Source organism: Polynucleobacter sp. MG-5-Ahmo-C2, assembly GCF_018687735.1.
Taxonomy (GTDB): domain Bacteria; phylum Pseudomonadota; class Gammaproteobacteria; order Burkholderiales; family Burkholderiaceae; genus Polynucleobacter.
The window spans coordinates 1655530-1767234 of the sequence record NZ_CP061304.1; the positions used below are offsets into that span (position 1 = coordinate 1655530).

At 46.2% G+C, this 111705-nt stretch carries 122 protein-coding genes, 1 tRNA gene and 1 riboswitch (2 of these 124 cut by a window edge); of the genes, 49 read left to right on the forward strand and 74 right to left on the reverse strand.

Annotated features, from left to right (window positions below; genetic code table 11):
• A protein-coding gene (uvrA, locus tag C2740_RS08430; protein WP_215293199.1) for an excinuclease ABC subunit UvrA crosses the window boundary here: on the forward strand, positions 1-50 show its final stretch. 2839 nt of this gene lie to the left of the window's left edge; 50 of the gene's 2889 nt are visible here — the last part of the coding sequence; the start codon falls outside the window, past its left edge; the stop codon is at positions 48-50.
• A 28-nt stretch (positions 51-78) separates the two neighbouring features.
• On the opposite strand, the gene C2740_RS08435 is transcribed toward uvrA, so the two are convergent.
• Positions 79-2061 (reverse strand): monovalent cation:proton antiporter family protein, encoded by a 1983-nt coding sequence (locus C2740_RS08435; RefSeq protein ID WP_215293201.1) that lies wholly within the window; start codon positions 2059-2061, stop codon positions 79-81.
• An 11-nt stretch (positions 2062-2072) separates the two neighbouring features.
• Here C2740_RS08435 and C2740_RS08440 point away from each other — a divergent pair, with 11 nt between their 5' ends.
• The 9 genes from C2740_RS08440 (at position 2073) to rapZ (ending at position 8517) form a co-directional block, all read left to right on the forward strand.
• The gene (locus C2740_RS08440) at positions 2073-3065 is read left to right on the forward strand and encodes an SIS domain-containing protein (protein ID WP_215293203.1); all 993 of its coding nucleotides are present in this window, start codon (positions 2073-2075) and stop codon (positions 3063-3065) included.
• Between the two features lie 22 nt (positions 3066-3087).
• Entirely contained in the window at positions 3088-3660 is a 573-nt protein-coding gene (locus C2740_RS08445) for an HAD family hydrolase (RefSeq protein WP_215293205.1), read from the forward strand.
• A 3-nt stretch (positions 3661-3663) separates the two neighbouring features.
• Entirely contained in the window at positions 3664-4305 is a 642-nt protein-coding gene (lptC, locus tag C2740_RS08450; RefSeq protein ID WP_215293207.1) for an LPS export ABC transporter periplasmic protein LptC, read from the forward strand.
• The gene (gene lptA / locus C2740_RS08455) at positions 4306-4875 is read left to right on the forward strand and encodes a lipopolysaccharide transport periplasmic protein LptA (protein ID WP_215293209.1); all 570 of its coding nucleotides are present in this window, start codon (positions 4306-4308) and stop codon (positions 4873-4875) included.
• Positions 4872-5639 carry an LPS export ABC transporter ATP-binding protein gene (gene lptB, locus C2740_RS08460; RefSeq protein ID WP_215293211.1) on the forward strand — a complete coding sequence of 256 codons (768 nt, stop codon included), beginning with the start codon at positions 4872-4874 and terminating at the stop codon, positions 5637-5639. Before lptA ends, lptB begins: the two co-directional genes overlap by 4 nt.
• Before the next feature lie 183 nt (positions 5640-5822).
• Positions 5823-6146, forward strand: a complete 324-nt coding sequence (gene hpf / locus C2740_RS08465) for a ribosome hibernation-promoting factor, HPF/YfiA family (RefSeq protein WP_215293213.1) — start codon at positions 5823-5825, stop codon at positions 6144-6146.
• A gap of 32 nt (positions 6147-6178) precedes the next feature.
• The gene (locus C2740_RS08470) at positions 6179-6640 is read left to right on the forward strand and encodes a PTS sugar transporter subunit IIA (protein ID WP_215293215.1); all 462 of its coding nucleotides are present in this window, start codon (positions 6179-6181) and stop codon (positions 6638-6640) included.
• An 8-nt stretch (positions 6641-6648) separates the two neighbouring features.
• A complete protein-coding gene (hprK, locus tag C2740_RS08475) occupies positions 6649-7623 on the forward strand; it encodes an HPr(Ser) kinase/phosphatase (protein WP_215294367.1) in 975 nt (324 codons plus the stop codon).
• A 3-nt stretch (positions 7624-7626) separates the two neighbouring features.
• Positions 7627-8517 (forward strand): RNase adapter RapZ, encoded by an 891-nt coding sequence (gene rapZ / locus C2740_RS08480; RefSeq protein WP_215293217.1) that lies wholly within the window; start codon positions 7627-7629, stop codon positions 8515-8517.
• Here rapZ and mutY read toward each other — a convergent pair.
• Positions 8462-9607 carry an A/G-specific adenine glycosylase gene (gene mutY, locus C2740_RS08485; protein WP_215293219.1) on the reverse strand — a complete coding sequence of 382 codons (1146 nt, stop codon included), beginning with the start codon at positions 9605-9607 and terminating at the stop codon, positions 8462-8464. The genes rapZ and mutY overlap by 56 nt on opposite strands.
• Entirely contained in the window at positions 9592-10428 is an 837-nt protein-coding gene (gene mutM, locus C2740_RS08490) for a bifunctional DNA-formamidopyrimidine glycosylase/DNA-(apurinic or apyrimidinic site) lyase (RefSeq protein WP_215293221.1), read from the reverse strand. The genes mutY and mutM overlap by 16 nt, the downstream gene beginning before the upstream one ends.
• Before the next feature lie 35 nt (positions 10429-10463).
• On the opposite strand from mutM, the gene C2740_RS08495 reads away from it, so the two are divergent.
• From C2740_RS08495 to pth, 6 genes are all read left to right on the forward strand, one after another.
• Positions 10464-11951 (forward strand): lipoprotein insertase outer membrane protein LolB, encoded by a 1488-nt coding sequence (locus tag C2740_RS08495; protein ID WP_215293223.1) that lies wholly within the window; start codon positions 10464-10466, stop codon positions 11949-11951.
• The gene (gene ispE / locus C2740_RS08500; protein ID WP_215293225.1) at positions 11944-12819 is read left to right on the forward strand and encodes a 4-(cytidine 5'-diphospho)-2-C-methyl-D-erythritol kinase; all 876 of its coding nucleotides are present in this window, start codon (positions 11944-11946) and stop codon (positions 12817-12819) included. Before C2740_RS08495 ends, ispE begins: the two co-directional genes overlap by 8 nt.
• Before the next feature lie 5 nt (positions 12820-12824).
• Positions 12825-12901: transfer RNA gene (locus C2740_RS08505), tRNA-Gln, on the forward strand.
• A 54-nt stretch (positions 12902-12955) separates the two neighbouring features.
• Positions 12956-13924, forward strand: a complete 969-nt coding sequence (locus C2740_RS08510) for a ribose-phosphate pyrophosphokinase (RefSeq protein ID WP_215293227.1) — start codon at positions 12956-12958, stop codon at positions 13922-13924.
• Positions 13925-14071: 147 nt separating this feature from the next.
• The gene (locus tag C2740_RS08515) at positions 14072-14722 is read left to right on the forward strand and encodes a 50S ribosomal protein L25/general stress protein Ctc (protein ID WP_215293229.1); all 651 of its coding nucleotides are present in this window, start codon (positions 14072-14074) and stop codon (positions 14720-14722) included.
• Between the two features lie 98 nt (positions 14723-14820).
• Positions 14821-15411: an aminoacyl-tRNA hydrolase gene (gene pth / locus C2740_RS08520; protein ID WP_215293231.1), complete on the forward strand. Its 591-nt coding sequence runs from the start codon at positions 14821-14823 to the stop codon at positions 15409-15411.
• Here the strand turns inward: pth and C2740_RS08525 are convergent.
• The 5 genes from C2740_RS08525 to C2740_RS08545 are packed head-to-tail and all read right to left on the reverse strand — an operon-like array spanning position 15408 to position 19538.
• The gene (locus tag C2740_RS08525; protein ID WP_215293233.1) at positions 15408-15674 is read right to left on the reverse strand and encodes a YfhL family 4Fe-4S dicluster ferredoxin; all 267 of its coding nucleotides are present in this window, start codon (positions 15672-15674) and stop codon (positions 15408-15410) included. The genes pth and C2740_RS08525 overlap by 4 nt on opposite strands.
• Positions 15675-15689: 15 nt before the next feature.
• On the reverse strand, positions 15690-16187 hold the full coding sequence (coaD, locus tag C2740_RS08530; protein ID WP_215293235.1) for a pantetheine-phosphate adenylyltransferase: 498 nt from the start codon (positions 16185-16187) through the stop codon (positions 15690-15692).
• 36 nt (positions 16188-16223) lie between these two features.
• Positions 16224-16862 carry a 16S rRNA (guanine(966)-N(2))-methyltransferase RsmD gene (gene rsmD / locus C2740_RS08535; RefSeq protein WP_251369634.1) on the reverse strand — a complete coding sequence of 213 codons (639 nt, stop codon included), beginning with the start codon at positions 16860-16862 and terminating at the stop codon, positions 16224-16226.
• On the reverse strand, positions 16834-18171 hold the full coding sequence (locus tag C2740_RS08540) for a pitrilysin family protein (RefSeq protein WP_215293236.1): 1338 nt from the start codon (positions 18169-18171) through the stop codon (positions 16834-16836). Before C2740_RS08540 ends, rsmD begins: the two co-directional genes overlap by 29 nt.
• Positions 18171-19538, reverse strand: coding sequence for a pitrilysin family protein (locus C2740_RS08545; RefSeq protein ID WP_215293238.1), 1368 nt, complete (start codon positions 19536-19538; stop codon positions 18171-18173). The genes C2740_RS08540 and C2740_RS08545 overlap by 1 nt, the downstream gene beginning before the upstream one ends.
• Before the next feature lie 63 nt (positions 19539-19601).
• Between C2740_RS08545 and ftsY the strand changes: the two genes are divergently transcribed.
• Positions 19602-20492 carry a signal recognition particle-docking protein FtsY gene (gene ftsY / locus C2740_RS08550; RefSeq protein ID WP_215293240.1) on the forward strand — a complete coding sequence of 297 codons (891 nt, stop codon included), beginning with the start codon at positions 19602-19604 and terminating at the stop codon, positions 20490-20492.
• A gap of 90 nt (positions 20493-20582) precedes the next feature.
• Positions 20583-21512: an RNA polymerase sigma factor RpoH gene (gene rpoH, locus C2740_RS08555; protein WP_215293241.1), complete on the forward strand. Its 930-nt coding sequence runs from the start codon at positions 20583-20585 to the stop codon at positions 21510-21512.
• A 25-nt stretch (positions 21513-21537) separates the two neighbouring features.
• Here rpoH and C2740_RS08560 read toward each other — a convergent pair whose 3' ends face one another.
• Genes C2740_RS08560 through C2740_RS08580 form a run of 5 tightly spaced genes read right to left on the reverse strand, consistent with a single transcriptional unit; the run spans position 21538 to position 25585 of the window.
• A complete protein-coding gene (locus tag C2740_RS08560; protein WP_215293243.1) occupies positions 21538-22128 on the reverse strand; it encodes an SCO family protein in 591 nt (196 codons plus the stop codon).
• A 1-nt stretch (position 22129) separates the two neighbouring features.
• Positions 22130-23023: a heme o synthase gene (gene cyoE / locus C2740_RS08565; RefSeq protein ID WP_215293245.1), complete on the reverse strand. Its 894-nt coding sequence runs from the start codon at positions 23021-23023 to the stop codon at positions 22130-22132.
• Positions 23020-24147, reverse strand: coding sequence for a heme A synthase (locus C2740_RS08570; protein WP_215293247.1), 1128 nt, complete (start codon positions 24145-24147; stop codon positions 23020-23022). Before C2740_RS08570 ends, cyoE begins: the two co-directional genes overlap by 4 nt.
• Positions 24147-24803, reverse strand: coding sequence for a hypothetical protein (locus C2740_RS08575; protein WP_215293249.1), 657 nt, complete (start codon positions 24801-24803; stop codon positions 24147-24149). The genes C2740_RS08570 and C2740_RS08575 overlap by 1 nt, the downstream gene beginning before the upstream one ends.
• Entirely contained in the window at positions 24800-25585 is a 786-nt protein-coding gene (locus C2740_RS08580) for an SURF1 family protein (protein ID WP_251369636.1), read from the reverse strand. Before C2740_RS08580 ends, C2740_RS08575 begins: the two co-directional genes overlap by 4 nt.
• 14 nt (positions 25586-25599) lie before the next feature.
• Between C2740_RS08580 and C2740_RS08585 the strand changes: the two genes are divergently transcribed.
• Positions 25600-25812: a twin transmembrane helix small protein gene (locus C2740_RS08585; protein ID WP_215293251.1), complete on the forward strand. Its 213-nt coding sequence runs from the start codon at positions 25600-25602 to the stop codon at positions 25810-25812.
• Between the two features lie 68 nt (positions 25813-25880).
• Here C2740_RS08585 and C2740_RS08590 read toward each other — a convergent pair whose 3' ends face one another.
• The 7 genes from C2740_RS08590 to C2740_RS08620 form a co-directional block, all read right to left on the reverse strand.
• Positions 25881-26735, reverse strand: a complete 855-nt coding sequence (locus C2740_RS08590) for a cytochrome c oxidase subunit 3 (RefSeq protein ID WP_215293253.1) — start codon at positions 26733-26735, stop codon at positions 25881-25883.
• 29 nt (positions 26736-26764) lie between these two features.
• Positions 26765-26959, reverse strand: coding sequence for a DUF2970 domain-containing protein (locus C2740_RS08595; RefSeq protein WP_215293255.1), 195 nt, complete (start codon positions 26957-26959; stop codon positions 26765-26767).
• Positions 26956-27540: a cytochrome c oxidase assembly protein gene (locus C2740_RS08600; RefSeq protein ID WP_215293257.1), complete on the reverse strand. Its 585-nt coding sequence runs from the start codon at positions 27538-27540 to the stop codon at positions 26956-26958. Before C2740_RS08600 ends, C2740_RS08595 begins: the two co-directional genes overlap by 4 nt.
• 15 nt (positions 27541-27555) lie before the next feature.
• Positions 27556-27687 (reverse strand): cytochrome oxidase small assembly protein, encoded by a 132-nt coding sequence (locus C2740_RS08605; protein ID WP_215293259.1) that lies wholly within the window; start codon positions 27685-27687, stop codon positions 27556-27558.
• Positions 27671-29290, reverse strand: coding sequence for a cytochrome c oxidase subunit I (gene ctaD, locus C2740_RS08610; protein WP_215293261.1), 1620 nt, complete (start codon positions 29288-29290; stop codon positions 27671-27673). Before ctaD ends, C2740_RS08605 begins: the two co-directional genes overlap by 17 nt.
• 42 nt (positions 29291-29332) lie before the next feature.
• Positions 29333-30490: a cytochrome c oxidase subunit II gene (gene coxB / locus C2740_RS08615; protein ID WP_215293263.1), complete on the reverse strand. Its 1158-nt coding sequence runs from the start codon at positions 30488-30490 to the stop codon at positions 29333-29335.
• A gap of 180 nt (positions 30491-30670) precedes the next feature.
• Entirely contained in the window at positions 30671-31468 is a 798-nt protein-coding gene (locus C2740_RS08620) for a methyltransferase domain-containing protein (protein WP_215293264.1), read from the reverse strand.
• On the opposite strand from C2740_RS08620, the gene C2740_RS08625 reads away from it, so the two are divergent.
• Both C2740_RS08625 and trmL read left to right on the forward strand, forming a co-directional pair.
• Positions 31468-32241: a ComF family protein gene (locus C2740_RS08625; protein WP_251369637.1), complete on the forward strand. Its 774-nt coding sequence runs from the start codon at positions 31468-31470 to the stop codon at positions 32239-32241. The genes C2740_RS08620 and C2740_RS08625 overlap by 1 nt on opposite strands.
• Positions 32234-32704: a tRNA (uridine(34)/cytosine(34)/5-carboxymethylaminomethyluridine(34)-2'-O)-methyltransferase TrmL gene (gene trmL, locus C2740_RS08630; RefSeq protein ID WP_215293266.1), complete on the forward strand. Its 471-nt coding sequence runs from the start codon at positions 32234-32236 to the stop codon at positions 32702-32704. Before C2740_RS08625 ends, trmL begins: the two co-directional genes overlap by 8 nt.
• An 18-nt stretch (positions 32705-32722) precedes the next feature.
• Here trmL and C2740_RS08635 read toward each other — a convergent pair whose 3' ends face one another.
• The 4 genes from C2740_RS08635 to C2740_RS08650 are packed head-to-tail and all read right to left on the reverse strand — an operon-like array spanning position 32723 to position 34992.
• A complete protein-coding gene (locus C2740_RS08635; RefSeq protein WP_215293268.1) occupies positions 32723-33745 on the reverse strand; it encodes an NAD(P)H-dependent glycerol-3-phosphate dehydrogenase in 1023 nt (340 codons plus the stop codon).
• Between the two features lie 24 nt (positions 33746-33769).
• Positions 33770-34291, reverse strand: a complete 522-nt coding sequence (gene secB, locus C2740_RS08640) for a protein-export chaperone SecB (RefSeq protein ID WP_215293270.1) — start codon at positions 34289-34291, stop codon at positions 33770-33772.
• Positions 34292-34318: 27 nt separating this feature from the next.
• Positions 34319-34573, reverse strand: coding sequence for a glutaredoxin 3 (gene grxC / locus C2740_RS08645; protein WP_215294371.1), 255 nt, complete (start codon positions 34571-34573; stop codon positions 34319-34321).
• A 5-nt stretch (positions 34574-34578) separates the two neighbouring features.
• Positions 34579-34992 carry a rhodanese-like domain-containing protein gene (locus tag C2740_RS08650; RefSeq protein WP_215293272.1) on the reverse strand — a complete coding sequence of 138 codons (414 nt, stop codon included), beginning with the start codon at positions 34990-34992 and terminating at the stop codon, positions 34579-34581.
• A 22-nt stretch (positions 34993-35014) separates the two neighbouring features.
• On the opposite strand from C2740_RS08650, the gene gpmA reads away from it, so the two are divergent.
• From gpmA to C2740_RS08665, 3 genes are read left to right on the forward strand one after another with little or no spacing between them, the layout of a single operon-like run.
• Positions 35015-35704 (forward strand): 2,3-diphosphoglycerate-dependent phosphoglycerate mutase, encoded by a 690-nt coding sequence (gpmA, locus tag C2740_RS08655; protein WP_215293274.1) that lies wholly within the window; start codon positions 35015-35017, stop codon positions 35702-35704.
• 15 nt (positions 35705-35719) lie between these two features.
• Entirely contained in the window at positions 35720-37153 is a 1434-nt protein-coding gene (locus C2740_RS08660; RefSeq protein ID WP_215293276.1) for a S41 family peptidase, read from the forward strand.
• Between the two features lie 21 nt (positions 37154-37174).
• Complete coding sequence (locus tag C2740_RS08665; protein ID WP_215293277.1) at positions 37175-37927, forward strand: HesA/MoeB/ThiF family protein; 753 nt, start codon at positions 37175-37177, stop codon at positions 37925-37927.
• Here the strand turns inward: C2740_RS08665 and ptsP are convergent.
• The 8 genes from ptsP to C2740_RS08705 all read right to left on the reverse strand — a co-directional run bounded on the left by ptsP (position 37924) and on the right by C2740_RS08705 (position 45567).
• Positions 37924-39678: a phosphoenolpyruvate--protein phosphotransferase gene (gene ptsP / locus C2740_RS08670; RefSeq protein ID WP_215293279.1), complete on the reverse strand. Its 1755-nt coding sequence runs from the start codon at positions 39676-39678 to the stop codon at positions 37924-37926. The genes C2740_RS08665 and ptsP overlap by 4 nt on opposite strands.
• Before the next feature lie 3 nt (positions 39679-39681).
• Positions 39682-39951 carry an HPr family phosphocarrier protein gene (locus C2740_RS08675; protein ID WP_215293281.1) on the reverse strand — a complete coding sequence of 90 codons (270 nt, stop codon included), beginning with the start codon at positions 39949-39951 and terminating at the stop codon, positions 39682-39684.
• A 19-nt stretch (positions 39952-39970) separates the two neighbouring features.
• Positions 39971-40393: a PTS sugar transporter subunit IIA gene (locus C2740_RS08680; protein ID WP_215293282.1), complete on the reverse strand. Its 423-nt coding sequence runs from the start codon at positions 40391-40393 to the stop codon at positions 39971-39973.
• Between the two features lies 1 nt (position 40394).
• Complete coding sequence (gshB, locus tag C2740_RS08685; protein ID WP_215293284.1) at positions 40395-41336, reverse strand: glutathione synthase; 942 nt, start codon at positions 41334-41336, stop codon at positions 40395-40397.
• A gap of 15 nt (positions 41337-41351) precedes the next feature.
• Positions 41352-42650 (reverse strand): glutamate--cysteine ligase, encoded by a 1299-nt coding sequence (gene gshA / locus C2740_RS08690; RefSeq protein WP_215293286.1) that lies wholly within the window; start codon positions 42648-42650, stop codon positions 41352-41354.
• A 104-nt stretch (positions 42651-42754) separates the two neighbouring features.
• Entirely contained in the window at positions 42755-44239 is a 1485-nt protein-coding gene (locus tag C2740_RS08695) for an ammonium transporter (protein ID WP_215293287.1), read from the reverse strand.
• Between the two features lie 13 nt (positions 44240-44252).
• Positions 44253-44591 carry a P-II family nitrogen regulator gene (locus C2740_RS08700; protein WP_011903792.1) on the reverse strand — a complete coding sequence of 113 codons (339 nt, stop codon included), beginning with the start codon at positions 44589-44591 and terminating at the stop codon, positions 44253-44255.
• A gap of 25 nt (positions 44592-44616) precedes the next feature.
• Entirely contained in the window at positions 44617-45567 is a 951-nt protein-coding gene (locus C2740_RS08705) for a TorF family putative porin (RefSeq protein WP_215293288.1), read from the reverse strand.
• A 263-nt stretch (positions 45568-45830) separates the two neighbouring features.
• Between C2740_RS08705 and C2740_RS08710 the strand changes: the two genes are divergently transcribed.
• Complete coding sequence (locus C2740_RS08710; RefSeq protein ID WP_215293289.1) at positions 45831-46088, forward strand: accessory factor UbiK family protein; 258 nt, start codon at positions 45831-45833, stop codon at positions 46086-46088.
• A gap of 22 nt (positions 46089-46110) precedes the next feature.
• On the opposite strand, the gene C2740_RS08715 is transcribed toward C2740_RS08710, so the two are convergent.
• The 7 genes from C2740_RS08715 to C2740_RS08745 are packed head-to-tail and all read right to left on the reverse strand — an operon-like array spanning position 46111 to position 50783.
• Positions 46111-46722, reverse strand: a complete 612-nt coding sequence (locus tag C2740_RS08715) for a hypothetical protein (protein WP_251369638.1) — start codon at positions 46720-46722, stop codon at positions 46111-46113.
• Positions 46685-47695 (reverse strand): lipoyl synthase, encoded by a 1011-nt coding sequence (gene lipA / locus C2740_RS08720; protein WP_215293290.1) that lies wholly within the window; start codon positions 47693-47695, stop codon positions 46685-46687. Before lipA ends, C2740_RS08715 begins: the two co-directional genes overlap by 38 nt.
• Complete coding sequence (gene lipB / locus C2740_RS08725) at positions 47682-48335, reverse strand: lipoyl(octanoyl) transferase LipB (protein WP_215293291.1); 654 nt, start codon at positions 48333-48335, stop codon at positions 47682-47684. Before lipB ends, lipA begins: the two co-directional genes overlap by 14 nt.
• 8 nt (positions 48336-48343) lie before the next feature.
• A complete protein-coding gene (locus C2740_RS08730) occupies positions 48344-48610 on the reverse strand; it encodes a DUF493 family protein (RefSeq protein ID WP_215293292.1) in 267 nt (88 codons plus the stop codon).
• A gap of 21 nt (positions 48611-48631) precedes the next feature.
• A complete protein-coding gene (locus tag C2740_RS08735) occupies positions 48632-49345 on the reverse strand; it encodes an alpha/beta hydrolase (protein WP_215293293.1) in 714 nt (237 codons plus the stop codon).
• 18 nt (positions 49346-49363) lie between these two features.
• Positions 49364-49672: a ferredoxin gene (locus C2740_RS08740; protein WP_215293294.1), complete on the reverse strand. Its 309-nt coding sequence runs from the start codon at positions 49670-49672 to the stop codon at positions 49364-49366.
• Between the two features lie 16 nt (positions 49673-49688).
• On the reverse strand, positions 49689-50783 hold the full coding sequence (locus C2740_RS08745) for a VanZ family protein (RefSeq protein WP_215293295.1): 1095 nt from the start codon (positions 50781-50783) through the stop codon (positions 49689-49691).
• A gap of 37 nt (positions 50784-50820) precedes the next feature.
• On the opposite strand from C2740_RS08745, the gene C2740_RS08750 reads away from it, so the two are divergent.
• Entirely contained in the window at positions 50821-51621 is an 801-nt protein-coding gene (locus C2740_RS08750) for a biotin--[acetyl-CoA-carboxylase] ligase (protein WP_215293296.1), read from the forward strand.
• Entirely contained in the window at positions 51618-52430 is an 813-nt protein-coding gene (locus tag C2740_RS08755) for a type III pantothenate kinase (protein ID WP_215293297.1), read from the forward strand. Before C2740_RS08750 ends, C2740_RS08755 begins: the two co-directional genes overlap by 4 nt.
• On the opposite strand, the gene rfaE2 is transcribed toward C2740_RS08755, so the two are convergent.
• Positions 52427-52915, reverse strand: coding sequence for a D-glycero-beta-D-manno-heptose 1-phosphate adenylyltransferase (rfaE2, locus tag C2740_RS08760; protein ID WP_215293298.1), 489 nt, complete (start codon positions 52913-52915; stop codon positions 52427-52429). The two genes, C2740_RS08755 and rfaE2, sit on opposite strands and share 4 nt — an antisense overlap.
• 93 nt (positions 52916-53008) lie before the next feature.
• Here rfaE2 and C2740_RS08765 point away from each other — a divergent pair, with 93 nt between their 5' ends.
• Genes C2740_RS08765 through C2740_RS08785 form a run of 5 tightly spaced genes read left to right on the forward strand, consistent with a single transcriptional unit; the run spans position 53009 to position 57832 of the window.
• A complete protein-coding gene (locus C2740_RS08765; RefSeq protein WP_215293300.1) occupies positions 53009-53599 on the forward strand; it encodes a glutathione peroxidase in 591 nt (196 codons plus the stop codon).
• Positions 53596-54984: an NAD(P)/FAD-dependent oxidoreductase gene (locus C2740_RS08770; protein WP_215293302.1), complete on the forward strand. Its 1389-nt coding sequence runs from the start codon at positions 53596-53598 to the stop codon at positions 54982-54984. Before C2740_RS08765 ends, C2740_RS08770 begins: the two co-directional genes overlap by 4 nt.
• Positions 54985-55770 (forward strand): DUF1365 domain-containing protein, encoded by a 786-nt coding sequence (locus C2740_RS08775; RefSeq protein WP_215293304.1) that lies wholly within the window; start codon positions 54985-54987, stop codon positions 55768-55770.
• The gene (locus C2740_RS08780) at positions 55767-57059 is read left to right on the forward strand and encodes a cyclopropane-fatty-acyl-phospholipid synthase family protein (RefSeq protein ID WP_215293307.1); all 1293 of its coding nucleotides are present in this window, start codon (positions 55767-55769) and stop codon (positions 57057-57059) included. Before C2740_RS08775 ends, C2740_RS08780 begins: the two co-directional genes overlap by 4 nt.
• Positions 57056-57832, forward strand: coding sequence for an SDR family oxidoreductase (locus tag C2740_RS08785; protein ID WP_215293309.1), 777 nt, complete (start codon positions 57056-57058; stop codon positions 57830-57832). The genes C2740_RS08780 and C2740_RS08785 overlap by 4 nt, the downstream gene beginning before the upstream one ends.
• 21 nt (positions 57833-57853) lie before the next feature.
• Here the strand turns inward: C2740_RS08785 and C2740_RS08790 are convergent, their stop codons facing one another.
• Genes C2740_RS08790 through argS form a run of 3 tightly spaced genes read right to left on the reverse strand, consistent with a single transcriptional unit; the run spans position 57854 to position 60857 of the window.
• Entirely contained in the window at positions 57854-58501 is a 648-nt protein-coding gene (locus C2740_RS08790; RefSeq protein ID WP_215293311.1) for a thiol:disulfide interchange protein DsbA/DsbL, read from the reverse strand.
• Entirely contained in the window at positions 58498-59094 is a 597-nt protein-coding gene (locus C2740_RS08795) for an SPOR domain-containing protein (protein ID WP_215293313.1), read from the reverse strand. The genes C2740_RS08790 and C2740_RS08795 overlap by 4 nt, the downstream gene beginning before the upstream one ends.
• A gap of 35 nt (positions 59095-59129) precedes the next feature.
• On the reverse strand, positions 59130-60857 hold the full coding sequence (argS, locus tag C2740_RS08800) for an arginine--tRNA ligase (RefSeq protein ID WP_215293315.1): 1728 nt from the start codon (positions 60855-60857) through the stop codon (positions 59130-59132).
• 35 nt (positions 60858-60892) lie between these two features.
• On the opposite strand from argS, the gene C2740_RS08805 reads away from it, so the two are divergent.
• The gene (locus C2740_RS08805; protein WP_215293317.1) at positions 60893-61210 is read left to right on the forward strand and encodes a DUF1840 domain-containing protein; all 318 of its coding nucleotides are present in this window, start codon (positions 60893-60895) and stop codon (positions 61208-61210) included.
• On the opposite strand, the gene metH is transcribed toward C2740_RS08805, so the two are convergent.
• Together metH and C2740_RS08815 are read right to left on the reverse strand one after the other, a co-directional pair.
• A complete protein-coding gene (gene metH / locus C2740_RS08810) occupies positions 61207-63957 on the reverse strand; it encodes a methionine synthase (RefSeq protein WP_215293320.1) in 2751 nt (916 codons plus the stop codon). The genes C2740_RS08805 and metH overlap by 4 nt on opposite strands.
• A complete protein-coding gene (locus C2740_RS08815) occupies positions 63954-65018 on the reverse strand; it encodes a homocysteine S-methyltransferase family protein (protein ID WP_371818572.1) in 1065 nt (354 codons plus the stop codon). Before C2740_RS08815 ends, metH begins: the two co-directional genes overlap by 4 nt.
• A gap of 74 nt (positions 65019-65092) precedes the next feature.
• On the opposite strand from C2740_RS08815, the gene C2740_RS08820 reads away from it, so the two are divergent.
• A complete protein-coding gene (locus C2740_RS08820) occupies positions 65093-65548 on the forward strand; it encodes a PhaM family polyhydroxyalkanoate granule multifunctional regulatory protein (protein ID WP_215293322.1) in 456 nt (151 codons plus the stop codon).
• On the opposite strand, the gene C2740_RS08825 is transcribed toward C2740_RS08820, so the two are convergent.
• Complete coding sequence (locus tag C2740_RS08825; RefSeq protein ID WP_215293323.1) at positions 65460-66545, reverse strand: MBL fold metallo-hydrolase; 1086 nt, start codon at positions 66543-66545, stop codon at positions 65460-65462. The two genes, C2740_RS08820 and C2740_RS08825, sit on opposite strands and share 89 nt — an antisense overlap.
• A gap of 39 nt (positions 66546-66584) precedes the next feature.
• On the opposite strand from C2740_RS08825, the gene C2740_RS08830 reads away from it, so the two are divergent.
• A complete protein-coding gene (locus C2740_RS08830) occupies positions 66585-66761 on the forward strand; it encodes a DUF1289 domain-containing protein (RefSeq protein WP_215293324.1) in 177 nt (58 codons plus the stop codon).
• A 14-nt stretch (positions 66762-66775) separates the two neighbouring features.
• On the opposite strand, the gene C2740_RS08835 is transcribed toward C2740_RS08830, so the two are convergent.
• Entirely contained in the window at positions 66776-67759 is a 984-nt protein-coding gene (locus tag C2740_RS08835; protein ID WP_215293325.1) for an MDR family oxidoreductase, read from the reverse strand.
• 87 nt (positions 67760-67846) lie between these two features.
• Between C2740_RS08835 and C2740_RS08840 the strand changes: the two genes are divergently transcribed.
• Genes C2740_RS08840 through C2740_RS08850 form a run of 3 tightly spaced genes read left to right on the forward strand, consistent with a single transcriptional unit; the run spans position 67847 to position 69338 of the window.
• Positions 67847-68143, forward strand: coding sequence for a hypothetical protein (locus tag C2740_RS08840; protein ID WP_215293326.1), 297 nt, complete (start codon positions 67847-67849; stop codon positions 68141-68143).
• A 10-nt stretch (positions 68144-68153) separates the two neighbouring features.
• Positions 68154-68654, forward strand: coding sequence for a flavin reductase family protein (locus C2740_RS08845; RefSeq protein ID WP_215293327.1), 501 nt, complete (start codon positions 68154-68156; stop codon positions 68652-68654).
• A gap of 21 nt (positions 68655-68675) precedes the next feature.
• The gene (locus tag C2740_RS08850) at positions 68676-69338 is read left to right on the forward strand and encodes a glutathione S-transferase family protein (RefSeq protein ID WP_215293328.1); all 663 of its coding nucleotides are present in this window, start codon (positions 68676-68678) and stop codon (positions 69336-69338) included.
• Positions 69339-69369: 31 nt separating this feature from the next.
• Here the strand turns inward: C2740_RS08850 and C2740_RS08855 are convergent, their stop codons facing one another.
• The 8 genes from C2740_RS08855 to C2740_RS08890 all read right to left on the reverse strand — a co-directional run bounded on the left by C2740_RS08855 (position 69370) and on the right by C2740_RS08890 (position 80831).
• Positions 69370-72405, reverse strand: a complete 3036-nt coding sequence (locus tag C2740_RS08855; RefSeq protein ID WP_215293329.1) for an efflux RND transporter permease subunit — start codon at positions 72403-72405, stop codon at positions 69370-69372.
• Between the two features lie 7 nt (positions 72406-72412).
• The gene (locus C2740_RS08860) at positions 72413-73552 is read right to left on the reverse strand and encodes an efflux RND transporter periplasmic adaptor subunit (protein ID WP_215294373.1); all 1140 of its coding nucleotides are present in this window, start codon (positions 73550-73552) and stop codon (positions 72413-72415) included.
• 169 nt (positions 73553-73721) lie between these two features.
• Positions 73722-75263: an efflux transporter outer membrane subunit gene (locus C2740_RS08865; RefSeq protein WP_215293330.1), complete on the reverse strand. Its 1542-nt coding sequence runs from the start codon at positions 75261-75263 to the stop codon at positions 73722-73724.
• Between the two features lie 131 nt (positions 75264-75394).
• On the reverse strand, positions 75395-77227 hold the full coding sequence (glmS, locus tag C2740_RS08870; RefSeq protein WP_215293331.1) for a glutamine--fructose-6-phosphate transaminase (isomerizing): 1833 nt from the start codon (positions 77225-77227) through the stop codon (positions 75395-75397).
• Positions 77227-78702: a bifunctional UDP-N-acetylglucosamine diphosphorylase/glucosamine-1-phosphate N-acetyltransferase GlmU gene (gene glmU, locus C2740_RS08875; RefSeq protein WP_215293332.1), complete on the reverse strand. Its 1476-nt coding sequence runs from the start codon at positions 78700-78702 to the stop codon at positions 77227-77229. Before glmU ends, glmS begins: the two co-directional genes overlap by 1 nt.
• Positions 78699-79607 carry a tRNA 2-thiocytidine(32) synthetase TtcA gene (gene ttcA / locus C2740_RS08880; protein ID WP_215293333.1) on the reverse strand — a complete coding sequence of 303 codons (909 nt, stop codon included), beginning with the start codon at positions 79605-79607 and terminating at the stop codon, positions 78699-78701. The genes glmU and ttcA overlap by 4 nt, the downstream gene beginning before the upstream one ends.
• Positions 79608-79617: 10 nt before the next feature.
• Entirely contained in the window at positions 79618-80013 is a 396-nt protein-coding gene (locus C2740_RS08885; protein WP_215293334.1) for a dihydroneopterin aldolase, read from the reverse strand.
• An 11-nt stretch (positions 80014-80024) separates the two neighbouring features.
• Complete coding sequence (locus tag C2740_RS08890; RefSeq protein WP_215293335.1) at positions 80025-80831, reverse strand: SDR family oxidoreductase; 807 nt, start codon at positions 80829-80831, stop codon at positions 80025-80027.
• A 25-nt stretch (positions 80832-80856) separates the two neighbouring features.
• Between C2740_RS08890 and C2740_RS08895 the strand changes: the two genes are divergently transcribed.
• The gene (locus C2740_RS08895; RefSeq protein ID WP_215293336.1) at positions 80857-82044 is read left to right on the forward strand and encodes a class I SAM-dependent methyltransferase; all 1188 of its coding nucleotides are present in this window, start codon (positions 80857-80859) and stop codon (positions 82042-82044) included.
• 9 nt (positions 82045-82053) lie between these two features.
• Here the strand turns inward: C2740_RS08895 and C2740_RS08900 are convergent, their stop codons facing one another.
• From C2740_RS08900 to C2740_RS08910, 3 genes are read right to left on the reverse strand one after another with little or no spacing between them, the layout of a single operon-like run.
• On the reverse strand, positions 82054-83178 hold the full coding sequence (locus tag C2740_RS08900) for a polynucleotide adenylyltransferase (protein WP_215293337.1): 1125 nt from the start codon (positions 83176-83178) through the stop codon (positions 82054-82056).
• A complete protein-coding gene (locus C2740_RS08905) occupies positions 83178-84086 on the reverse strand; it encodes a complex I NDUFA9 subunit family protein (protein ID WP_215293338.1) in 909 nt (302 codons plus the stop codon). Before C2740_RS08905 ends, C2740_RS08900 begins: the two co-directional genes overlap by 1 nt.
• 25 nt (positions 84087-84111) lie before the next feature.
• Positions 84112-86079 (reverse strand): transglycosylase SLT domain-containing protein, encoded by a 1968-nt coding sequence (locus C2740_RS08910; protein WP_215293339.1) that lies wholly within the window; start codon positions 86077-86079, stop codon positions 84112-84114.
• 74 nt (positions 86080-86153) lie between these two features.
• On the opposite strand from C2740_RS08910, the gene C2740_RS08915 reads away from it, so the two are divergent.
• Positions 86154-86780, forward strand: a complete 627-nt coding sequence (locus C2740_RS08915; protein ID WP_215293340.1) for a 5-formyltetrahydrofolate cyclo-ligase — start codon at positions 86154-86156, stop codon at positions 86778-86780.
• Here the strand turns inward: C2740_RS08915 and metF are convergent.
• From metF to metK, 3 genes are all read right to left on the reverse strand, one after another.
• A complete protein-coding gene (gene metF / locus C2740_RS08920) occupies positions 86769-87599 on the reverse strand; it encodes a methylenetetrahydrofolate reductase [NAD(P)H] (protein WP_215293341.1) in 831 nt (276 codons plus the stop codon). The two genes, C2740_RS08915 and metF, sit on opposite strands and share 12 nt — an antisense overlap.
• Positions 87600-87633: 34 nt before the next feature.
• Positions 87634-89079 carry an adenosylhomocysteinase gene (gene ahcY, locus C2740_RS08925; protein ID WP_215294374.1) on the reverse strand — a complete coding sequence of 482 codons (1446 nt, stop codon included), beginning with the start codon at positions 89077-89079 and terminating at the stop codon, positions 87634-87636.
• A 61-nt stretch (positions 89080-89140) separates the two neighbouring features.
• A riboswitch (S-adenosyl-L-homocysteine riboswitch) is annotated at positions 89141-89253 on the reverse strand.
• Positions 89254-89320: 67 nt separating this feature from the next.
• Positions 89321-90487, reverse strand: coding sequence for a methionine adenosyltransferase (gene metK / locus C2740_RS08930; protein ID WP_215293342.1), 1167 nt, complete (start codon positions 90485-90487; stop codon positions 89321-89323).
• A gap of 203 nt (positions 90488-90690) precedes the next feature.
• Here metK and C2740_RS08935 point away from each other — a divergent pair, with 203 nt between their 5' ends.
• From C2740_RS08935 to dapF, 3 genes are read left to right on the forward strand one after another with little or no spacing between them, the layout of a single operon-like run.
• Positions 90691-91551 carry a lysophospholipid acyltransferase family protein gene (locus tag C2740_RS08935; protein ID WP_251369640.1) on the forward strand — a complete coding sequence of 287 codons (861 nt, stop codon included), beginning with the start codon at positions 90691-90693 and terminating at the stop codon, positions 91549-91551.
• A 15-nt stretch (positions 91552-91566) separates the two neighbouring features.
• A complete protein-coding gene (locus C2740_RS08940) occupies positions 91567-92466 on the forward strand; it encodes a lipid A biosynthesis acyltransferase (RefSeq protein ID WP_215293344.1) in 900 nt (299 codons plus the stop codon).
• Positions 92467-92476: 10 nt separating this feature from the next.
• Complete coding sequence (dapF, locus tag C2740_RS08945) at positions 92477-93379, forward strand: diaminopimelate epimerase (protein ID WP_256440742.1); 903 nt, start codon at positions 92477-92479, stop codon at positions 93377-93379.
• A 13-nt stretch (positions 93380-93392) separates the two neighbouring features.
• On the opposite strand, the gene pyrE is transcribed toward dapF, so the two are convergent.
• Positions 93393-94061, reverse strand: a complete 669-nt coding sequence (pyrE, locus tag C2740_RS08950) for an orotate phosphoribosyltransferase (protein WP_215293345.1) — start codon at positions 94059-94061, stop codon at positions 93393-93395.
• 8 nt (positions 94062-94069) lie between these two features.
• On the opposite strand from pyrE, the gene C2740_RS08955 reads away from it, so the two are divergent.
• Positions 94070-94852 (forward strand): exodeoxyribonuclease III, encoded by a 783-nt coding sequence (locus C2740_RS08955; RefSeq protein ID WP_215293346.1) that lies wholly within the window; start codon positions 94070-94072, stop codon positions 94850-94852.
• A 13-nt stretch (positions 94853-94865) separates the two neighbouring features.
• On the opposite strand, the gene C2740_RS08960 is transcribed toward C2740_RS08955, so the two are convergent.
• From C2740_RS08960 to gatC, 12 genes are all read right to left on the reverse strand, one after another.
• Positions 94866-96182 (reverse strand): MFS transporter, encoded by a 1317-nt coding sequence (locus C2740_RS08960; protein ID WP_371816732.1) that lies wholly within the window; start codon positions 96180-96182, stop codon positions 94866-94868.
• A 1-nt stretch (position 96183) separates the two neighbouring features.
• The gene (gene metW / locus C2740_RS08965; RefSeq protein WP_215293348.1) at positions 96184-96777 is read right to left on the reverse strand and encodes a methionine biosynthesis protein MetW; all 594 of its coding nucleotides are present in this window, start codon (positions 96775-96777) and stop codon (positions 96184-96186) included.
• Positions 96774-97913 carry a homoserine O-acetyltransferase gene (locus C2740_RS08970; RefSeq protein ID WP_215293349.1) on the reverse strand — a complete coding sequence of 380 codons (1140 nt, stop codon included), beginning with the start codon at positions 97911-97913 and terminating at the stop codon, positions 96774-96776. The genes metW and C2740_RS08970 overlap by 4 nt, the downstream gene beginning before the upstream one ends.
• Positions 97910-98560, reverse strand: a complete 651-nt coding sequence (gene slmA / locus C2740_RS08975) for a nucleoid occlusion factor SlmA (protein WP_215293350.1) — start codon at positions 98558-98560, stop codon at positions 97910-97912. Before slmA ends, C2740_RS08970 begins: the two co-directional genes overlap by 4 nt.
• 7 nt (positions 98561-98567) lie before the next feature.
• The gene (gene argB, locus C2740_RS08980) at positions 98568-99470 is read right to left on the reverse strand and encodes an acetylglutamate kinase (protein ID WP_215293351.1); all 903 of its coding nucleotides are present in this window, start codon (positions 99468-99470) and stop codon (positions 98568-98570) included.
• A gap of 12 nt (positions 99471-99482) precedes the next feature.
• The gene (dksA, locus tag C2740_RS08985) at positions 99483-99860 is read right to left on the reverse strand and encodes an RNA polymerase-binding protein DksA (RefSeq protein ID WP_215294376.1); all 378 of its coding nucleotides are present in this window, start codon (positions 99858-99860) and stop codon (positions 99483-99485) included.
• Positions 99861-100083: 223 nt separating this feature from the next.
• Positions 100084-101148 (reverse strand): GTP-binding protein, encoded by a 1065-nt coding sequence (locus tag C2740_RS08990; RefSeq protein ID WP_215293352.1) that lies wholly within the window; start codon positions 101146-101148, stop codon positions 100084-100086.
• Positions 101149-101217: 69 nt separating this feature from the next.
• On the reverse strand, positions 101218-102219 hold the full coding sequence (locus C2740_RS08995; protein WP_215293353.1) for a tyrosine recombinase XerC: 1002 nt from the start codon (positions 102217-102219) through the stop codon (positions 101218-101220).
• Entirely contained in the window at positions 102200-102874 is a 675-nt protein-coding gene (locus tag C2740_RS09000) for a DUF484 family protein (RefSeq protein WP_215293354.1), read from the reverse strand. Before C2740_RS09000 ends, C2740_RS08995 begins: the two co-directional genes overlap by 20 nt.
• A gap of 11 nt (positions 102875-102885) precedes the next feature.
• Positions 102886-104355, reverse strand: coding sequence for an Asp-tRNA(Asn)/Glu-tRNA(Gln) amidotransferase subunit GatB (gene gatB, locus C2740_RS09005; RefSeq protein WP_215294377.1), 1470 nt, complete (start codon positions 104353-104355; stop codon positions 102886-102888).
• Entirely contained in the window at positions 104355-105872 is a 1518-nt protein-coding gene (gene gatA, locus C2740_RS09010) for an Asp-tRNA(Asn)/Glu-tRNA(Gln) amidotransferase subunit GatA (protein ID WP_215293355.1), read from the reverse strand. Before gatA ends, gatB begins: the two co-directional genes overlap by 1 nt.
• A complete protein-coding gene (gene gatC, locus C2740_RS09015) occupies positions 105869-106162 on the reverse strand; it encodes an Asp-tRNA(Asn)/Glu-tRNA(Gln) amidotransferase subunit GatC (RefSeq protein ID WP_215294378.1) in 294 nt (97 codons plus the stop codon). The genes gatA and gatC overlap by 4 nt, the downstream gene beginning before the upstream one ends.
• A gap of 60 nt (positions 106163-106222) precedes the next feature.
• On the opposite strand from gatC, the gene C2740_RS09020 reads away from it, so the two are divergent.
• The 5 genes in view from C2740_RS09020 to rodA are tightly spaced (at most 24 nt apart) and all read left to right on the forward strand, a layout consistent with a single transcriptional unit that may run on beyond the window.
• Positions 106223-107266, forward strand: coding sequence for a rod shape-determining protein (locus tag C2740_RS09020; RefSeq protein ID WP_215293356.1), 1044 nt, complete (start codon positions 106223-106225; stop codon positions 107264-107266).
• Between the two features lie 24 nt (positions 107267-107290).
• A complete protein-coding gene (mreC, locus tag C2740_RS09025; RefSeq protein ID WP_215293357.1) occupies positions 107291-108226 on the forward strand; it encodes a rod shape-determining protein MreC in 936 nt (311 codons plus the stop codon).
• Complete coding sequence (mreD, locus tag C2740_RS09030) at positions 108223-108747, forward strand: rod shape-determining protein MreD (protein ID WP_215293358.1); 525 nt, start codon at positions 108223-108225, stop codon at positions 108745-108747. The genes mreC and mreD overlap by 4 nt, the downstream gene beginning before the upstream one ends.
• An 8-nt stretch (positions 108748-108755) precedes the next feature.
• Positions 108756-110663 carry a penicillin-binding protein 2 gene (mrdA, locus tag C2740_RS09035; RefSeq protein ID WP_215293359.1) on the forward strand — a complete coding sequence of 636 codons (1908 nt, stop codon included), beginning with the start codon at positions 108756-108758 and terminating at the stop codon, positions 110661-110663.
• Positions 110645-111705: the 5' portion of a rod shape-determining protein RodA gene (gene rodA / locus C2740_RS09040; protein ID WP_215293360.1), read on the forward strand. It continues 91 nt past the right edge of the window; 1061 of the gene's 1152 nt are visible here — the first part of the coding sequence; its start codon is at positions 110645-110647; its stop codon lies beyond the right edge, outside the window. Before mrdA ends, rodA begins: the two co-directional genes overlap by 19 nt.

Consider the following 111705-nt stretch of genomic DNA (forward strand, 5'->3'; position numbering starts at 1 on the left):
TGGCGCCATTACTAACCCGAAAACTTGTTACTGCTAAGAAGAAAAAATAATCGAAGTAATAAACGCGATTGATTGATCTCAGAGTAACTTAGCCTCAGCTAAATCGGTTGCCTCTGAATTACCTGAGATCACCAAAATATCATTGGCTTCCAACTGCAAGTCAGGACTAGGATCTAACTTCACATAATCGGCATTTCGACCCTTACGACGCACTGCCTGAACACTAACGCCCTCATTCTCAAGGTCGAGCTCGCCCAGGGTTTTGCCAACTGCCTGTGAGTGCGGCAACAAAGTAATTGAATGTAAACGCCAAGACTCATTGGACCCAAAGTCATCATCAGCCGAACCGCGGAAGTAACCCCTCAATAGGCTGTAACGCTCTTCACGAGCAGTAGTAATGCGTCGAACCACCTTGCGCATCGGAACACCCATGATCAGCAAAACATGGGAGGCAATCATGAGGCTGCCCTCAATCAACTCAGGAATAACTTCAGTGGCACCAGCCGCTTGCAATTTAGCAATATCGGCATCATCTCTAGTACGCACCAATACTGTCATTCCCGGGCGCAGATGCTCAACCTGTCGCAATACTCGCAAACTTGCTCCAGTATCGGCATAGGTAATAACTACCGCTTTTGCTCTAGATAAACCAGCGGCAATCAAATAATTTTCACGACTAGCATCGCCATAGACAACGTTGTCACCAGCGGCGGCCGCTTCTTTGACCCGATCAGGATCTAAATCCAAGGCAATGTAAGGAATTTTTTCTTGATCGAGCATGCGTGCCAAACTTTGGCCTGAGCGCCCAAATCCACAAATCACTACGTGGTTTTCATTACGTACACTCTTGGCTGCAACGCGCGTCAAAGCAAGTGATTGCAATAACCATTCATTACTAGAAAACCGCATGGCAATACGATCGCTGTATTCAATTAAGAAAGGTGCGCAGAACATCGATAACAGCATTGCTGCCAATACTGCTTGACTTAAGGTTGGATCAATTAAATCCAAGCCATCAATTTGAGTGAGTAAAACGAATCCAAATTCACCCGCTTGAGCCAGGCATAAGCCCGTTCGGATTGAGATGCCCGTGCTTGAGCCAAAGGCTTTAGAAAGCAGTGCGATCAAGCCAAACTTAAACACCAGAGGGCCTATTAATAAGGCTAGAACCAACATCCACTGTTCGTAAATCACATTGAAATCCAGCAGCATGCCAATCGTAATAAAGAAGAGTCCAAGCAACACATCGCGGAAGGGTTTAACGTCTTCTTCGACCTGGTGGCGATATGGTGTTTCTGAAATCAACATGCCTGCCAAGAAAGCCCCTAAGGCTAAAGACAAACCAAAGTGCTCGGTTAACCCTGCCATACCCAAGACAATCAATAGGAGATTGAGCATGAATAATTCTTGAGAGCGCAACTTGGCTACCAACCTGAACCAGCGACTCATCAGTGTTTGACCAATAAAGAAAATCAGGACTAATGCCACAGTAATCTTGATTGCTGCCGTTGTTAGAGCAACAAATAAGTCTGCCGAATTCTTGCCTAGTGATGGCAACAGAATCAACAAGAAGACCACTGCCAAATCCTGGAACAGTAAAATACCAACAACATTACGGCCGTGCTCGGTCTCTAATTCCGCGCGATCAGAAATAAGTTTGGTCACAATCGCGGTAGATGACATGGCCAAAGCTCCACCCAGGGCAATCGCTGCATACCAAGAGATAGGGTAAATCCAGTTCATCAGGAGGCTGGCTGGGACTGCCAAGAACATTGTCAAGGCCACCTGACTAGCTCCAAGGCCAAATACGATCTTACGCATCGCCCGCAGCTTATGCAGGTTAAATTCCAGGCCAATCGAGAACATCAAGAAAACTACCCCAAATTCAGCCAAATAATGGACTGTGGCCGAGTCACTCGCTAAGCCCAAGGCATTCGGACCAATCAGCACCCCAATGGCTAAATAGCCCAAAATAGGGGGTAAGCCAAAATAGCGGAAAATAACCACTCCGGCCACACCAGAGGCCAAGAGAATGAGAGTTAACTGAAGGACTGACGGCATATACTTACTCGATGATAGCTAAGACTCGTGAACGAACCCTAAAGCTTGCGCGCGACACCCTCACGATTGAGGCTGCTGCACTGCAAACCATGCGCGACCGCCTTGAAGGGGCTAATGCTGATGCACTAGTTCTTGCAGTTGAACTGCTTCATGGTTGCAAAGGCAGAATCGTTGTTTCTGGAATCGGCAAATCTGGGCATATCGCCCGCAAAATTGCTGCCACCTTTGCTTCCACTGGATCCCCTGCTTTTTTTGTCCACCCTGCCGAAGCAAGTCATGGTGACTTAGGGATGGTGACAAGGGATGATGTTTTTGTTGCCCTCTCAAACTCTGGTGAGACTGAGGAACTATTAACTATCGTTCCGATCGTTAAGCGCACAGGGGCAAAACTCATTGCCCTGACTGGAGCGCCGAGCTCATCCCTTGCAAAATTAGCAGACGCACATCTCGACACTAGTGTCGAGAAAGAAGCTTGCCCACTCAACCTTGCACCAACAACGAGCACTACTGCAGCTTTAGCAATGGGTGATGCACTGGCTGTGGCACTCTTAGATGCAAGAGGTTTTGAAGCGGAAGATTTCATTCGCTCACATCCAGGTGGCAGACTAGGTCGCAAACAACTGATGCACGTTAGCGAGGTGATGCGTAGCTTTGATGACACTCCTAAAATTTCTGTTGAAGCCTCGCTGCAAGATGCTTTGCTAGAGATGACCGCTAAACGGATGGGGATGGTAGTCGCCCTAGATAAAGACAAAAAGGTATTCGGAATTTTGACTGATGGTGATCTGCGTCGCTTATTGGAGAAGAAAACCAATCTAGATGGCATTACCTTGAAAACTGCCACTACACCTGGTCCGCGTACTATTCCACCTGAGTTGCTTGCAGAAGAGGCTATTGAGATGATGGAAAAGCATCGCATTAACCACTTAGTGGTTACCGACAGCAATGGCCAACTATTAGGCGCGCTCAATCTGCATGACTTATTTGCAGCAAAAGTTATTTAGCCCCCAATCTAGTTGATTCTCTATGCCTAGCGCTTTTAATACCCATCAAACCAATCCTCTCACTCAATATCCGCAAGCGTGGGATCGTGCCAGCAAAGTTAAGCTATTGGTTTTAGATGTCGATGGCGTTTTAACCAACGGGCAAGTATGGATTGGGAGCGATGGCAAAGAGTCACTCAAAGCATTTGATATTCAGGATGGTCTGGGCATTAAATTGTTAGAGCAATGCGGGATACCAACAGCCATCATCACCGGCAGAAATTCAAAGATGGTTTTAGCTCGCTGTGAAGAGCTAGGGATTAAAAAGGTGCATATGGGCGTAGAAAATAAAGCCCTTGCCTTGGATCAGGTTGTTAAATCCCTGAATCTTTCTGCCTCAGACTGCGCTGTCATGGGCGATGATTGGCCAGACTTGCAGATGATGAAAAGTGCTGGATTGAGGATCTGTCCAGCGCAAGGTCATGAGGCGGTTAAAGAATTCGCACATTTTGTAACCAACAATAGTGGTGGTAATAGCGCTGTACGAGAAGTTTGTGACCTCATCCTAAAGTCACAAAACCGCTATGATGATCTGCTCAATAAAGCGCGTAACTAATCAATGCAATTGAATTCTCAACAGATCAAACTTGGCATTGGGCGCACTCTATTGCGACTGATGCCCTTGATTTTGATGAGCGCATTAACCCTAGCAACTTTTTGGTTGGTACGAAAAAATACGCCCCCTGAAAAGTCTGCGCTTGAACGCGCGAGACTGCACGAGCCCGATTACACCATTCATGATGGGGCTCTCTCTGCATTGAATGAACTTGGTAATACTAAGTATCGAATTTTGGGGAAACAAGTGACTCACTATGATGATGACGCCTCAATCGATATTTTGACTCCTCGTATGCGCCTCTTTCAGCTCGATAAGGCACCAGTAACAGTCAAATCTGATACCGGTCATCTTGATGGAGATCTCACAGTTCTGGATCTTATCGATAACGCCACCATCTTTCGACCTGCGCAGGCGGCTACAGTGACGGAACCAGCCACCCTTCGTATGTTGGCATCTTCAAGCTATTTTAAGGTGCTTATTAATGATGACATTATCGAAACCGATAGGCCTATTACGCTTGAGCAAGGTATGTCTATGATGCATTCCACTGAAGGCGGCGTTTTTAATAATGTCGAACAAAGCATGACACTCTCCGGTCAAGTGAAGGGGCGAATTGAGCGAGCACCGCGAGGGAATCAGTAAATGATCGCTAGAGGCAGCACTTCGCTCAACTCAATTGCTTTTATTTTGGTGCTTGGCTTAGGGCTTGCTGGATTTGTCCATGCAGAAAAAGCGGATCAAGATAAACCTATTATTCTTGAGGCGGAAAAAGTTTCCGTAAATGACGTCAAACAAATCTATGATCTCAATGGTCAAGTGCTGCTGATCAAAGGCAGCATTCTTGTAACCGGTGAAGAGGGTCATATTCAAGTTGACCCCGAAGGCTATGAGTTTGTTGACGTTAAAGGAGCGCCAGATGACACGGCCAGTTTCAGACAGCGTCGCGAAGGTTCCGCAGATGAATTTATGCAGGGCCTTGCCCATCAGGTTACTTACAACGCTAAAACCGAATTTCTGACACTAACAGGAGACGCTAGCCTCAAGCGCCTGCTGAATATGCAAATGCTAGACCAATTACGCGGCTGGAAAATTGAGTACGATGATGTAAAGCAGTACTATCGGGTGACGCCTCCAGCAGATGCAAAGCCGGATGATTTGCCTTTAGCTAGAGCAATCCTTTCACCAAGACGAAAAGCCACATTAGAGAAATGACAACGGATTCAGCTCAAACCAATAGCCCAGCAACCCTAAGTGCTCACAAGCTACAAAAGCGATATGGCTCCAGAACAGTAGTTCGTGATGTTTCCATAGAAGTGAAATGTGGCGAAGTCGTCGGTTTGCTCGGGCCCAATGGTGCAGGTAAAACAACTTCGTTTTACATGATTGTTGGCTTGGTTCCCCTTGATGGTGGCAATATTATTTTGGATGGTGCTGACATCACGCATTTACCCATTCATGAGCGAGCTCGCATGGGTTTGTCTTACCTCCCCCAAGAAGCTTCGGTTTTCAGAAAACTCAATGTTGCTGAAAATATTCAAGCCGTCCTCGAACTGCAAGCACAGGGTGGCAAACCGCTAACTAAAGCTGAAATTGCGAGCCGTCTAGATGAACTCTTAGGTGAACTACAAATTAGCCACCTGCGAAATAACCCAGCCCTCTCCCTTTCTGGGGGAGAACGTCGCAGGGTTGAGATTGCCAGAGCCTTAGCATCTCAGCCCAAGTTCATCTTGCTAGACGAGCCATTTGCTGGTGTTGACCCTATTGCCGTTGGGGAAATTCAGCGCATCGTACGATTCTTGAGAGACCGCCAGATCGGCGTACTCATTACCGACCATAACGTTCGGGAAACTCTAGGCATTTGCGACCACGCCTACATCATCAGCGAAGGTAGCGTCTTGGCTGAAGGCAAGCCAGATGAAATTATCCGAAACGATGCCGTCCGCAGGGTCTATCTAGGCGAAAACTTCCGGATGTAATCTAGGCGGCCTTCTGGGCTGTTTAACTAATAAAAATGCTTTTCCCTCTTGGTTTTCAGTAAATTCGCTGATACGCTGGAGGTTCATGAAGTTTCTTTCCCAAAATACCACTCAAACGATTTCAGGGGCTTGCGGCGCACCCTAGGCTTGAGCATGCGCACGCGTTTATAAGAGGAGATGCTGATGAATCTGAAAATTAATAGCCGCCATCTGGAAGTAACCCCAGCAATGCGATCACACCTTGAGGCTGGGATGGCCAAAATTCGTAAGCACTTTGACCATGTAATCGATGCCTCTGCTTTTCTTGTGGTTGATAACGCCAAAGAGAAAGAACTGCGTCAGAGTGCCGAAATTACTATTCATCTCAAGGGCAAAGAATTATTTGCCGAAGCTCATAACGCCGACCTCTACCACGCCATGGATGCCGTGGTAGATAAGCTAGAGCGCCAAGTTGTAAAACACAAAGAAAAGATCCAAGATCATCATCACGAAAAACGATTTGAGTAATCCCTATCGTCAGGACACCTATAATCAATTCAATGAATGCCCTGACCAATCTTTTTACTCCTGACTGCATTGCATTAGGCAACCCCGCTACAAGCAGGGCTGATGCATTTGCAGCAGCCGGAGATCTGTTCTCTCAAAAAGTAGGAATTGATGCTGCCTCTGTGGTGGCTTTCCTGAATGCACGTGAGGATTTAGGATCCACTGCACTTGGTGCTGGGGTTGCAATCCCCCATGGACGAGTTAAGGGCTTAAAACAACCAAGCGCTGCCTTCATGAGGCTAACAAATCCAATTGAATTTGCCGCTCCTGATGGCGAACCAGTAGCGATTCTGATTTTTTTATTGGTTCCTGAAAAGGCAACTCAACAGCATTTAGAAATTTTGTCCTCCATCGCACAACTATTGTCTGATGCGGATACCCGTCAATTCCTATCTTCTACAGATGACCCACTAAAGGTGTGCGAGCTGTTACAACAATGGGGTACAGCAAAATGATTCAACCTTTGCTCCTTGAGGGAGTAACTGCGCAGCAGATTTTTGATGACAACGTTTCAGATCTCAAGCTTTCCTGGATTGGCGGACTAGAAGGCGCAGATCGCACTTTCCCAGCTGAGGCAGTCAAGGCAGCTGCAGCTAGCTCAGACTTAGTGGGTCACTTAAATCTGATTCACCCAAGTCGTATCCAAATTTTTGGTGAGCAAGAAGTGGACTACCATGCTGCGCTAGAAGCCCAACAAAGACAAGAGCAGATCGCCAACTTAATCTCCAGGACACCGCCATGTGTGATTGTGGCCGACGGCAAGACTGCAGATGCAGATCTGCAACTCTTTTGTCAACGCTCTTCCACTCCCTTATTTACAACGCAAATCTCTGCGGCAGAGGTGATTGACCATCTTCGTACCTACCTAACCAAAATTGGTGCACCTCAAATCACGATGCATGGCGTTTTCATGGACATCCTGGGTTTAGGTGTCTTACTGACCGGCGATTCGGGTTTAGGTAAAAGTGAATTGGGTCTGGAGCTGATTTCTCGGGGACATGGTTTAGTGGCTGATGATGCTGTTGACTTTGCCCGTCTTGGTCCAGACTACATTGAAGGTCGTTGCCCTGTCATCCTGCGAAACTTGCTTGAGGTTCGCGGCTTAGGCCTGCTAGATATTCGTACCATCTTTGGTGAAACCGCAGTGCGTCGCAAACTTAAATTACGCCTCATTGTTCAGTTGGTTCGAAGAACGGATGGAGAGTTTGAAAGATTGCCCCTGGAAGCCCAACATATTAATGTCTTGGGTATTCCAATTCGGACTGTAAAAATTCAGGTGGCTGCAGGACGAAATTTGGCGGTATTAGTTGAAGCTGCTGTACGCAATACGATTTTGCAATTACGTGGCATTGATACCCTGAAAGAATTTATTGAGCGTCAACGCATGCAAATGAATGCCGAAGCAGACTCAGTGAAGTCACAAGGGCGATTGCTCTAAGCTATGCAAATTAATCTGATTACCGGGATCTCTGGCTCGGGTAAATCAGTTGCCCTCAGGGCTTTTGAGGACGCTGGTTATGACTGCGTAGACAATCTCCCAGTCTCCCTCCTTGAGAGTCTCATCACCACCCTCGAAAAAGAGAATAGCGAACGAGTAGCAGTTGCAATTGATGCGCGTCGCGGCCAAACTATCGCTGACTTACCTTCAATTCTAGAGAATTTGCGTCGGAATCATCAAGTAAGAATCGTTTTCTTAAACGCTGATACCAATACATTAGTACAGCGCTTTTCAGAAACCCGTAGACGCCACCCCTTATCAACTAATATTCAGCAATCACAGTCAGCAACCCTGATTGAGGCGATTGATAGAGAGCGCAACTTACTTGAGCCCCTGCGCGCCCAGGCCCATAGTATCGATACAAGCAATTTACCTGCACACGCTCTGCGCTCGTGGATCCAAGATTTCCTCAAAGAGAAACCCTTTGGACTTTCCGTAATTTTTGAATCCTTTGGCTTCAAAAAAGGTGTTCCCAGCGAAGCCGATCTAGTCTTTGATGTGCGCTGTTTGCCCAATCCGCACTACGATAAAGTCTTGCGACCGCTCACCGGCAAAGACAAGCCTGTACAAGAATTTTTAGAAAAGATTCCCGAAGTAGTTAGCATGGAAAGCGACATTATTCAATTCATTGATAAATGGTTACCCCACTATATTGCAGATGGTCGTAGCTATTTAACGGTAGCTATTGGTTGCACTGGCGGTCAACATCGCTCAGTCTACCTAGTCAATCGTATAAGCGAACACTTCCGTGCACAAAAAGCTTTGACTGCTCTACAGATTAATTTTTTAGATCGCCATCGCGAGCTGGACTCAATCCCAACAGCAAAACTTTAACTGGTTGCGGCAAGCCATATCGCCCTAATTGGCTAAGAGATACCCACTTCAAATTAGAGTTAGAAAATTCCACAGTATTTGAAGAGCTCAATTCCCATATCTGCATCCATAAACGACGATGGGTAAAGATATGTTTAATTTGATTACCTTGCTTCAATCCCTTGAAAGATTTAAGCAAACCAGAAATATTTTCTTCTAGTAATGTGATAGAAAGCAGCGCTTTGAGCCCTTGAGCGGACTTATGAGCCCTCTCAGTCCTTGGTCTCCAGGGCGACTCAGGCAAAGACCATAGTCCGCCCCAAATCGCCTTACTAGGTCGCTTTTGTAGGAGAACAAAATTTCCCGCTCTCACCAATAGCATGTCGCAGTCAAACTCTGGTGACTTTGCCTTCAGTGTCTTTTGCGGCAAAGCAAGAACCTGATCACTCAAGTTCGCCTGACAATCTTTTGCAAATGGGCATTTTTTCTCGATACCTATGCATACTGGCTTACGCGCAGTGCACCAAGTAGCACCAAAATCCATTAAGGCCTGCGTATAGACCGGCATGTTTTCTGATTGACTCGGCAATAAGTCGGTTGCTAATTGCCATAGACGGTCATTTACCGCTTTATCCTGTATCGCACCTTCAACCGCAAACAAACGTGCAAAAATTCTTTTGACATTGGCATCCAATATTGCTGCGCGCTCTCGGAAAGCAAAAGCAGCAATGGCGCCCGCTGTTGATCGACCAATACCCTTTAAGCGCTCAAGCAAGATTGGGTCGCTTGGAAACTTGCCAGAAAATTCCTGCATCACCTGTTTTGCACATACATGCAAGTTTCGAGCACGAGAGTAGTAGCCCAGCCCAGCCCATTCTGCCAACACCTCATCAATATCAGCTGCAGCTAATTTCTTGACCGTTGGAAAGCGTTTCATAAAACGAGGATATCGCTCTAGTACTGTCGCAACTTGGGTTTGTTGTAGCATGATTTCGGAAACCCAAACTGCGTAAGGGTCCTGATTCCCCTGCCAAGGCAATCCTGAACGGCCGCTGACACCATGCCAAGTAATAAGCTTTTTTGAAAAAGTATTGATTAGCGTTTTTGACATTGGGGACAGAAATAGGTGGAGCGTTGCCCCTGAACAATTTGCGCGATCGGCGTTTTGCAAACCTTACAGGGCAGGCCTTTGCGGTCATAGACTTTGGTTTGCACCATGAAGTGGCCTGGATCACCTTCGCTATTTACAAAATCTTTCAAACTGCTTCCGCCAGCGGCGATGGCTTTTTTAAGAATCAGTCTTACGGCATTTGCCAAACGAGTACATTGTGGTTTGCTCAGCTTACCTGCTGCCTTCGCAGGATGAATTCCCGCCTCAAACAAACTTTCAGAACAGTAAATATTGCCAACACCAACGACAGCTTGTCCTGCCAATAGAAATTGCTTAACAGCAACGGTACGTTTGCGCGATGCCCTATAAAGAATATCTGCCCCCAGCTCGCCCGAGAACTCATCTGAAAAAGGCTCAACGCCTAATTTTTGCAAAAGCGCATTTTTCTCCAGCGGGCCTTTTGTGTTGGCATGCCATAGCACGGCGCCAAATTTTCGAGGGTCATGCAATCGCAGACTCAAATCACCAAACTCAAAGGTAACTCGATCATGCGTCTTTAAGGTATCGGAGCTCGGCAAGACCCGCAAAGTCCCAGTCATGCCCAAATGAATGAGTAAGTGGCCCGTCTCCATTTCGAGAAGCAGGTATTTTCCACGCCTCTTGATCGACTGAACCTTTTGACCAGTCAAAATCTTAGGCAAATTGCTAGGGACAGGCCAGCGTAAGCGCCCATCCAGCACTTTGACGGCGCTGATCTTCCGCCCCTCAAGGTGGGGGGCAATTCCTAATCTGGTGACTTCTACTTCTGGAAGTTCTGGCATAAATGGATTGTAGATTCGCAGATTAGAATGTGCTTATGAGCAAATTTACACGCAAGCCCTTTTTGCTGGGCTTATTCCTTTTGGCCCTATCTAGCGGGGCAGTCTTTTCAAGTCAAGCCCAGGCGCAAGCAAGTGGTTTGCAGAGCGGAGAGGGCGTATTTGAGGTACTTGCTTCAGAAATTGCACTTCAACGAGGTGAGGCTGGACTGGCTTACAACACCTATCTGGAAATGGCTCGCCAATACAAAGATCCTCGTCTGGCTCAAAGGGCGATGGAAATCGCCATCGGCGGCGGCTCACCTGAGTTAGCGCTGCAGGCCGCAAAAACTTGGGATGAATTATCACCATCTTCTGAAACAAAACCCAAAGAAGTGCTGATCACCCTCCTTGTTTTAAATAACCAATGGTCTCATGCTGTTAAACCAGCCATCACTTTGCTACGACAACAAACTCCTGCACAACAAGAAAACACCTTATTACAACTGCAAGCACTGCTGGCTAAAGCTAAAGATGAAAACGAAGCCTTGCGCGCCTTCTACGAAATTGCATCAACCGTCAAGGTCTCGCCAAAAGATCCTGGCCTACTTTACTCCTACGCCATGTCTGCAGAAAAAGTGGGGCGCAATGATGTCATGGAAAAAACCTTGCGTGATATTTTGCGCAAGCATCCAAACGATGCGAATACTTTAAACGCGCTCGGCTATTCATTAGCTGATCGCAATATCAAACTTCCTGAAGCATTGGCGCTCATCAGCAAAGCACATCAACTATCCCCAAAAGATAGCTTCATCTTAGACAGCTTAGGCTGGGTCAACTTTAGACTCGGTAAAAATACGCTGGCATTAGAGCAACTACAGCAAGCTTTTACAATGAAACCTGAGGCCGATATTGCAGCCCATACTGGAGAGGTCCTGTGGGCAATGAACCGCCGTACTGAGGCTGAAGATATGTGGCGCCAAGGTCAAAAGCTAGATGCCAACAACCCGACCCTTAAGGAAACTTTAAAGCGTTTAAAACCAGACTGGTCGACCCCGGAACAAGCTCCTCAGGGCTCATGGGATGGGCGTTTCGCAGTCAAAGTAATCGGCATCACTGAATCGCAAAATCAAGGCGGCTCGGGTGGCTTTACCTTAACTCAAGATGCACTTAAAGATATTTTAGAAATTCGCAATCCTGTTGGTGGCTCGATCGCAAAAATTACAATCACTCCTGGCGAAGCAACCTTAGAGCGCGATGGTCAAGTAGTTACTGCAATTGATGCAGATACCTTAGTTCAAAACACGCTAGGACTGCCACTGCCTGCAAGGGGTCTATCAAATTGGCTCAGCGGAGAAGTAAGGCCAGGTAGCGAGGCCAGCGTTGAAAGAAACCCTAAAGGCCAAGTGAGCAAAATTAGTCAAGATGGTTGGGAGTTGATTTACACCTGGGGCAACAACAAGCGCCTAGATAAGCTCACAATGACCCGCAGCTCCAACATTGGGTCGATTGATATTCGATTGGTATTCGATCACCCGAATGAGTAACAACATTTTGGTGCTTCGCTCACCAGCAAAGCTGAATCTTTTTCTCCACCTCGTTGGACGCCGAGCTGATGGCTATCACTTACTTCAATCTGTTTTTCAGCTGATTGATTGGTGCGACACCATCTCTCTCAAAGCAATTCCAGAGAATGAAGTTCGTCGTATCAATCCAATACCCGAGGTGCCGCCAGAACAAGATTTAGTTGTTCGTGCAGCCAAATTATTAAAAGAGTTTTGTAGCTTCCCTGGCGGGGTTGAAATCGATCTTCAGAAAGAAATTCCGATGGGTGCAGGGTTGGGTGGCGGGTCCTCTGATGCAGCAACTACTTTGATTGGGCTAAATACCCTTTGGAAGCTTCAACTCGATAGAGCAACTTTAGCCAAGCTAGGCCTCCAGCTTGGCGCCGATGTGCCCTTTTTTATCTATGGTCAAAATGCTTTTGTAGAAGGGGTTGGCGAAAAAATCCAAGGGCTTGAGCTAGAAAATCGAGATTTTTTGGTGATTTTTCCCCAGCAGAGCATCGCCACAGCAAGCATTTTTCAAGACCCGCATTTGACCAGAAACCATGCTCAGATTACAATTGATGGCTTTCTTGCGTCGCCATGGTCGGAATTATCAAACGATTGTCAGACAGTAGCGGTGCAGATTTGTCCTGAAGTGAAGCAAGCTTTGGATTGGATTAGCCAGGCAGTAGCGGGATCAGAGCCCCGCATGTCCGGTTCTGGAAGTAGCGTTTTTGCCGTCTTAGACCCTAAGACCGATACCGCAAAACTAGATAATCTTTTGCAAACTCTTCCAAAAGGATGGGTAGGTCGGATTGTTCGGGGCTTAAATAAGAATCCCGCTTACAATTTGGTTTCTTCAGATTGACCTGTAGGGGAATCGCCAAGCTGGTTAAGGCACTGGATTTTGATTCCAGCATGCGAAGGTTCGAATCCTTCTTCCCCTGCCAAATACTGTAGAAATGATAAAGATAACCTTTTGACCCGACTAAGCCCTTAATCCTATGACTGCCTCTACTCACTCAGATTTACTGACCCTATTCACAGGCAACGCAAATCCTGTTTTGGCTGAGGCTGTCGCCAAAGAACTTCATCTCCCAATGGGAAAAGCTTTTGTAGGCCGCTTTTCTGATGGCGAGATCCAAGTAGAAATTCAAGAGAACGTGCGCGGTAAAAATGTTGTTGTGATTCAATCAACGTGTGCGCCAACCAACGACAGCTTGATGGAGCTGATGATCATGATTGATGCGCTCAAGCGTGCGTCAGCTGGTCGCATCACTGCAGTCATTCCTTATTTTGGTTATGCCCGCCAAGACCGTCGCCCACGTTCTGCACGTGTGGCAATCTCAGCGCGCATCGTGGCCAATATGCTTCAATCGGTTGCCGGTATTGAGCGTGTTCTAACCATGGATCTACATGCTGACCAAATTCAGGGTTTCTTTGACATCCCGGTAGACAATATATATGCCTCACCTGTTCTCTTGGCGGACCTCGAGGCACAGAAGACCCAAAAAGACCTCATCATCGTCTCACCAGATATTGGCGGTGTTGTGCGTGCTCGCGCAATGGCCAAGCAACTCGGTACTGATTTAGCCATTATTGATAAGCGCCGCCCTAAGGCAAATGTTTCTGAAGTAATGCATTTGATTGGTGAAGTTGAAGGTCGTCATTGCGTCATCATGGATGACATCATCGATACCGGTGGAACTCTTTGTAAAGCTGCCGAAGCACTTAAAGAGCGTGGCGCTAAGGGTGTTACCGCCTACTGTACCCATGCGGTTTTATCTGGCGGCGCAGTAGCCCGTATCGCCGCCTCTGAATTAGATGAATTGGTAGTTACCGATACCATCCCACTGACCCCTGAAGCCACCAAAGTGGCCAAAATACGCCAATTAAGCGTAGCCCCCATTCTGGCGGAAACCCTTTCTCGCATCAGCAAGGGCGACTCGGTCATGTCGATGTTTGCCGAATAAGCCAAAAAGTATCGCTTTACCCCATTTTTTGGCAGTTATTAAGCGTTTTTTGATCATCTGTAGGCAAAAACCCCCTATCCCAAGATATAATCGAAGGCTTTTCTGTTTGGTCGCGAACGGAAATTAACCTTAACTAGGGAATTTAATATGAAAGTAGTTGCCTTTGAAAGAAGCGTACAGGGAACGGGTGCGAGCCGCCGTCTGCGCAATTCCGGGAAAACTCCGGGAATCGTTTACGGTGGTAAAGATCCAGTGGCTGTTATTGAGTTAGACCATAACGCACTGTTTCATGCTCTCCGCAAGGAAGCATTTCACTCATCCATTCTAGATTTGGAAATCGGCGGGGCAGCACAAAAGGTGTTGTTACGTGATTACCAAATGCATCCATTCAAGCCATTGGTATTGCACATCGACTTCCAACGCGTATCAGCTAGTGAAAAAGTTCATATGCGCGTTCCATTGCACTTCACTAATGCTGACACCTCAGCTGCCGTGAAATTGCAAGGTGCCGTTGTTAGTCATATTCTCAATGACCTCGAAATTTCTTGCTTACCAGCAGACTTACCAGAGTTCATCGAAGTTGACTTGAGCAAAATCGAAGTAGGTCATTCAATTCACGCTAAAGATCTGACTTTGCCAAAAGGGGTTAGCTTGGTGTTGCATGTTGAACAAGAAAACCCAGTACTTGCAAACGCACGTATTCCAGCCGTTAAATCTGCTGAGACTGAAGAGGCTGCTCCTGCTGCCGCAGCTCCTGCTGCCGCTCCTGCATCTGACGCTGGTAAAGATAAGGCTTAATTCACTTAAGCTGCATTCTTTGCATCAAGAAGGCCCGCGCAAGCGGGCTTTCTTTTTTCCTTTTTGTAGAAAAGCTTCTTAGACCTTAAACTCCCACCATGACTAAATTAATTGTTGGCCTTGGCAACCCTGGTGACGAACACGAAGAAGATCGGCATAACGCTGGCTTCTGGTTTGTTGATGCCCTGGCAAAACAATTCAATATCCGCTTTGAGCCTGAAAAACGTTTTCATGGAAAAGTAGCAAAAGCAAAATGGGAGGCTGAAGATCTTTTTCTACTGAAGCCAAGCACTTATATGAATCTCAGCGGTCAAGCAGTGGGTGCACTGTGCCGCTTTCATAAGATCAGCCCTGCAGATATTTTGGTTGTACAAGACGAGCTCGATTTAAAGCCTGGAACTGCACGCATTAAATTAGGTGGTGGTACTGGTGGCCATAATGGACTAAAAGATATTCAAGCCCACCTCAGTACGCCAGACTACTGGCGTCTTCGCCTAGGCATTGGCCATCCTCGAGATGCAGCTGGCGATGGCCGCGCAATGGATGTCGCAGATTATGTATTGCGCAGACCACAAGCAGCAGAACAAAAACTGATTGATGCCAGCATTGAAAATAGCCTTCAAATCTTGCCGCTATTTATGAAAGGCGATACTCAAACTGCCATGCTGGAACTTCACTCCAAAGGCTAAGTGGCGTTTGCTTTTTTACTTGCAGTCAGTAGCTTGAATTTCGCCATTAACTGCTCTTGAGACTCTGTGTGTTGTGGATTAAAAGGAATGCAGTCTACTGGGCAGACCTGACGACACTGAGGTGCATCGTAATGGCCAACACATTCTGTGCATTTATCAGGATTGATCTCGTAAATCTCAAGCCCCATATAAATTGCATCGTTGGGGCACTCAGGCTCACACACATCACAGTTGATGCACTCATCCGTAATCATTAAGGCCATATATGCTTACTGGGCTTACTTTTTAATCTGGCTATTGCGTGCCATTTTTTCAACCAACCACTTTTCAACAGATGGGAAAACAAATTTGCTAACATCACCACCCATAGATGCAATTTCACGCACAAAAGTACCCGAGATAAACTGGTACTGATCAGAGGGCGTTAAGAAGAGAGTTTCAACATCGGGCAAGAGATAGCGATTCATCCCGGCCATCTGAAATTCATATTCAAAATCAGAAACCGCACGCAAGCCTCGAACAATCACACGAGCATTGTGCTCACGAGCAAAATCTTTTAACAGGCCATCAAAGCCAACCACCCTCACATTGGAATAATGACTAAGCACTTCCGTGGCAATATCGAGGCGCTCTTCTAATGAAAAGAAAGGGTGCTTACTACGACTTGAGGCAACACCGACAATCAACGTATCAAAGATACTGGATGCGCGACGCACCAAATCCTCGTGCCCACGAGTAAAGGGATCAAATGTTCCTGGGTATACAGCGACAGTCATAATGCTCCTAAGGCTTTATCAGCTACAGGCAAGAGTTTAGCCTCTTCCACCCCGAAATAGACAGGCTTTTACCTGACCCGCCTCTAAGTATTTTCCACAATGCCAGTCTGGTAATAGGGCCTCTATCTCCTCTATGGGACGATTGGAGGGAAATTCGACATAAATGCCACCCCCACGAGCATCATCACAAATCCGGCCTGCCTCCATCACAGTCCGATCCAATAAGCTCGAATCTTGAAAAGGGGGGTCGATAAAAATCAAATTACAGGAGCGATCGGCCTGTTGCTTTAAAAACTCCAAACTATCCCTCTGCAGAATTTCTACTTTACCGGTCACTGGAGATGATTGCAGCGCAGAAAAATTACTCAAGAGGCTTGCGTGGGCTTTTTTATCTTTTTCTAACAGCACTACTACATCAGCACCCCGGGAAGCCGCCTCAAAACCCAATGCACCAGTACCAGCAAATAAATCTAAGCAAGACAAATCTGTTAAATCCTGACCAAGCCAATTAAATAGGGTTTCTCGAATCCGATCCGTGGTCGGGCGCAAACCAGGCAAATCCAAAACAGTTAGTAAACGACTTCTCCACACGCCACCAATGATGCGCACTTTCTTGGGCGGCTCTGTCCTTAAAGCTTTTGCAGACTTATTTATTTTGCGCTCCCAAGACCACAATCCTCATGCGATCCATCGCTAGATATTTTTGGAAAGCAGCAGTCACTTGCTCCAAAGTAACTGCTTCCACTTGCTTGGTCCAAATCTCCATCGTGTCGAGCGGTAAATTATTCCAGGCAATTGATGAAACGTTATCCAATAATTTACGATTATTATCAATTCGCAATGGATAGCCATTTACCAAGTTAGATTTAGCTGCAATGAGCTCGGAGGGAGTTGGTCCATCAGCAATAAATCTGGCAATGGTTGAATTCATTACCTCAAGTGCTGTCGTAGCCTGATCACCCTTAGTCTGGAGGCCGGCCTGAAAAATACCAGTGTCTTTGCCAGGGGCAAAATAACTAAAGACACTGTAAGCAAGCCCGCGTTTCTCGCGCACCTCAGTCATCAAGCGAGACACAAAACCACCACCGCCTAATACGTAATTACCGACCAAAAGAGGAAAGTAATCTGGGTTGCTGCGAGTGACTGCTGTCATTCCCATCGCAATATGCGCTTGCTGTGAATCAAAGGGAATCTGAATCTCACGCTGTGCTAAGGGCTCTACTGGGGAACGTTGCAACTCTGGCAACTTGGCAATTGGAGCTCCAGATTGTGGAATCTTTTGCAATAGAGTCTGCATGATTTCATTTGCCTGCACTCGATCGACATCACCCACAATACTTACAATCATGCGATCACTACGGTAAAACTGTTTATGAAACTGCATTAAATCATTAACACTTACCGCAGCAATTGTTTTAACCGTTGGCGTGTTCCCAAGTGGGTAATCGCCATATACCGACTTCGTAAAACGCCGCTCTAAGACAAACTCTGGCTTGGTTTCTGCTTCGAGCAAACTGGTAATCGTCCTTTGCTTTTCTCGCTGAAGAATTTTTACATCGTAAGTAGGGGAACTCAACATTGCCGCGACTAATTTCACCGCCCGCTCTCGTAAATCCTTTCTACTTAAGCTACGTATACGTAAGATCGCACGCTCGCCACTAACTGATAAACCAATATTGGCACCCAAATCAGCAATCTCATCGGCAATCTGAGCTTCACTCAACAAACCTTGATCGCCCTTTACTCCATAATTCATTAGACCCGCCACCATATCTGCCAAGCCACTCTTGCCAACCGGGTCATAGCGATCGCCAGCATCGGTACTGATCTCAATATCGACCATCGGTAGCGTCTTAGTTTGAACTAAAAACCCTTTAGCACCCTTAAAGCTATCAAGCTTTTCAATCGGTAAAATTGCGTGGGACACTCCAAAGCAGCCAAATGCCAGGAAGAAAACTGCAATCCTTTTTTTGAGGGAATTCATTATCTACCCCCCTTGCTAACTTCAGATTTACGGGTCTGAGGATCGAGTGCGGCAATCGTTAGGCCTTCATCCACTAAATATTTTTTAGCAACCGCCTGTACCTGCTCTGGAGTAATCGATTGCATCTTCTCTAATACGTAATCAATATCTCGCCAAGAAAATCCTGCCATCTCGGTGGTACCAATTTCCATTGCCTGACCAAAAATAGAGTCCCGCTTATAAATTTGATCGGAAAGAATTCTTACTTTGATACGTTTAAGTTCCGACTCTAAAATTCCTTTTTGCTTTAACTCATCTAATGCTTTATGAATACTTGCTTGAGCCTGGGCAACAGTTCTTCCTTTTGCCATAGAGGCGCTAATGAGAAATAATTCCGGCCCCCGAGAAATCATGTCATAAGAAACGCCAACATCATTTATGACTTTTTCTTGCTTAACCAGTTTTCTATTGAGACGCGCATTGTCATAACCATCGAGCACAGCGGTTAGAAGTTCAAGAGCATAAGGCTCAGGATCATCAAGCTTACCGGGCTCCAGGCGTGGGACCTTCCAGGCCATAGATAATTGAGCGCTATCAGCTGGAGCTTTCACCTGTGATTGTTTAACCCCTTTTTGGGGCGGCTCAATTTGCGGCTTACGTACCGGCAAATCATGCGTAGCAATAGCACCGTAATACTTTTCAACTACTGCCAAAATTTGCCTAGGATCCACATCGCCGCTGATGACAACGGTTGCATTATTGGGGGCATACCAACTACGATACCAAGCGCGTGCATCGGCAGCTTTCATGTTTTGCAGATCATTCATCCAACCTATAACCGGATGACGATAAGGCGAGCTCATATAGGCAGTTGCCATGAGGGATTCATTTAAGAGGCTGCCCGGATTATCTTCAGTACGCAGGCGGCGCTCTTCCATCACTACCTGAATTTCTTTTAAGAATTCTGCGTCGTCAAAGTTAAGATTAGACATGCGATCTGCTTCAAGCCTAATAACTTCATCTAACTTGGATTTTTCAACTTGCTGAAAATACGCTGTGTAATCACGGGAAGTAAATGCATTCTCGCGCCCCCCAACAGCAGCCACTAATCGAGAGAATTCTCCGGCCTTCACTTGATGAGTTCCCTTGAACATCATATGTTCCAGTACGTGTGCAACTCCGGTGCGGCCGTTCACCTCATCCATCGAGCCTGCGCGATACCAAACCATATGGGCGACTGTAGGTGCCCGATGATCCTCGCGAATAATCAGCTTTAATCCATTATTGAGAGTGAATTCATGAGTATCCGCAGAATCACTACTGGCAGCCCAAGACATTTGGGTAAACAGTAAAATTAAAAAGGAAATTCGGAGTAAATTGCTACGCATCTGCTAAATCACCATATCCCAAGAATTAAATTGATAAGATGCAAGGTTTAAATTGTATCGATTATGTTCGGCTTACGTAAAACCCTCGGATCCCTTTTCAAGTCAAGCAAAACAGATGAAGCTTGGTTTGATACTTTGGAAGAATCACTAATTCAAAGTGATGTGGGCCTACCTACGACTGAGCAATTGATAGGTAAGCTTCGCAAAGCTGCTAAATCAGAAAAAGCTTCTAGTCCTGAAGAGCTACAAACGCTTCTCATTGAAGAAGTAAGCACCCTACTAAAAGCATTAGAGCCCTCCCCAAACCCTCTTTTTGAATCTATCAAAGCCAATATCCCGGAGATATGGCTAGTTGTGGGAGTCAATGGAGCTGGCAAGACCACCACTATTGGCAAACTTTGTAAGCTCTTTCAATCTCAAGGAAAATCTGTTCTCTTGGCTGCAGGAGATACATTTAGAGCTGCTGCCCGGAATCAATTACAAGAATGGGGTAGTCGCAATCAGGTAGACGTCATTACTCAGGAAGGCGGTGATGCCGCTGCAGTTGCTCATGACGCCATCCACTCAGCAATCTCTCGTAAAAACGATATCCTGATTATTGATACTGCTGGTCGCCTTGCCACTCAAGACCACCTCATGGAAGAACTCAAGAAGGTAAAGCGTGTGATCGGCAAAGCCCTTCCTGGCGCACCACACCATACCCTGCTAATACTGGATGGCAATACTGGTCAAAACGGCTTGAGTCAAGTAAAGGCCTTCCATGCGGCCCTTGGTCTTACTGGAATCATCGTTACGAAGCTAGATGGCACTGCTAAGGGTGGCGTTATCTGCGCCCTGGCACATACCCTCCAAGAAGGAGGAAAGCCAGCCATATTGGCCCTAGGCAAGGGCGAGGGAATTGATGATTTAGCGCCATTCACAGCTAAGCGATATTCATCTGAATTATTCAATTAAATCAGTGACTTATAGTTATTAAAAACCATTAGCACTCTCTTGACAGGAGTGCTAAAATAGAGCTTTATTAACACCACATCTTTTTAAAAAATGGTTCAAAAGAAATCTGACAAACCGAATATGCAAAGGCTGCCTGTAGCGCAGGCTGCAGCGGCGTCTGCATTTCCGATGCTGCCATCCCTTGGGGTTGGCACTCTTGATTCTTATATTGCGTACGTGAATCGCGTACCCATGCTGAGCGCTGCAGAAGAGCTGCATCTTGCGCAGGAATTTCGCCGCACTGAAAATGTCGATGCCGCTAAGACATTAGTGCTTTCGCATTTACGCCTCGTTGTTTCTGTTGCTCGTCAATATCTCGGTTATGGCATTCCGCATGCCGACTTGATTCAAGAAGGCAATATTGGTTTGATGAAAGCCGTTAAGCGTTACGACCCAAATAATGGTGCACGCTTAGTGTCATACGCAATTCATTGGATTAAGGCAGAGATTCATGAGTACATTCTCAAGAACTGGCGCTTAGTTAAAATGGCAACGACTAAAGCACAACGCAAGTTGTTCTTCAACTTACGTAGTAATAAACCAACTTTGAGCGCGCTTACTCCGGGCGAAGTAGAAGCTTTAGCTAAAGCACTTGATGTTAAAGGTTCAGACGTTAAAGAAATGGAAATGCGTCTTGCCGGCGGAGATGTTGCTCTGGAAGGCGATGACACTGATGAAGATGCGGCCTATGCCCCGATTCAATGGCTTGCCGATAATAGCCAAGAGCCTACGGAGCGAATTGCCAGCAATGAGACTGACGCACTACAAGGCCCCAAGCTAGATCAAGCCTTGATGGCTCTAGATGAGCGCAGTCGTAATATTGTGCAGTCACGTTGGTTAGCAATGGATGCAGATGGTAACGGCACGAAGACATTGCATGACCTCGCCGCTGAATACGGCATCTCAGCAGAGCGTGTTCGTCAAATTGAGACGGCAGCCCTCAAAAAGATGCGCGGCATGTTGCAAGCTGAAGCAGCCTAAGCTTCTTCAGCCATACCAAACACAATTATTTTAAAAGCTCTTTCAAGTCATGCGCCAAGGTCTCAGGGCCTTGAGCATGCTTGATGTAGAGACGCAAGCGCCCCTCTGGGTCAAATGCATAGCTGCCGGCCGTATGATCTATTGTGTAGGAGCCCGGACTAATTCCCGGAACCTTCTTGTAATAAATCTTGAAGTCCTTGGCGACTTTTTCTAAAGCAGCCTCATCGGCTGGACGTAAACCCAAGAAACGAGAATCAAAAGCTGGCACATACTGCTTCAAAATGGCAGCGGTATCTCGCTCAGGATCAACGGTCACAAAAAGCACTTGCACTTTATCCGATTGAGACCCCAATAGGGTCATGACTTGCTGCATTTCAGTGAGGGTGGTTGGGCAAACATCTGGGCACTGTGTATAGCCAAAGAACATCACCACGACCTTGCCCTTAAAGTCTGCGAGCGTTCTTTCTCTACCATCTGGATCCACCAAACTAAAGTCCTTACCAAAGGCAGTGCTACCAGTAATATCGATGTTTTTAAACTCTGGCTTTGGGCTGCAAGCGGTTAATGCAATTAGAAAAGCAGCAAAACAGCAGTTACGCAAAAAAGTAATATTCATCTCAGAGGAAGTAGTGATCTATGAGCAACGCTGCAAAGAGCAAAGACAAATAGGTAATTGAAAAGCGGAAAGTTTTCTTAGCCAGCTCATCGCTATAAGAAATAAATAAAGCAATCGCATAGCCCAAGAACATGAAGCCAAGAATAATTGCGGAAACTAGATACACCATGCCGCTCATGCCATAGATATAAGGCAGCATAGTTGCCGCAATCAATATCAGGGTATACAAGAGGATATTGAGCAGGGTAAAACGCTCACCGTGTGTCACTGGCAACATTGGCAATCCAGATTGCACATAGTCGTCACGACGATATAGGGCTAAGGCCCAGAAGTGTGGGGGCGTCCAAACAAAAATAATTAAGACCAAAAGCCAGGCTTCGGCAGATAGCGTATTAGTTACCGCAGCCCAGCCTAGCGCTGGAGGCATTGCTCCAGAGAGGCCGCCAATCACAATATTTTGTGGCGTTGCTGGCTTTAGTAGCCAGGTGTAAATCACAGCATATCCCACAAAGGTTGCTAAAGTCAGCCACATGGTGAGGGGGTTGCAAAAGTTCCATAGAATGACCATTCCGAGCGAACCGAGAATGATAGAGAAAACAATAATATGAAATGGTGTCACCTCGCCAGTGGCTGAGGGGCGCCAAGAGGTACGCTTCATCTTTGCATCTACGGCTTGCTCAATTAAACAGTTCACAGCAAATGCGGCGCCCGCCAATAACCAGATACCAATAATTCCACCGAATAGAACGGGATAAGGAACCATACCTGGCGTCGCCAAGAACATGCCAATCACTGCACAAAAAACGGCAAGCTGAGTCACCCTGGGTTTTGTTAAAACCCAGTACTGACGCCAACGTGGCATTGCGACAGGCGCAGAGGTTTTAGGTGTGTTCATCGCTTTGCCATCTTCTTTGAAGGGGATGGGGCCCAAGACGCCCAATAACTCATCCTGACTAAACAAAATACTAAAGCGGCAGAACCCGCGGTGTGCAATAAAGCAGCAAATAATGGCCACTGAAATACGACGTTGGATATTCCGGTAAGGATTTGTAGCAGAAGCAATGCGATTAAAAGTTTTGCAAAGCGCTTCAGTTCTGATAACACCGGGTTTGCCAATTGCAGAGCTTTCCAGCCCAACGCACCCAAGACAATCAAAACCAAAATAGCAAATAAGCGATGTGCCCAATGAATTGTCTGTAAAGCTACTGGAGAAATAAATTCACCTTGCGCATTAAGACCCAATTGACGCCATAGTGTGAAGCCCTCCCTCCAATGAGTTTCTGGCCAGACACTTCCAAGGCAAGTAGGGAAATCCGGGCAGGCCAATACTGCATAATTAGTACTGACCCAAGCGCCTAAAAAGATTTGGATGGTCAGAACTACAAAAGCAATGCAGAGAAGCTGGGCTGGTAAAGGGCGTATGCGCAGAGTAAGGACAGCAGAAGTGCTCTGCTCCCAAGCTTGCTGTGCATAAGTAGTTAAGCAGGCCAATAAAAGCAAAGCCAACATCAAATGAATTGTCACGATGATGGGCTGTAATTTGAGGGTCACGGTCCATGCACCAAAAGCCCCCTGAACACATACCAACAAGAGTAGACCCAAACTACCCAGCAAAGGGAATTTTCCCAAAGACTTTACCTTGCCAAAAGCGAGGGCTACCTGAACCAAAATTAAGGCGCCTACTGTCATTGCTAAATAGCGATGAATCATTTCGATCCAGGCCTTTATTACGGTGACAGGGCCAGTAGGCAAAGCGGTCTCGGCCAACTGAATCTCGCCAAGTGCATGAAAGGGATTGGAGACCCCATAGCATCCCGGCCAATCAGGGCAACCCAGCCCTGAATCGGTTAAACGGGTAAATGCGCCAAACACAATCAGATCAAACGTCATAAAGACTAATACCCAATTGAGTTTTTGGAAAAAGCTATAGCCTGGCCTCGTCCAAAGATAAGCCAAGGGAAGTCCTGCAAATATGATCGCAATAGTAGCCAACTCCAAGAACAAAACAAAAGTAGGCATTACAAATTCTCACCCTTGTGATTTAACTTCAAGAGTTTTTCTAAATCCTTTTTGATGCCGGCAAATTCTTTCGGCGAATTGGTAACTGGGAAATACATCATCTTCGCCGGACTTGGATCAATCAACTGAATTTGCTGCCCTGAACCCTCTTTATTTAACCAAGATTCAAACTCGGCCTTTATCTTAGGATCTCCTGGAAGCCCTATAACCTTAAATCCAGCAGCCTGCTCGTCATAAGCCTTGGCAACTTCAGGATCAACAGGCTTTCCATCGGTATTGATCCAGACGAGTTGAACACGCTTACTCTCTCTACCCATTGCAATCCTCACCTGACGCATGAGAAAGAGCGCTTCAATACATTTTTCATCTTTGATTTGGCATTCACCGGCAGGGCGCGCAATCAAAAGAGTCCATTTACCTTGCAGCGGAACATTAAGCCACATCGCATTCAATTCTTGAGCTGGGTAGACCAAAGTGCCAAAGTTTGTTTTTCCACCTTCAGGTTTAATAACGTAATAGGCAAAATATGAAGCTATAACCGGAGAGGCACAAGCAAGCAATAACAACAGCATCTGAATGCGACCACGACGAGTGCGCGCATTAATAGCGGATGCGTCTATCTGTGAAGCTGGAATTAATAATTCTTTATCACTCACTCTTGATCCCCATTCAAACCCCGCCACCTATATTGCCGCAGGCCAGTAATCAACCAAAATAAGAAGCCAACAAGCGCTAATGCAAACCACTGGAATGCATAAGCATAATGGCGATCGACTCCGGTCGTCAGGGGAGCCCACTCGCGCAATAGGCCATCATCGATACCAGTATCAACCTCTCGCAAAATAAAAGGGCTCTGAGCCCAACCGCGCAATTTGCCCTCACCCACCAAATCAAAATTCTGCTCAATTCGGGGCTTGCCAGTATCGATGGCAGCCTTGCTTTCGCCTAAGGCATAAACCCTACCCGGATGGGCAAAGACAATACCTTCAATATTGACTTGATTAGATGGCGTTTTAATCGGAGGCAAAGACTCACGATTCTCATTGTTACGCGGAGCCCAACCCCGATTTACCCAAAGAATCTCATCGCGCCCCTGAAGCTGCAAAGGCATCAAAAGGTAAAAACCAGACTGCGAGGAATTGCTCCCAACAGAAGGGATTGGTCTTGGCCGGTTGTCCAACCAAATAGCCGCACGTGGGATATATTGACCACGAGCAATCATGCGACGCTCGCTTGCTTCTTCTAAAGTCAAAGGGCCCGCATTTGCACTCAAAATTGGCATCTGTTGCCTAGCTAATAAATTAGCGGCCAAGGCAATCTTGCCCTCAGCCCTACTCAACTGCCAAATACCAGCAGCACAGCCAATTGCAATGACCAGCAAGGCTGATAAAGTAGCAACTATGCGCTTAGCAATGAGAGCTGTAAAAAGATTATTCAAGTGAAGGATTTAAGATGAAGTGGATTATTCCGATTGTCCTACTAATGATTGTTGCTAGCTTAGGGTCAGCTCTCTATTACATGATGAAAGATAGGGGTAATAGCTCCAGAATGGTTCACTCGCTCATGCTGCGCATCGGTCTATCGCTCGCACTATTCATCGGGATTCTGCTAGCCCATTACTTTGGTCTGATTGAATCTACCGGTATCAAAGTAGGCACAAACTAAACTAGCCACTTAAAAATAGAACGCCTAAAAATCAATCGGGGCTTAGCGCCCCGATTTTTTTATCCCAGTTACATCCAATAGACAGCGATGTACAGACCAAGCCAGACAACGTCAACAAAGTGCCAGTACCAAGCAGCACCCTCGAAGGCAAAGTGATGTTTAGCAGTGAAATCGCCACGAATCATACGACGCAAAACAATTGCCAACATGGTGCCGCCAAGAAATACGTGGAAACCGTGGAAACCAGTCAACATGAAGAAGGTTGAGCCGTAGATACCAGAGGTCAATTTCAGATTGAGCTCATGGTAGGCATGGTAGTACTCATAGCCCTGGAAGCACAAAAAGATGAAGCCCAAGCCAACTGTTGCCGCCAAGCCAATAATGGCTTTCTTCATGTGGTTCTCAACCAATGCATGGTGAGCGATAGTAATCGTCACGCCAGAACTCAACAGCAGCAAAGTGTTCACAGTTGGAATTGGCCAAGGACCCATGGTGGTAAATTTCTCAACCAAACCAGCGGGGCCATCGTTAGGCCAAACAGCCTGGAAGTTAGGCCAGAGTAATTTGCTCTCAACATCACCCATCCAAGGCATCGCAATATTGCGCGCATAGAAGAGTGCAGAAAAGAATGCGGCAAAGAACATGATCTCAGAGAAAATGAACCAAGCCATCGACCAGCGATAAGAAATATCAACGTTGACGCCATTCTTACCAGAATTCGACTCGGCGATCGTGTCGCCAAACCAGTTATAGAGCACGAACAGAATCCATGCGACACCAACCAAGCTTAAGGCGCCACCCCAAGAGGTGTGATTTACCCATCCAGACATGCCAAAGCCAAAAGCGATTAAGCCAATAGCTGCCATAGCGGGATGTCTAGATAGTCCAGGGACGTAATAGTATGGGGTTGAATTGGATGACATCTTATTCTCTCTATTCAATCAAAAAATAATTAATTGGACACAACTGCTTTCACTATCAAGAGCAGAACACCCATAAAAATGAGGGCGCCAACAACACCTGCAATGATAATGTGTACAAAACTTAGTGAAGCTACATCTTCCTGCAAACCTGCTTTTTTACGCACTCCCAAGAAACCCCACATCACGGCTTTCATAGACTGCATAAAACTGCTTTTTTTCTTCATGAAACTACCTTCGACTTAGGGGCAGGCGGCGTACCGCCTAGTCCTAACTCAAAGAAGGTATATGACAAAGTGATTGTCTTAACGTCATCGGGTAAGCCCGCATCAATCACAAACACTACTGGCATCTTCTTTGTTTCATTTGCTGCTAGCGTTTGTTCCTGAAAACAAAAACACTCTAATTTAGTAAAAAACTCTGTTGCACTTTTAGGGGCGTAGCTCGGTATTGCCTGAGCCCGCACTACACGACCGAGATTATTGGTCACTTCATACACAATTTCAGTCATTTCACCGGGATGAACCTCCAAGAAGTTCTTCACAGGCTTGAATGTAAATGGTCCACGACTATTGGAATCAAACTCAATGGTTACAGTGCGCGCATAGTTAACCTGGGTATTGCCAACCTTATTTGGACTAAAGGCTCTGACACCATAATCATTTTTACTAGTTACTACGTTAATGCCAGTGACCTCACACAAGGCCTTGTACATCGGAACCAAGGCATAACCAAAACCAAACATCATGACTGAAGCAATCAGCAGCTTCAATAAGATTTGGCGGTTAGCAGAATAAGTAGCTGTCATATTGGCAAAGTGGGATTAACCCAAAACGCTCCACTTCATCACAATGCCGACAAAGAAGACTGCGGCAATGCTCAAAAGAATTAGCCCTAGGCGACGATTATTCGCAGCTAGGGCTTGTTTGGAAGACGTATTAAATTCCTGCTTCACGCAACTGCTCTGCACTAGGAGGTGTTTCAAAGGTATGGTGTGGCGCTGGTGAAGGCACAGTCCACTCTAAACCCTTAGCACCATCCCAAGGCTTGGCCGGAGCCTTCTCACCATAACCACGATACGCAGGCAATGCTACGCAGAACAAGAAGTACACCTGCGCTAAACCAAAACCTAGCGCTCCAATCGAGGCAATAGAATTGAAGTCAGCAAACTGAGTAGGGTAGTCTGCATAACGACGTGGCATACCAGCGAGGCCCAAGAAGTGCATTGGGAAGAAGGTGATATTAAAGAAAATCATGGAAGCCCAGAAGTGGATCTTGCCACGCGTTTCACTGGCCATACGACCTGTCCACTTAGGACACCAGTAGTAGAAGCCAGCAAACATTGCAAACAATGAACCTGCTACCAACACATAGTGGAAGTGAGCAACTACGTAATAGGTATCTTGCAAACCAATATCAATTGGCGCCATTGCCAAGATCAACCCTGTAAAACCACCCATCGTAAATACGAAAATGAAGCCAATAGCCCACAACATTGGAGTTTCAAAGGTCATCGAACCTTTCCACATCGTTGCAACCCAGTTGAAAATTTTCACACCAGTTGGAACAGCAATCAACATCGTTGCATACATAAAGAACAGCTGACCAGTGACTGGCATGCCTGTTGCAAACATGTGGTGAGCCCAAACGATGAATGACAAGATCGCAATAGACGATGTTGCATAAACCATAGAGCTGTAGCCAAACAATGTTTTTCTGGAGAATGCTGGAACGATTTCACTGACGATTCCAAAGGCAGGAAGAATCATGATGTAAACCTCTGGGTGCCCAAAGAACCAGAAGATATGCTGGAACATGACTGGGTCACCACCGCCAACAGCAGAGAAGAATGAAGTGCCAAAATGGCGGTCAGTCAATACCATGGTGATAGCGCCAGCCAATACAGGCATTACAGCTATCAACAAGTAAGCAGTGATCAACCAAGTCCAGCAGAACATTGGCATCTTCATCAAAGTCATGCCAGGGGCACGCATATTCAAAATGGTCACGATGATATTGATCGAACCCATAATGGAAGAAGCACCCAATAAGTGGAGGGCAAAAATAGCCATGTCCATACCAGGACCCATCTGTGAGGTCAAAGGCGCATAGATGGTCCAACCACCTGCTGGAGCGCCACCTGGAACTAGGAATGAGCTCAACAACAAGGTTGCAGCCACCGGCAAAATCCAGAAGCTGAAGTTATTCATACGGGCAAACGCCATATCAGACGCGCCAATTTGCAAAGGCACCATCCAGTTAGCAAAGCCAACGAATGCCGGCATGATCGCACCAAATACCATTACCAAGCCATGCATGGTTGTTAGCTGATTAAAGAACTCCGGGCGGAAAAACTGCAGGCCTGGTTGGAATAACTCCAAACGAATTCCCATGGCCATTACACCACCAGCCAGTAAGCTAACAAATGAGAAGATCAGATACATCGTGCCGATGTCTTTGTGGTTTGTTGCAAACAACCAACGACGCCATCCGTGTGGCGTGTGATCATCATGCGCGTGGTCGTGTGCGTGATCGTGGGTAGTAGAGACTGTGCTCATGAATTACTCCGGTTTCGTTTTATCTGTATTAGTTAATTTGGATTACTTGCCGCCACGTGCGGTAATAATTTGTTGGGTCTGAATTACCTCACCCGTCTTATTACCCCATGAGTTACGGGTGTAGGTAATAACGGCGGCGATATCGCCATCAGAAATTACGCCAGCCCATTTAGGCATTGCATTTTTACCGTTGAGCAGAATGTTGTATTGACCTTCCTTTGGTCCATTCACCACTTTGCTACCGTCTAGCGCTGGGAATGCGCCCGCACCCTTACCATTTGGCTGGTGACATGCAGCACAATTCGCTGCATACACTTTTGCACCACGTTCTTTTTGCTCATCTAAGGTGTAAACCTTGGAAGGGTCATCACCGCCAGCACCCATTTCTTTTTTCTTCTGAGCAACCCAAGCCGTGTAGTCCTCTTGTGAAACTACTTTTACAACGATAGGCATGAAGGCATGCTCTGCACCACACAACTCAGAACACTGGCCGCGGAATGTACCAATTTTCTCAGCTCTAAACCAAGTATCACGAACAAAGCCTGGGATCGCGTCTTGCTTTACACCAAAGGCTGGAATAGTCCACGCATGAATCACGTCATTTGCAGTTGTGATCAAACGAATTTTTTTGCCCACTGGCACAACCATTTCGTTATCCACTTCCATTAAATAGGTATCTGACTTAGGTGCCAAGTTGTTAATTGCTTCACGTGATGTAGCTAAGGTGGATAAGAAACTAATGCCTTCGCCTTCGCCTTTGATGTAGTCGTAACCCCATTTCCACTGATAACCAGTGGTCTTAATGGTGATATCTGAATTGGTTGTATCTTTCATTGCCACAACCGTTTTTGTTGCAGGCAATGCCATGCCAATAACGATGAGCAAAGGAATGACTGTCCAAATGATTTCAACGGTTGTGCTCTCGTGGAAAGAGGCTGATTTATGACCCAATGATTTGCGGTGTTTCAAGATGGAATAGAACATCACCCCAAATACACCGATAAAGATCAACGCACAGATCGCCAACATCATCCAATGCAACCAGTGGATCTCTTGCATGATTTTGGTTGCAGGTGCAGCAAAATTTAACTGATTAACAGCTGGGCCACCCGGCATATTTTCAGATGCCTGTGCAAAAGCAGTGCCAAAGGCTGCTACTAAATAGAGCGAAGCCCTAATGACTTTTCCAAATAAATTCATCTTATTCTCTGTTTATTGTCGCGAGCAAAGTGGCTAAAAACGCCACAAAATGCCCAAAAAGCGGTCTAAAGCCAATACATCCAGCGGTAATTATAGGGTTAATTGAGCTCAACAACAAACCGACCTAACCCAAGCTAATCCAATCTTGGCAATGGTTAAAATGATAGTAAGCACTCACACTTAAGCAGAATCTGACCTAGTCTTGCGCCCAATTTGATTTATATCAATATAGGCGATGTTGTCCCGTGCTTTCGTAAGATGTTTTCCTATCACCCAAGCGTGTCCATACACCACCTCTAATGTCATTTTTTGCGGCAAAACTCCGCTTTTGAACTGTTCAATTGCTGGCATTTGTAGCAATTTCAATGCACCTGCATCAGCCATTAATAGTGCATCAGACTGGTAATCAAGGCTTATAAATTCCATATCCATTACAGGATCCAAAAAACGCTCTCCGAGAAGAGCATCCCCCATATCGTGCATATCCCAAGGACTCAATAAATTTTTTAACTTCAGGACACCCAGCTCAAGAGCGCGTAATTCATTTCCGGTATCAGGCCCTAAGTAGCTAAAAGTGATTAAGCCGCCCTCTCGCAAAATACGCCAACACTCTTGCAAAAAATGTCGTGGATCAGGCAAGTCTTGCAACAAGAGATCACTGAACACCAAATCAACAGAATTGTCTGGAAGATTAAATTTATCATTTGCTAGGTAACTAGCTATGGGTTCCGCATTCCTATTAAACAAAGAGCGCCAATTAGATAAAGCTTTTGAGCGCCACATGTCAAAACCAGAAATTCCCTCTTCAGACAGACTATGAATATTTGCATTGGGATAGCGTTTTGCAAAAGAAGCCAAATGCTTTCCAGGAAAATCCGGAACGATAAGAACATCCTTGACATCGAGTTTGACGACATCGAGTTTTTGCAACATGCGGTCTGCAATTTCGTCTTGTAACCATCTGATCGGCTGGGTCATTGACTCAGTATACTCAGCGCCCCATGCGTTTTCTAGAGAAGATTTTTCAATCTATTAGCCAGCAAGTTCTGCCAAGCGCCTGCATCGTCTGTGAGCGCCATCAACTGAACTCAATTTGCGCACAATGTTTGCAATCCTTAAGGACGGATGGCTTACTCAATTTTGAATGTTGCTTTCAGTGTGGCATCACCCTAAAAATGCCAGAGCTTAAAGAGCAGCGCTGTAAACAATGCAAAATTAATCCACCTTATTTTGATAAAACTTATTGCCTAGATCGCTATGAAGGTGCACTACAAAATGCAATCCATCAACTGAAGTATCAGAAACGTCTTGCTCATGCCCATGGACTAGCAAATGTGTGGAATCAACTGCTTCCGAAGCAGTTAGAAAATAGCAATGCAAGTTTTCTACTGCCCGTACCCCTGAGTACACAGAAATTATCCTCACGGGGTTTTAATCAAAGCTGGGAGATTGCGCGCAGAATTCATTGCAATCCAAGTATCCAGAAATTACCTCGCGCACTAAAGCGCCATCATCATGAAATTCAACAAGCAGGAGGTGGGCTTTCTGCCAGACGCCTAGCAATACGAGACATGTTTTATCTTGATGACAACTTTATGCCGCTTTTACAGGGTGAAAACGTCATTGTTTTTGATGATGTGATGACCAGTGGAGCCACTCTTAATGAAATCGCACGCGTTCTGAAGGACAATGGTGCATCACACGTCACCAACTGGGTTTTACTCAGAACAGCAAGAGCGCCACATGTTTAATATTGTTTTATTCGAGCCTGAAATCCCACCAAATACCGGCAACATCATTAGACTATGCGCCAATACCGGAGCTACGCTGCATTTGATTGAGCCCCTAGGATTTCCAATGGAAGATGCCAAACTGCGCAGAGCAGGGCTCGACTATCATGAGTTCGCGAAAGTAAAGGTTCACGCCAATTGGGCGCAATTTCTTCAAGATGAACAACCGGACCCAAAACACCTATTTGCTTTAACAACAAAAGGAAGTGGAAGGTTTCATGAAGGCAAATACACCCCTCACGATTACTTTGTGTTTGGCTCCGAGACGAAAGGCATTACTGACGAAGTGCGTAACTCCATCCCAGAAAATAATCAAATGCGCCTGGCAATGCAAGATAGTAGTCGTAGTTTGAACTTATCTAATACGGTAGCGATTGTGGTGTATGAGGCCTGGCGCCAAAATGGTCTGGCAGGCGGCAAATGAAAGCTTGGCCGGGGCGAACTAAGCCTCTATTTTTGGGTCCCGGCCCATTAGCTTCTTGAGTGCTTCTGGTGGTGAAAGTCTGCCAGCAAGCACTTCACCCATCATTGTAGTAATTGGCATCTCAACACCCAGGCGCTTCGCCAAATCTCCTACTGCAGCAGCGCAAAGGACCCCTTCAGCCACATGGCCTAGGCCAGACAAAATCTCTTTTAATGATTTACCGGAGGCAAGTTCGAGACCTACGCGTCGATTACGAGAAAGATCTCCTGTTGCCGTCAATATGAGGTCGCCAACTCCCGTGAGGCCCATACAGGTTTCTGGTCTACCACCGGCTGCCTTCACTAAGCGCATCATCTCAGCCAAACCGCGCGTAAGAACAGCAGCCCGAGCATTTAAACCCAAATCCAAGCCATCGCCAATACCAGCGGCAATTGCTAAAACGTTTTTAATCGCGCCACCTAACTCCACACCCACCAAATCATCACTTGAATAAACGCGCATATTGCCATGATGAAACGCAGCTTGTGCTACAACACACAAATCAGCGGAAGTGCTGGCAATTGTTAAGGCACATGGCATCCCGGCGCCGACCTCTGATGCAAAGCTGGGTCCAGATAATGCGCCATAAGAATGGCAAATGCCATGGTTATGTAACTGATCCTCACGCTCAACCACTTGATGCGGCAACAATGCTGTAGTTGGCTCCAAACCTTTACATAACCAAATAATATTGAGAGGATGCTCAGCAATTTTTAATACTTGGGCAATTGTTTCTGAAAGCCCAGACATTGGCGTTGCAATCACCAATAGATCATCAGCAAAAAGTCTTTGAATAGCGACAGAGAGATTGCTCTCTAATGTAATGTTTTTGGGCAACTGAATGTTAGGCAGATAGGAGCGGTTCTCGCCGCTCCTATCAATATCTGCCAGTTGATCTTTGCTGCGAGACCACAAGCAAACATCTCCATCCTTGAGGTGGCGCGCCGCTTGTGCAGCCATCGCCGTTCCCCAAGCTCCAGCACCAATCAGGGTCACTTTCATGATCTAAGAGCCCCTTGTTTAGAGCTAATGGGGAAAAATAATTTTGCTCTCATCAGTGGCGCCACTCTCTGTGCCAGCTGCCTGTTGAGCTTGCATGAGGCGGTGCTCATACATGCCATGGAAATTAATCTCATTCAGATGAATGGGCTGGAAGCCGGCGCGACTAATGATGTCGGCAATATTTGAACGAAGGTATGGGTACAAAATGGTTGGGCAGGCAATACCCAGCATCGGATCAAGCTGTTGCGGTGGAATGTTACTGAATTCAAAAATGCCAGCTTGCTTAGCCTCAACCAAGAACAGCACTTTTGAGTCTACTTTGGCGGTAACGGTAGAGATAATCGCCACCTCAAAAATGCTCTCGCTTAATGGGCTAACAGCAATATCAACCTCTACTTCTACTTGAGGCTCTGCAGCAACCAATAAAATTTGTGGCGCATTAGGCTGTTCCAATGAAAGATCTTTAAGATAAATGCGCTGAATCCGAAATCCAGGTTCATTTGAGTTATCAGCCCCTGCTTGAGGTGCGGTAGATTGTTCAGTCATTGCTATCTTTCTTGACGAATTAATACATTAAACCAATAAGGGATCGAGCTTACCTGCACGATCTAAAGCCACAAGATCATCGTATCCACCAACATGAGTGTCACCAATATAAATTTGCGGAACAGTGCGGCGACCAGTGCGGGTCATCATGAGCTCACGCTGCGCAGGATCACGATCAATCAAAATCTTTTCTAAATTACTCACGCCTTTTTTGAGCAATAGCTTTTCAGCCATTACGCAATATGGACAAACTTGGGTGCTGTACATGGTTACTGGGGTCATAGACATTACTTAACCAAGGGAAGGGATGCCTGTTTCCAAGCATGGACGCCACCCTCAAGAGCTCCAACCTCAGCGAACCCTAACTTTTGAACCTCGGCAATAGCCTTACGAGAATAGGCCCCGGTTTCGCAAACCAGAACTACTGGAAGCTTGCGGTCTAACTTGAGCTTCTCAATCGCAGCCGAGATCTCGGACGTACTAATGAATTTGGCCCCAGGGAGTCGGCCTGCCTTATAAGCCTCTTCAGGGCGCAAGTCCAAAACATAGGCCTTTCGACGATTAATCCAAATCGTAGCTTCGGTAGGCGACAAGCCCTTTCCGCCAATAAGCGTAGATAATGAGGGTAGGAAGAGCGCGGCGCCCGAAACTAAAAGCAGGGCAATAAGCGCTAAATTATCAATTTGAGTGAGAAAGTTCATCACCGGATTATAGAATGGCTCTATGAAACAACTTGTCCTTATTCGTCATGGCGAATCCGCCTGGAACCTTGAAAATCGCTTCACTGGCTGGGCAGACGTTGACTTGACCCCAAAAGGCGCAGAACAAGCCCTAGCAGCCGGTGAAAGCCTTAAAAAAGCAGGCTATGAGTTTGATGTGGCTTACACCTCAGTTTTAAGACGCGCCATTCGCACCCTTTGGCATGTTCAAGACGCTATGGATTTAATGTGGCTTCCTGTTGTTCATAGCTGGAGGTTGAATGAGCGTCATTACGGTGCGCTCACAGGTCTCAATAAAGCAGAGACTGCGACTAAGTATGGTGACGAACAAGTTCATATCTGGCGCCGCTCTTATGATGTTCGCCCGCCATTGCTAGAGCCTAGTGATGAGCGCAATCCTATAAATGACCAGCGCTATTCAAAACTAAATACTTCGGACATTCCTTTAGGGGAGTGTCTCAAAGACAATGTAGAGCGCGTGCTACCTCTATGGAATGAGTCGATTGCACCAGCTCTCAAAGCTGGAAAACGTGTACTCTTAGTTGCGCATGGCAATAGCATCCGCTCTTTAATTAAATACTTGGACCAAATGTCTGACGCAGCCATTATGGAAGTGAATGTTCCTAATGGCGTACCACTTGTGTATGAGCTTGATGACAATCTCAAACCCATTCAACACTTTTATCTGGACTAGGGTCAAAAAAGAAACATGCGCCAATTTCTAAAGAATTTCGCTCTCATTACAGTCGGCTTGATTGCTGGGGTAGCAGCCACCATTCAACTTTCAGCAACCGCTCAACAAGGTGCGCAACTGCCACTTGATGAGCTTCGCACACTCTCTAACGTCTTTGCGCAAATCAAGCGTGAGTACGTTGAACCGATTGAAGACAAGCAACTATTAACTGATGCTGTCAAGGGAATGGTTAGCAGCCTTGACCCGCACTCAACTTTTCTCGACAAAAAAGATTTTGCTGAAATGCAAGAGGCAACTTCAGGAAAGTTTGCTGGTCTCGGAATAGAAATCACCTCCGAAGATGGTGTTGTAAAGGTTCTCAATCCGATTGAAGACAGCCCTGCTGCACGTGCTGGATTACAGGCAGGCGACCTCATTACCCGCTTAGATGACAAGCCCGTACGCGGTATGTCGCTGGATAAAGCAGTGCGTACCATGCGCGGCACACCAGGTACTAAAATTACCTTAACCGTATATCGTAAGAGTGAAGAGCGCAGCTTTCCAGTCACTATTACTCGCGCAGAAATTAAAGTGCAGTCTGTCAAAGCCAAAATTCTGGATAACGACATTGCATGGGTTCGAGTAACGAGTTTCCAAGAGCGTACCGTCCCAGACCTCGCTAAAAAATTAACCGATTTAGCCACTCAAGACCCAAAACTCAAAGGCATCATTCTTGACCTCCGGAATAATGGTGGCGGCCTTCTGCAAGGCGCGGTTGGTGTGGCTGCAGCTTTTTTGCCTGCGGATGTGGTGGTGGTTTCCACTAAAGGTCAGGCGCCTGACTCTAAACAAGTATTTAATGCCACGCCAGCCATGTATCGCTTAAGTGAGCCCGGCGACCCATTAGCCGGTGTACCAGAGATTTTCAAGAAGTTACCAATGGTTGTCTTGGTTAATGCCTATTCAGCCTCTGCTTCTGAGATTGTTGCTGGCGCATTACAAGACTACAAACGCGCAACCATTATTGGTAAGACAACCTTTGGTAAGGGTTCCGTTCAGACTGTACGCCCACTGACCAATGACTCTGCCCTCAAGATCACAACCGCCTACTACTACACGCCAAGCGGAAAATCGATCCAGGCATTTGGTGTTAAACCTGATATCCCTGTGGATCAAAACAAAGATGGCGATCCAGACGATGTCCTTATTACTCGTGAAATTGATAGTGAAAAGCATCTACGCAATAAGCAATCTGCTGAAGACAAGCTGATTAAAGATCGTGAACAACGTCGCCTCGAAGAGTTACAGCGCATTGAAGACAAGAATGCGAAGAAAACTCCTGAAGAGAAAGAAAAAGATAAGAACAAAAAGCCGCCTGAACTTGGTAGTGCAGATGACTTCATGCTTTCACAGGCAGTTGCATTCATTAACGGTCAGCCGGTGAAGCGCTCTTCATCCAAGCTCGAGTAATTTTCATTTTCTGGCCCGCAGATGAATGATGAGCAGTTACTTCGATACTCAAGGCATTTACTGCTTGAAGAAATCGATGTTGGAGGCCAAGAAAAGCTTTTAGAATCTCATGCTCTAGTCATTGGTGCTGGCGGCCTTGGAAGTGCGGCAGCGCCATACCTAGCTGCTGCCGGTATTGGCCATATCACCCTGCTGGATCATGATCAAGTCGAGCTGACTAATCTACAACGCCAAATCATGCACACCGAACAAAATGTAGGTAAGAGTAAGGTCGATTCAGGAAAAGCGTTCTTGCAAAAATTAAACTCGGGTATTCATATTGAAACGATTGAGGCTAAAGCAACGTCGTCGCTCCTGGATGAATTATTGCCAAGCGTTGATGTCGTTTTAGATTGCACCGATAATTTTGCAACGCGCCACCTCATTAATGCTGGCTGTGTAAACCATCAAACTCCATTGGTTTCTGGATCGGCACTTCGCTTTGATGGACAGATCAGCGTATTTGACCCGCGCAATTCCACATCCCCCTGTTATGCCTGCGTCTTTTCACCCGATGAAAACTTTGAAGAAGTAAGTTGCTCTTCGATGGGAATTTTTTCACCGCTGGTAGGTATTGTTGGTGCAATGCAAGCGGCTCAAGCCATTCAAGTGCTAGCGGGTTTTGGAGAAGTCTTGATAGGGCGTATGTTGCTGTGGAATGCGCGCACTACCCAAGTAGATGAATTTAAAATCTCCCGCAATCCCGAATGCTCGGTTTGCGGCAAAGCGCATTAAGCCATCAGGCGCTCTAAAGCTTTAGCCTGGTCTTCCGGCTCATAAGCCTTCAAGACCCTTGGAACACGGGCCTTCAATAAACCCACGTTTGCTTTTAAGATTTCACGCTTAACCAATAGCAGCTGACTGAAGTGCATCGAAAAATCCGTCAATCCCAGGGCGAGTAACAATCTCGTCAAGGAAGGGTCTCCAGCCATCTCGCCACATACCGCAATGGGCACATCGGCGCGTTTCGCTTGCTCAATCACATTGGCCAGTAAATTTAAAATTGCTGGATGCAGCGGGTCATACAGATGGGCCACAGCATGATCAGCACGGTCGATTGCCAAGGTGTACTGAATTAAATCATTTGTGCCAATAGATAAAAAATCGAAACGATTGATAAATAGAGGTAGGACCAAAGCGGCGGCCGGGATTTCAATCATGGCGCCCACCTGAATATTGGCATTAAACGCCTGACCACGTTGATGAAGTTGTTGCTTCGCTTTTTCAATTAAGCGGAAAGTTTCATCAATCTCTTTGGCGTGAGCCAACATCGGAATCATGATGCGAGCTTGACCGTATGCAGAAGCCCGCAAGATCGCTCGCAACTGGGTTAAAAAGATTTCTGGCTCAGTTAAAGACCAACGAATTGCCCGCAAGCCCAATGGGGATGTACCCGTTTGAGATACATCACTACCACCAGCACCCAATGCTTTATCGGCACCAACGTCAATTGTTCTAATATTGACAGGCAGGCCATGCATCAAATCCACCACACGGCGGTACTCTAAAAATTGTTGCTCCTCGTCGGGCAGCGCTTGCTGGCGATCCATGAACAAAAACTCGGAGCGGAATAAACCAACACCGACGGCGCCTAATTTCACAGCTTGAATGGCGTCCTCAGGTAACTCAATGTTGGCAAATAACTCAATCTGAACGCGATCCGCTGTTTCAGTCTTAGCATGCTTGAGCTGCTGTAACTTACGAGCTTCTTTGATGCCCTGAGTTTGTAACTTGCGGTATTCCTCAAGCAACTTTTCATCTGGAGCTACGACTACAACCCCTTGCTCACCATCTAAGACCAACCAATCGCCATGGCGAATCATTTCGCTAGCATGGCGCACGCCTACTACCGCAGGAATCTCCATGCTACGAGCAACAATGGCGGTATGAGAGGTCTTGCCGCCGAGGTCCGTTACAAAACCAGTAAAGGCGAACTCCTTAAAGCGCAACATATCGTGAGGCGCAATATCGTGAGCCACGATAATCGAATCAACACCTAAATCACTCGGGGACATCATGTCAGTGCTATCGAGCGCATCTTTTTTCTGCGCATTTAAGGCTTTAATTACTCGCTCAGCTACTTGACGAATATCGTTGGCACGCTCTTTTAAATAAGGGTCTTCAATTTCAGAAAACTGCTCCAACAAATCATTTAGTTCAGTTGTGAGAGCCCAGGCAGCATTCATGCGCTGAGAGCGAATTAACATGATCGGCTTCTCGGCTAAGGCCGGATCAGCAAGAATCATGCCATGCACATCTAAGAACGCAGCCATTTCTTGTGGTGCATCTTTTGGGAGACCATCGCGTAGTTGGTTGAGCTCTTGGCGAACCTGATCAAAAGCATCTAGTAACTTTCGCGCCTCAGACTCTTCTTTGCCTGGCTCAACTAAATAGTGACTAACCTCTAATGCTGCATGAGAAATCAGTACGGCCTTGCCAATTGCAATCCCTTTTGATACCGGAATTCCGTGCAAGGCAAAAGTCATTTTTTACTCGCCTTCACCAAAGCGGTTATTGATTAATTCTGTCAGAGCTTGCATTGCCTCATCGGCCCGATCGCCAACTGTTTCGAGTGTTACTGTGCTGCCAATACCAGCCGCTAACATCATGACACCCATAATGCTCTTAGCATTGATTTGACGCCCATTGCGTGACAACAGTATTTCACACGGAAACTGCGCAGCCAATTGAGAGAGCTTGGCAGAAGCGCGAGCATGTAAGCCTAATTTATTAATGATTTCGATTTCTGCGACTGGCATTACGTGTGGGGCTCCTTAATTATTGTTCTTCAACCTTGGCACCTAGACGCAAGATCCCATGCTGACCTCCAGCAAGCGCCTTTTGTGCCAATTCCTCTAAACCTTCGCCACGATGAGTAATGCAGCGCATCAGCATTGGCAGATTTAAACCCGCAAGCACAATCACAGGGGCATTTAATCCTGATAAGGGACCAAGCGCTTCCAGCCTTGATGCTACGTTCGCTGGGGTTGCCCCCATCACATCAGTCAGAATGAGTACGCCACTCCCTGTATTCACTCCGTAAGCCGCCTTCATTACTCGATCAAAGCTGGCTTTGGTATCTTCATGAGGAGGTATATCAACTGCCCTTACGCGCTCAGGCACTACGCCATAGGTGTGCTCAGCAAATCCGAGCATTGCACTCGCAACTGGCGTGTGGGCAACAATGACAATTCCAACCATGTTATGACAATGCCTTCTCAAGCGCTTTTAAGAAAAACTGTGGAACATCAAACCCACTTTGCTCTGTAATTTCAACAAAGCAAGTAGGGCTAGTAACGTTGATTTCTGTAAGGTAACCACCGATTAAGTCTAGTCCAACCAAGAATAAACCACGCTGATTCAGAATAGGCGCCAGTCTTTCTGCAATCTTCTTTTCAGCATCTGTGAGAGGCATAGCAACGCCTTTACCTCCGGCTGCTAAATTACCGCGAATCTCGCTACCCTGCGGAATACGCGCCAAACTAAAGGGCACAACCTCGCCGCCGATTAACAATACCCGCTTGTCACCCTGGGCTATCTCTGGCAAAAAGCGCTGCACCATCAAGGTTCTAGCTCCGTTCTCACCAAGCGTTTCTACAATGCTGGCTAGATTTAAACCATCAGAACCCACGCGGAACACTCCCATACCGCCCATACCATCCAAGGGTTTAATCACGATATCGCGATGCGTCTGATGAAACGCTTCGACTGCACTGAGTTCACGAGTGACCAATGTCGGTGGAATGAGTTCCGGGAATTCAGTAATAGATAACTTTTCTGAGTGATCACGTACAGCTGCAGGATTATTAAATACTTTCGCACCCTGACGGACTGCAGCCGATAACAACCATGTCGTATTGAGATACTCAATATCAAATGGTGGATCGGTACGCATCAGCACTGCGGAAAACGACTTAAGCGAGCGTGACTCCATCACCCCAAGCTCAAACCATGATGTAGAGCTTGGCTTTACAAGCAGAGTTTGACAATCCGCCACAACGAGATCATCTCTCCATAAAATATTACGGCTCTGACAAAACCATAAACGATGGCCCAACTCCTGAGCGGCACGCATCATCGCCAAAGTAGAATCTTTTTTAAACTTAAAAGATTCAAGGGGATCAGCGATGAATAAAAAGTCCATAGTCTTCTAGATCAATTAGGCCGCTTCGGCATCTGGATCTGTGCGCTCAAGCTCCAATGAAGCCGCTAGCAAGGCTAGGCGCGCAACCACCCCATATAAATAGAACCGGTTTGGAGCTGCGCTACCAGGCTTAGCACTCATGTCTGGCATCGAGTTTTGCTCAAACGCCAGGGGCACAAAATGCATACCAGGCGCATTTAAGTTTTCATCTGGACCACGATCAGTATGAACCCGATAGAAGCCGCCAATGACGTAGCGATCAATCATATATACCACCGGCTCTGCGACTGCCTCGTTGACTTTCTCAAAGGTATAGACACCCTCTTGGATGAGAACATCGCTTACCTCCAGGCCCTCTTTAACCACGCTCATCTTATTGCGGTCTTTACGGTTCAAGCCTTTTAATTGTGAGGGATCATTAACCACCATGACACCCATGCCATAAGTACCAGCATCCGCTTTGACTACGACATAAGGCTTTTCTTTAATGCCGTATTCACGATATTTCTTGGCCGTCTTTTTCAGGACTTGCTCTACTGCAGCTTGTAATTCTTCCTCGCCCTTGCGCTCATGAAAATTCACATTCGAGCAACTTGCAAAATAAGGATTAATCATCCAGGAATCGATATCAACGACCTTAGCAAACTTTTTAGCAACCTCTTCATAAGCGGCAAAGTGATTCGACTTGCGACGTACGTGCCAACCTGCATGCAATCCAGGCAGCAAATACTGCTCATGCAAGTTTTCCAAAATCGGCGGAATCCCAGCAGACAAATCGTTGTTCAACAAAATAGAGCAAGGATCAAAATCTTTTAGGCCTAGGCGTTGCTTCTTGAGGCCTAAACGAGATAGGGGCTCCATTAATAGACGATTACCATCTGGCAACTCAATCCAGGTTGGCTTTTTAATCTCTTCCGAAAAAGTACCCAAGCGGACATTCAAGCCAGCTTGACGCAAGATAGAGGACAAACGCGCAATGTTTTGCAAATAGAAAGTATTGCGAGTATGGCGCTCCGGAATTAATAATAAATTTTTAGCTTCCGGGCAGATCTTTTCAATTGCAGCCATCGCCGCTTGAACTGCCAAGGGCAACATTTGAGGCGAGAGATTATTAAACCCGCCTGGGAAGAGATTGGTATCTACCGGGGCCAGCTTAAATCCTGAATTACGTAAATCAACTGAGCAGTAGAACGGCGGGGTATGTTCTTGCCATTCCAATCTGAACCAACGCTCAATAGTTGGGGTCGCTTCTAGAACCTTTGACTCTAATTCGAGCAAAGGACCGCTTAGGGCTGTGATGAGATGTGGAACCATTCCACCATTGTAAGATTATTAAAAGAAAGACGCGGGATCCTAGGATCCCGCGCTTAAAACCAGGCAGCGAATGAAAGCCGCCCAGTGAGGGGTAAATCTACAGATTAAGACTCGTAGGCAGACTCACCATGTGAGCTGATATCCAAGCCTTCGCGCTCTTCTTCTTCCTTCACACGCAAACCGATCACGATATCGATCAATTTGAATGCTATGTAAGAAACCACGCCAGACCAGATCAAAGTGGTAATCACACCTTGAGCCTGGATCCACAATTGGCTAGCAATAGAGTAGTCAGGAGCAACAGCATTTGCTACGTAATCCCAGATGCCAGAGCCGCCTAATGCTGGATCGGCAAATACACCGGTCAACAACGCACCAGAGATACCGCCTACGCCGTGTACACCGAATACATCTAAGCTGTCATCAGAGCCCAAGATTTTCTTGAGACCGGTAACACCCCAGAGGCAAACTACACCAGCAAATAGGCCGATTGCGATTGAACCCATTGGGCCAGCAAAACCAGCAGCAGGAGTAATAGCAACTAAACCAGCTACGCAACCAGAAGCAGCACCCAACATGGATGGCTTACCTTTGAGAACCCACTCAGCAACAGACCAGCCCAAAACAGCAGCAGCCGTAGCCAAATATGTATTCACGAAAGCCAATGCTGCGCTACCGTTTGCTTCGAGTGCAGAACCGGCATTGAAGCCAAACCAACCAAACCACAAGAGAGCGGCACCGGTCATTACATAGACTAAGTTGTGTGGCTTCATTGCTTCTTTACCGTAGCCAACACGCTTACCGATAACGTATGAACCTACCAAGCCGGCAACAGCAGCATTGATATGAACAACGGTACCGCCAGCAAAGTCGAGAACACCTTTTTGCCACAACCAACCAGCACGAGCAGTAATAGCCTCAAGTGATGCAGCATCTTTGATGTCATCAGGACCAGGCCAGAACCAAACCATGTGAGCGATTGGCAAGTAGCTAAATGTGAACCAAATGATCATGAATATCAAAATTGCAGAGAACTTAGCGCGCTCAGCAAAGGAACCAATGATCAAGCAGCAAGTAATGGTTGCGAACACTGCCTGGAAAGCCATGAACACAAACTCAGGAATCACAACACCTTTACTAAAGGTTGCTGCTACTGAGTCCGGAGTCATACCGCCCAAGAACAAACGATCAAGTCCGCCAACAAATGGCCCACCTTCTGTGAATGCAAAGCTATAGCCATAAATAGCCCACAGCACTGTAATCAAAGAGAACACCATGAAACATTGCATGCAGATCGACAGAATGTTTTTGCTACGTGTTAAACCACCGTAGAACAAAGCCAAACCAGGAAGCGTCATTAACAGCACTAATGCTGTACAGACCATCATCCATGCGGTGTCGGCTTTATTGCACTTTTCAGAGCAAAGAACAGGCGCAGGTTCTGCAGCAGCAGGAGTTGCGGCAGGAGCAGTAACTGCTGGTTTTTTAACTTCATCAGCATGCGCTGGCGAAGTAACAATCACACCAGTAGCACCAATAGCCAAAGCCATCACGCCGCCAGCTAGGAGTTTTTTCATCCAAGTTAACATTTTGAACCTCTCTTTAAAGTGCTGACGCGCCGGTTTCACCGGTACGAATACGAATGACGTGCTCAACTGGAGAGACAAAAATCTTGCCATCACCAATCTTGCCTGTACGTGCAGATTTTTCAATTGCTTCAATCGCACGCTCCAAGATGCCATCTTCAACAGCAGCTTCAATTTTTACCTTCGGCAAAAAGTCAACTACGTACTCAGCACCGCGATACAACTCGGTGTGACCTTTTTGACGACCGAAGCCTTTAACTTCAGTGACGGTGATGCCCGAAACTCCCACTTCCGAGAGAGCTTCGCGCACTTCGTCAAGCTTGAAGGGCTTGATGATTGCGGTAATTAATTTCATGTGTTTCTCCGTTCAGAGGTGGAAATTAGAAAGTTTTTGTCAAAGATACAACTGCGTTACCACGACCTTGGTTACCGTTAAGCGGCGTAGCGTATACATAAACGTTGCTAACCTTTTGTGCAGTAGTGCCAGTGTAATAAGCAGAACCGGACAAACCACCGCCAAAGTCTTTAGTCAAGCCCAACTTCCAATCAGCGTAGCTGAGGTTATAGGTGCCAGCTGGGCTAGACGTAGTTGCAGTCGCAGCAGCTTGAGTAATGTTATTGGGAACGTATTGGTAACCAGCATGGGCATTCAAAGTGATGCCGTAAAAACCAGTGTCGTAGTTTGCAGTCAAGTCTGGGTACATTGAACCAGCACTGTTATAGATTCCAAATAAATTGGTAGCTGCATATGAAACCTTCAAGAAGCCTGTTACAGGGCCAGCAGTAAAATTCTGCGCAGCATAGATTTCAGTTGTGCTTGGGTTGTAGCCCAAAAACTGACGGGACGAGACTGCACCAGCATTACTTAAAGTGGTCGCATTGCCAGCATATGTATAGTTAGGCAGGCCGGAGGTTGGGTAGTAGTACTGCAAAACACCAACGTCAGTAGCAAAACCTTCAGCAATCAGTTCCTTTTTGAAACCAGCGTAGAAGTCCATCTCAATTGGACCAGTCACTGAAGCACCTGGTGTAGTTTGCTTGTTGCCGTAACCATTTGCACCGTAGCTGTCACTAATCCAGGAAATAGATGAGTTCCAGTTGCCCACATAGAAACCGCTCTCATGCGCGTAGTCAAAGCCGCCTTGAATTGCTGGTTTGTTATTGGTTTGTGTCAAACCACGATAGATGTAGTTACTTGCAACAGTTACGTTTGCTGTAATTGGGCTCACTTCTGGGGCTGCAGCCTCTTCAGCAAAAGCTGCTGTCGTTGCTACACCTGATAACAACGCTACTGCTGCCGCAGAGATTGCTGTCTTGTGCAAAGTTTTCATGTAATGCTCCTTACTGGTTGTAATAAAAAATGGGTTGAATGCTTATTGCATGTAGCGATATTGATGGTTGGAACGTTCATTGATTTGTCACAAATCCCCCTATTGAGGCATTTGCACTTATTTGGTGCTTAAGATTGCACTATAGGTGTGAATTTTCACCTTTTAGAGCCATTTCTAGGAGATTTGCCCGTTTTTAGCCACACAACATAAAATATAAATGTGTATCTTTTAAGCAACTTTTCATAGAACTGCGAAACCACATCATGCAAAAACCCGGCGAAATCCTCGAACAAATTCAACGCATTGCTAGCGACATGCAAAGCAAAGTGGGTGATGCTATTCGGAATTCTCCAGCGCAAGAGATTGAAAAAAATGTGCGCGCAATGATGAATCAAGGTTTTCAGAAAATGGATTTGGTGACTCGCGAAGAGTTTGAGTTACAAACTAAAGTGCTAGCTAAGACTAGAGAAAAATTAGAGGCACTCGAAGCTAAAGTTGCAGCTTTAGAAAAAAATTCTTAAGTTTTTCTCTTATCTCTTAAGTTCACTCGGGATAAAACTCACTAAAGAAGTTTGTAAATTCTTCTTTAGCTAGAAGTACTTTTACATCGTCAGCGCTTGCGCTTGCATGTAATACCGACACCTGATAAATCCAAGAATCTCCATTGCTTGCTTGCCGCGTTATCCAGCGCACTCTCATCTGTTGTTGCTCTTTACCATTTAACTTAAAAGTGATGAAGTAATCAGTCGTTGGCAGCTTCTGCCGATTGTTTGCTCGATAACTTGCACGCTCTTCAGCTACTGCTCCACCAGATGCCTTAGCTCTCTCAAGCAAATTATTTTTAAGCTGCGTGATTATTTTTTCAGTTGCAGCAGCCTGATTGACTGGTACTTGTATTGCACTAATAGAGTAAATATCGTTATCGATTTTTACTGCCTCAAGAGTTTGATTAAGCTCTTGCTCTTGATAAGGAATGCGGCGCTCTAATTTATCTGGCTTTCCCGGAAATAGAGCGGTATATCTCTCTTGGGGTGATTGAACTGTGCGCCAATCTAACTTTGGGCTACAGGCCGCCAGCAAAATAATTACTGTTAGCAATACACTAGCCTTACAAGCTCTAAACAACTCCTGCTCCGTGAGCTTGCTGGTCAGCATGGTAGCTAGAACGCACCATTGCACCTACCGCTGCATGGGAGAAACCCATGGCATAGGCCTCTTCTTCAAACATCTTGAAAACATCAGGATGAACGTAGCGGCGCACTGGGAGGTGATGACCTGATGGTGCAAGATACTGACCAATCGTGAGCATATCGATATTGTGCTCACGCATATCGCGCATGACTTCTAGAATTTCTTCATCGGTTTCACCAAGACCCACCATCAAACCACTCTTTGTCGGAATATGGGGAAAGCGTTCTTTGAAATCTTTCAATAACTTTAGGGAGTGTAAATAATCTGCACCTGGTCTCGCTTCCTTATACAGGCGTGGAACAGTTTCTAAATTATGGTTCATCACATCTGGCAAACCATTAGGCGCATGCTCAGCAAAAATATCGAGTGCTTTATCAAGGCGACCACGGAAGTCTGGAACAAGCACTTCAATGCGAGTGTTAGGCGAGAGGTCGCGTGATTGAGAAATACAATCGACATAATGCATTGCACCGCCGTCGCGCAAATCATCACGATCCACACTAGTGATCACTACGTAATTCAGTTTCAAAGCCGCGATAGTGCGTGCCAAGTTAGCGGGCTCTTTTTGATCCAATGGATCTGGCCTACCGTGACCCACGTCACAAAATGGACAACGACGAGTGCACTTATCACCCATGATCATGAAGGTGGCAGTACCTTTACCGAAGCACTCACCAATATTGGGGCAGCTTGCTTCTTCGCAAACAGTAACCAACTCATTCTCGCGAAGAATCTTTTTAATCTCGTTAAATCGAGAATTGCCAGACGCCGCTTTTACCCGAATCCAATCCGGTTTTTTTAAGACCTCTGTCAAAGGAATGATCTTGATTGGAATGCGCGCAGTTTTCTCGCTCGACTTTTGCTTACGGGTAGCGTCGTAATTGAGGTCTTGACGAGACTCAATAGTCGTCTTGGTATCGGTCTTATTTGTAGTCATGTGACATCAGTTGCTTTTGTAAATGCTCCAAAAGCTTTTGGCTAATAGTGTCTATATTGTCCTTGATCCCAAGGGTTTGCATATTCACTGTCTTTAAGCCCTCATAGCCACAGGGGTGGATACGGCTAAAAGCCTCGAGATCAGTGGCCACATTAAGGGCTAGACCATGATATGAGCAGCTTTTAGAGACCTTGAGGCCCAAGGCGGCCACCTTAGCCCCAATCCACTCTGCTGGCACCCTGGACTGCTCTGAAACGTAAATACCAGGAGCGCCTGGATGCCGTTCTGAGGCAACCCCAAAATCTGCCAAGGTATCAATTACCGCTTGCTCAATACGAGAAACCAATTCTTTTACGAAGATGCCTAGGCGTTTCAGGTCAAGTAAGAGGTAAACAACGATCTGACCAGGGCCGTGATACGTAACCTCACCGCCACGATCAACCTGCACAAGCGGAATCTGATTACTAGGTGAATGCAAATTCTTCGCATCACCAGCAAGCCCCAAAGTAAATACCGGGGGGTGCTCCAGAACCCAAATTTCATCAGGTGTTGAGCTATTGCGCTCTTTAGTAAATGCTTTCATCGCCTCATATGTTGATGCGTAATCAGCTAAACCAAGGCGTTTTACTAAAGCAGACATTAAATCAATTACAGAACAATGCTAACTAATGGATGTGTAGACAAAGTTCTATATAACTCATCTAGCTGCTCACGACTTGTAGCAGTAATGGGCAAGGTAATGCCTAAGTAATTACCATCCTTAGAGGGTCGTTGCTCAACTTTAGTCTCATCAAATGTTGGGTCAAATTGTTTTGCAATATGAATGATTGCTGGTAAATACTCTGGATTGGCTTTGCCCATTACCTTAATTGGAAATTCAGAAGGATATTCAATGAGTGACTTTTCTTCGGCCATATTTTTCTCTATCTTTTCTTATTATTTGCGATGATCTGGCATGCCCAACCAAGCACCAGTGATGATGTTGCGTATGCAGTGCAATCTGCGATGGAAGAAGTGATCAGCGCCAGGTACCACTTGCACGGTGAGCTCTTGCGGTCGCGCCCAATCTAAAACATCGATCAATGGAATGGTTTCATCTAACTCACCATGAATCAGAATCGTATCTGCGGGCACTGGGGCTAAAGTCCACTTACCTGCAGCGCTACCCACCATCACCAAACGCTCTGCAGGCCGGTCTACATCAATAAGCCTTTGCACCAAGTGGCTACCAACAAAGCTACCAAACGAAAACCCTGAAACTACTAGCGGCAAATTATTTAAGCTTGGAACCCATGCCTGATTAGCCGTCGCTTCAAATTGTGACCAGCTTGATGGGGTGCGCATCCAATCAGTGACCTGCAAGAGATCTTCTAACTCGCCAACGCCATCATCATGCACGCCAGCAGTGCCACCCACCCCACGAAAATTGGGACGTACGCTCACATAACCCAATTGATTAAAAGCACGTGCCATTGTCGCCGCCACTTTGTTATCCATGGTGCCACCCATCAATGGATGAGGATGGGCAACTAATGCTAAACCACGGATTGGAAAGAAAGGGTCGCTTTTTAATTCATCTGGCAGATCGATAGACATTTCTATTGCGCCAACAATGCCTTCAATATGAATTACTTTTGTACGGCTATTCATGAAAAAACTTTCTAATAACTATGACAACTGCAAGCGCTCAACTGGGCGCCCAGCCACTAAATGCGATTGGATAATTTCTTCAACATCTTCCTGGTCCACAAGGGTATACCAAATACCCTCTGGATAGACCACCATCACAGGGCCATCAGCACAGCGATCTAAGCAACCTGCTTTGTTTACACGAATCTTACCGGGGCCGGCAAGCCCCAATTCTTTGACTCTATTTTTGGCGTACTCAAATAATGCAAATGCATTATGACGATCACAACAATTTTCGCCATTGCTACGTTGGTTTAAGCAAAAAAACAGGTGGTGTGTAAAGCTCATAGAAAAATTATATTCGTCAATGTTTGGGTTTTAGTTCAGCGGCGTTATAAATCATCCAAATTAAGGCTATTGGTAACCATACCACCGATACCCACTGCATTAACTCATTAAAGTGTAATAGACGCCCTTGATGCCAATGCCGCAGATTCAGGATGAAATAAGGATTATCGGGCAGCACATGAATAGCGATAGTAGCGCTCACTAAACAAAATAATGCCAAGATAAGTCTTCCTCTTTGATTGAGTCGCAGGGCGCCTCTTAGCAAGAAACTTGCCAACACCATTCCCCATAATGCACCGGCTGTAAGCCATATCAAGCTGAATTCTCCACCAAACTGGAGAGCAGTAAAAAAGGTTTTCATGACCACAGTTATGCAAAGCAACCCATTGAGAATTCGCCACTGCGGGGCCTTAGTGCGTAAACCTGAAGAGAGCAATAAAGCAACCCCAAGCCAACAAAGGGCAGTAATCAAAGTTTCTTGCACCACTTGATTGATAACCAAGGTCCCCCAGTCGATTGAACCAAAAATTGCATGGCCCCACACGCCGGTTCCTAGCCATGAACTTTGGGGATAAATTTGTGACCAAGGAAATAATAAGAAGAGTGCGCATGCGGCCCAATTGAGACCAAACCATTGATCAAAGCGACGTCGAATTACGCTACCTGATAACCATTGTGGACCTAGGGGGATGGCTAATAAGCCGCCTAATAAACCGCCAAACATATTTGCCCACCAATCCATCAAACTAGGGATGCGGGTTGGCAACCACGATTGCAAAGTTTCCACGCTCAATGCCAGTAGCGCACTTAGGCCCAAGGCAATACTCAAGGCCACAAAGTTACGCCAACGAGGATAGGCAGCAAAAACCAGCAAAAATCCAAAAGGGATATACGCCAAGATATTCACGGAAACATCAAATAAAGTAATAAACCGGGGCAGCGGTGCGCCTACCCAGGCCGACGCGTCAATACCATTACCGAAATCAAAATCAAAAGGGTTAAGACTGACATAAACGATCAATAGCGCATAACTAAGGCTCATTGCCCTAGCCAAAGGCATAGCCTGCAAAGGCCATGCAAACTTATGGGGGCGCTGATCTTTTTGATCCATCCCACAATTCTAGGTCAGACCTTTCTACAATGGCGAAATGACCGCTAATTGCATCCTTGAACGTGTTGCCGAAACCCAATCTACAAATAATGACCTTTTGGAGCGCTGGCGCGCCGGCGAACTGATTGACCCAGTAGCCCGCATTGCTCATAAACAAACAGCTGGCAAAGGCAGGGCTGGACGTACTTGGCTAGCGCACCCTGAAGACTCTATCTGCTTTTCCTTGGCTTATCCATTTACGAGAAAGCCAGGCGAACTGAGCGGGCTTAGTCTTTTAGTTGGATTGGCGGTTATTGCTGGAATTGCACAAGCATGTGATTTGAGTGAGGTAACGCTTCATCAAGCAGGTCTTCGACTGAAGTGGCCAAATGATTTACTGCTGAATAATGCAAAACTTGGCGGCATCTTGATAGAGGGTGGCCAAGCAAAATCTACGGATCCAACCTGGATGATTATTGGTATAGGCATGAACTTGAGGAATGCGAACGCAATTGAAACAAGCTTAGGAAACCAGTCTGAATTAAAGATTGGCGCCCTTGATCAGCTGCTTTCACCTCAATCAAGGCTACCTGATATGGAATATCTCTGGTTGAAGCTCATTGCATCTCTAGAACATCATTTAAGCGAATTTAATCAACATGGTTTTGAACAGCACCAGGCGCAATGGAAAAAATGGGATGCTTATCTAGGCCAGATAGTATGTATATCTGGCGCAGGTAAAGAGCCCATCTGCGGCATTGCTCAGGGCATAGATAATGCAGGCGCTTTACTATTGCAACAAGACAATAAAACAATTGCCATTCATGCGGGCGACGTTTCCTTAAGAATTCAATCATGAGCCTTTACTTACTATTTGATGTTGGTAATACGCGTCTTAAATGGGCCGCTGTCGAATCAACACAACAGCCATCAGATCGACAAAAAAAATTATGGGCTTACTCTGGATCAATCAGTAGCAAATCGCTAGCCTCACCTGAACACAGATCAGAGTTGGCTGATTACATTGCAAAAACCTTGCCTAAACCCGATGCCATTGGTTTTACTTGTGTTGCCGGTCAAGATGCCATTGAAAATCTTCAATCACTATTTCCGCAATGGAATGACGTTTCTTGGAAACAACTCACCGGCGATAGTCAGTACGCCGGTGCACGTACCCTCTATGAAGATCCAAGTAAGCTCGGCGCGGACCGCTGGGCCTCTGTCATTGGCGCTCGCGCCCTCTCCAATACCAACATACTCATCATTAATGCTGGTACCGCCACTACGCTTGATCTGCTTGGCGCTAATGGCGTTCACTATGGCGGATGGATATTGCCTGGGCTTGAGCTAATGCAAAAAAGCTTAGAGGGTAATACCGCGCAATTGCCGCTCGCAGCTCGTGATCAAAGTAGCAATGGTTTTGGTCTATCTACCAACAACGCTATCATCAGTGGTTGTGATGCTGCGCAAATTGGCGCCATTCAATACGCAATTCAGTTAGCAAAAGAAATGAATCATCCCGTTGAAAGAGTTTGGATTGATGGTGGTAATGCCAAGATTTTGGTAGCCGAGATGAGTAAATCTAAAACGCAATCTTCATTATCAATAGAGGCAACTGAAGGCTTGGTGTTGCGCGGCATATGGGCCTGGCTACTGCAAAATCTTTAAGCGCGGATCTTGCCTAATAAGCTAGTAGTTGAACGCTCATACAGAAATGGAATCGCAATCGCTTTACCGCCCCAAGTTTTGACTAGATGGGTTTCCGCAAGAGTGTCGATTGCATAATCACCGCCCTTGACATAAATATCTGGGCGAATTTTCTCAATTAAGCTCACTGGTGTTTGCTCGGTAAAGAGCACAGCCATATCCACGCTTTCAAGTGCGGCCAACAAAGCCTGACGATCTGCCTCAGAGTTAATAGGCCTGTCCTCACCCTTACCCAGCATCTTGACCGATGCATCTGAATTAACGCCAACCACTAAGCAAGCCCCTAAAGCGCGCGCTTGCGCTAAATAGCTGGCATGCCCACGATGCAGAATGTCAAACACGCCATTGGTAAAGACCAGTGGCCTCGGAAGCTTCGCAATACGAGCAGCAAGCTGATCTAAAGGACAAACCTTAGACTCAAAAGAAGGTGGGTGCAAAGAAGTCATAACTCAATATTAAAGGCATTGGCTGCTGCCCAGCGATATTACTCAGAATGTCTTAGACTTGGGCACTAACGATCCAATAAAAGAAGGCGCTTCATGCACCGCGAGTCATCCTACTTACCCCGTACAGTTTTTACTTGGGTTTTTATCCTAACTGCCCTCCTATTAGGAGCCCAAGTTGTCAATGCAGCCCCCAGCTGCAGCCCCTTACTGTCTCAGACCTTTCCACGCCTGCAGGATGAGACACCTCAAAATCTCTGCCAATTTCAGGGGAAAGTGATTCTGGTAGTCAACACCGCCAGCTTTTGTGGTTTTACGGGCCAATATGAGGGCCTAGAAAAGATCTATGCCAAATATAAAGATCAAGGCTTTGTCGTTCTAGGCTTCCCCTCCAATGACTTTGGTCAGCAAGAGCCAGGTAGCAATAAGGAGATTGCTGACTTTTGTAAAAATACTTATGACGTGAAATTTCCGATGTTTGCAAAAAGTTCAGTTTCAGGCAGCAATCCAAACCCCCTCTTCAAGATGTTGATTGCTAAAACTGGCACAACACCAAAATGGAATTTCTATAAATATTTGATCGATCGCAATGGCAATTTTGTTGACTCGTATGGCAGTATGACTAAGCCAACCAGCAGCACTATCACTACCGAGATCGAAAAACTCTTGGCAGAAAAACCCCAATGAGCAAAAAAAGAGTTGCCATTATTGGCGCTGGTATTTCTGGCCTTGGATGTGCTTATGCGCTACGAGAGCATCCTGAATTTGACCTAACCCTGTATGAGGCTGGCGATCATATCGGCGGCCACAGCAACACCGTCGACTTCAAGTGCGCTATTGATGGAAAAGAAATCTCCCAGGGTGTTGACACCGGATTCTTAGTCTTTAATCGCAAAACATATCCACGCTTAGTCCGCCTCTTTGAAGAAATTAAAGCCCCAGTAGCGCCTTCTGAAATGTCCTTCTCCGTATCGATTGATACATCCGATAAAAAACATGCCCATCGGAATATTGAATGGGCAGGCAATGACCTAAACTCCTTCTTTGGACAAAGATCAAATCTTTTATCTCCATCATTTTGGAGAATGGCTTTTGATATCTTGCGCTTTAATCGCTTGGCCACTCAGCTAGCCCAAGAGCAAATTGAAGCGGGCCACCTTTACAAAGAGCCTGATGAAACTATTGCTAATTTTTTAGACCGTAATCGATTTAGCCAAAGCTTTAAAGAGAATTATTTTCTGCCGATGATTGGCGCAATCTGGTCATGCTCAGTCGAGCAAATGCTCGAGTTTCCCATTCAAACAATGGTCCGCTTTTGCCATAACCATGGTTTGCTTCAAATTCAGAATCGTCCACAATGGTTAACTATCAAAGGTGGCTCTCGGGAGTATGTCAAACGCATCATTGCCGCCCTTAAAGAGTCTAAAGTAAAGATTGTGCGCGAAGGTGTTGTACGCGTTAATGCCAATCAAGACGGTGGATCTCAGGTTGAGGTAATCAGTCAATCAGGTTCAGCTTTTTTTGATGAGGTGGTGATGGCATGTCATAGCGATCAAACGCTTGATCTCGTTCATGGCATTCATCAACAGGCTCGCAATATTTTGGCAGCAATTCCTTACCAAAAAAATCGTGCCATTCTCCATACAGATATTCGCTTTTTACCAGAAGCAAAACGTTGTTGGGCTGCTTGGAACTACACTGCTAAATCTGGCATGACGATTTCATCCAAACAGCACGTGAGCGTGAACTACCTGATTAATCGCTTACAGCCTCTTCCTGCACAATTAAAAGACATTCAAATTATTGTTAGCCTGAACCCCGCATCAGAACCCGATCCAAAACTAGTGCATCAAGAGATTCACTATTCACACCCAGTGTTCGATATGAGCGCTATCCAAGCTCAGAAAGAATTGCCTCTTATACAAGGCACGGCGTCAATCTGGTATTGTGGCGCCTGGACTGGATTCGGCTTTCATGAAGATGGTTTACGCTCAGGCGAGTTGGTTGCAGAGGCCTTAATAGAAAGTATTCACTCACCGCTAAAGAGCCACCCCAAACAAGATGCGCAATAAATGAATCAGCCAAAGATTAACTTTGGGGTTGTAAAACATCAGCGACTTAGACCGGCTAGGAATAGCTTTGGCTATGGTGTTTTTACTCTATCAATTCCGATGCGAGCAAGACAGCAAGCTTCCGATCTTCTGAGTCGGCACGGGCTTCACGACAATCGCCTAGGCTTGTTTTCTTTCTTTGATAAAGACCATGGCTTAGGACAAGCAGATAGCTTGCGGTGGATTGAAAACATTTTGCAAGAAAACCAGGTTCCAAATATTGATGGGGAAATCTGGTTACAAACCTTTCCCAGGGTATTGGGTTATGTATTCAACCCAGTGAGTTTTTGGATATGCACCCGTGCAAACGGCCAAGTACAGGCCGTATTGGCTGAAGTGAACAATACCTTTGGCGAGCGCCACTGTTACCTGTTGCATAAAAATTCTGGCGAGGTATTGCGCTCAGGTGAAACGCTCAGCAGTCAAAAGGTATTTCATGTTTCGCCATTTTGTGCAGTGCGTGGCAACTATCATTTTCGCTTCCTATTCCCGCAAGACAGCAATAGCGGTGCAAATTCTGTTTGCCGTATTGAGCTTCACGAAGATGGCCTCCCGCTTATCAATACAAGCATTAGCGGTAGTAGTCGCCCACTCAGTCGATCTAACCTTTGGCTAGCGTTTTTGCGTTACCCACTGATGAGTCTTGGAGTCATTTTTCGGATACATTGGCAAGCATTCAAACTATGGGTAAAAGGTGTACCCTTTCACTCCAAGCCCACTCCACCCGAATTTGAAGTTAGCAAATGAATCGTCCTGGTCAATCTTTACTTTCGCGTCTTAACTTTTCGCAGCCGAAACGGCCTGCTCAGAAGAAGCAATCTCATTTGGGTGCAGAAACTCTACTGAGCCTCTTATCCCAACTTAGCAGTGGTCACCTAAAAGTAACACTACCCGATGCCAATATCAGAGAATTTGGCAATAAATCAGACGCATTGCATGCGGAGATTCAAATTCTGGATTGGTCTGTATTTAAGCAAGTTCTGTCACACGGGGATATTGGCTTTGCTGAAAGTTATATTCGCGGAGAGTGGAACACTCCAGACCTCAAAGCCGTCCTAGAGCTTGCAATTCGTAATCGCAGAATTTTAGAAAAAGCGATTTATGGTAGTTGGTATGGATCAATACTATATCGCATCAGACACTGGTTACGGGATAACAGCAAGACTGGCAGCCGCAAGAATATCCATGCCCACTATGACCTAGGTAATGCCTTTTACACCTTATGGCTAGACCCCACCATGAGTTACTCGAGCGCTTGGTTTTCAGAGGGTGAAAAACAATCGCTCGCTGATGCCCAACGCGCCAAAATCACTCGCATTTTGCAGTCCCTCGACACCAAACCTGGCGACCATGTTTTAGAAATTGGCTGTGGTTGGGGTGGCGTCATGGAAGAAGCACTTCGTAGCAATATAGCGATTACTGGCCTTACGCTTTCAACTGAGCAAAAAGCCTTTGCCGAAGATAGGCTACAAAAAGTTCAATCGCAAATCGAACGCCCCGCACCTTTTGCTGTACGTCTTCAGGATTATCGCGATTGCCAAGAACAATTTGAGGGTATTGCCTCTGTAGAAATGTTTGAAGCTGTTGGCGAAAAGCATTGGCCAGAATATTTTCAAACGATTGCCAAATGCTTAAAGGCTGGTGGCAAAGCTTGTATTCAAACAATTGTGATTGCTGAAGAACTCTTTGAACGTTACCGCCATAGCACCGACTTTATTCAACAATATGTATTTCCTGGAGGCATGCTACCTTCACGCACCAGCTTTAAAGAGAGTGCTGCCAAAGCAGGACTTCAGATTGACGGAGAATTTGCATTTGGGGCTGACTACGCTAAAACACTTTGCCTCTGGCGTGACAGATTCAATCAAAAGCTGCATGAAGTGCATGACCTAGGGTTTGATGAAGCTTTTGTACGGCTCTGGAATTTCTATTTGATGTATTGTGCTGCTGGGTTTTCAGAGCGTAATATTGATGTTGTGCAATTCACCCTCAGCCATAAACCCATACAAGCATCACCGAATGCTCTGAGCGCATGAAACAAAAAGGGCTCCCTGATTTTTCAGAAAAACGCGTCTGGTTGATTGGCGCCTCCAGCGGGATTGGCGAGGCTTGCGCTAAAGCATTGATTAAAACTGGAGCTAAAGTGGCACTCTCCAGCCGAAGAGTGGAGCGCTTACATCCAATTGCAGATCTTGGTCATCCAGGGCAAGCACTTGTAGTGCCATTAGATGTAACTGTTGATGCGCAATTGAAAAATGGCTACCAATCAATTTTGAGCGCATGGGGCGGGATTGATTTATTGCTATTTGTTTCTGGTGTGTATGCACCCCTTCGGGCGGACAACTTTGATATTGATATCGCAGAGCAAACGATTGATGCAAACCTCCTGGGGCCCATGAGATCTGTTGCGCTTGTATTACCTGAAATGCTTAAAGCTCACGCAGGTCATATTGCTATTGTGGGAAGTGTTGCAGGCTACAGTGGCCTTCCCAAGGCCTTAGCCTATGGACCAAGCAAAGCTGCCATCATTAATTTCTGCGAGACGCTTTACTACGATCTACTCCCTCAGGGAGTGAGCGTTCACATGATTTCTCCTGGCTTTGTAGCCACCGAAGCAACCGCTCAAAATGATTTTGAGATGCCTGCCCTGATTAGCGCTGAAGAGGCGGCCACTGAAATTTTGAATGGTATTCAAAGGGGAGAATTTGATATTCACTTCCCTAAGCGATTTTCAAGGTTCTTAAAATTCCTCAGAATCATGCCGTATCCCATCTACTTTTGGATAGTGCACCGCTTCGTCAAAATCTAAATAGCGGCCGATGTAGGGTAGTTACTGTTTGTATTTATTTTTACGGATTTTTTCTTCAAGATAATCCATTACTGCTATTGCTTTAGTCTTAGTGCCAGCAATCGAGGGTGATGTAACGTACTTGCCTTGCATCACAATCGTTGGGACGCCATCTATACGATAGGCTTCCGCCAATTGCTTTGCTGCACGTGCTTTAGAGGCCACAGCAAAAGAGCGATAGGTGGCCAGAAAAGTATTGCGATCAATTCCTTGCGATGCAACCCAATCCGCAATCTCCGACTCAGTTAATAAGCGCTTGTTCTCTTTATGCATGGCATACATAACTTTTTCATTTAGGGCATCACCTTTACCCAATGCTTCGAGCGCATAAAATAATTGACTGTGTGGCATAAAGTCATCACGAAAGGCAACAGGCACTCTGCGGAAAGTCACATCCTTAGGCTGGTGCTTCATCCAACTAGTAAGCTCTGGCTCAAAGTCGTAGCAATGGGGGCAGCCGTACCAAAAGAACTCAATAACCTCTACCTTGCCCTTGGTCTCAACGGGTTGTGCAATTGGAAGAATGCGGTAATCGAACCCTTCCTCGATCTTTTGGCTTTGTGCACCAACAAGTCCGCTAAGACACAGCAATGTCAGTAATGTAAAGGCTCTTTTGCTAAATGAGATCATGATTTGCTGGATTTAATCAGGGTTGGTTTAATGCCCATGCTGCTTAACTTATCCCGCACTGGATTGCCCTCATCAGGACTATTGTAAGGGCCTACACGCACACGCCATAAAGTATTGCCATCAGCAGTCACTTCACTCAGTTGCGCTTGAATTCCTTGGATGGCTAAATTTGCTTTTTGTGCGTCAGCATCAGCGCGCTTTACAAACGCCCCTACTTGCAGGAAATAAATGGCATCCGTTTTTAAGCCAGTTTCGGCTGGCTTTTTGCTGCTTACCAAATCGCCAATCGGATCAGATGGAGCCGATGTTTGTGACTTTCCTTGCAAAGGCTTATTCAAATCCAATGGCTCTATCGGAGCCGCAGCCTCGCCTTCAGTGGGTGCTGCGGAAGGCTTAATGGTGAGCGGTAGATTAGGCGCACGAACCCCAGGCTTTTCTTGAGGGGTATTTTTAGAGAGGTACAGGGCAATCGCCAGGGCAATTCCTAATCCCGCGCCCAGGCCGACCACAAAACCGAGGATAGTGCCGCCATACTGGGCGTTCTTCCCGTCGATCTTTATGAAGCCAGCTTGTTGATTCGGTTGTTTCATCATTTCCTCATCTTACATTTTCACTTCATACACCGCCACTACATCTTAGCGGGTGCAGATACCCCTAATACTTTTAAACCATTTTGTAGTACTTGGCGGGTCGCCAATAGTAACGCCAGACGAGCCGCCTTGAGATTTTGATCGTCTACTAGCACACGGTCTGCGTTATAGAAGGTATGAAAATCGCCGGCCAAGTCCCGCAAGTAGAACGCAAGCGCATGAGGAGCCAGCTCAGCAGCAGCATCGGTAAGCACCTCAGGATACTCTGCTAAACGACGCAATAAATGGTCTGATGCCTTACTTTGCAACAAAGATAAGTCAGCTGAAGCCAAATCAGAAATTTGACCACCCCATTGCTGCAAGATTGAATTGATGCGCGCATGAGCATACTGAACATAAAACACTGGATTCTCGTCATTTTGCTGTAAGGCTAAATCAATGTCGAAAACAAATTCAGTGTCTGCCTTGCGTGAGATCAAGAAAAAGCGCACCGCATCACGGCCACGTTGTAATGCCAACTCTCTTGTTTCAGGAGTCATCTCGGGAGTAACTCCGCCAGACCACTCAACCAAATCACGCACGGTGACATAAGAACCCGCGCGTTTAGAAATCTTGACCTCTTCACCATGGCGCATCACGGTTACCATCTTATGCAAAACATAATCTGGATAAGTCTTCGGAATATCCCAGCCGCGCTTTTGTGCCACGCCCTGTAAGCCAGAGCGAACGCGGGCTATCGTGCCATGATGGTCGCTGCCTTGTACATTAATGACCTTATGGAAACCCCGATTCCATTTACTAGTGTGATACGCCACATCAGGAACGAAGTAAGTAAAGCTGCCATCAGACTTGCGCATCACACGATCTTTATCATCGCCATCATCTGTAGTTCTTAACCACAATGCGCCTTCAGACTCATAGGTCTTGCCGATACTTTGTAAATCGCCCACAATTTGCGCAACGCTGCCGTCGGTATATAGAGATGATTCTAAGTAATAACAATCGAATTGCACGCCGAACGTTTTCAAATCGATGTCTTGCTCATTACGCAAATAAGCAACCGCAAAAAGACGAATGGCCTCAAGATCATCCTTGTACTCTGGAGAACTTTTGAAAGCAGCAGCAATCTCGGCAATATACTCACCGTTATAAGCTTGCTCTGGCCAAGCCGAATCGCCAGGCTTCAAGCCATTTAAACGCGCCTGAACAGATAAAGCCAAATTAGCAATTTGCACCCCAGCATCGTTGTAATAAAACTCACGATGCACCTTAGTCCCTTGGGTTGCCAATAAATTTGCCAGCGCATCACCAAGCGCAGCTTGTCTGCCATGACCAACATGCAGGGGACCTGTAGGGTTGGCTGAAACAAACTCAATCATAGCGTTTGCCACTGTAGCCCGATCTTTTGGTAGCTCACCAAAATAGGGGCCTTCTGTCAGGATCTCATTGACTACCGCTGTTTTTGCAGCATTACTTAAGCGAAAATTGATAAATCCAGGGCCTGCAATTTCACAAGAATTAATAAGCTGGTCAAAACCAGGCTCTTTTTGTAAACACTCAACCAAAGCCTGAGCCAACTCCCTGGGATTGAGCTTCCAGGCCTTTGATAACTGAAGAGCGATATTGCAGGCGACATCACCATGATCAACGGCCTTGGGGCGCTCTAAACGTGGCGCAGTGGGCTGATCTAAGCCACGCTCCCGAGCAAGGCTCCCAAGCGCACTGCCAAGCATCTGAATTAAACGATTTTTATTGGTTAACAACATAGAAGAGTGAGTTTATCAGGTGGTAAGCTATTGAAATGATCTATCAATTTCGCTCAAAAGCTGGTCCAGACGTCATTATGATGGCCGATCTGACCAAGCGGATCTTCGATATTTTGGGTCGTCCACTAGAGTCTCGCGGGATCCTCATGGTTGAGCAACTCCCCGCCCTGATTACAACTCTAGAGACTGCCATCCTCAAAGATCTCGAGGAGCGCTCTAAGACCCAGGATGAAACTAAAGAGGAGGCTGAAAAACCAAAGCTGGCTGATCGCCTTGGCCAAAGGGCCTACCCGTTTCTTGAGCTAATGAAGCAGGCTAAAGCCAAAGACGAACCCGTGATGTGGGGCGTTTAATCTATTAGGCTTGCCAATTGGCGGCGGATATCTTCGACAGACTCACCACGACGTTTAGCCATATCCTCAAGCTGATCAGCTGAGATTTTTCCAACATTAAAATAACGCGCATCTGGATGGGCAAGATAAAAACCGCTCACACTAGAAGCCGGGTTCATGGCCATCGACTCAGTCAAGGTCATACCAATATCTTCGGAACCGATGACTCTCAGTAGATCTTTTTTCACTTCGTGAGCCGGGCAAGCGGGATAACCAGGTGCAGGACGAATACCACGATACTTTTCTTCAATCATCTGATCGTTCGTCAGAATCTCATCCGTGGCATAACCCCATAAATCAGTACGCACTCGGTGATGCATCAGCTCAGCAAATGCTTCTGCCAAGCGATCAGCCAAAGCTTTCAACATAATCGCACTATAGTCATCATGCTTAGCCTGGAACTCTGCTACTTTCTTTTCCACGCCATGGCCAGTTGTAACCGCAAAACATCCAAGGTAGTCAGCCACACCAGAATCTTTTGGAGCAACATAATCCGCTAAGCAACGATTTGGTCTGCGCAGCCCATCAATCACTGGACGCTCAGCCTGTTGGCGTAAGTTATGCCACACAAATAGTGGGTGCTCGCGCGCTTCATCGCTATACAAAACAATATCGTCGCCAATCGTATTAGCAGGATAGAAAGCCACTACCGCATCAGCCTGCAACCATTGGCCCTTGATCAACTTATCAAGCAAGACCTTAGCATCCTCAAATACCTTGCGAGCCTCAATACCCACAATCTCATCATCTAAGATGGCCGGGAACTTGCCAGCCAAATCCCATGTTTGAAAGAATGGGGTCCAGTCAATATATTTAGCAATGTCGCTTAGTGCAAAGTTTTTAAATACGCGGCGACCAATAAATTTTGGCCTCTCAGGGACATACAAAGACCAATCAATGAGCTCGCGATTTTTACGAGCCGCTTCCAAAGAAATGGTTGGCGCAGCTTTCTTATTAGCATGTTGCTCACGAATACGAACATAGTCATCACGCAAGTCTTGAATAAACTTCTTAGCACTCTCATCTGAAAGTAGGCTTGATGCTACAGATACTGAGCGTGATGCATCCGGTACATACACTACCGGACCATCGTAATGCGGCGCAATCTTCACAGCGGTATGCACGCGTGAGGTTGTGGCACCACCAATCATCAGTGGTATTTGACGCTCACGGAAATAATCATCACGCTGCATCTCTTGAGCAACATAAGTCATCTCTTCCAGTGATGGCGTAATCAAACCAGAAAGGCCTATGATATCTGCATTTTCCTCCTTAGCACGCTTCAGAATCTCAGCACAAGGAACCATCACGCCCATATTGGCTACTTCGAAGTTATTGCATTGCAAAACGACAGTCACAATATTTTTTCCAATATCGTGCACATCACCCTTCACTGTAGCCATCACGATCTTGCCTTTGGCTTTGGCTTCACCACCAGCAGCAACGTGTTGACGCTTCTCTTCTTCAATATAAGGAATCAGAATAGCCACAGCTTGCTTCATAACGCGCGCACTTTTAACTACTTGAGGTAAGAACATTTTTCCCGCACCAAACAAGTCGCCAACAACATTCATACCATCCATGAGCGGGCCTTCGATTACCTCAATCGGCCTACCACCTGTACCCATGATTTCAGAGCGTAACTCTTCTGTGTCTTCTTCAATAAAATTGGTGATGCCGTGAACCAAGGCATGGGTTAAACGCTCACGCACAGGAGCCTCACGCCATACCAAGTTCTCTACTTGCTTAGCGCCACCGCCTTTAAATTGATCGGCAATATCGAGTAAACGCTCCGTTGGCGTTTTGCCCTCTTTCACTTGAAAGCGATTCAGAACCACATCCTCAACCCGTTCACGGAGCTCTGGATCTAAATCAGCATATACGCCTAACTGACCCGCATTCACAATGCCCATATCCATACCAGCCTGAATGGCGTGATACAAAAATACGGTATGAATCGCTTCACGCACCCGATCGTTACCGCGGAATGAGAAGCTCACATTAGAAACGCCACCACTGACTTTGGCGCCCGGAAGATTTTGTTTTATCCAGCGTGTAGCGTTAATAAAGTCGACCGCATAGTTATCATGCTCTTCAATACCAGTAGCAATTGCGAAAATATTTGGGTCGAAAATAATATCTTCAGCTGGAAAGCCGATTTCATTTACTAAGATTTGATAGCAACGCTGACAGATTTCTGTCTTGCGCTTGAATGTGTCCGCTTGACCAACTTCATCAAATGCCATCACCACAGAAGCAGCACCATAACGACGTATTAAGCGCGCCTGATTTCTGAAAGGTTCTTCACCTTCTTTTAGGGAGATGGAGTTAACGATTGGCTTACCTTGAATACATTTCAAGCCGGCCTCAATCACGGTCCATTTGGAAGAATCAATCATGATCGGAACTCGAGCAATATCAGGCTCAGAAGCAATCAGATTTAAGAAGCGCACCATGGCCGCCTCAGAGTCCAGCATCGCCTCATCCATATTAATATCGATGACTTGTGCCCCATTCTCAACTTGTTGACGCGCTACTGCGAGCGCTTCATCAAACTGGTTATTCAGAATCATGCGAGCAAAGGCTTTGGAGCCTGTGACGTTCGTACGCTCGCCGATATTCACAAAACCAACTTCTGGAGTCATGTTAAATGACTCAAGCCCTGAAAGCTTCATTGCAGGCATGGCTTTTTTATCTAACTTACTCATGCCGCTGCCTCAGAATCTTCGCGATAGAAAGCACGAGGCCTACGTTTAGCAACTGCGTTAGCAATCGCGCGAATGTGATCGGGTGTAGTACCGCAGCAACCACCGACTAAATTAACCAAGCCATCTTTAGCAAAACCATCTACTAAGCTTGAAGTAATTTCTGGGGTTTCATCAAAGCCAGTATCACTCATGGGATTAGGCAAGCCAGCATTAGGGTAGCAAGATACGGCTGCGTCACAAATACGTGCGAGCTCTGCGATATACGGGCGCATCAAGGCGGCACCTAAGGCGCAATTTAAACCAAATGTTAGCGGCTTAATATGACGCAAGCTATTCCAAAATGCTTCAACCGTTTGACCAGATAAAATTCGCCCAGAAGCATCAGTAACCGTACCGGAGATCATCACCGGCAAACGCTCACCCGTCTCTTCAAAGAATTCATCTAGCGCAAACAACGCCGCTTTGGCATTGAGTGTGTCAAAAATGGTTTCAACTAAAAATAAATCTACGCCCCCAGTAAACAAACCTTCAATCTGTTCACGATAAGAAGCGCGCAACGCATCAAAGGTGACATTACGCGCTCCCGGATCATTGACATCTGGAGAAATGCTTGCTGTCTTTGGTGTGGGGCCAATAGCTCCAGCAGCAAAACGAGGCTTATAGGGGGTACTGTATTTTTCACAAGCTGCACGAGCAAGTCTTGCAGAGACTTCGTTCATCTCACGCGCAAGACCGGCCATTTTGTAATCCTCTTGAGCAACTGATGTTGCGCCAAAAGTATTTGTTTCAATGATATCGGCACCAGCATCCAAATACTGCTCGTGTATCTTGCTAATAATTTGCGGTTGGGTCAAAACCAAGAGTTCATTATTGCCCTTAATATCCCCTGGATGCTCAGCAAAGCGAGTATTAGCAGGCAAGCCGCGGTAATCAGCCTCAGTCAATTTGTATTGCTGAATCATGGTACCCATCGCACCATCCAAAATCAGAATACGCTGTTTCAGCAGCTCGGGAAGAGCCTGACCACGTGTGTAAGGCTGGGACATACCATTAGATTGCATTGATTAACCGGGATAAATCTCTAGAATCCCTTATTCTATTGGAAAAGCCACTTTTAATTTGACCCGGAGTAGGTATGTTTGGAACAATTCCAGAATTTAATCAAAGCCTTGAAATGTTTAAAACCATGTGGGGGCAAGGCGCAGCTGGTCAGGCCGGCCAATTCCCCTTCACCACAGATGCCCCTAAAGCTGCTGGTGGCTTTGGCGCAGCCTTTCCAGGCCTAGATGTTGAAGAACTTGAAAAGCGTATCAAGGACCTCAAAAGTGTTGAGAACTGGCTAAATTTGAACCTCAATATCCTCAAGTCCACTATTCAGGGCCTTGAAGTACAGCACGCCACGATGATGGCCTTAAAGTCATTTGGAGATGCAGTATCTGCAGCAGGCGCCACAGGAGCGACACCAAAAGAAGAGTCACATACCAAAACAAGCGGCGTGAAAGCTAAACCACGGAAAACCTCAACACGCCGTCCTCGCAAAGCCGGCGATCCAACTTTCCTCGACGAAGTAGGTAATTCAGATGGGCAATAGCCTCACCCATCGCAAAAGTAAGTTGATGAATATCTAATTCACGCTTAAATAGAACCGGCACAATCTCTCGAGCATGCGCCGGTTTTTTACATGCACCGAGCGTATCAGCCAAGCGCTCATCATGATGTGCTTTCAGTTGTGCAATACGTGGCTTCATGCCTGTAAATGGCTTGCCATGAGAAGGCAATACTAAGGTGTCATCTGGCAAGGGCAAATATTCATCAAGCGAATCTAAGTACAAGCCTAAGGGGTCTGCATCTGGGTCGGCATCGAAGACACTGACATTGGTAGAGATACGCGGCAACAACATGTCACCTGAAATCAACACTTCAAGATCTTTACAAAATATTGAGGCATGCTCAGGTGCGTGGCCATATCCCATGATGACTTGCCATTGATGTCCACCGATCAAAATATTTTCACCATTCATAATGCGGCGATATTGGCGAGGCATACCTGGAACCATATTGCTGTAGTAATTAAAGCGTGCCCGAATTTTTTCTAAATCCTCTGGACTAGTTAAGCCATGTTTCTGGAAATGATCTGCAGATCCGCCGCCGCCAGCACGTGTACCAATTGCAGCCCCACCTTCTTTACAGCTGAGCCACTGAGCGGTTAAAAAATCTGTCATGGAAATCCATAAAGGCGCATTCCACTTCTCGCATAACCATTGAGATAAACCAACGTGATCTGGGTGCATATGCGTTACGAGAACCCTAAGGACTGGTAAACCCTCTAGCTGAGTAGCAAAGACCTTCTCCCATGAAGTCTTAGTCTCCTCATTCGCAATACCACAGTCAACAATAGTCCAGCCGGCAATACCATCTATTTCATCGCGCAAAAGCCAGAGATTGATATGGTCTAAAGCGAAAGGGAGCTTCATCCTAAGCCAGCGAACGCCAGGGACAATCTCAATCGTGCTACCAAGCTCAGGAAGCGCCTCTCCTAATGGATAATGAATAGCGCTTTCCGCTTTTCTCTGATCTTGAGTAGTCATGATTTGAGTTTTTTCTTTTGAATTGCTATTAGGTTTATTTTGACAACAGTCCCATCACCTTGCATCAATTGGTGTGAAATCAACCCCGAGAATGGTTACTGCCGGGGATGCTATCGCACGCTCACTGAAATTGCAGATTGGTCCGATCTTTCTAACTCTGAGAAGCTTGAGGTTTGGTCAACATTGAGTGCGCGCAAACCTCAAACTGCAGAGTAAGTTTCAACCTCGTTTTACTTATTCACATCAACAATTAAGCGACCACGCACATTACCCGCCATCAACTCTTGGGCATACTTTATAGACTCTTCCAAAGTAATTTCGTGCGAGATTTCATCTAAAGTTTTAAGATCAAGTAATTTACTCAATTGCTCATAAGCAGCAATTCGTTTTGCACGTGGCACGGTGACGCTATTGATGCCATATAAAGTTACGCCACGCAAAATAAATGGTGCAACACTGGATGGAAAATCCATGCCTTGAGCAAGCCCGCAAGCGGCTACTGCGCCATCGCTCTTGGTTTGTGCGCAAGCATTAGCCAAGGTATGACTGCCAACGCTATCAACTACTGCAGCCCAACGCTCTTTTGCCAAAGGCTTGCCTGGAGCAGATAGAGTTGCGCGATCAATCACTTCCGTAGCGCCCAACTTCTTTAAATACTCCGCCTCAGCTATTCGACCAGTGCTAGCAACCACAGTAAATCCGAGATTGCTTAGCAAAGTAATCGCAAAGCTACCAACCCCACCTGCGGCTCCAGTCACCAACACTTCGCCATCACTTGGCTTAAGACCATGCTTTTGTAGAGCCATGACGCAGAGCATTGCTGTGTAACCAGCAGTACCAATTGCTAAGGCTTGCTTAGCCGTAAACCCCTTTGGAAGTGGGATTAACCATTCAGCCTTCACCCTGGCCTGCTGAGCCAAGCCACCCCAATGCCCCTCGCCTACCCCCCAGCCATTTAAGAGAACCATATCCCCAGTCTTAAAGTCGGGGCTGGCGCTTTCTAATACCTCTCCCGCAAAATCAATCCCGGGAACCATTGGAAAGCTTCTGACCACTGGGCCTTTTCCAGTAATAGCTAGGCCATCCTTGTAATTGAGGGTGGAATAGAGAACCCTAACCCGAACCTCACCCTCTGGGAGGCTGGCCTCATCTGCCTGCCCCAGCTCAGCGCGATAGCCCTGATCATCCTTATTTATTAATATTGCTCTAAACATGTCTCTTCCTTTTATAACGAGGCATTTCTCCACAACAAATGCCTAATAGGTTTATCCTAACGAGCATTGCTAATTATGGAGGCTTCCATGAAAAAAATTCTACTATTAACCGCAATTTCTGGCTTAGCCCTGACAGGGTGCTATTCGACCCAAATTAATATGTCTATGGGCAATATGCGTCTCATTACTTCAAGCGCCGATCCACAAGACGTTATGGACTTTGCTACCAAGGCTTGTAGAAACGATTTTTATGAGGGTGCCAGCTTTCTTTCTAAAGCAGGTAAGGAATATCGCTTTAAATGCGTGAAGACTGAAGAAAATGAAGTCTTAATTCCAATTCCAGGCACAACTATCGCTCCTGCAGTTAAAGCAGAAGCAAAGTAAGTCCAGTTTGATGACCCCATTTACTTCGCAAGAGTTACGCAAAGGATTTGCCTCATTTGCAACCGGGGTCACCGTCATTACCTGCCTTGATGAACACCAAGGGCATCACGGCATCACCATAAGCTCCTTCAATACAGTCTCCCTCGAGCCGCCATTGATTCTGTGGAGTCTAAAAAAACACTCTCGCCTGATGCCTTGGGTAGAAGTGGGTAAGAAGCACCTCATTCACGTTCTTGAACTCTCCCAAGAAAATTTGGCGATGCATTTTGCCACCGTGAAAGAAAATCAATTTGCTGGCATTGCTCACAAGCTTGCCCAAAGCGGCTTGACCCAAATTGAGCATTGCGTTGCCTACTATGAATGTGAGACCGTTTCTGTTCATGTCGGCGGAGACCACAACATCATTGTTGCCAAAGTGATTAACTTAAAAAATCACCCTGAGAAAGAACCGCTCATTTTTGCTCGCAGCAAATTTGTTGGCCTTGATTTTTCAGAAGCAAAAACTACTTAAATAGTCTTTTAAGGAAATGCCATGATGCGTTTATGGGGTCGCAAAAGTTCCATCAATGTTCAAAAAGTAATATGGTGTCTTGCTGAGTTAGGCCTAAAAGAAGGTAAGGACTTTGAGCGCATTGATGCCGGGCTTCACTTTGGCGTTAACCATACGCCCGAATTCCTAAAAATGAATCCCAATGGTCTTGTCCCCACATTGATGGTTAATGACCTAACCCTTTGGGAATCCAATACCATCATGCGTTATCTTGCCAAAGAGCAGGACAAAAACAAACGATTCCCGTCAGACGTTCGAGCTCAATATAGTTCCGAAAAGTGGTTAGATTGGCAACTGGGCACAATGTGGCCAGCCTTACGTATTGCGTTTTTGGGCCTCACCAGAACACCAGAGGCAGAGCGTAATCATCACGCGATTCAAAAGGCCTATCAAGATACCAATCAACTTTTAGGTCTACTGGATCAAACCTTAAGTGAACAAGCTTATTGTTCTGGCGAAAAATTTCATATTGGCGATATCGCACTTGCACTTTGTGTGAGCCGCTGGATTCTACTGAATAAAACTTTTCCAAAGGAAACTGGCGTGCGGGCAGACCTCAAAAATATTGATGCGTGGCTGAAGCGATTAGAGAACGAAACTTGCTATAACGATGTTGCTGAAAAAGAACTCAATATCGTTAAATAGGCGACATTGAGTAGCTTTCATTAGGCGCGCTTTACTCTTGCTTAAATTTCTTCTGGTGATGATCGGCGCCAATAAACAGATACATTGCAGGCACCACAAACAAAGTAAATAGCGTACCGATAGATAATCCAGTAAAGATCACAATACCCATAGATTGACGGCCAGCAGCGCCTGCGCCAGAGGCGATCACTAAAGGCAAGACGCCCAATACCATCGCTGCAGTTGTCATTAAAATTGGTCTCAGACGCACACTACTTGCCTCAACAATAGCGTCGAGCTTACTGCGTCCCGCCTCTTGTAACTCGTTAGCAAACTCCACAATCAAAATACCGTGCTTACTAATAAGCCCCATTAGTGTCACTAAGCCCACTTGGGTATACACGTTTAAAGTGGTGAATCCCAAATTAATAAAGATAAGCGCGCCAAAGAGCGCAAGCGGGACTGATACTAGAATCACAATCGGATCACGGAAACTTTCGAACTGTGCAGCAAGCACCAAGAACACAATCAAAATCGCGAAGAACATCGTAACCAAGAAGCCACCAGACTCAGCCATAAACTGACGTGATGGGCCCGCATAGTCCATGCTGTAACCATTGGGTGCAACCTCTTTTAGAGTTTGACGCATGTACTCTAATAAATCCGCTTGCGAAATAAACGGCGTACTAACACCTGAAATTGTTGCTGAATTTAACTGCTGAAAGTGATTAATGGATTGAGGTACCACCTTTTGCTTAATGCTTGCAATCGTACGCGCCTGAATCATCGCACCACTTGGAGTACGGATGTAGTAATCTAAAATTTGGTCTGGATTTAAACGATCTACCTGCTTGACTTGTGGAATCACCTTGTAGGAGCGCCCAGCAACTGAGAAGTAATTGACATAACCACCGCCCAAAGCTGCAGAGAGGGCGGCACCAACTTGTTGTTGGGTCATGCCTAAAGCGGCTACTTTCTCACGATCAATTACTAATACGTCCTGCGGTTTATCTATCTTTAAATCAGAATCGACAAAGAAGAAATTTCCAGAACGACGGGCTTTATCTAGCACTGCCTGGGATACTTCATTAAGCTGCTCGTATGATTCAGTCGTGTTAATAACCACCTGCACTGGCAAGCCCTGGGCTCCAGGCAAGGCGGGAAACTGAAAGGCCGCTACGCGAGCACCAGCAATCGTATTCCATTTCTGCTGCATGTCTTCTTGAAACTTCGTAGCATTACGACTGCGCTCACTCCAATCTTTTAACAAGATACCGCCAAAGCTGGAGGTTGGACTGGTAATTTGAAAAGCCTGCTCATATTCTGGTTCTGCCGCTGCAATCGCATAAATTTGATCTGCGTAAGTCTGCATTTGATTAACAGTGCTATTAGGTGGCCCAGAAGCTTGCATCAACACAATGCCTTGATCTTCAGTTGGGGCTAGTTCGGCACGAGCAGTGGCGTAAAGATAAGCAACGCCACCGAGAAGAATTACACCCATCACAATAATTACTTGCCATGTACTGAGTAAATCACGCAGAGTGGTTTGATAGCTGTGATGAACCCTATCAAACACCTGATCGATCTTTTGCACAAAAGAGGATGCTTCTTGCTCTTCAGTAAAGATGCGTGAGCACATCATTGGTGAAAGCGTTAATGCAATCAAACCAGAGACGGCAACTGCACTAGCCAGAGTGAATGCAAATTCCGTAAAGAGGGCGCCGGTTAATCCGCCCTGAAAGCCAATTGGGATATATACCGCAATCAAGACAACCGTCATCGCTAAAATAGGCCCGCCCAATTCACGGGCAGCAATCAATGAGGCTTCTAGAGGCGACTTACCCTCCTTCATATGCCGGTCAACGTTTTCAACCACGATGATGGCGTCGTCAACCACCAAGCCAATCGCCAATACCAAAGCCAATAGGGTTAGCAAATTAATGGAATAACCCAGCACTTGCATTAGAAAGAATGTGCCAATGAGTGAGAGTGGCATAGCAATCACCGGTACTGCAACTGCGCGCACGCTACCCAAGAAGAGATAAATAACGATGGTCACAATCACCAAGGCTTCTAACAAGGTAGAGACTACTTCATCAATAGAGCTAGTAATAAACTCTGTTGAGTCGTATACGACTTTACCAGTCATGCCAATCGGCAACTGCTTCTGAATACCGGGCACCACATCACGAACCCGCTGCGCAACATCAAGTAGATTCGCTTGTGGCGCTACCTTAATCGCAATGAAGACCGATTTTTTGCCGCTGAAAGCAACATTGGTGTTGTAGTCCTCTGAGCCCAATGTAACACTGGCCACTTGATCTAGGTAAACAATGTTTACACCATCTTTTTTAACTACCAGCTTACGAAACTCATCTAAAGTATGTAAATCGGTGCCGGCTACTAGGTCGACTGCAACCATATCGCCTTTAGTGCTACCAACCGCCGAGAGGTAGTTATTGGCTGACATCGCGCTATAGACATCATCAGCGCCCACTCCAAGGCCCGCCATCTTTTCACGGTCCAACCAAGCACGCAATGCAAATTTTCTGCCGCCGGTGATCTCAGCATTCTGCACGCCTTCAACAGAATCCAGCTTAGGCTTTACAACTCGCAACAAATAATCGGTAATTGCGTTATTGGGGATGTCATCGCTATAGAAACCCATATACATCGCAGCAGTAGACTGACCTACCTGAACTGTCAGCACAGGCTGCTGCGCCTGCGGTGGCAATTGATTTTTAACAGCGCTAATTTGTGTCTGAATTTGCGTTAATGCCGCATTAGAATCGTAGTTCAACTTCAAAGTAGCGGTAATAGTAGATACGCCACTGACACTCGTTGAGGATAAATAATCAATTCCCTGTGCCTGCGCAATAGAAGCTTCCAGAGGTTGCGTAATAAAACCAGCAATCGTTTCTGGATCTGCACCGTAGTAAGCAGTGGTGATTGTGACGATTGCATTCTGCGTTTGCGGATATTGATTTACTGGCAAAGATCCGATAGCCTTTAAACCAAAAACTAAAACGAGTGCACTCACCACCAGTGAAAGTACTGGCCTGCGAATGAATATGTCAGTCCAATTCATCGGCTACCTATTCCTGCGGCTTGGGATCAGGTGAATTAGCAGGTTGCACCTTATTATTAATGATGAGTGGTGTGCCGTTCTTCAGCTTTAATTGACCACTCGTAACGACTGTGGCGCCCTCTTCGACCCCCTTGAGGATCGCGACTTGATCGCCGCGAGTTGTGCCAGTAGTTACAAATACTTGCTGAGCTTCCAATGCTAGCTTACCCTGCTTATCTTTTTTACCAGTTGGCTTAGCAATGAATACTGTTGAGCCATATGGGTTATAGGTCACAGCAGTTTGTGGCAGCGTTAATAATTTCACCTGCTCGCCCACCTTAATGTTTACATTGGCAAACATTCCTGGAAGGATTTTCTTATCTGGGTTAGCAATTTGTGCCTCAATTTGAATATTGCGAGTATTGGTATCTACCTTTGGGCTAACAGCTGTAATCTTCCCGGTGAAGCTGGCATCTTTAAATGCATCCGTTGTCACTAGAACTTCTTGGCCAACTTGAATTTGTTCAGCATTACTTTGCGGCAAATTAAAATCAACAAAAATCGGATCTAAGGTTTGTAGAGTTAGTAACTTATCCCCAGGATTAACGTACTGACCAGGATTGATCGACACAATACCTACCCGACCTCCAAATGGTGCCTTCAAGTTCTTTTTAGCTACTAAAGCAGTCTGTGACTCCACTTGTGCGAGCTTAGATTTAGCATCAGCCGCACTAGTATCAAATACATTTTTACTAATCGCCTCTATAGCCAACTGCTGTCTATCACGCTCATTAATAACCTTGGCAAGATCTGCCACCGCCTTTAAAGATTTGAGCTGGGCAACATCGGACGCATCATTCAATTTAATTAATAAGTCGCCTTCTTGCACATCTTGACCAGATTTAATAGGCACCGTTAACACTAGACCGCCAATTTCAGTGCTTAAATCGACGCCTCTGAAAGCGCGAATATTGCCAACGCTAGTCAGCTTAGGCTGCCATTCAGAAGTGGTGATTACCATCGTTGAAACTGTTGCTGGGGGTAAGCCCATTCCCGAGATGAAATGCTTAATCATGAAAGTCTTAAATTGATTGAAAGCAAAAATTAATCCGAGCAATAAAAAGACCCCGCATAGCATGATAGTCATACGGCGCTGCAATGGCTCCATAGCCATCAACTTCGCATATGCTTTTGTGCCACGCCATTTCTGCCCCATGCGAACATAGAATGCTTTGGCTTTTTCCCATAGGGCGATTGCTTTCTCGCGCAACTGCCACTCGACTGCTTTCAGCTTCATCCATGCCGATAAGGCAAGAACCATCGCTATGAGTTTGCTCTTAATTTTTTCCAGAAGTTTCATTTTGATCTTTGTTCGCTATGTCTTTTGGTTTAAATGCTGGACCACTGCGATTCCACCAGCCGCCGCCCAATGCTGCAAATAACGCTGCTGTATCAGAAAAACGGGTTGCTTGAGCCGCGACCGATTTCACTTTTGCTTGTTGATACTGATTTTGGTAATAGAGAACTGCTAAGTAACTTGCAGTGCCCAATTTATATTGCTGCTGAACTAAGTCCAATGTTTCATAGGCATAACGCTCTGCATCTGATGCTGCCTTCAAAGCTTGAGCGCCAGTTTCAAGAGCGCGCAATGCATTTGCCACTTCTTGAAAAGCATTTAAGACCGTCGCCTGATACTGGAAAGCCGCTTGTTCGTAATTGGCTATTGCACCGCGACGTTGTGCCAATAACTGACCGCCCTGAAACAGTGGCTGCAAAATACCGCCACCAAGCGTCCATAAGGAAGAGTTCGGGCCAAACAAATTATTAGAGGTTAACGAGGCGGCACCAATCGAGCCAGTGATATTGAACTGTGGCAACAAATTTGCAGTTGCCACGCCCACAAATGCATTCTGCGCCTTTAACTGAGCCTCTGCAGCCCTCACATCGGGGCGCTGACGTACTAAGCTTGATGGAACCGAGAGGGGTAATTTTTCAGGCAAGTGCAAATTAGAAAGATCAAACTTTGTAATATTGGCATTGCTAGGTAGCTCACCAACAAGTACTGCTAGCTGATTACGCGCAAATGCTAAATTACGCTCGTAAGTAAATAGATCCACTTGGGAGTTGGCAACTAAAGTTTGCTGAGAGGTGAGGTCAACTTTATTTACCGTGCCAATCTTCAATTGCTTTTCTGTCACTGCCGCCAAATTGGTTTGGGCCTTCAAGATTTCTTCCGTTGCCTGCATTTGTGCACGTAATGCTGCTTCTTTAACCGCACTAGTCACAACGTTGGCAGTCAATGATAGATAGGCTCCTTCCAGCTGAAACTGAGCAACTTCTGCTTGCGCTCTAGCGCCTTCGACTGCGCGACGCGCACCACCAAAGACATCTAACTTATAAGTTACATTCACAGAGGTGTTGTAAAGGTTATAAGTGTCACTTCCGTAATTCACACCATAGACTGCTGAAGGTTGTTTTTGCCTGACTGCACTCGCACCCAAACCAACTGCTGGAAAATATTGCCCTCCAATTTGTGCGTTAACGTTTTCTTGTGCGGCACGAAGCGCCGCATCCGCAGCGCCTAAATTTGGGTTTTGCTCAAGAGCCCTTTTAATCAAAGCATCAAGCTCTGGAGATTTATAAAGCTCCCACCACTGAGCCTCTATATCCTCCCCCTCAGCAAATTCTTGAGGAGTGCCGCCTGGAACGCCGGGGGCAGTAGTCAATTTTTGAGTAAGTGGACTCTCTGTATAAGACTTAGTCTTCGGAGCATCGGGTTGCTTAAAGTCTGGTCCAACCGCACAAGCAGATAGAACTCCTGCACAAATCAGCAGAAGTAAATTCAAACGCAAAGTGGGGAGAGCTTTTGACAGAAACATGAATTACAACAAATATCCTCTTTTAGAAGAGTTATTTGAACACAAAAATACAATCAGGGCCTCGTAAAGCCCTGATTTAAATACTTAAATTTGTTCACAACCAGCGAGGGAAGTCAACTGAAGATTGCGCCTTATTCCACCGTCACACTCTTCGCAAGATTTCTTGGTTTATCCACATCGGTGCCGCGTGCACAAGCAGTGTGATACGCCAATAGCTGCAGTGGAACTACGTGCAATATAGGAGATAAATTGCCGTAATGCTCAGGTAAGCGGATGACATTAATGCCTTCAGTGCTAACGATATTTGTATCTTGGTCAGCAAAGACATACAACTTGCCGCCACGTGCCTTCACTTCCTGCATATTAGACTTCAGCTTTTCTAGAAGCAGGTCATTAGGGGCAACCGTTACAACTGGCATCTTCTCGGTCACTAATGCCAAGGGACCGTGCTTGAGCTCGCCAGCCGGATAGGCTTCGGCATGAATATAAGAAATCTCTTTTAATTTCAGCGCACCCTCAAGTGCGATTGGGTAATGTAGTCCACGACCCAAAAAGAGCGCATTCTCACACTTCGAAAATGCATCACTCCAGGCAATGATTTGTGGCTCAAGCGCCAACACGGCATGCAGCGCTTTAGGTAAATGACGCAGTTCACGAAGAAGCTCTTTTTCTTTTTCAGCAGAAATCTTGCCTGCTCGTTTCGCAAGCGAGACTGCCAAAAGGTACAAAGCCAATAACTGGGTCGTAAATGCTTTAGTTGATGCGACGCCAATCTCAGCGCCAGCCTTGGTCAAGAAATGCCAACCCGTTTCGCGAACCATCGCACTACTAGCGACATTACATATTGCCAAGGTGAACTGGTGTCCCAAGGCCTTCGCATGACGAAGTGCCGCCAAAGTATCTGCAGTCTCGCCAGATTGAGAAACCACCACAATAAGTGTATTTGGATTTGGCACAGTCGTACGATATCGATACTCACTAGCAATCTCAACTTGAGTTGGAATACAGGCAATCTCTTCAAGCCAATATTTAGCGACACAAGCTGAGTAATAACTTGTGCCGCAAGCCAAAATTAAAATTTGATCAAATTTTCTCCAGCTTTCTGGATTAGCATTAAAAAGTTCTGGGCCAAAAGAAGTGATATTGGCCAGCGTATCGCCAATCGCTCGAGGTTGCTCAAAGATCTCTTTTTGCATGTAATGCTGATAAGGCCCGAGGTCCACAGAGTCTGCCTGTGCAGGCATTGGCTTGCGATCTCTTTGTACAAACTTTCCAGATTGGTCAATGACTTGCGAGCCTTCTGCTGTGAGGATGGCGACATCCCCCTCTTCCAAGTACATCATTGAACTGGCACGCCCAGCCAAGGCAAGTGCATCTGAGGCTAAAAAGTTTTCATGCTCACCAAGGGCCACCACCAGGGGCGAGCCAACACGAGCCCCTACAAGAGTAGTTGGATTATCTTGAGCAATCACACCAATCGCATATGCACCATGCAATTTAGGCAAAACTGCTCTGACTGATTGAGCAATATCTTTTTGACCATCGCTAATATATTGCTGATGAATTAAATGGGCAATGACTTCAGTATCAGTCTCAGAGGTAAATACATAACCAGCAAGCTTTAACTCTGCCCGGAGAGTTTCATAATTCTCAATAATGCCGTTATGCACAACAGCAATCAGACCATTAGAAATATGGGGGTGTGCATTTTGCGTATCTGGCTTGCCATGTGTTGCCCAGCGTGTATGGGCAATGCCAATAGTGCCGATAAACTCTTTACCCTGCTCAGCTAACTCAGAAACACGAGCGGTGGTGCGGGCTCTTTCAATGGGGTGCTTTGCATCGCCTTCATTAATAACTGCAAAACCACAAGAGTCATAACCGCGGTACTCAAGGCGACGCAAGCCTTCAACCAATACATCAACAATATTTTGATGAGATGCTGCGCCAACAATACCGCACATTATTTTTTACCCTTTGCGGTTTTTTTGGCAGTAACTTTCTTAATTACTACTTTCTTTGCAACAGGTTTTTTCTCTTGCTTAACGGGGCGCTGCCACTGCAAAGACACTTGTCGCGCTCTTGATACTGTAAGCTGATTTGCGGGGGCATCTTTTGTGAGAGTAGTGCCGGCACCCAATGTAGCGCCACGCCCGACACGAACTGGGGCAACCAATTGCGTATCAGAACCAATGAAAACATCATCTTCAATAATAGTTTGGTGTTTATTCACGCCATCGTAATTACAGGTAATCGTGCCAGCACCAATATTGACTCTAGAGCCCACAATCGAATCACCGACGTAAGCTAAGTGGTTTGCTTTGCTATTTGCAGCAATCTTGCTGTTCTTCACTTCAACGAAGTTACCAATATGAACATCGTTTGATAAATCAGTACCTGGACGTAAACGTGCATATGGGCCAATGATTGACTGATTGCCAACTTTGGCGCCATTAATATGACTATAGGCATACACCGAAACGCCTTTACCAATGTCGCTGTCCCGAATCACGCAGTAAGGGCCAATTGTTGTGCCCGCTGCCAGAGTGACGCAGCCTTCAAAGATACAGCCCACATCAATAAAAACATCAGTACCACACTCAAGTGTGCCACGTACATCAATGCGTGCAGGGTCAGCTAATGACACACCAGCATTCATCAACTGATTAGCAATATTGAGCTGATGGATTCGCTCTAAGGCCGCCAACTGATCACGACTATTGACGCCAACTGTTTCAAATTCATCATCAGCCTGAGTTGTGCGAATCGGCACGCCATCTTTGACGGCCATCGCAATCACATCAGTTAAATAGTATTCCCCCTGAGCATTACTGGCGCGCAAGGATTTAAGCCATTTCTTCAATGCATTGGTAGGTAAAACCATAATGCCCGTATTAATTTCGCAAATCGCTTTTTGTGCTGATGTTGCATCTTTTTCTTCAACAATTTCTTTTACCGAACCATCGGTGTCACGAACAATACGGCCATAACCTGTTGGGTTGGCAAGATTTTGAGTAAGTAATACCAATGCAGAATCTTGGCCTCGTACTCCGTCAGCCAACTTCGCGAGCTTACTCAAAGTTTGTTTACTGGTCAGCGGCACATCCCCATACAAAACCAAAGTAGGCTCTTGTACATCGAGTTTTGGAAGTGCTTGCAAGAGCGCATGTCCAGTGCCCTTTTGCTCGGCCTGGAGTGTAGTGCTGACTTTGCTAAAACTAGGGTCTACTTTGCTTGCATTAGCCAGGAATTCTTTGACGTCAGAGGCACCGTGCCCTACCACCACAATCGGACCAGATTTAGTCTGCTTATTTTGTAGTGATAAAGCAGTAACTAAAACGTGCTGAAGGAGGGGTTTTCCTGCCAAAGTTTGCAGGACCTTGGGCAAGGCGGACTTCATCCGCTTTCCTTGCCCGGCAGCCAAGATGACGATATTCATAGAGAGGGATTATAAATCCCCTGGATGAGGGTGCCACAAGCCAATTCATCTAATTCAGATTCATCAATGGCCTTATCTCCGGATGATCTTGCGGCGATACCAGATAACTCAGTAGAAATTTCTAGATTCTGGAAGTCAAAAGCTTCTCCATCCATTAAATGGGATGGAACGATGTGATGCATTGAGCGAAACAGATTCTCTACACGGCCAGGGTACTTTTTCTCCCAGTCACGTAGCATTTCCTTCATTACTTGGCGCTGAAGATTCGGCTGACTTCCACACAAATCACAAGGGATGATCGGAAAATTCATATCGCCCGCATAACGCTCTAATAATTTCTCAGGAACATAGGCCAGAGGACGAATAACGATATGCTTGCCGTCATCAGAGCGTAACTTTGGCGGCATCCCTTTTAGCTTGCCCGCATAAAACATATTGAGCATCAGAGTTTCCAGAATGTCATCTCGATGGTGACCTAAAGCAATCTTAGTCGCCCCCAATTCATCTGCCACACGATACAAAATGCCGCGGCGTAAACGCGAACATAAACCGCAAGTTGTTTTTCCTTCCGGAATAACGCGCTTCACAATGCTGTAAGTATCTTGTTCTTCAATATGAAACTGAACGCCCAAGCTCTTTAAATAGTTTGGCAGTATCTCTGCAGGAAAATTAGGCTGCTTCTGATCAAGGTTGACAGCCACAATCTCAAAATGAATCGGTGCACGCTCACGTAACTTCATCAAAATATCTAGCATGGCATAACTATCCTTGCCGCCTGATACACAGACCATAACTTTGTCGCCATCCTCAATCATGCCAAAGTCACCGATGGCTTGACCCACCAAACGGCAGAGTTTTTTCTCTAGCTTATTTTCTTCGAAGACAACTTTACGAATATCACCCATGACAACTCACTTACGCTTGCTTAATCCGAAATACTTCAACGCCAACAGAATGACAGTCTGGATAAACGTCTGGCTTTGCCGTGCTAACGCGTGCTGCCAATACTTTAGGGTGGGCCAGCATTGCCTCAATAATGTCATCGCAAAAGGTCTCCTGTAGATGGATATGGCCTTTAGAAGCACGCGCCTTAATGGTCTCGCGCATGAAGTCATAATCAACCACTTCATCCAATTGATCATTCCTTGGCGTACTCATTGCAAATGGAATGTATAGATCAACATTCAGAATCACTCGCTGCTCTGCTTTTTTTTCAAAATCATGCACGCCGATGTTGATATAGATTTCATAGTCACGCAAAAATAAACGACGGCAGTCTATAAGAGCTGGATGAGAAAGAATAGCGTGCATAAATAATCTACTTAATTTGTCTTAAACATTACATCGCGTGATGATGGTAGCAAATGTTGACCACCGTCAACATACAAAGTGGTTCCAGTAATGGCATTAGCCTGCGCCAAAAATACCGCTGCTGTAGAAACATCATTTGGTGTTGATGACTTTCCTAATGGCGTCATCTGATGTGCTTTTGCAAACCCATCATTGGTTTGATCACCTGAGGGCAAAGAAATTCCTGGCGCCAAGCCCACGACTCTGAGGTGAGGAGCAAAATCTGTTGCCAATACTTCAACCGAAGTTGCTAGTGCAGCTTTAGATAAGGTGTATGACAAATAATCCGGATTGAGATTAATTAACTTTTGATCGAGCAATTGAATGACTGATGGCAAATACTCATCATCTGCTTTAATGACATTATTTTTCTGATGCTCAAACATTAATTGAGATAGCAGAATCGGTGCGGTCAAATTAACCTGCATATGGCTCTGCAAACTGCCAGCATTTAGTGGTGAATTTGAACTAGCGCGATCATACTCAAATATGGATGCGCTATTCACTAGGCAATGCAAGTTTCCAAATTGTTTAACGACTGCAGCAAAGAGCTTGTTGATAGCGGTCTCATCTGCCAAATCCGCCTGAAAAGCCTGAGATTTAACTCCCATCATCTCGATTTCTGTGACGGTTTCATTGGCCTCGTGCTCAGATCGCCCATAATGAACAGCCACATCCCATCCTTGGCGTGCAAACTCCAAAGCAATTTCCCGACCCAGGCGCTTAGCGGCGCCGGTCACTAAAACTGCTTTCTGTTTCCGGGATGAGGGTGAGTTCAATTAAATTCTCTTAGACTAGCGAGCTATGGATATTACCTTGACCAGCCTTGAAGCGGAGCATAGTGAGCTCCTCAAGGACAAAATAGCGTCTCAGATTGCCTCTCAGGGTGGCTGGTTGCCATTCTCTAGGTATATGGAGATAGCTTTATATGAGCCTGGAATGGGCTATTACAGCGCTGGGGCGCACAAATTGGGTGCTGGCGGCGACTTCACCACAGCCCCCGAATTAAGCCCCCTCTTTGGGGCTGCCATTTGCTCCACCCTATTGCCGATTCTTGAGGGTCTCAAAGATAAAGGGCTTCCGACCCAAATTCTCGAATTTGGTGCTGGCACCGGTAAGCTTGCCAGCTCCATTTTGAGCCGCCTGCATGATCTCAACTTTAGCCTTGATCGCTATGACATGATCGAAATTTCTCCAGATTTAGCTCAGCGCCAACAAGAACGTATTAGTGGCCTTGTTCAAGAATTGAAGCTCTCCACAAAATGTCATTGGCTTAGCGAATTACCAACGGGTTTCAAAGGCGTCATTCTTGCTAATGAAGTAATCGACGCCATTCCTTGCGACGCCATCATTTACCAAAATGGATTTTGGTACTGGCATGGGGTTGGCTTTGAAAATGGCAAGCTCCACTGGAAAACGGGTTTGCCAGTGGAACAAGGGCTCTTACCTGAAAGCCTCTTAAGTGAACATTTTTCTGAAGGCTACGTCACTGAACTACATATGACTGCTGATGCCTGGATACGCCAAATTGCAAAGCAATTAGATACTGGCCTATTTTTGACCTTGGACTATGGCTTTCCAGAAAGCGAGTACTACCACCCACAAAGACTCGAAGGCACATTGATGGCGCACCACCGCCATCACGCGATTCAAGATCCTTTCCATCTGCCAGGTCTTTGTGACTTAACAACGCACGTAGAGTGGTCACAAATTGCTCGTAGTGCGCTCGCTGAAAATGCAGATGATGTTTATCTCACAAATCAAGCGGCTTTCTTACTAGATGCCGGCATTGGAGATATTGCCCTAGAGATTGGCAATCCGAGTGATCCAGCCACTTTTTTGCCGATTTCAAATTCATTACAAAAACTGCTCTCTGAAGCCGAGATGGGTGAGCTTTTCAAGGCTTTTGCATTTTCTAAAAATCTAAAGGATTTACTACCTGAGCATTCTTTGGAAGACCTACCCGGACTGCGTGGCAGAAGTAGACTCTAAAGCCTAGGACTAAAGAGCTGCAGTAATTGCGGCTAGCCTTGCAGACTCAAATGCGCTGCCAATGCGCTCACCATTAGATCGGTCTTGCGCTTCAATGCCAGCAATAATCTCTGCTGTATTCAACGCTTGTGCATTACGCATTGCCGTCGTCAACACAGAAACATTAAATCCGATTTTGTCAGCAAGATTTAGCAAGGCCTGACTGCGATCTGGTTTACGCCAAACATCAGCACGATTAAACCAAGCCAAGATATCAACTGCTTGATACCTAGTTTCTGCGTACTGATTAATCAATGACCTCAGCCCACTAAAAATCTCAGCAAAGTCACGCACTTCAATGGGCATACGCACACATTCAGCCCAAGAGCGAATTTCAGATGCAGGTAAATCCATCAAGGTAATGGCACAACGCTCTTCAAGGCTATCGCCAGTTGCATCGTAATGGTCAATTAATTGCTCGCGAAATGATTCTGCTGCAAGCTTGGTAGTAAGCGTGCTTGGTAGTAAGATTTTTGCGGCATCCGTATTCAGTAGCACCTGAAACAAATGCATAGGCTTGGCAGCAATTAAGCCCCTTGCCAGTTCTTGCCAGATCCGCTCGACGGATAGCGCATTTAATTCGCCAGATTGAACGATTGCCTTTAATGCTGCCATCGTCCCATCGGCAACACTGAATTCAGGAAAACGTGCAGCGAATCGCGCAATGCGCAATAAACGAAGAGGGTCTTCTGCAAATGCATCGGACACATGACGGAATACTTTGGCAGCCAAATCCTCTTGACCGTTAAAGGGGTCAATGATCGGGCCGAATTGTTTTCCATCTGCACCAATTTCTTGGGCCATGGCATTAATCGTTAAATCACGGCGTTCCAAATCTTGCTCCAGAGTAACTGAAGGGTCTGCGTAAAAATGAAAGCCTTTATAGCCTTGACCTGTTTTGCGCTCAGTACGAGCTAGCGCATACTCAGCTTGAGTTTCTGGATGTAGAAAGACTGGAAAATCCTTGCCCACAGGACGAAATCCTTTAGCAATCATTTCATCAACACTGGAACCAACGACTACGTAGTCGATGTCGTGTACAGGCAAACCCATCAGAGTGTCCCGTATTGCGCCACCAACTGCATAGATCTTCATTACTTCATGCCCTCCAGGCTTCGCCGACTGATTTTGAATACTTCACTTAATGCGTCCCGTCCATTCGCTGGCAACACATTAGGCAATTGCATTGAAGCAATATTGTCACGCGACATTAAAGTGGGTCCCGGCAAAAATTCAAATGCCAATGCTTGCAAATAACCTACAAAGGCGGGCACTGGAATAATGGCGCATGATGTTTTGGCCTTGCGTGCAGCAAACTCCACAATCTCTTTCATGGTGTAAACGGTAGGCCCAACTAAATCATAAGATTGATGAATGGTCTGTGGCATTTTTAATGTCATCACAAACGCACTGGCAACATCATCCACGCTCACCGGTTGAAACTTCGCCTGATAATTTGCCAATGGCATTGCTGGAAATAGTTTAGTTAACTTGGCAAATAAATTAATAAATTGATCTTGGGGCCCAAAGATCACTGATGGTCTAAAAATAGTCCAATCTAAATCGCTCGCTTGCACTGCCACCTCACCATCACCTTTGCTGCGCTGATACATAGACGGCCCCTTGGAATCTGCCCCTAAGGCACTCATGTGCAGATACCGCTTAAGCCCATGTAATTGCATCGCGGTAATAATGTTTTTTGGCAGGTCGACATGTGCCGCCTTAAATATCTTGCCATAAGGCATCGCTGGTTTATCGTGCAAGACGCCAACTAAATTCATCACGGCTCCATGAGGCTTAATGCGTGCGCACAAAGACTGTAGTTCATCAAAATCATGCACATCAGCATCCTCTATATGCACCTTAGGCAACATGCGTAACTCACGACCAGCGGCTAGATGGCTCGTGGGCAAGAGAACTGAATAACCCGCAGCTTGCAATTGCGCAGCCAATACACGACCAACAAATCCATTGCCACCGATGAGAAGGATGTCGTATTTCATAGGCTCTCTTATTAATAAATACTAGTTAGGGTAATTCAGATTGAGTGGCTGCCTTAGGAGTAATCACGCCCAAGCGTTGCTTCAAGGATTGTGCTTGACCATTCATCACGGATGAATAGTAATTCGCATTGGAAAGTACATTCTTTACATACGTACGAGTCTCATTAAAGGGAATAGTCTCCGCAAAGATTGCGCCTTCAGTGGGGCCAGTCAATTTCTCGCGCCAAGCTTTTGAGCGTGAAGGGCCGGCATTATAAGCAGCAGACGCAAGCACCCAAGAGCCATCCAGGTCAATCAAAACCATATTTAAGTAATTGCTACCTAATGTTAAATTGGTATTGGCATCACTTAACTTGTCATTGGTATAGTTAAGCATGCCAATCTTTTTAGCAACATACTTTGCAGTATTAGGCATCACCTGCATCAAGCCTGAAGCACCAACCGAGGAAGATGCATTCATAATGAAGCGCGACTCTTGGCGAATAAGCCCATAAGCCCAAGCAAGATTCAAATCAATTTGTCTTGCAATTGGAGAAAGCTCTTCACGATAAGGCGTGGGATAACGCAAGCTAAAGTCATGCTCTTGTTTTGTGCGATCGGCAGTATTCACCACGCGGTCATATAAATTAACGCGCTTCGCGTATTCAGCAGCAGCGAGTAACTGCTTGTCTGTCATATTGCGCAATTCCCAATTCCACTCGCGATTGCCTTCAAAACGCAAATTCATAGCGTACAAGCGCTCGCCTCTTATAAAACCCTTGCGATTAGCCATCGCATCAATCTCTTGCTCTGTAACTTTAGTGCGAGCTGGAGCATGATTTGATTTTCCTAATTCTTCGCGCGCTAACTGGCCATAAAAGTTATATTGCTCAGCAATCAACTCAAAACTCTCTTTAGCTTTTGCGTCCTGACCTTCTGCTTTTAAAGCGCGTCCGTACCAATAAGCCCAAGCAGGATCTTTGCTGCGCACTATGGGATTCATGCCCTCGACAGCATTTTTTACCAAGACCCAATCTTTGGCGCGCAATCCTGCGCGCACCTTCCACTCCTGCGACTCAACCGAGAGCAATTCGTTATAGCCCAGCTCTTGCTGCAAGCGATAAGCGTCATCTGCATTGGAATCTAATTTCTTGGCTAAAAATTGGCCAATCACACCCCAAGCAACAGCCTGATTCTCTTTGCTATAGCGTGATGAGGTTTGTAGAAAATCTCGATATGCTTTTGATGGATCCGTCTTGGCAGTCTTCACAACGTCTGCAATTGGATCTTCGCCACCCAAACGACGGGCCATGGTGTCAAAACCTCTTTCACTAGCGGCGCGGCCAATTGCTTTTGCCTCACTTGGGGTCATACCACCAGCAGCAACCAGCGCAGGCACCAACTCTTGGCAGGCTTGCCCGAAATAGCTAGGGTCTAGCAGCACTGAACGAGAATCAATTGCTAGCTTGGTTGGATTTTCCCCTTGAGATAATTTTGATAGCAAGGAATAGCACTTCACCTGCGTATCATCATCCAAAACAAACTTGGCATACTCAGCATCGAAGCGTGCCCAGTCTTTTCTCTTACCCAACACCAATAACCAATCATTGCGCATGCGATCAGCCAAGGCGGTTCCTTGATACTGGTTTAAAAATGCAATGACCTGGGTGTCAGCGCTGTAATCGCTGCGCGGTCCACCACCACTATCAAATAATTGCGGCTTAATTCGAAAGTAGGTCACATAGTCATCAAATTGGTAACTTGCTAGGTTAGATGAAAGCTGTTGCGTACGAAAGACATCATTTTTTCTAGCAGCTTCACGCAGGTCGATAAACATACGATCTGTATCGGTGATCTCAACCGGGATGGCTTTGCTCTCATAAGACTTGGGCAGACTTGGTTTTTTGCTCTTTTCTGCAAAAGCGCTTGGCATGGCCAAGACTAGCCCTAGGATCAAAATCTTGGTCCAGTGGAGCTGATTACTTTTGAGAATTACAAACTTCTTTTTCACCATCTAGCCCCGTATATATTTGCTAGGATTCACCTGAAATCAACTTGATTACGATATGTTCTAATTTTCGCCTGATAATGGACGATATGCACGGTAATTCGCCAAAAACTCTTCGTCAAGATTTGTTAAAGCAACGCAAAGAATTTGCTGCTAGGCAAAACTACACTCCAGTCCAAGATCAACTCATTGCCGGCCTAAATCATTTTTTAGCTCAAGATGGTAATTCCCTCAGGGTAATAGCACTTTATTGGCCTATTCAAGATGAAATTGATTTATTCCCAAGCTTAATTGCCTGGGCAAGTCAAAACTCAGGGCGAAGCCTTGCGCTTCCATATGCTCGGGCCGATAAGCACCTTGAATTCTATCAATGGCAAGTTGGTGATCTATTAATTCCCAGCCAACACGGCGTGCCCGAACCAAGCCCCAATAACTCCTCAAGACCAGCAGTCAATCCTGACTGCATCCTCATTCCCTGCGTAGGTTGGTCAAACTCTATTGAGGATGGCAAACCTCATTACTGGCGACTAGGCTACGGCGGCGGTTACTTTGATCGAACCCTGGTTGAGCTCAGAAAACACAATCCCAAGCTTATCTGCATTGGAATTGGTTTTGATTGGCAAAAGCTAAATGATGAGCAGTGGACGGCTCAAGCACACGATGAGCCTTTAGACATGATGCTTACGGAGTCTGGCTTACTTCGTTAAATCTAAGTTATCAGCAATTGCTAAAACAGCATCCGCTTGATTCAAAGAGTAAAAATGTAATCCTGGCGCACCAGCAGTTAATAGCTGGTCACAGAGATCGGTTACCACCTCTTCTCCAAATGCACGAATAGAAGCAATATCATCGCCATAAGATTGAAGACGCAAACGAATCCAGCGAGGAATCTCGGCACCACAAGCATCTGAGAAACGCAGCAATTGGGTGCTATTTGTAATCGGCATGATGCCCGCAATGATGGGTTGAGCTACGCCTAAGTCATAGGCTTCATCTACAAAACGAAAGTAAGCATCACTATTATAGAAATACTGGGTCACAGCAGAATTGGCGCCCGCCTTCATTTTTTGTACAAAGAAATCGATATCACTTGCAGGAGACTTTGCCTGCGGATGTGTCTCTGGATAAGCAGCCACATCGATATGAAACCAATCACCGGTTTCTGAACGAATAAACTCCACCAGCTCATTGGCATGATGAAATTCTCCATACTGGCCCATGCCAGATGGCAAGTCGCCACGCAAAGCAACAATGCGTTTAACGCCTAAATCTTGATACTGCTTGAGCATCTCACGCACGCTCTCCCGCGAGCTACCAACACAAGATAAGTGAGGAGCAACTACTGCACCAGCAGCGTGAATGTCGCTCACCACTTTTAATGTGCCAGACTGCGTAGAACCGCCGGCACCAAAAGTCACAGAATAAAACGATGGCTTGAGCGTTTCAGAAAAACGCTCTCGCACAAGATGCAGCTTACTCTCACCTTCAGGTGTTTTTGGAGGAAAGAATTCGACGCTTAATTCCATGATTTCGGGCCTAGGTATCTATTAAACAAGTGAATTAATAACGGTAGTGGTCAGCCTTGTATGGGCCTTCCTTCATGACATTAATGTAGGCAGCTTGCTGATCAGACAACACAGTAAGTTCAGCATTTAAAGTCTTGAGCTGCAAACGCGCAACTTTTTCGTCCAAATGCTTAGGCAAGGTATATACGCCAACTGGGTATTTATCTGTACCGACCGCATTCCACAATTCGATTTGCGCAATCACTTGATTAGCAAATGATGAGCTCATCACGTAGGAAGGGTGACCCGTACCGCAACCAAGGTTAACCAAACGACCTTTGGCCAAAATAATGATGCGCTTTTCAGGCTTGCCATTGGCGGCTGGAAAAATCACATGGTCAACTTGTGGCTTGATCTCTTCCCACTTGTATTTTTCAATACCTGCAACGTCGATCTCATTATCAAAGTGACCGATGTTACAAACGATAGCTTGATTCTTCATCTTTGCCATGTGGTCATGGGTAATCACATGATAGTTACCGGTTGCAGATACGAAAATATCTGCCTTATCAGCAGCGTAATCCATCGTTACAACACGATAGCCTTCCATTGCTGCTTGCAATGCACAGATTGGATCTACTTCAGTAACCCAAACTTGAGCAGACAAGGCACGCAATGCCTGAGCTGAGCCTTTGCCCACATCACCGTAACCGCAGACCACCGCAACCTTACCTGCCACCATCACATCCGTAGCTCTCTTGATCGCATCAACTAAAGATTCACGGCAACCATAGAGGTTATCGAACTTGCTCTTGGTAACAGAATCATTCACGTTAATCGCTGGGAACTTCAATTCCCCTTTAGCAAACATCTGATACAAACGATGAACACCCGTAGTGGTTTCTTCTGTAACGCCTTTTACTTTTTCTAAACGTATGGAATACCACGTTGGGTCTTGTGCTAATTTTTTCTTGATAGCTGCGAATAAAATAGTTTCTTCCTCGCTCGTTGGATGATTCAAGCAAGCTTGATCTTTTTCAGCGCGCGCACCAAGGTGTAGCAATAAAGTAGCATCGCCACCGTCATCCAAAATCATATTGGTATAACCGCCATCCGCCCATTCAAAAATACGGTGGGTAAAGTCCCAGTACTGCTCAAGCGTTTCGCCTTTGATAGCAAATACTGGTGTGCCATTTGCAGCAATAGCTGCAGCAGCGTGATCCTGTGTTGAGAAAATATTGCATGAGGCCCATTGCACTTCTGCACCAAGTGCCTCAAGGGTTTCAATCAACACTGCCGTTTGAATGGTCATGTGTAATGAGCCCGTAATACGAGCGCCGCGTAATGGTTGTTGTGTGGCAAATTCATCACGAATAGCAATGAGTCCAGGCATCTCAGTTTCAGCAATCGCAATTTCTTTGCGGCCAAAGTCGGCCAAAGAAATGTCAGCAATTGCGCAGCGAGTTGCAACAAAGTTATTTAAATCAGCAACGGTATTCATGAATGCTCCAGCTAAATAAGATCCAATGCTGGAGTAGAAACTCGCTAGCCATTGAATCATGGGTTAGCGAGCGCAGTTGCAATTAGCAAACTCCGGGGGTAGCCTCAGAATCCACTCCCTTCAAGCCTGGGGAAATGCTGGGTCTCAGCATTCCTTGCAACGCTCCTTGAAGGTATGGCGTAATTGTAAACAATTACGCCATATTTCGCCTTAATACATCTACAAACTGCTTTTTTCCTTCTTACAAGCCTGCGGCTGCACGTAATGCCGCTGCTTTGTCTGTTTGCTCCCAAGTAAATTCTGGCTCTTCACGACCGAAGTGGCCATAAGCAGCAGTCTTACGATAAATAGGACGCAAGAGATTGAGCATTTTCACAATCCCTTTTGGACGCAAGTCAAAGTGCTCAGATACCAATTGCGCAATCTTTTCATCAGAGAGCTTGCCAGTACCGAACGTGCTCACCATTACCGAAGTTGGTTTGGCAACGCCAATCGCGTAAGAAATCTGAATTAAGCACTTGCTTGCCAAACCAGCGGCAACCACGTTTTTCGCTACATAACGACCAGCATATGCAGCAGAGCGGTCAACCTTAGAGGGATCTTTGCCAGAGAATGCGCCGCCACCGTGAGGAGCTGCACCACCGTAGGTATCCACAATAATTTTGCGTCCAGTTAAGCCGCAATCGCCCTGCGGGCCACCGATAACAAAACGGCCCGTTGGATTTACCAGAAAATTTATTGCGCCTTTGATTAAATGCTGAGGCAATACTGGTTTGATAATTTCTTCGATGACGGCTTCACGCAATTTGTCGAGAGAAATCTCTTCATCATGCTGAGTAGATAGCACAACGGTATCAATGGAGTCGGGCTTGCCATCTACATAACGTAAAGTCACTTGTGACTTCGCATCAGGACGCAACCAGTTCAAGCGGCCGTCACGACGCAATTGTGATTGGCGCTCCACTAAACGATGTGACAAATGAATTGGTAAAGGCATGAGCTCTGAAGTCTCGTCACAGGCGTAACCAAACATTAAGCCTTGGTCGCCAGCGCCTTGATCTAGGCCATCATCATGCGCCTTATCAACACCCTGAGCAATATCAGGGCTTTGCTTATCGTAAGCAACCAATACCGCACAACCTTTGTAATCAATACCGTAAGCAGTGTTGTCGTAACCAATTTCGCGCAAGGTATTGCGCGCAACCTGAATATAATCAACGTTAGCGTTAGTAGTTATTTCACCAGCAAGCACCACTAAGCCGGTATTACACAAAGTTTCTGCCGCAACGCGTGCTGTTGGATCTTGAGCCAAGATGGCATCTAAGATTGCATCAGAAATTTGGTCTGCTACTTTATCGGGATGACCTTCAGAGACTGACTCTGAGGTGAAGAAGTAATCATTTGCCATTGCATATTCCTTTAAAAATTAACACGATCTTTGGGACAACTCGACGTGCCAGGAACCACAACGGCGACGCTTTAGCAGAATTTATGAATCGCCCTGCAAGTTGTCTTAACTCAGCGATAAGTGCCATTCTATCCGAAAAGGGCTTGTCCCATCAAGGCGAACTTAAATTTGGCCCTGATCGCCGCATTGAATATCATTGGGGGGTGCGAAAACCTCTTCTTAAGCTCAGCCTCACTATCATTGCCGCGCTTCCTCTTGCTTTAGTGCAAGTGATTGGGGCCTGTATGGGCCTAGTGGCTTATGTTGGCTCACAACAATACCGATCGCTCTTTCGCCCGCAATATGAAGCTGTAGTTAGCGCTCACAAACTACCCTTCAAACTATGGAGGGCTGTAAGGGCCTCTGGAATGCTGTTCTCAGACAGCTTGTGGATTTGGCGCAACCCTCAGAAAGCACTGAAATTGGTTGAGGTGCATAACTGGGATGTGGTGGAGGTAGCCATAAACGAGGGTCATGGCTTAGTGATGTTGACTCCCCACCTTGGCGGCTTTGAAATCATCCCGCGTGTATTGGCACAACATTTCCCTGCAACGATTTTGTATAGGCCATCACGTCAAGATTGGCTCAATGAAGTGGTTGAAGAAGGTCGCGCCTATCCCAATATGCACTTTGTTCCCACCAATCTCCATGGCGTTCGACAAATGACTAGAGCACTCAACCGTGGTGAGGCGATTGGGATTCTTCCAGATCAAGTGCCCAGTGGTGGCGAAGGCGTGTGGGTACCATTTTTTGGGCGCCCCGCTTACACCACTCCACTACCTGCGCGCTTAGCCAACCGCAACAATACCCCGGTCGTGATGTTTACCGCGAAACGTAAAGGCATTGGTGAAGGCTGGGTAATGCAAGCCACTCGGCTAGCGCCCTTATCTGAAGATGCCAATATCGCAGCCGCCGAACTCAATGTCGCCATTGAAAATGCTGTTCTTGTTGCTCCCGAACAATTTATTTGGTCTTACAACCGCTATAAGCATCCAGCCGGTGCAGAATTGCCGCCTAGAAATTAGTTATAAACTTTTGAAATGACCTGGTTACACAACCTCTTCAATTTCCTGGCGCTTAATTTCTTGCGCCTCTTTGCTTTCCTCCCATACACCATTACCGTCCATGTTGGCTATGGCCTCGGCTGGCTTGCAGCCCATATACCTAATGGCCGTACGGATGTCGTCAGAACCAATCTACGGCTATGTTTTCCTCATCTGAGCGAGGAAGAAATCGATGTATTGGCTACTGAACACTGGAAATTACTCGGTCGGAGCGTTTTAGAGAGAAGCCGCATTTGGCTTGGTAGCGGCAAGCAAATTACTGACATTGTCTCCATCGACTCTGCAATTACCTTGGGTGATCGCAAGCCGCGCTTACTGATCAATCCACACTTCGTAGGCCTTGAGGGCGGCTTTATGGCTCTGTCTGTTTTAGCCAGCCAACACAACTGGCCGCGCGGCGCAGGCCTTTATCAAAATATGAAGAATCCTTTTTTTAATCAAAAGATGATTGAATGGAGGAATCGCTTTGGTGGCAAGTCCATCGAGAGGCAAAGCCGCCTTCGCGACCTCATTCGTGAAATTCAAACCGGCAACTTTATCTTTATTGCTCCCGATATTGATTTGGGTCCACGTGACTCTGTTTTTGTGCCTTTCTTTGGCGTTCAAACCAATACCATTACATCGGTTTCTCGCTTGGCCAAATTAAGTGGCGCAGAAGTCTGCTTGATGACCACCACATTAAATCAAGATCGTAAAGCCTACACCTGCCATATTAGCGAGCCGCTGCCAAACTTTCCGAGTGATGATGTCGAAAAAGATACGGCTCGTTTAAATCACTACATTGAAGAGCTTGTCCGAGAAAGACCGGCAGAGTACTATTGGGTACATAAACGCTTTAAACATCGGCCGCCTGGTGAGCCGAGCCTTTACGATTAACGAGATACTCTTGAGCACATCTTCAAACAATTCTGGACGCAAAATTCGCTTCACCAAAATGCATGGGGCTGGCAATGATTTTATTGTGCTCAACGGCATTGATCAAGAGCTGGGCTTTATTACACGCGAGCAATGGCAAGCATTAGCGCATCGTCAATTTGGCATTGGCGCAGATCAAATTCTGATTGTTGAAAAAGCTACTCGTCCAGATGCAGATTTTCGCTACCGGATTTTTAATGCCGATGGTGGCGAAGTGGAGCAGTGCGGTAATGGTTCACGTTGCTTCGTACGCTTTGTATTGGATCAAGGTCTATCGAGCAAAAATCCATTGCGTGTCGAGGTTGCACATACCGTCCTTACCCTAAAGTCTCATCCTGATGGTCAGGTAGAAGTTGATATGGGTGCGCCTATTTTTGAGCACAGTCAAATTCCGTTTAATGCAAGCGGTCTAGCAAGCATGCAAGAGTTTCAGGAGGTCCTTTATGCACTTCCTTTAGATCACCCCGCTATGCACGATAGCTTTGTTGGCGTGCTTTCGATGGGTAATCCGCATGCCGTTCAAGTGGTTGCCGATCTTAAGAGCGCACCTGTACTTGAAGAGGGCCCAGAAATTGAAAAATATTCGGCCTTTCCAAAAAAAGTAAACGCCGGCTATATGCAAGTCATGAATCGGAATGAAATCCAGTTACGCGTATACGAGCGTGGCGCAGGAGAGACTTTGGCCTGTGGCACTGGTGCTTGTGCGGCGGTAGTTTCCGGGATTCGCCGAGGTCTACTAGACTCTCCAGTAAAAGTGCATACCCGTGGTGGCGATCTACAAATTGCTTGGGGTGGAATTGCAAACAATATTATTCAGTCGGTCATCATGACGGGTCCAGCAGTGACTGTTTTTGAAGGCGAAGCTGAAATCTAAATAGAAATTTTTTTTAAATTCCGTATTTATCTCGATAGGTTTTTACCGCAGGCAAATAATTGCTTAGCTCAGTATCGCTAGATGCCGTTAAGAAGGACATCAAATCGGCTAAGTTGGCGATCGCAATCACTGGCAGGCCAAATTCTTGTTCAACCGCTTGCACTGCCGACTTTTCACCAATCTCAACTGCATTGCCCGACCGCTCCATGCGATCTAATGCTATCAAAACCGCCGCTGGCTCAGCCCCTGCACCACGAATGAGTTCAACAGATTCTCGTACTGAAGTTCCTGCAGAAATCACGTCATCAATAATCACCACTTTGCCTTTGACGGGAGCGCCAACCAGTGACCCGCCTTCGCCATGATCTTTGGCCTCTTTGCGGTTATAAGCATAGGGAACATTTAAACCTCCATCAGCCAAAGCAATAGCCGTTGCAGCCGCCAATGTGATGCCCTTATATGCGGGGCCATAAAGCATGTCGAAGGAAACCTTAGACTCTTGCAAGGCTTTAGCGTAGTAACGACCCAAAGCACTCAAACGTGCGCCGTCATTAAATCCACCCGCATTAAAGAAATAAGGCGAGAGTCTTCCCGCTTTAGTTTTAAACTCCCCGAAGGACAAAACCTTTGCCTCCAAGGCAAAATGAATAAAGTTATCTTGATTTGAATTATTTGAGCTCATAGGTCTATATGTTACGCATCATTTCCGCGAACCTCAACGGTATCCGTTCTGCAGTCAAAAAAGGCTTTCTACCCTGGGCTATCAAACAAAATGCAGACTTTATCTGCATGCAAGAGCTCAAGGCCCAACGCGATGATTTAGAAGACGCCATTCTCAACCCCAATGGGATGCAAGGCTATTTTCACCATGCTGAGAAAAAAGGCTACAGCGGCTGCGGCATCTATACGCCACATAAGCCAGATGATGTCTTGTATGGTTATGGCAATGCGGAATTTGACTCTGAAGGGCGCTATGTCGAAGCGCGCTTTAAAGGGCTTTCAGTCATTTCGGTCTACATGCCCTCAGGCTCGAGCTCGCCCGAGCGCCAAGAGGCCAAATATCGTTATCTCGATAGCTTCTTACCCCACCTTATCAAGCTTAAAAAGTCAGGGCGTGAAATTATCCTCTGTGGTGATGTCAATATCGCCCACCATGAAATTGACCTGAAGAACTGGAAGGGCAACCTCAAAAACTCTGGATTCCTGCCAGAAGAGCGTGCATGGCTTACCAATCTTTTTGACAAAGTTGGTTACGTAGATGTGTATCGCAAACTCGAGCCTGAAGCTGGAGAGTCTTGTTACACCTGGTGGAGCAATAGAGGTCAGGCCTATGCCAAGAATGTCGGGTGGCGCATTGACTATCACATCAGTACACCAGGCATTGCTGATACAGCTCAGAAAACTTTCGTCTACAAGGATGAGCGTTTCTCTGATCATGCACCACTAGTAGTGGACTACGACTGGAATCTGTAACTTAAAAACTGTCTTAATCTTTTTTGATCTGAATGATCTTGAAATGAATGGTTGCCCAAATCAGCAGTAAAACTGGCGCACCAATAATCGCGGTACCACAGAAAAATGCTTGATAGCCAAAGTGATCAACAAAGACTCCAGAGAAGCCTGCTAACCACTTGGGCAGAAGTAACATCATCGAACTAAACAAAGCATATTGAGTTGCGGAATACCGAATGTTGGTAAGCGCAGATAGAAAGGCAATGAATGCCGCACTGGCAATGCCGGAACTTAAATTATCAGCGGAGATTACCCAAATCAAACCGTGTAAATCATGGCCCTGAGTGGCCAGCCAAGCAAACAGCAAATTGCTGGCTGCCGATAACACTGCCCCTAAAAACAAAATACGCAAGACACCAAAACGAAGTGTCAGAACGCCGCCAACAAAAGCACCAATCAAAGTCATCACAACACCGAATACCTTGCTCACTGCGGCCACTTCATCTTTGGTGTAACCCATATCGACATAAAAGGGGTTTGCCATAATACCCATCACCACATCACTAATTCGGTAAACGGCGATTAAAGACAAAATCAAAACCGCATGCCAACGATAGCGCGTGAGAAATTCAGCAAAGGGCTCGATCAAGGTTTGGTGTAGCCATGCTTTAGCATTACGAGCCTTAGGCAAATCAATTTTCACCGGCTCTTTACTTAATAAAGTAGTAATCACACCCACGCTGATTGATGCAGCCATGCATAAATATGCAAACTGCCAGGCGCCAGCATCATAGCCACCGCCTGTCTCTGCCCTTGCGGCTAACCACAATACTCCTGCTCCAGACCATATCAAGGCTAGGCGATAGCCCGTTTGATAGGTAGCCGCTAAAGCTGCCTGATGATCGCTATTGGCTGATTCAATTCGAAATGCATCCAATGCAATATCTTGCGTAGCTGAACCAAATGCCACTAATAGTGCGCACCAAACAACAGGGTTCAGAGCAAGCTTAGGATCAAGAGTAGACATTCCCACTAGACCCAAAATAATGAGTGCTTGCGCAAATATTAACCAACTACGGCGACGACCTAATAACTTTGTTAAAAGCGGAATTTGTAAACGATCAACTAGCGGAGCCCACATCCACTTGAATGCATAAATTAAACCCACCCAGGTCAAATAGCCAATAGTACTGCGATCAACACCGGCCTCGCGCAACCAAAAGCTTAAAGTTCCCAGTATGAGCAGGAGAGGTAGCCCAGCAGAGAAGCCAAGAAACAGCATTCGTAGACATGGCCATTCGAGATACACCCGACAATCAGCAAGCCACGACTGAACCGCCTTCTGCACGATTCTATGCGCTGCGCACGCGGAAGAGCGCCAAACTTCCAAAAAAATTAGGCATCAAGGTCACTTGTTTACCATCATGCAAGATACATTGATCAATTACCTGGAGGCCAAGGCTGGAAGCCAGCTTCTCAAAATCATCCACAGTGAGTACGCGCACATTAGGTGTGTTGTACCACTGATAAGGCAAGCTCTTTGATACCGGCATCCGACCCAGCCCTACCGCCAAACGGTGCGACCAGTGACCAAAGTTTGGAAAGGACACAATTGATTCTTTACCAACACGCACAACTTCACGCAAAATCTTTTCAGTCTGATGAATCGTTTGCAATGTTTGCGAGAGCACAACCATATCAAAACTATTGTCTTCAAAAAGCGCCAGGCCGCCTTCTAAATCTTGCTGAATAACATTCAAACCTTTTTGTACGCAAGAAAGTACGCGCGCATCATCGATCTCTACACCATAGCTGTGAACAGGTTTTTGTTTTTGCAAGAACTCCAAGAAACTGCCGTCGCCACAGCCTAGATCAAGCACCTGGCTGTTAGGGGAAATCCATTTGGCAATGGCTGCAAAGTCTGTACGCTTATTCATGGCGCTCATGATTGAGCCTCCAACATTTGCGCAAAATAGGCTCTTACTAAATTGTGATAACGCTCATCGTCTAACAAGAATGCATCATGTCCATGAGGAGCATCGATCTCTGCATAACTGACTTCGCTCTTATTGCTCAGCAAAGACTGCACAATTTCACGGCTACGATTCGGTGGGAAACGCCAATCCGTTGAGAAGCTCACGACCAAGAACTTAGCTTGCACCTCTGCCAAAGCGCGGTTTAGACTGCCGTCATAGCGACGCGATGGATCAAAGTAATCTAGGGCGCGAGTGATCAACAGATAAGTATTAGCATCAAAGTAAGTAGAAAACTTATCACCTTGGTGGCGTAGATAACTTTCTACCTCAAACTCCACATCAAAGCTAAAGCGATAGTCATTCGATTCGCCATTAGGGCGCTGTAACTCACGCCCAAATTTTTCAGCCATGTCATCATCAGATAAATAGGTAATGTGACCAACCATACGAGCAAGGCGCAAGCCACGTTTTGGTACTACGCCATGTTCGTAATAATTGCCCCCATGAAAATCGGGGTCTGACAAAATGGCATTACGCGCCACTTCATTAAACGCAATATTCTGTGCACTCAACTTTGGAGTAGATGCAATCACCACACAGTGATCTAAGCGCTTCGGAAACTGAATAGCCCAGGCCATTGCCTGCATGCCGCCTAAGCTACCGCCCATGACTGCAGCAAACTTTCGAATACCCAACTTATCTGCAAGGCGAGCCTGGGTATTCACCCAATCTTCAACAGTTACCACTGGGAAGTCGGCACCATAAGGCTTGCCAGTTTCTGGATTGGTACTCATTGGTCCAGTAGAACCAAAGCAAGAGCCCAAATTATTTACACCAATGACAAAGAAATGATTTGTATCTACAGGCTTACCTGGACCAATCATATTGTCCCACCAGCCAATATCCTCTGAATCATCAGGATCAGGGCCTGCTACATGATGCGATGCATTCAGTGCATGGCAAATTAGGACAGCATTCGTTTTTTCGGCATTGAGCTTGCCATAAGTTTCGATCACTAAATTGTAGCCAGGTAACATGGCGCCACTCTGCAAAGGCAGGGGCTCGGCAAAATGGATGGTATTTCTAGAGAGGTATAGTTCGCTCATTCTGAGAGGAGTATGCGCAAACTAATATCAGATGCTTCAGTTGGCAACTTCTTAAAACCGCTGCGGGCAAATCGATGCCAACGACCCAAAACAAAACTCATCAACATGGCAGCGCGAATACTGACTTCTTCTTGGCCAACTTGAGCCCATGCGCCGCCCTGGGATTGCGCAATCCGCAATGCCTGCTTCAGAGAGGCTTCAACACGATCTAAAACCTGGGTAATGCGCTCTTGCAAACGATCGTCCTCTTGCAACAAAGCATCGCCCAAAAGAACACGGGTCATGCCAGGATTTTTCTCGGCGAAGAACAACAGCATTTGCAAAATTCCACGGGCTTGCGCAAGGCCAGATTCTTCTTTTTGATTAATCTGATTAATCAAGCCAAAAACAGTTTGCTCAATAAAAGAAATTAGCCCCTCAAACATTTGCGCCTTACTAGCGAAATGACGGTAGAGCGCAGCTTCAGAAACTTGAATCTTGGCAGCCAAAGCCGCCGTTGTCACACGCTCGCCTTTGGGGTTTTGCAACATCTCCGCAAGCACTTGCAAAATCTGCAAGCGACGTTCGCCAGGGCGTGGACGCTTACGCGCCTTGCCAGCGTCAGCACTGCTGTTGTCGATATCTGCCGGCTCTAAAGGTTCGCGCACGATTTAGTTACCTTGAGCGAATCATCGTACCGAATGCTTGCTCGGTCAGAATTTCTAGCAATAAGGAGTGTTCAATGCGGCCATCAATGATGTGCACTGAATTCACTCCACTCTTTGCTGCATCTAATGCAGAAGAAATCTTTGGCAACATACCACCAGAAATAGTGCCATCAGCAAACAAGGCATCGATTTCCCTTGCGGTTAAATCAGTGAGTAGCTGTCCATCTTTATCCATAACCCCAGGGATATTGGTCATCATGACCAATTTCTCAGCATGCAGAATTTCAGCCATCTTGCCAGCTACCAAATCTGCATTGATGTTGTAGGCTTGACCTTCTTCGCTAAAGCCAATCGGGGAGATCACCGGAATAAAGGCGTCGTCTTGCAAGGCTTTGACAACGGCTGGATTAATAGCTTCAATTTCACCAACAAAACCGATGTCAACCATTTTGCCTGGCTCTTTCTCGCTAGGAATCATCATCTTCTTGGCATGAATGAGTCCCCCATCCTTACCAGTCAAGCCAACTGCCTGACCGCCAAAGTGGTTGATGAGCATGACAATATCTTGCTGGACTTCACCGCCAAGAACCCACTCCACCACTTCCATGGTTTCATCATCGGTAACGCGCATACCCTGAATAAAGGTTCCGGTCTTGCCGATCTTTTTCAAAGCCTCATCAATTTGTGGTCCGCCACCATGAACAACAACAGGATTCATGCCAACCAATTTCAATAAGATCACGTCGCGCGCAAAACTTTCTTTAAGGCGCTCCTCAACCATCGCATTTCCGCCGTACTTAATAACAATAGTCTTACCGTGATAAGCGCGGATATAAGGTAAAGCTTCAGCAAGAATCTCCGCCTTTAATAAAGGAGAGATATCACTAAGAGTAGGCAAATGCTTGGTCATCGCAAAGAAAATCTATTCGCCAAATAATTTTTGGCGGAGTTCGCGACGCTCTTGAGCCTCAAGAGATAAATTGGCTGTAGGCCTTGCAATTAAACGGTTCAAGCCGATTGGCTCACCAGTTTCTTCACACCAACCATAGTCACCAGACTCAATGCGCGCCAAAGCTTGCTCAACCTTCTTAAGCAACTTACGCTCACGATCACGCGTGCGCAATTCCAATGCGTGCTCTTCTTCAATCGTTGCACGATCAGCCGGATCGGGAACCAAAATATTTTCACGAAGGTGTTCTGTGGTCTCCGAAGCATTCTTCAAAATGTCTTCTTTAAGGGTTAGCAATTTTTGACGGAAAAAATCTAACTGTGCTGCATTCATGTAGTCCTTGTCAGACATTTTGAGCAATTCAGCTTCAGTTAATGGCGCACCTTTTACAGTCTTAGTGCTCGCAGCCTTGCTACTAGCTTTAGCAGCAGTTGCTGGTTTTGTTACTGTTTTTACCGTCATCTCATTCTTTCCTGGATTTGAAGCATTATTGCCTCATTCTGCCAAACTTTTATTACCCTTTAACCAATATTTGCCAATATTGACCGTGGCGGCGGATTGTACCCGAAACTTTCTACGCCAAACATCCCTCAAGCCCTGCCAGCAGGGTGTCCTTAGGCAAATCAATCCCTATGAAGACCATGCGGGTTTGCTTGGGTTCGGAGCCCCATGGACCGGCTAAATCGCTACCCATCATCTGGTGAACCCCCTGGAACACGACTTTTCGGTTGCTGCCCTTCACATAGAGCACCCCTTTGTAGCGCAACATCTTCTCGCCAAAGACCTCTAGGATGCCCCCCAGAAAGTCTTCCAACTTTTGATGATCAAAGGGTTTATCACTACGAAAAACGAAAGATTGAATGCGGTCTGTGTGCCCTGCATGACCGTGATGCTGGTGGTCATGGCTATGGTCGTGCCCACAGGTACTATGGTCATGATCCTGACTGTGGTCGTGCCCACAATGCTCATGATCGTGATCATCCTGCTCCAAAAAATGTGGGTCAATATCTAGCTTGGCATTCAGATTGAAGCCCTTAAGGTCTAAAACCGCATGAAGAGGCACTACACCCTTTGAAATGCCAGCAATAGGCGCCCTAGGGTTCATATGCATCAGGCGGTTACGCAGAGCATCAACTTCAGCTGGCGTTACAAGATCAGTCTTAGTAATAAAAATCTGATCGGCAAAACCTACCTGACGTTGCGCCTCCTCATGCTCAGTTAGCTGATGTGGGCCATGTTTGGCATCCACGAGGGTAACAACAGCATCTAAGACGTAATGGTCGGCAACATCGTCATCCATGAAAAAGGTCTGCGCCACTGGGCCAGGGTTAGCGACACCAGTCGTTTCAATCACAACACGATCAAAACTAATTTTCTTATCTTTGCGCTGCTCCCAAAGCGCATTCAAAGCCTCAACGAGATCGCCACGAATCGTGCAGCAAATGCAACCATTGCTCATTTGGACGATGTTTTCTTCGTGATCTTGAACCAAAATATCGTTATCAATATTCTCCTCGCCAAACTCGTTCTCAATCACAGCAATTTTTTTGCCGTGGTCTTCGATGAGGATGTGTTTGAGCAAAGTGGTTTTGCCGCTTCCTAAGAAGCCAGTCAAAATAGTTACCGGGATTAATGCCATGAATGATCCAATCAAAATCTAGAAGTAATACATTTCCCAAGCGAGAAACCCACTATCTTACCCAGTTCCTTAATCTTTACCAGCCTTTGCGCGGGGATGTGCTTTATCGTATGCCTGGGCGAGGTGCTGAAAATCTAATGACGTATAAATCTGGGTACTAGCAATACTGGCGTGCCCCAACATTTCTTGTACAGCCCGTAAATCTTGGGAAGATTGCAAGACATGGCTAGCAAAGGTGTGTCGCATCATGTGGGGATGTACATGGGTGGGCAAGCCAGCACGCATTGCTAAATTACGTAGACGGGCCTGAACTGTACGCGGTGATAAACGCTTTCCGGTTGCCGACAGAAAAAGTGCATTGGATTGCTCGGTAAAGCTACTCACATTCCGAATTTGCCGCCACGCATTGAGCGAGTGCATTGCAGGACCCCCAACCGGTACCGAGCGTCTCTTGCCACCCTTACCCAAGACAGTGACTTCGGCAGCATCCCAATCCAACCAACCTGCAGATTCATGTTGGCGATCTTTGCTTTGCATCACATCAATACCCAATAGTTCTGAAAGACGTAAACCTGAGGAGTAGAGCAAATCAATAATCGCTGCATCCCGAGTGGATTCCAAATCTTTTTTCTCTTGCGCCTCTCTGACAGCCTGGTTGACTAGGGCCAGCGCTTGCTCAACCGATAGGGCTTTAGGTAGGGACTTTAAGCGTTTAGGGGCCTTCACATCATCAACTGGATTGGCCACTAAATTACTGGCCACCTTACCAGCATGCGCATCTCGCCTGGCATCTTTCTCTGTTAACCAGTTGTACCAACCACGCCATGCCGAAAGTGCTCTGGCAATACTTCTAGATGACTTGCCTTTGGAATGCAAACGACCAGCCCAACGACGAACATGGCCATTACTAACCTTTAGTAACTCAATAGAGTCTTCAAGAGCAAAATTTTGTAGATCGCTTAGATCCATGACGTACGCTTTGAGCGTATGTGGTGAGAGTTGACGCAACACATGTAGCTCGTGCAAATACTCTTGCACGAGGGGATGAAGATCAGCCGCCTGGAATGTCATAAGCCTGGATACGATCCAAAGCTGCGGCAGTTAGTTCTGCAATCTGACGCAAATAGAAAGCGCCCATATCTGCTGTGAAACGGGTTTCGTCTTTGCTGGCCAATAACAGTACTGCAGGCGATTGATTTGCGCCAATACTCTTACCCAGTGGCAAACCGATGGCTACCATGCTTTGCCACTCTGGATCAATGGTGGTTTGACACGCCAGCAAATCTACACTCGCCGCCGCAAGCTCTTTAGCTGAACCGCAAAGCGGTGTATCAATCCAAGGGCCAAATGCAGAATTAGGCGATAACAATTGCGCCGATTCAACTTCAAATACCTCAGCCAACCCAGAAATGATCGCAGTCTCAACGTCGGACTTATTGTTAGCCTTCATTAAACGTAGTAGCCAAGCAACTAAGCTCTGCTGGGTTTTATCGTTACGGCTACCAAAGTGCAACATCTCACTCAAACGACGATTGAGTTCTTGATTTTGAGTGCGCAACACGGTCATCTGCCGTTCTTGCAATGAGATCGTACGATCTTCATGTGGATGCTTAATGCGAATCTCATTAAAGAGGTCTGCGTAGCGATCAAAGAAGCCGGGGGTTGCCTTCAACCACTCGGCAACCAACTCTTCTTGCTCGACCTGTTTTGGATCTATTGCACTCATCAATGTCTTTCTTAACTTAGTTTTTTACGCAAGAGTTCATTTACCTGAGTAGGGTTCGCCTTGCCTTGCGATGCCTTCATAATCTGACCAACAAGTGCATTGAACGCCCTCTCTTTGCCAGAGCGGAACTCTTCGACTGACTTTTGATTGGTTGCAATCACTTGATCAATGATGGCCTCAATAGCTCCACCATCACTAATCTGTTTGAGGCCCTTAGCATCAATCACTTGATCAACAGTGCTTATTGCCTTGCCAGCAACAGCCTCGTCCCACAAAATTGCAAAGATATCCTTAGCGATCTTATTAGAGATAGTGCCGTCTGACACACGGGTGAGTAATGGGGCTAGATGCTCAGCCTTCAGTGGCGCATCAGCAGTTGCAATCCCCGCACGATTTAGGGAAGAGGCAAATTCACCAGCAATGAAGTTTGCAGCGGCTTTGGCTAAAGGCTTACCCACAATCGTCAATAGCTCCACAAATACTTTTGCAGTATCGCGATCTTGTGTCAGTAATTGGGTGTCATAAGCGCTCAAACCATAGTCTGCTTGCCATTGCTCGCGAAGCTGCGCAGGAAGCGCTGGCATCTTGCTGCGCACTTCTGCAATCCACGCATCATCAATCATGACCGGCAGTAAATCAGGGTCTGGGAAATAGCGATAATCGTTAGCATCCTCCTTGCTGCGCATACTACGTGTTTCACCACGATCAGGATCGTATAAACGAGTCTCCTGAACAACTGTCCCGCCATCTTCGATCAACTCAATCTGGCGACGCACTTCGTATTCGATTGCCTCTTCCAAGAAGCGGAAAGAATTCAAATTCTTAATCTCGCAACGCGTACCAAATTCTTTTTGCCCCATTGGACGTACAGAAACGTTGGCATCACACCGGAAGGAGCCTTCCTGCATATTGCCGTCACATACCCCTAACCACACTACTAGGCTATGCAGAGCTTTTGCATAGGCAACTGCCTCTGCAGCGCTACGCATGACAGGCTCTGTAACGATTTCTAAAAGTGGGGTGCCAGCACGATTCAAGTCAATGCCGCTGGAGGGCTCGCCATGAGGCCCAAGAAAACCCTCTTCATGAACAGATTTACCTGCATCTTCTTCCATATGGGCGCGCGTTAATTCAACAATCTTTATTTCGTCATCAACCAAGATTTCAAGATGGCCGCCCACCACCACCGGAATTTCCATCTGGCTAATTTGATATCCCTTGGGTAGGTCTGGATAGAAGTAATTTTTACGCGCAAAGATACTTGCTGGTGAAATCTTTGCCCCTACTGCCAATCCAAAACAAATCGCGTGCTCAACGGCCTGGCGATTAAGCACGGGCAACACTCCTGGCAAAGCTAAATCCACTGCGCATGCTTGTGTGTTCGGCTCTGCGCCAAAGCGCGTACTAGCACCACTAAATATTTTTGAGTTGGTTTTTAGTTGAGCGTGGGTCTCAAGACCAATAACGACTTCCCATTGCATCATGCCACCCCACTAGCTTGTCGCAAATGCCAATCGGTGGCTTGTTGATATTGATGCGCCACTTGTAACAGGCGCGCCTCAGAAAAGTAATTACCAATCAGCTGCATACCGATTGGTAAATTATTTACATTAAATCCGCAAGGCGCACTCATTGCTGGTAGTCCCGCTAAATTAGTTGAGAGCGTATAAATATCTTCTAAATACATTTGCACTGGATCTTTTGACTTTTCGCCTAAGCGCCAAGCTACATCAGGTGCAACGGGCCCTAGAATCACATCACACTCTTTAAATGCTGCCTGAAAATCAGCTGCAATAATGCGACGAATTTTTTGTGCCTGCAGGTAGTAAGCATCATAGTAGCCGTGGCACAGCACATAAGTGCCAATCAAGATACGGCGCTTGACTTCCGCACCAAAGCCTTCGGTACGAGACTTCTGATACATATCACCAAGATCTTTGTATTCACTGGCACGATGGCCATAGCGCACACCATCAAAACGGCTCAAGTTACTCGACGCTTCTGCTGGCGCTAATACGTAATAGACTGGTATAGATAATTTTGTTTTAGGCAAGCTAACTTCAACTAATTTTGCACCCAAGCCTTCTAGAGCCTTCGCAGCTTCATTGACAGACTTCGCAACATCGCTTGCTAAGCCTTCGGCGAAAAATTCTTTTGGCAAACCAATCCGCAACCCTTCTAACGGTTTCGCAGAATTTGTGCTGCTCTCTTGCCAACTTTGATTGAGATAACGACCATAGTCTTCACCTGAATCCGCGAGGGATGTCGAGTCGCGTTGATCATGCGATGACATTGCAGATAGCACCAGAGCACAATCCTCGGCAGATTTGCCCATAGGGCCAGCCTGATCCAAAGAGGAGGCGTAGGCAATCATGCCGTAACGAGATACGCGCCCATAACTAGGCTTAATGCCCGTAAGACCACAAAATGCTGCTGGTTGACGGATGGAGCCGCCAGTATCGGTGCCGGTAGCAATCGGCGCTAAGCCAGCTGCAACGGCAGCAGCAGAGCCGCCCGAAGATCCACCAGCAACATGGGCTGCATTCCAAGGATTTAATACAGGGCCATAGGCGGAGTTTTCGTTCGAAGAACCCATGGCAAATTCATCCATATTGGTCTTGCCAAGGCAAACCATGCCAGCACCATGGGGATTGCTTTCATCAGGGATGCCAAGATTAGCAACCACCGTAGCATCAAAGGGGCTTTGATAGTCAGCCAGGATTTTGGAGGCAGCAGTCGTGTTCCAACCGCGAGTTACAAAGACATCTTTGTGCGCTATTGGAATGCCAGTCAACTTGCCACCTTTGCCAGATGAAATTAACTTATCTGCCTTATATGCTTGTTCTAAACTTAAGTGAGCATTCACATCTAAATATGCATTCCACTGCTTTCCAGCCTGAATACGGTCTAAAAAGTACTGGGTTAATTCGGCACTAGAAATCTCTTTAGCGGCCAGAGCTTTTGCCATGAGCACGATGGGGGTGTTGTGCCAACTCATTCAATCACCCTCGGAACTAGGAAGTAGCCATCCTGCTGGGCCGGGGCTGACTTCATATTCTCCGCACGGCAATCAGGCTCACTTACTTGATCCTCCCGCATTGGTTGTGCCAAGTCACGCAAAAAGAGGATGGGGTGGGCAAGGGGCTCCAGCCCGGTGGTATCGACAGCCTGCATTTCCTCTACCAGCGAAAAAATAGCCTGCAACTGAGGTAAAACTGCCTCAGCTTCTGCCTGATTTAACTCAAGCCTAGAAAGGTGCGCAATGCGCTGGACATCATCAAGATTCATGGGGCGTAGAGTATCATTCCGATATATTTTCATTAATAACTTCTATTTTCCCACTACATCATGTTTAGTTTTTTTCGAAGCTACTTTTCCAATGACCTAGCCATAGACCTAGGAACGGCCAACACCTTAATTTATATGCGTGATCGGGGTATTGTCCTCGATGAGCCTTCGGTAGTAGCGATTCGCCAAGAAGGTGGACCAAATGGCAAAAAAACTATTTTGGCAGTCGGAAAAGAAGCAAAAGCGATGCTGGGTCGCGTTCCGGGGAATATTGAAGCAATTCGTCCCATGAAAGACGGCGTTATTGCCGACTTCACCATTACCGAGCAAATGCTCAAGCAATTCATCAAGCTTGTGCACGAAAGCAAATTATTAAGGCCAAGTCCACGCATCATCATTTGCGTTCCTTGTGGATCTACCCAAGTTGAGCGTCGTGCAATTCGCGAATCTGCATTAGGCGCCGGCGCTTCACAAGTATTTTTAATTGAAGAGCCTATGGCTGCTGCAATTGGTTCTGGCCTACCTGTTTCAGAAGCTGCAGGCTCAATGGTTGTTGATATCGGCGGCGGCACAACTGAAGTTGGTGTGATGTCATTAGGCGGCATGGTTTACAAAGGCTCTGTTCGCGTTGGCGGAGATAAATTTGATGAAGCCATTACCAATTACATTCGTCGCAATTATGGAATGTTGATTGGTGAGCAAACTGCTGAATTGATTAAGAAAACAATTGGCTCCGCTTTCCCTGGAGCAGAATTGCGCGAGATGGAAGTTAAGGGACGCAATCTTTCTGAAGGTGTACCGCGCAGCTTCACAGTAACGAGCAATGAGATTCTTGAAGCGCTAACTGATCCGTTAAATCAAATCGTGACCGCAGTTAAAGCAGCGCTTGAACAAATTCCACCTGAGCTAGCGTCTGATATTGCTGAGCGGGGCATGATGCTTACTGGTGGTGGCGCCCTATTGCGCGACCTTGACCGCCTCTTGCTAGAAGAAACTGGCTTACCAATTCACATACCGGAAGATCCTTTAACTTGCGTTGCTCGTGGTTGCGGTATTGCTCTTGAGCGCATGGATAAGTTAGGCGGAGTGTTCTCGCACGAGTAGGCGACATACACGTCGATCAGGGCATTGCAACATAGCGCTCCTCCACTTTTTAGACAGGGCATTCCAGCCTTACTTAAACTGATTGTCTGTCTATCGGTCGGCATTGCTTTGATGCTGATCGACTTTCGCTTTAAAGCACTCGATCCCATCCGCAATCATGCGAATTGGGTATTGCGTCCACTTGAATACATCATGATGGCCCCACGTAATGCTTATGAGGTAACTTCAGAATATTTCACCACTCGCTCAACGCTTGAACAAGAGAATCAGACAATGAAAGTTCGCCAAGCCGAACTTTCATTGCTGGCGAATCAATCCGAATTCTTGCTGATTGAGAATCAAAATTTACGCGAGCTGATGTCCCTGCAAAAACAAGTTTCATTCGAAACCTTGCCTGTTGAAATTCTGTTTAATCCACCCAATCCCATTTCACAGCGCATTGTGATTAATCGCGGCAGCAATGATGGTTTAAAGCTAGGCAACCCAATTGCTAATGACGCCGGCATACTCGGGCAGGTAGTTCGGCTATATGAGCGTTCAGCCGAAGTATCGCTATTGGAAGACCGTGACTTTGCAGTTCCGGTACAAGTTGCCCGAAATGGACTTAGAGCAGCCGTTTTTGGTGCTGGCCGGGGCAATCCATTGGAGTTGCGCTACTTACCTGTTGCTAGCGATTTAGAGGTTGGTGATATCTTACTCACCTCTGGTATTGATGGCGTTTACCCACCAGGTTTTGCAGTAGCGGTTATTAGCAAAATTGAGCGTAACGCTGACAAAAACTCCTCTAACGTATTTTGCATGCCAGTGGCAGCAGTCAATCGTTATCGTCAAGCACTAGCCTTTTTATACGACCCGCAATTTGATGCTAAGGCCCCAATAGTTAGCAATAAACCCTCATCAGGTACGCCCTTAACCAATAATCCAGGTCGTCGTCAAACTCGGGCGCGAGGAATGCAATGATTGATATTCAAAGCGGTTATATCCTTCGCCCAGTAAGCCCGGTGTTTATTTATTTCAGCTTGTTTTGTGCGCTATTGCTCAATTTTTTGCCGCTTGGAAACTTCGGCTGGGTGCCAGATTGGCTAATCATCTGCATCATATTTTGGAATATTCATCAGCACCGCTATGTCAGCGTATTCTCGGCATTCTTCTTGGGCTTGATGATGGATGTACACAATTCCGATTTATTAGGATTGCACGCCTTTAGTTATTCACTAGTCGCTTACATCGCCATTTCTTGGCATCGACGCATTATTACGCTCCCTCTATTATCACAAGCTCTGCATCTTCTACCGATATTCCTGCTGGTTTCATTGTTTCCCGTATTGGTGCACTGGCTACTGAGCGGGGAGTTATATTGGTGGGCCTTAACGGGCGCTATTCAAGCCATCGTCGAAGCACTACTTTGGCCACTAGCAACTCACGTCTTATTGGCGCCCCAGCGAAGACCGATTGATGTTGATCATAATCGGCCACTCTAAGAGCTTGTATGGTTTCTTTTAAAAAACCGGACCTCGATTCGTTTCAAGAACGTATTCATATTGCCGCTTTATTTGTAACATTTTGTTTCTTACTTTTAGTAACTCGCCTAGTGTGGCTGCAGCTCATCAGTCACGGTAAATATGCCTTGTTGGCCGAAAGCAATCGCATCGCTCTAGTCCCGGCCCCAGCAAATCGCGGCTTAATTATTGACCGTAATGGCATTGTGATTGGCCGAAACTATTCGGCCCTCACTTTAGATGTGAACGCAGAGGAAGCTAGGGAGAATATAGATCAGCTCATTAATAGCCTTTCTGAAATTATTGATATCTCCCCTAGAGATCGCCGTAACTTCAAGCGCTCTCTGGAAGATTCCAGAAATATGGGCACATTTCCCTTACGCTCCATGCTGAATGAGGCTGAAACTGCTCGTTTTATGGCTAATCGCTACCGCTTTCCAGGGGTTGAGATCCGGGCCAGGAGCTTTCGCGAGTATCCCTATAACGAATTAGCATCCCATTTAATTGGCTATATCGGTCGTGTTTCCCAGCGCGACAAAGAACGTATGCAGGCTGAGATTGAGAGCTCTAAAGTAGATGACTCTGACGCTCTTCAAACCTCTTTTTTACCCGGCATTCAGTACGTTGGAAAGATTGGTCTAGAGCAAAGCTATGAGAGTGTTTTACGTGGTGTCCCTGGTTACGATCAAGTGGAAATTACAGCGGGTGGCAAACCGGTAAGAACGCTTTCTAACTCTCCATCTGTACCAGGTAAAAACATTGTGCTCTCGGTTGATATCAAATTGCAATACTTGGTAGAGCAACTCTATGGCAATTTCCGTGGTGCATTTGTTGCTATCGAGCCAGAAACCGGCGATGTCCTAGCCTTCGCTTCTAAGCCCAACTTTAATCCAAATGATTTCGTTGAGGGCATTGATTCGGTAACCTGGAAAGAGCTTAATGACTCCCCACAAAAACCGCTCTATAACCGCCCGCTTAAAGGAATTTATCCGCCAGGCTCAACCTATAAACCTTTTATGGCGCTTGCTGCTCTAGAAAACAAAAAGCGTACGCCCTCACAATCTATTTTTGATCCAGGTTATTTCGACTTTGGTAATCACACCTTCCGCGACGACAAAAAAGGTGGTCACGGCACCGTAGATATGCAAAAGTCAATTGTTGAGTCTTGTGACACGTATTACTATATGCTCGCTCGCGATATGGGTGTAAACATGATGCATGACTTCATGAAGCCACTCGGGTTTGGTCAAATTACCGGCATTGATTTGCAAGGCGAAGCTAAAGGTGTACTACCCTCAACTGAGTGGAAGAAAAATACCTTCAAAAAACCTGAACAGCAGAAATGGTACGAAGGTGAAACGATTTCTTTAGGTATTGGTCAAGGCTATAACGCGTTCACTATTCTGCAATTAGCGCATGCAATGGCCAACGTAGCTAATAACGGTATTGTGATGAAGCCGCACCTAGTAAAAGCAATTGAAGATCCATTTACTCGTAACAGGGTTTTAACAACACCAAAAGAAAGCTATCGCATTGACCTGAACCAAGAAAATATTGAGATCGTCAAAAAAGCGATGGTCGAAGTAAATAACTCTGGAACATCTGCAGCTGCCTTCAAAGGGGCTGGATATCAGGTTGGCGGCAAAACCGGTACTGCGCAAGTTTTTAGTTTAAATTCAAAAGACTATAAACATGGATCTACTGCAGAATTTCTGCGAGACCACGCTTTATATATTGCATTTGCTCCTGCAGATAAACCCACCATCGTGATTGCAATGGTGGTTGAGAACGCAGGTTTTGGTGCGCAATATGCAGCGCCGATTGCGCGAAAGGCGCTTGACTACTACATTGAGGGCAAGTGGCCTAAGGAGATTCCTGAATGGAAAAGAGCCCCTTAATCAAAATAAAAAGTTTTTTCTTTGGCATATTTGCTGGGCTTGATCGCCAGCTAGGCCTTATTCTGCTTGGCTTGGCAATGGTTGGCTTTTTTACATTTCTATCTGCGAGTCAAAATACGCCCGTACAAATCGCAGATGAGTTGCGCAATCTTGCACTCTCATTTGTGGTGATGTGGATCGTCTCTCGCATTCCACCAAAGTGGTTAGAAATGGGTGCCGTTTGGATCTATGGCTTTGGTGTTGCATTACTTGTCGCAGTTGCTGCATTTGGCTTAATTAAAAAAGGTGCGCGTCGTTGGTTAAATATTGGCATTGTTATTCAGCCATCTGAAATCATGAAAATTGCGATGCCACTCATGCTCGCTTGGTACTTCCAAAAGCGCGAAGGCATTCAGAAGACTTGGGACTACGCTGTAGCATTAATTATTTTGGCTATTCCCGTTTTTCTAATTGCTCGTCAACCCGACTTAGGGACAGCACTCCTTGTCTCTGCCGCAGGACTCTACGTGATCATTCTGGCCGGTTTGCCATGGAAATGGATTTTGCCTTTTGTTGGTATCGGCGTTTTTGGAATTCTGCTCATTATTATTTTTGGCAGCACAATTTGTGCGCAAGATATAGTCTGGCCCCTGGTACACAACTACCAAAAGCACCGTATTTGTACCTTGCTAGATCCCAGCAGTGATCCGCTTGGAAAAGGCTTTCATACCATTCAATCCATGATTGCCATTGGCTCAGGCGGCTTTTTCGGCAAAGGCTGGTTTCAGGGAACTCAAGCCCATTTGGAATTCATTCCAGAAAAACATACTGACTTTGTATTTGCAGTCTTCTCGGAAGAATTTGGCTTGCTTGGCAATCTCATATTGATTGCCCTTTTCTTTGCCCTTATCAAGAGAGGTTTAGCAATCTCGGCAAGTGCGCCCAACCTATTTACTCGTTTATTGGGCGCCTCAGTAACACTCATTTTCTTTACTTATGCATTTGTCAATATTGGCATGGTGAGTGGCCTACTTCCGGTTGTCGGAGTTCCACTACCGTTTAT

Excerpts from the sequence above, each read along its gene's own strand:
- C2740_RS08910 (WP_215293339.1), bottom strand. The coding sequence starts at position 86,079 with ATGGTGAAAAAGAAGTTTGTAATTCTCAAAAGTAATCAGCTCCACTGG.
- ftsY (WP_215293240.1), top strand. The coding sequence starts at position 19,602 with ATGTTCGGCTTACGTAAAACCCTCGGATCCCTTTTCAAGTCAAGCAAA.
- C2740_RS08595 (WP_215293255.1), bottom strand. The coding sequence starts at position 26,959 with ATGAAGAAAAAAAGCAGTTTTATGCAGTCTATGAAAGCCGTGATGTGG.
- C2740_RS08990 (WP_215293352.1), bottom strand. The coding sequence starts at position 101,148 with ATGGCATTAATCCCGGTAACTATTTTGACTGGCTTCTTAGGAAGCGGC.
- C2740_RS08895 (WP_215293336.1), top strand. The coding sequence starts at position 80,857 with ATGGATATTACCTTGACCAGCCTTGAAGCGGAGCATAGTGAGCTCCTC.
- C2740_RS08680 (WP_215293282.1), bottom strand. The coding sequence starts at position 40,393 with ATGGTTGGAATTGTCATTGTTGCCCACACGCCAGTTGCGAGTGCAATG.
- C2740_RS08745 (WP_215293295.1), bottom strand. The coding sequence starts at position 50,783 with ATGGATCAAAAAGATCAGCGCCCCCATAAGTTTGCATGGCCTTTGCAG.
- C2740_RS08585 (WP_215293251.1), top strand. The coding sequence starts at position 25,600 with ATGAAGTGGATTATTCCGATTGTCCTACTAATGATTGTTGCTAGCTTA.
- C2740_RS08905 (WP_215293338.1), bottom strand. The coding sequence starts at position 84,086 with ATGAAATACGACATCCTTCTCATCGGTGGCAATGGATTTGTTGGTCGT.
- C2740_RS08825 (WP_215293323.1), bottom strand. The coding sequence starts at position 66,545 with ATGACTACTCAAGATCAGAGAAAAGCGGAAAGCGCTATTCATTATCCA.
- C2740_RS08840 (WP_215293326.1), top strand. The coding sequence starts at position 67,847 with ATGAAAAAAATTCTACTATTAACCGCAATTTCTGGCTTAGCCCTGACA.
- C2740_RS08955 (WP_215293346.1), top strand. The coding sequence starts at position 94,070 with ATGTTACGCATCATTTCCGCGAACCTCAACGGTATCCGTTCTGCAGTC.
- C2740_RS08600 (WP_215293257.1), bottom strand. The coding sequence starts at position 27,540 with ATGACAGCTACTTATTCTGCTAACCGCCAAATCTTATTGAAGCTGCTG.
- C2740_RS08995 (WP_215293353.1), bottom strand. The coding sequence starts at position 102,219 with ATGACATTCCAGGCGGCTGATCTTCATCCCCTCGTGCAAGAGTATTTG.
- argS (WP_215293315.1), bottom strand. The coding sequence starts at position 60,857 with ATGTTGTTAACCAATAAAAATCGTTTAATTCAGATGCTTGGCAGTGCG.
- C2740_RS08750 (WP_215293296.1), top strand. The coding sequence starts at position 50,821 with ATGACCGCTAATTGCATCCTTGAACGTGTTGCCGAAACCCAATCTACA.
- C2740_RS08885 (WP_215293334.1), bottom strand. The coding sequence starts at position 80,013 with ATGCACGCTATTCTTTCTCATCCAGCTCTTATAGACTGCCGTCGTTTA.
- C2740_RS08850 (WP_215293328.1), top strand. The coding sequence starts at position 68,676 with ATGATGCGTTTATGGGGTCGCAAAAGTTCCATCAATGTTCAAAAAGTA.
- C2740_RS08560 (WP_215293243.1), bottom strand. The coding sequence starts at position 22,128 with ATGAATATTACTTTTTTGCGTAACTGCTGTTTTGCTGCTTTTCTAATT.
- C2740_RS08675 (WP_215293281.1), bottom strand. The coding sequence starts at position 39,951 with ATGCCAGTCGCAGAAATCGAAATCATTAATAAATTAGGCTTACATGCT.
- mutM (WP_215293221.1), bottom strand. The coding sequence starts at position 10,428 with ATGCCAGAACTTCCAGAAGTAGAAGTCACCAGATTAGGAATTGCCCCC.
- ispE (WP_215293225.1), top strand. The coding sequence starts at position 11,944 with ATGAGTAACAACATTTTGGTGCTTCGCTCACCAGCAAAGCTGAATCTT.
- C2740_RS08855 (WP_215293329.1), bottom strand. The coding sequence starts at position 72,405 with ATGAATTGGACTGACATATTCATTCGCAGGCCAGTACTTTCACTGGTG.
- rapZ (WP_215293217.1), top strand. The coding sequence starts at position 7,627 with ATGCAAATTAATCTGATTACCGGGATCTCTGGCTCGGGTAAATCAGTT.
- gpmA (WP_215293274.1), top strand. The coding sequence starts at position 35,015 with ATGAAACAACTTGTCCTTATTCGTCATGGCGAATCCGCCTGGAACCTT.
- lipB (WP_215293291.1), bottom strand. The coding sequence starts at position 48,335 with ATGTCTGCTTTAGTAAAACGCCTTGGTTTAGCTGATTACGCATCAACA.
- C2740_RS08435 (WP_215293201.1), bottom strand. The coding sequence starts at position 2,061 with ATGCCGTCAGTCCTTCAGTTAACTCTCATTCTCTTGGCCTCTGGTGTG.
- trmL (WP_215293266.1), top strand. The coding sequence starts at position 32,234 with ATGTTTAATATTGTTTTATTCGAGCCTGAAATCCCACCAAATACCGGC.
- C2740_RS08785 (WP_215293309.1), top strand. The coding sequence starts at position 57,056 with ATGAAACAAAAAGGGCTCCCTGATTTTTCAGAAAAACGCGTCTGGTTG.
- C2740_RS08660 (WP_215293276.1), top strand. The coding sequence starts at position 35,720 with ATGCGCCAATTTCTAAAGAATTTCGCTCTCATTACAGTCGGCTTGATT.
- C2740_RS08740 (WP_215293294.1), bottom strand. The coding sequence starts at position 49,672 with ATGAGCTTTACACACCACCTGTTTTTTTGCTTAAACCAACGTAGCAAT.
- C2740_RS08440 (WP_215293203.1), top strand. The coding sequence starts at position 2,073 with ATGATAGCTAAGACTCGTGAACGAACCCTAAAGCTTGCGCGCGACACC.
- C2740_RS08470 (WP_215293215.1), top strand. The coding sequence starts at position 6,179 with ATGAATGCCCTGACCAATCTTTTTACTCCTGACTGCATTGCATTAGGC.
- coxB (WP_215293263.1), bottom strand. The coding sequence starts at position 30,490 with ATGAATTTATTTGGAAAAGTCATTAGGGCTTCGCTCTATTTAGTAGCA.
- glmU (WP_215293332.1), bottom strand. The coding sequence starts at position 78,702 with ATGAATATCGTCATCTTGGCTGCCGGGCAAGGAAAGCGGATGAAGTCC.
- glmS (WP_215293331.1), bottom strand. The coding sequence starts at position 77,227 with ATGTGCGGTATTGTTGGCGCAGCATCTCATCAAAATATTGTTGATGTA.
- rfaE2 (WP_215293298.1), bottom strand. The coding sequence starts at position 52,915 with ATGACTTCTTTGCACCCACCTTCTTTTGAGTCTAAGGTTTGTCCTTTA.
- C2740_RS08845 (WP_215293327.1), top strand. The coding sequence starts at position 68,154 with ATGACCCCATTTACTTCGCAAGAGTTACGCAAAGGATTTGCCTCATTT.
- gshA (WP_215293286.1), bottom strand. The coding sequence starts at position 42,650 with ATGGTTCCACATCTCATCACAGCCCTAAGCGGTCCTTTGCTCGAATTA.
- C2740_RS08860 (WP_215294373.1), bottom strand. The coding sequence starts at position 73,552 with ATGGAGCCATTGCAGCGCCGTATGACTATCATGCTATGCGGGGTCTTT.
- C2740_RS08730 (WP_215293292.1), bottom strand. The coding sequence starts at position 48,610 with ATGGCCGAAGAAAAGTCACTCATTGAATATCCTTCTGAATTTCCAATT.
- C2740_RS08805 (WP_215293317.1), top strand. The coding sequence starts at position 60,893 with ATGATCTATCAATTTCGCTCAAAAGCTGGTCCAGACGTCATTATGATG.
- C2740_RS08590 (WP_215293253.1), bottom strand. The coding sequence starts at position 26,735 with ATGTCATCCAATTCAACCCCATACTATTACGTCCCTGGACTATCTAGA.
- C2740_RS09020 (WP_215293356.1), top strand. The coding sequence starts at position 106,223 with ATGTTTAGTTTTTTTCGAAGCTACTTTTCCAATGACCTAGCCATAGAC.
- C2740_RS08715 (WP_251369638.1), bottom strand. The coding sequence starts at position 46,722 with ATGCTGACCAGCAAGCTCACGGAGCAGGAGTTGTTTAGAGCTTGTAAG.
- rpoH (WP_215293241.1), top strand. The coding sequence starts at position 20,583 with ATGGTTCAAAAGAAATCTGACAAACCGAATATGCAAAGGCTGCCTGTA.
- C2740_RS08755 (WP_215293297.1), top strand. The coding sequence starts at position 51,618 with ATGAGCCTTTACTTACTATTTGATGTTGGTAATACGCGTCTTAAATGG.
- C2740_RS08820 (WP_215293322.1), top strand. The coding sequence starts at position 65,093 with ATGTTTGGAACAATTCCAGAATTTAATCAAAGCCTTGAAATGTTTAAA.
- C2740_RS08940 (WP_215293344.1), top strand. The coding sequence starts at position 91,567 with ATGACCTGGTTACACAACCTCTTCAATTTCCTGGCGCTTAATTTCTTG.
- cyoE (WP_215293245.1), bottom strand. The coding sequence starts at position 23,023 with ATGAACACACCTAAAACCTCTGCGCCTGTCGCAATGCCACGTTGGCGT.
- C2740_RS08510 (WP_215293227.1), top strand. The coding sequence starts at position 12,956 with ATGACTGCCTCTACTCACTCAGATTTACTGACCCTATTCACAGGCAAC.
- C2740_RS08445 (WP_215293205.1), top strand. The coding sequence starts at position 3,088 with ATGCCTAGCGCTTTTAATACCCATCAAACCAATCCTCTCACTCAATAT.
- C2740_RS08770 (WP_215293302.1), top strand. The coding sequence starts at position 53,596 with ATGAGCAAAAAAAGAGTTGCCATTATTGGCGCTGGTATTTCTGGCCTT.
- C2740_RS08795 (WP_215293313.1), bottom strand. The coding sequence starts at position 59,094 with ATGATGAAACAACCGAATCAACAAGCTGGCTTCATAAAGATCGACGGG.
- C2740_RS09000 (WP_215293354.1), bottom strand. The coding sequence starts at position 102,874 with ATGAGTGCAATAGATCCAAAACAGGTCGAGCAAGAAGAGTTGGTTGCC.
- lptA (WP_215293209.1), top strand. The coding sequence starts at position 4,306 with ATGATCGCTAGAGGCAGCACTTCGCTCAACTCAATTGCTTTTATTTTG.
- C2740_RS08695 (WP_215293287.1), bottom strand. The coding sequence starts at position 44,239 with ATGTTAACTTGGATGAAAAAACTCCTAGCTGGCGGCGTGATGGCTTTG.
- dksA (WP_215294376.1), bottom strand. The coding sequence starts at position 99,860 with ATGTCTGACAAGGACTACATGAATGCAGCACAGTTAGATTTTTTCCGT.
- C2740_RS08915 (WP_215293340.1), top strand. The coding sequence starts at position 86,154 with ATGGACGATATGCACGGTAATTCGCCAAAAACTCTTCGTCAAGATTTG.
- lptC (WP_215293207.1), top strand. The coding sequence starts at position 3,664 with ATGCAATTGAATTCTCAACAGATCAAACTTGGCATTGGGCGCACTCTA.
- C2740_RS08815 (WP_371818572.1), bottom strand. The coding sequence starts at position 65,018 with ATGCAATCTAATGGTATGTCCCAGCCTTACACACGTGGTCAGGCTCTT.
- ctaD (WP_215293261.1), bottom strand. The coding sequence starts at position 29,290 with ATGAGCACAGTCTCTACTACCCACGATCACGCACACGACCACGCGCAT.
- ahcY (WP_215294374.1), bottom strand. The coding sequence starts at position 89,079 with ATGAATACCGTTGCTGATTTAAATAACTTTGTTGCAACTCGCTGCGCA.
- pyrE (WP_215293345.1), bottom strand. The coding sequence starts at position 94,061 with ATGAGCTCAAATAATTCAAATCAAGATAACTTTATTCATTTTGCCTTG.
- gshB (WP_215293284.1), bottom strand. The coding sequence starts at position 41,336 with ATGGACTTTTTATTCATCGCTGATCCCCTTGAATCTTTTAAGTTTAAA.
- C2740_RS08775 (WP_215293304.1), top strand. The coding sequence starts at position 54,985 with ATGAATCAGCCAAAGATTAACTTTGGGGTTGTAAAACATCAGCGACTT.
- C2740_RS08635 (WP_215293268.1), bottom strand. The coding sequence starts at position 33,745 with ATGAAAGTGACCCTGATTGGTGCTGGAGCTTGGGGAACGGCGATGGCT.
- grxC (WP_215294371.1), bottom strand. The coding sequence starts at position 34,573 with ATGACCCCAGTAACCATGTACAGCACCCAAGTTTGTCCATATTGCGTA.
- C2740_RS08570 (WP_215293247.1), bottom strand. The coding sequence starts at position 24,147 with ATGCCTACTTTTGTTTTGTTCTTGGAGTTGGCTACTATTGCGATCATA.
- metK (WP_215293342.1), bottom strand. The coding sequence starts at position 90,487 with ATGGCAAATGATTACTTCTTCACCTCAGAGTCAGTCTCTGAAGGTCAT.
- metH (WP_215293320.1), bottom strand. The coding sequence starts at position 63,957 with ATGAGTAAGTTAGATAAAAAAGCCATGCCTGCAATGAAGCTTTCAGGG.
- mutY (WP_215293219.1), bottom strand. The coding sequence starts at position 9,607 with ATGTCAAAAACGCTAATCAATACTTTTTCAAAAAAGCTTATTACTTGG.
- hpf (WP_215293213.1), top strand. The coding sequence starts at position 5,823 with ATGAATCTGAAAATTAATAGCCGCCATCTGGAAGTAACCCCAGCAATG.
- C2740_RS08835 (WP_215293325.1), bottom strand. The coding sequence starts at position 67,759 with ATGTTTAGAGCAATATTAATAAATAAGGATGATCAGGGCTATCGCGCT.
- C2740_RS08710 (WP_215293289.1), top strand. The coding sequence starts at position 45,831 with ATGCAAAAACCCGGCGAAATCCTCGAACAAATTCAACGCATTGCTAGC.
- metW (WP_215293348.1), bottom strand. The coding sequence starts at position 96,777 with ATGAGCGCCATGAATAAGCGTACAGACTTTGCAGCCATTGCCAAATGG.
- secB (WP_215293270.1), bottom strand. The coding sequence starts at position 34,291 with ATGACTGAACAATCTACCGCACCTCAAGCAGGGGCTGATAACTCAAAT.
- ttcA (WP_215293333.1), bottom strand. The coding sequence starts at position 79,607 with ATGGGTGATATTCGTAAAGTTGTCTTCGAAGAAAATAAGCTAGAGAAA.
- mreD (WP_215293358.1), top strand. The coding sequence starts at position 108,223 with ATGATTGATATTCAAAGCGGTTATATCCTTCGCCCAGTAAGCCCGGTG.
- C2740_RS08790 (WP_215293311.1), bottom strand. The coding sequence starts at position 58,501 with ATGATCTCATTTAGCAAAAGAGCCTTTACATTACTGACATTGCTGTGT.
- C2740_RS08765 (WP_215293300.1), top strand. The coding sequence starts at position 53,009 with ATGCACCGCGAGTCATCCTACTTACCCCGTACAGTTTTTACTTGGGTT.
- C2740_RS08525 (WP_215293233.1), bottom strand. The coding sequence starts at position 15,674 with ATGGCCTTAATGATTACGGATGAGTGCATCAACTGTGATGTGTGTGAG.
- gatC (WP_215294378.1), bottom strand. The coding sequence starts at position 106,162 with ATGAATCTTGATGATGTCCAGCGCATTGCGCACCTTTCTAGGCTTGAG.
- C2740_RS08735 (WP_215293293.1), bottom strand. The coding sequence starts at position 49,345 with ATGAATAGCCGTACAAAAGTAATTCATATTGAAGGCATTGTTGGCGCA.
- C2740_RS08650 (WP_215293272.1), bottom strand. The coding sequence starts at position 34,992 with ATGAACTTTCTCACTCAAATTGATAATTTAGCGCTTATTGCCCTGCTT.
- argB (WP_215293351.1), bottom strand. The coding sequence starts at position 99,470 with ATGACCAAGCATTTGCCTACTCTTAGTGATATCTCTCCTTTATTAAAG.
- C2740_RS08620 (WP_215293264.1), bottom strand. The coding sequence starts at position 31,468 with ATGACCCAGCCGATCAGATGGTTACAAGACGAAATTGCAGACCGCATG.
- mrdA (WP_215293359.1), top strand. The coding sequence starts at position 108,756 with ATGGTTTCTTTTAAAAAACCGGACCTCGATTCGTTTCAAGAACGTATT.
- C2740_RS08700 (WP_011903792.1), bottom strand. The coding sequence starts at position 44,591 with ATGAAATTAATTACCGCAATCATCAAGCCCTTCAAGCTTGACGAAGTG.
- gatA (WP_215293355.1), bottom strand. The coding sequence starts at position 105,872 with ATGAGTTGGCACAACACCCCCATCGTGCTCATGGCAAAAGCTCTGGCC.
- C2740_RS08665 (WP_215293277.1), top strand. The coding sequence starts at position 37,175 with ATGAATGATGAGCAGTTACTTCGATACTCAAGGCATTTACTGCTTGAA.
- C2740_RS08545 (WP_215293238.1), bottom strand. The coding sequence starts at position 19,538 with ATGCGTAGCAATTTACTCCGAATTTCCTTTTTAATTTTACTGTTTACC.
- gatB (WP_215294377.1), bottom strand. The coding sequence starts at position 104,355 with ATGCAATGGGAAGTCGTTATTGGTCTTGAGACCCACGCTCAACTAAAA.
- C2740_RS08705 (WP_215293288.1), bottom strand. The coding sequence starts at position 45,567 with ATGAAAACTTTGCACAAGACAGCAATCTCTGCGGCAGCAGTAGCGTTG.
- C2740_RS08970 (WP_215293349.1), bottom strand. The coding sequence starts at position 97,913 with ATGAGCGAACTATACCTCTCTAGAAATACCATCCATTTTGCCGAGCCC.
- lipA (WP_215293290.1), bottom strand. The coding sequence starts at position 47,695 with ATGACTACAAATAAGACCGATACCAAGACGACTATTGAGTCTCGTCAA.
- C2740_RS08865 (WP_215293330.1), bottom strand. The coding sequence starts at position 75,263 with ATGTTTCTGTCAAAAGCTCTCCCCACTTTGCGTTTGAATTTACTTCTG.
- C2740_RS08515 (WP_215293229.1), top strand. The coding sequence starts at position 14,072 with ATGAAAGTAGTTGCCTTTGAAAGAAGCGTACAGGGAACGGGTGCGAGC.
- lptB (WP_215293211.1), top strand. The coding sequence starts at position 4,872 with ATGACAACGGATTCAGCTCAAACCAATAGCCCAGCAACCCTAAGTGCT.
- ptsP (WP_215293279.1), bottom strand. The coding sequence starts at position 39,678 with ATGACTTTTGCCTTGCACGGAATTCCGGTATCAAAAGGGATTGCAATT.
- metF (WP_215293341.1), bottom strand. The coding sequence starts at position 87,599 with ATGGAATTAAGCGTCGAATTCTTTCCTCCAAAAACACCTGAAGGTGAG.
- C2740_RS08495 (WP_215293223.1), top strand. The coding sequence starts at position 10,464 with ATGAGCAAATTTACACGCAAGCCCTTTTTGCTGGGCTTATTCCTTTTG.
- C2740_RS08900 (WP_215293337.1), bottom strand. The coding sequence starts at position 83,178 with ATGAAGATCTATGCAGTTGGTGGCGCAATACGGGACACTCTGATGGGT.
- coaD (WP_215293235.1), bottom strand. The coding sequence starts at position 16,187 with ATGACTGTCGCTGTATACCCAGGAACATTTGATCCCTTTACTCGTGGG.
- C2740_RS08540 (WP_215293236.1), bottom strand. The coding sequence starts at position 18,171 with ATGAATTCCCTCAAAAAAAGGATTGCAGTTTTCTTCCTGGCATTTGGC.
- pth (WP_215293231.1), top strand. The coding sequence starts at position 14,821 with ATGACTAAATTAATTGTTGGCCTTGGCAACCCTGGTGACGAACACGAA.
- C2740_RS08780 (WP_215293307.1), top strand. The coding sequence starts at position 55,767 with ATGAATCGTCCTGGTCAATCTTTACTTTCGCGTCTTAACTTTTCGCAG.